The sequence below is a fragment of the Azospirillum sp. BE72 genome (assembly GCF_031455875.1).
GTDB lineage: Bacteria > Pseudomonadota > Alphaproteobacteria > Azospirillales > Azospirillaceae > Azospirillum.
Genome location: NZ_JAVDTO010000002.1, coordinates 1 through 113,833, shown reverse-complemented (window position 1 = coordinate 113,833; position 113,833 = coordinate 1). Strand labels below are relative to the sequence as shown.

The 113,833-nt window shown below is 67.6% G+C and carries 102 protein-coding genes and 2 tRNA genes (1 of these 104 cut by a window edge); 50 read left to right on the top strand and 54 right to left on the bottom strand.

Annotated elements, in window-relative coordinates; genetic code table 11:
• The 5 genes from J2Y49_RS06690 to J2Y49_RS06670 all read left to right on the top strand — a co-directional run.
• Positions 1-367, top strand: partial view of a hypothetical protein gene (locus tag J2Y49_RS06690; protein ID WP_310113485.1) — the 3' portion only. The gene continues 35 nt to the left of window position 1, outside the view; only the last 367 of its 402 coding nucleotides appear in the window; its start codon lies beyond the left edge, outside the window; its stop codon occupies positions 365-367.
• Between the two features lie 22 nt (positions 368-389).
• Positions 390-743 (top strand): flagellar biosynthetic protein FliO, encoded by a 354-nt coding sequence (locus J2Y49_RS06685; protein WP_310113484.1) that lies wholly within the window; start codon positions 390-392, stop codon positions 741-743.
• On the top strand, positions 740-1,525 hold the full coding sequence (fliP, locus tag J2Y49_RS06680) for a flagellar type III secretion system pore protein FliP (RefSeq protein ID WP_310113483.1): 786 nt from the start codon (positions 740-742) through the stop codon (positions 1,523-1,525). Before J2Y49_RS06685 ends, fliP begins: the two co-directional genes overlap by 4 nt.
• A gap of 283 nt (positions 1,526-1,808) precedes the next feature.
• Positions 1,809-3,707, top strand: coding sequence for a potassium transporter Kup (locus tag J2Y49_RS06675; RefSeq protein WP_310113481.1), 1,899 nt, complete (start codon positions 1,809-1,811; stop codon positions 3,705-3,707).
• Positions 3,708-3,895: 188 nt separating this feature from the next.
• On the top strand, positions 3,896-4,441 hold the full coding sequence (locus tag J2Y49_RS06670) for a fasciclin domain-containing protein (protein WP_310113480.1): 546 nt from the start codon (positions 3,896-3,898) through the stop codon (positions 4,439-4,441).
• A gap of 81 nt (positions 4,442-4,522) precedes the next feature.
• Here the strand turns inward: J2Y49_RS06670 and J2Y49_RS06665 are convergent, their stop codons facing one another.
• The 5 genes from J2Y49_RS06665 to J2Y49_RS06645 form a co-directional block, all read right to left on the bottom strand.
• Entirely contained in the window at positions 4,523-8,092 is a 3,570-nt protein-coding gene (locus tag J2Y49_RS06665; RefSeq protein ID WP_310113478.1) for a tetratricopeptide repeat protein, read from the bottom strand.
• A 1-nt stretch (position 8,093) separates the two neighbouring features.
• Entirely contained in the window at positions 8,094-8,801 is a 708-nt protein-coding gene (locus tag J2Y49_RS06660; protein ID WP_310113477.1) for a flagellar motor protein MotB, read from the bottom strand.
• Positions 8,798-9,532 carry a flagellar motor protein MotB gene (locus J2Y49_RS06655; protein WP_310113476.1) on the bottom strand — a complete coding sequence of 245 codons (735 nt, stop codon included), beginning with the start codon at positions 9,530-9,532 and terminating at the stop codon, positions 8,798-8,800. Before J2Y49_RS06655 ends, J2Y49_RS06660 begins: the two co-directional genes overlap by 4 nt.
• A 46-nt stretch (positions 9,533-9,578) precedes the next feature.
• Positions 9,579-10,286 (bottom strand): protein phosphatase CheZ, encoded by a 708-nt coding sequence (locus J2Y49_RS06650; protein ID WP_310113475.1) that lies wholly within the window; start codon positions 10,284-10,286, stop codon positions 9,579-9,581.
• A 290-nt stretch (positions 10,287-10,576) separates the two neighbouring features.
• Positions 10,577-10,705 carry a hypothetical protein gene (locus J2Y49_RS06645; RefSeq protein ID WP_255542855.1) on the bottom strand — a complete coding sequence of 43 codons (129 nt, stop codon included), beginning with the start codon at positions 10,703-10,705 and terminating at the stop codon, positions 10,577-10,579.
• A 320-nt stretch (positions 10,706-11,025) separates the two neighbouring features.
• Between J2Y49_RS06645 and J2Y49_RS06640 the strand changes: the two genes are divergently transcribed.
• The gene (locus J2Y49_RS06640) at positions 11,026-12,030 is read left to right on the top strand and encodes a patatin-like phospholipase family protein (protein WP_310113474.1); all 1,005 of its coding nucleotides are present in this window, start codon (positions 11,026-11,028) and stop codon (positions 12,028-12,030) included.
• 53 nt (positions 12,031-12,083) lie between these two features.
• Complete coding sequence (locus tag J2Y49_RS06635) at positions 12,084-13,664, top strand: M10 family metallopeptidase C-terminal domain-containing protein (RefSeq protein ID WP_310113472.1); 1,581 nt, start codon at positions 12,084-12,086, stop codon at positions 13,662-13,664.
• A gap of 10 nt (positions 13,665-13,674) precedes the next feature.
• On the opposite strand, the gene J2Y49_RS06630 is transcribed toward J2Y49_RS06635, so the two are convergent.
• Complete coding sequence (locus tag J2Y49_RS06630) at positions 13,675-14,661, bottom strand: SAM-dependent methyltransferase (RefSeq protein ID WP_310113470.1); 987 nt, start codon at positions 14,659-14,661, stop codon at positions 13,675-13,677.
• 208 nt (positions 14,662-14,869) lie between these two features.
• Between J2Y49_RS06630 and J2Y49_RS06625 the strand changes: the two genes are divergently transcribed.
• Together J2Y49_RS06625 and J2Y49_RS06620 are read left to right on the top strand one after the other, a co-directional pair.
• Positions 14,870-15,154 (top strand): bacterioferritin-associated ferredoxin, encoded by a 285-nt coding sequence (locus J2Y49_RS06625; protein WP_149221740.1) that lies wholly within the window; start codon positions 14,870-14,872, stop codon positions 15,152-15,154.
• Between the two features lie 500 nt (positions 15,155-15,654).
• Complete coding sequence (locus J2Y49_RS06620; protein WP_194914177.1) at positions 15,655-15,960, top strand: hypothetical protein; 306 nt, start codon at positions 15,655-15,657, stop codon at positions 15,958-15,960.
• Between the two features lie 65 nt (positions 15,961-16,025).
• Here J2Y49_RS06620 and era read toward each other — a convergent pair whose 3' ends face one another.
• From era to rpoZ, 7 genes are all read right to left on the bottom strand, one after another.
• The gene (gene era, locus J2Y49_RS06615) at positions 16,026-16,931 is read right to left on the bottom strand and encodes a GTPase Era (protein ID WP_044550586.1); all 906 of its coding nucleotides are present in this window, start codon (positions 16,929-16,931) and stop codon (positions 16,026-16,028) included.
• A gap of 253 nt (positions 16,932-17,184) precedes the next feature.
• Positions 17,185-17,970 carry a ribonuclease III gene (gene rnc, locus J2Y49_RS06610; protein ID WP_310113468.1) on the bottom strand — a complete coding sequence of 262 codons (786 nt, stop codon included), beginning with the start codon at positions 17,968-17,970 and terminating at the stop codon, positions 17,185-17,187.
• Positions 17,971-18,738, bottom strand: coding sequence for a signal peptidase I (lepB, locus tag J2Y49_RS06605; RefSeq protein ID WP_310113467.1), 768 nt, complete (start codon positions 18,736-18,738; stop codon positions 17,971-17,973). It abuts the gene before it with no gap.
• Positions 18,735-19,205 carry a holo-ACP synthase gene (gene acpS / locus J2Y49_RS06600; protein ID WP_310113465.1) on the bottom strand — a complete coding sequence of 157 codons (471 nt, stop codon included), beginning with the start codon at positions 19,203-19,205 and terminating at the stop codon, positions 18,735-18,737. The genes lepB and acpS overlap by 4 nt, the downstream gene beginning before the upstream one ends.
• Positions 19,202-19,951 (bottom strand): pyridoxine 5'-phosphate synthase, encoded by a 750-nt coding sequence (locus tag J2Y49_RS06595; RefSeq protein ID WP_310113464.1) that lies wholly within the window; start codon positions 19,949-19,951, stop codon positions 19,202-19,204. The genes acpS and J2Y49_RS06595 overlap by 4 nt, the downstream gene beginning before the upstream one ends.
• 141 nt (positions 19,952-20,092) lie before the next feature.
• The gene (locus J2Y49_RS06590) at positions 20,093-22,252 is read right to left on the bottom strand and encodes a bifunctional (p)ppGpp synthetase/guanosine-3',5'-bis(diphosphate) 3'-pyrophosphohydrolase (protein WP_310113462.1); all 2,160 of its coding nucleotides are present in this window, start codon (positions 22,250-22,252) and stop codon (positions 20,093-20,095) included.
• A gap of 142 nt (positions 22,253-22,394) precedes the next feature.
• Complete coding sequence (rpoZ, locus tag J2Y49_RS06585) at positions 22,395-22,829, bottom strand: DNA-directed RNA polymerase subunit omega (RefSeq protein ID WP_194914185.1); 435 nt, start codon at positions 22,827-22,829, stop codon at positions 22,395-22,397.
• A gap of 261 nt (positions 22,830-23,090) precedes the next feature.
• Between rpoZ and J2Y49_RS06580 the strand changes: the two genes are divergently transcribed.
• Positions 23,091-23,738, top strand: a complete 648-nt coding sequence (locus J2Y49_RS06580; RefSeq protein WP_149222424.1) for an NYN domain-containing protein — start codon at positions 23,091-23,093, stop codon at positions 23,736-23,738.
• 68 nt (positions 23,739-23,806) lie between these two features.
• On the opposite strand, the gene pdxA is transcribed toward J2Y49_RS06580, so the two are convergent.
• The 3 genes from pdxA to lptG form a co-directional block, all read right to left on the bottom strand.
• Positions 23,807-24,835, bottom strand: coding sequence for a 4-hydroxythreonine-4-phosphate dehydrogenase PdxA (gene pdxA / locus J2Y49_RS06575; protein WP_310113460.1), 1,029 nt, complete (start codon positions 24,833-24,835; stop codon positions 23,807-23,809).
• Positions 24,832-26,292 (bottom strand): peptidylprolyl isomerase, encoded by a 1,461-nt coding sequence (locus tag J2Y49_RS06570; protein WP_310113458.1) that lies wholly within the window; start codon positions 26,290-26,292, stop codon positions 24,832-24,834. Before J2Y49_RS06570 ends, pdxA begins: the two co-directional genes overlap by 4 nt.
• Before the next feature lie 185 nt (positions 26,293-26,477).
• Entirely contained in the window at positions 26,478-27,572 is a 1,095-nt protein-coding gene (gene lptG / locus J2Y49_RS06565) for an LPS export ABC transporter permease LptG (protein ID WP_149221750.1), read from the bottom strand.
• A 272-nt stretch (positions 27,573-27,844) separates the two neighbouring features.
• On the opposite strand from lptG, the gene J2Y49_RS06560 reads away from it, so the two are divergent.
• The 3 genes from J2Y49_RS06560 to J2Y49_RS06550 all read left to right on the top strand — a co-directional run bounded on the left by J2Y49_RS06560 (position 27,845) and on the right by J2Y49_RS06550 (position 31,726).
• Positions 27,845-28,423: a GNAT family N-acetyltransferase gene (locus J2Y49_RS06560; RefSeq protein WP_310113457.1), complete on the top strand. Its 579-nt coding sequence runs from the start codon at positions 27,845-27,847 to the stop codon at positions 28,421-28,423.
• A 37-nt stretch (positions 28,424-28,460) separates the two neighbouring features.
• Complete coding sequence (gene guaA / locus J2Y49_RS06555; RefSeq protein WP_310113456.1) at positions 28,461-30,029, top strand: glutamine-hydrolyzing GMP synthase; 1,569 nt, start codon at positions 28,461-28,463, stop codon at positions 30,027-30,029.
• Positions 30,030-30,166: 137 nt separating this feature from the next.
• Positions 30,167-31,726: a glycosyltransferase gene (locus tag J2Y49_RS06550; protein WP_310113454.1), complete on the top strand. Its 1,560-nt coding sequence runs from the start codon at positions 30,167-30,169 to the stop codon at positions 31,724-31,726.
• 50 nt (positions 31,727-31,776) lie between these two features.
• Here J2Y49_RS06550 and J2Y49_RS06545 read toward each other — a convergent pair whose 3' ends face one another.
• Positions 31,777-32,007: a hypothetical protein gene (locus tag J2Y49_RS06545; protein WP_310113452.1), complete on the bottom strand. Its 231-nt coding sequence runs from the start codon at positions 32,005-32,007 to the stop codon at positions 31,777-31,779.
• Positions 32,008-32,178: 171 nt separating this feature from the next.
• Positions 32,179-33,249 carry a transglycosylase SLT domain-containing protein gene (locus tag J2Y49_RS06540; protein ID WP_310113450.1) on the bottom strand — a complete coding sequence of 357 codons (1,071 nt, stop codon included), beginning with the start codon at positions 33,247-33,249 and terminating at the stop codon, positions 32,179-32,181.
• Between the two features lie 500 nt (positions 33,250-33,749).
• Between J2Y49_RS06540 and J2Y49_RS06535 the strand changes: the two genes are divergently transcribed.
• A complete protein-coding gene (locus J2Y49_RS06535; RefSeq protein ID WP_310113448.1) occupies positions 33,750-34,838 on the top strand; it encodes an efflux RND transporter periplasmic adaptor subunit in 1,089 nt (362 codons plus the stop codon).
• Positions 34,839-34,854: 16 nt separating this feature from the next.
• On the top strand, positions 34,855-37,980 hold the full coding sequence (locus J2Y49_RS06530; RefSeq protein WP_310113446.1) for an efflux RND transporter permease subunit: 3,126 nt from the start codon (positions 34,855-34,857) through the stop codon (positions 37,978-37,980).
• A gap of 3 nt (positions 37,981-37,983) precedes the next feature.
• Here J2Y49_RS06530 and J2Y49_RS06525 read toward each other — a convergent pair whose 3' ends face one another.
• The gene (locus J2Y49_RS06525) at positions 37,984-39,066 is read right to left on the bottom strand and encodes a patatin-like phospholipase family protein (protein ID WP_310113444.1); all 1,083 of its coding nucleotides are present in this window, start codon (positions 39,064-39,066) and stop codon (positions 37,984-37,986) included.
• A gap of 175 nt (positions 39,067-39,241) precedes the next feature.
• On the opposite strand from J2Y49_RS06525, the gene J2Y49_RS06520 reads away from it, so the two are divergent.
• From J2Y49_RS06520 to J2Y49_RS06505, 4 genes are all read left to right on the top strand, one after another.
• Positions 39,242-40,063 carry an RNA methyltransferase gene (locus tag J2Y49_RS06520; RefSeq protein ID WP_310113442.1) on the top strand — a complete coding sequence of 274 codons (822 nt, stop codon included), beginning with the start codon at positions 39,242-39,244 and terminating at the stop codon, positions 40,061-40,063.
• Entirely contained in the window at positions 40,060-42,261 is a 2,202-nt protein-coding gene (locus tag J2Y49_RS06515) for a helicase-related protein (protein WP_310113440.1), read from the top strand. Before J2Y49_RS06520 ends, J2Y49_RS06515 begins: the two co-directional genes overlap by 4 nt.
• A 230-nt stretch (positions 42,262-42,491) precedes the next feature.
• Entirely contained in the window at positions 42,492-43,781 is a 1,290-nt protein-coding gene (locus J2Y49_RS06510; protein ID WP_310113438.1) for an Nramp family divalent metal transporter, read from the top strand.
• 82 nt (positions 43,782-43,863) lie between these two features.
• Complete coding sequence (locus J2Y49_RS06505) at positions 43,864-44,091, top strand: SlyX family protein (protein ID WP_310113437.1); 228 nt, start codon at positions 43,864-43,866, stop codon at positions 44,089-44,091.
• Between the two features lie 152 nt (positions 44,092-44,243).
• On the opposite strand, the gene J2Y49_RS06500 is transcribed toward J2Y49_RS06505, so the two are convergent.
• The gene (locus tag J2Y49_RS06500) at positions 44,244-45,776 is read right to left on the bottom strand and encodes a multicopper oxidase domain-containing protein (protein ID WP_310113435.1); all 1,533 of its coding nucleotides are present in this window, start codon (positions 45,774-45,776) and stop codon (positions 44,244-44,246) included.
• An 81-nt stretch (positions 45,777-45,857) separates the two neighbouring features.
• Positions 45,858-46,277 (bottom strand): hypothetical protein, encoded by a 420-nt coding sequence (locus J2Y49_RS06495; RefSeq protein WP_310113433.1) that lies wholly within the window; start codon positions 46,275-46,277, stop codon positions 45,858-45,860.
• Between the two features lie 183 nt (positions 46,278-46,460).
• Here J2Y49_RS06495 and J2Y49_RS06490 point away from each other — a divergent pair, with 183 nt between their 5' ends.
• On the top strand, positions 46,461-46,670 hold the full coding sequence (locus tag J2Y49_RS06490) for a hypothetical protein (protein WP_081505952.1): 210 nt from the start codon (positions 46,461-46,463) through the stop codon (positions 46,668-46,670).
• A 3-nt stretch (positions 46,671-46,673) separates the two neighbouring features.
• Here J2Y49_RS06490 and pbpC read toward each other — a convergent pair whose 3' ends face one another.
• From pbpC to cutA, 5 genes are all read right to left on the bottom strand, one after another.
• Positions 46,674-48,686 (bottom strand): penicillin-binding protein 1C, encoded by a 2,013-nt coding sequence (pbpC, locus tag J2Y49_RS06485; protein WP_310113431.1) that lies wholly within the window; start codon positions 48,684-48,686, stop codon positions 46,674-46,676.
• 267 nt (positions 48,687-48,953) lie between these two features.
• Entirely contained in the window at positions 48,954-54,170 is a 5,217-nt protein-coding gene (locus J2Y49_RS06480) for an alpha-2-macroglobulin (protein ID WP_310113430.1), read from the bottom strand.
• 84 nt (positions 54,171-54,254) lie between these two features.
• Positions 54,255-55,184 (bottom strand): LysR substrate-binding domain-containing protein, encoded by a 930-nt coding sequence (locus tag J2Y49_RS06475; protein ID WP_310113428.1) that lies wholly within the window; start codon positions 55,182-55,184, stop codon positions 54,255-54,257.
• Positions 55,181-56,419, bottom strand: a complete 1,239-nt coding sequence (gene glp / locus J2Y49_RS06470; protein ID WP_310113427.1) for a gephyrin-like molybdotransferase Glp — start codon at positions 56,417-56,419, stop codon at positions 55,181-55,183. Before glp ends, J2Y49_RS06475 begins: the two co-directional genes overlap by 4 nt.
• A gap of 183 nt (positions 56,420-56,602) precedes the next feature.
• On the bottom strand, positions 56,603-56,935 hold the full coding sequence (gene cutA, locus J2Y49_RS06465; RefSeq protein WP_310113425.1) for a divalent-cation tolerance protein CutA: 333 nt from the start codon (positions 56,933-56,935) through the stop codon (positions 56,603-56,605).
• A gap of 127 nt (positions 56,936-57,062) precedes the next feature.
• Here cutA and J2Y49_RS06460 point away from each other — a divergent pair, with 127 nt between their 5' ends.
• Positions 57,063-57,380: a hypothetical protein gene (locus J2Y49_RS06460; protein WP_310113423.1), complete on the top strand. Its 318-nt coding sequence runs from the start codon at positions 57,063-57,065 to the stop codon at positions 57,378-57,380.
• A 70-nt stretch (positions 57,381-57,450) separates the two neighbouring features.
• Here J2Y49_RS06460 and J2Y49_RS06455 read toward each other — a convergent pair whose 3' ends face one another.
• From J2Y49_RS06455 to J2Y49_RS06435, 5 genes are all read right to left on the bottom strand, one after another.
• Entirely contained in the window at positions 57,451-58,650 is a 1,200-nt protein-coding gene (locus tag J2Y49_RS06455) for a hybrid sensor histidine kinase/response regulator (protein WP_310113421.1), read from the bottom strand.
• Between the two features lie 278 nt (positions 58,651-58,928).
• Complete coding sequence (locus J2Y49_RS06450) at positions 58,929-59,141, bottom strand: DUF1127 domain-containing protein (RefSeq protein WP_310113418.1); 213 nt, start codon at positions 59,139-59,141, stop codon at positions 58,929-58,931.
• Between the two features lie 218 nt (positions 59,142-59,359).
• Positions 59,360-60,361, bottom strand: coding sequence for a class II fructose-bisphosphatase (glpX, locus tag J2Y49_RS06445; protein ID WP_310113416.1), 1,002 nt, complete (start codon positions 60,359-60,361; stop codon positions 59,360-59,362).
• A 105-nt stretch (positions 60,362-60,466) separates the two neighbouring features.
• Complete coding sequence (locus tag J2Y49_RS06440) at positions 60,467-61,771, bottom strand: homoserine dehydrogenase (protein ID WP_310113414.1); 1,305 nt, start codon at positions 61,769-61,771, stop codon at positions 60,467-60,469.
• Positions 61,771-63,045 (bottom strand): LL-diaminopimelate aminotransferase, encoded by a 1,275-nt coding sequence (locus tag J2Y49_RS06435; RefSeq protein ID WP_310113412.1) that lies wholly within the window; start codon positions 63,043-63,045, stop codon positions 61,771-61,773. The genes J2Y49_RS06440 and J2Y49_RS06435 overlap by 1 nt, the downstream gene beginning before the upstream one ends.
• A gap of 325 nt (positions 63,046-63,370) precedes the next feature.
• On the opposite strand from J2Y49_RS06435, the gene J2Y49_RS06430 reads away from it, so the two are divergent.
• The 3 genes from J2Y49_RS06430 (at position 63,371) to J2Y49_RS06420 (ending at position 66,138) form a co-directional block, all read left to right on the top strand.
• Entirely contained in the window at positions 63,371-65,443 is a 2,073-nt protein-coding gene (locus tag J2Y49_RS06430) for a nitrate- and nitrite sensing domain-containing protein (protein ID WP_310113411.1), read from the top strand.
• 131 nt (positions 65,444-65,574) lie between these two features.
• Positions 65,575-65,832, top strand: coding sequence for a hypothetical protein (locus J2Y49_RS06425; protein WP_310113409.1), 258 nt, complete (start codon positions 65,575-65,577; stop codon positions 65,830-65,832).
• A 9-nt stretch (positions 65,833-65,841) separates the two neighbouring features.
• Complete coding sequence (locus tag J2Y49_RS06420) at positions 65,842-66,138, top strand: type II toxin-antitoxin system RelE/ParE family toxin (RefSeq protein ID WP_310113407.1); 297 nt, start codon at positions 65,842-65,844, stop codon at positions 66,136-66,138.
• A 7-nt stretch (positions 66,139-66,145) separates the two neighbouring features.
• Here J2Y49_RS06420 and J2Y49_RS06415 read toward each other — a convergent pair whose 3' ends face one another.
• Complete coding sequence (locus J2Y49_RS06415) at positions 66,146-67,225, bottom strand: response regulator (protein ID WP_310113405.1); 1,080 nt, start codon at positions 67,223-67,225, stop codon at positions 66,146-66,148.
• Between the two features lie 203 nt (positions 67,226-67,428).
• Here J2Y49_RS06415 and J2Y49_RS06410 point away from each other — a divergent pair, with 203 nt between their 5' ends.
• The 5 genes from J2Y49_RS06410 to J2Y49_RS06390 all read left to right on the top strand — a co-directional run bounded on the left by J2Y49_RS06410 (position 67,429) and on the right by J2Y49_RS06390 (position 73,116).
• Positions 67,429-68,001 (top strand): peroxidase-related enzyme, encoded by a 573-nt coding sequence (locus tag J2Y49_RS06410; RefSeq protein ID WP_310113403.1) that lies wholly within the window; start codon positions 67,429-67,431, stop codon positions 67,999-68,001.
• Positions 68,002-68,058: 57 nt separating this feature from the next.
• Positions 68,059-69,810 (top strand): signal peptide peptidase SppA, encoded by a 1,752-nt coding sequence (gene sppA / locus J2Y49_RS06405; RefSeq protein ID WP_310113401.1) that lies wholly within the window; start codon positions 68,059-68,061, stop codon positions 69,808-69,810.
• A 69-nt stretch (positions 69,811-69,879) separates the two neighbouring features.
• The gene (locus tag J2Y49_RS06400) at positions 69,880-71,775 is read left to right on the top strand and encodes an ABC-F family ATP-binding cassette domain-containing protein (protein WP_310113398.1); all 1,896 of its coding nucleotides are present in this window, start codon (positions 69,880-69,882) and stop codon (positions 71,773-71,775) included.
• Entirely contained in the window at positions 71,772-72,491 is a 720-nt protein-coding gene (locus J2Y49_RS06395) for an exopolysaccharide biosynthesis protein (protein WP_310113396.1), read from the top strand. Before J2Y49_RS06400 ends, J2Y49_RS06395 begins: the two co-directional genes overlap by 4 nt.
• A 43-nt stretch (positions 72,492-72,534) precedes the next feature.
• On the top strand, positions 72,535-73,116 hold the full coding sequence (locus J2Y49_RS06390; RefSeq protein ID WP_310113394.1) for a phospholipid methyltransferase: 582 nt from the start codon (positions 72,535-72,537) through the stop codon (positions 73,114-73,116).
• A gap of 16 nt (positions 73,117-73,132) precedes the next feature.
• Here J2Y49_RS06390 and J2Y49_RS06385 read toward each other — a convergent pair whose 3' ends face one another.
• The gene (locus J2Y49_RS06385; protein ID WP_310113391.1) at positions 73,133-73,639 is read right to left on the bottom strand and encodes a hypothetical protein; all 507 of its coding nucleotides are present in this window, start codon (positions 73,637-73,639) and stop codon (positions 73,133-73,135) included.
• A gap of 244 nt (positions 73,640-73,883) precedes the next feature.
• Here J2Y49_RS06385 and mutS point away from each other — a divergent pair, with 244 nt between their 5' ends.
• On the top strand, positions 73,884-76,577 hold the full coding sequence (mutS, locus tag J2Y49_RS06380; RefSeq protein ID WP_310113389.1) for a DNA mismatch repair protein MutS: 2,694 nt from the start codon (positions 73,884-73,886) through the stop codon (positions 76,575-76,577).
• Positions 76,578-76,915: 338 nt separating this feature from the next.
• Here mutS and J2Y49_RS06375 read toward each other — a convergent pair whose 3' ends face one another.
• The 5 genes from J2Y49_RS06375 to J2Y49_RS06355 form a co-directional block, all read right to left on the bottom strand.
• Positions 76,916-79,564, bottom strand: a complete 2,649-nt coding sequence (locus J2Y49_RS06375) for a valine--tRNA ligase (protein ID WP_310113387.1) — start codon at positions 79,562-79,564, stop codon at positions 76,916-76,918.
• Positions 79,565-79,631: 67 nt separating this feature from the next.
• Positions 79,632-80,318, bottom strand: coding sequence for a DUF2497 domain-containing protein (locus tag J2Y49_RS06370; RefSeq protein ID WP_310113385.1), 687 nt, complete (start codon positions 80,316-80,318; stop codon positions 79,632-79,634).
• Between the two features lie 96 nt (positions 80,319-80,414).
• Positions 80,415-81,818 carry a TolC family outer membrane protein gene (locus tag J2Y49_RS06365; RefSeq protein WP_310113383.1) on the bottom strand — a complete coding sequence of 468 codons (1,404 nt, stop codon included), beginning with the start codon at positions 81,816-81,818 and terminating at the stop codon, positions 80,415-80,417.
• A 2-nt stretch (positions 81,819-81,820) separates the two neighbouring features.
• Positions 81,821-82,147 (bottom strand): rhodanese-like domain-containing protein, encoded by a 327-nt coding sequence (locus J2Y49_RS06360; protein WP_149221780.1) that lies wholly within the window; start codon positions 82,145-82,147, stop codon positions 81,821-81,823.
• 102 nt (positions 82,148-82,249) lie between these two features.
• A complete protein-coding gene (locus J2Y49_RS06355; protein ID WP_310113380.1) occupies positions 82,250-82,906 on the bottom strand; it encodes a protein-L-isoaspartate O-methyltransferase in 657 nt (218 codons plus the stop codon).
• A 327-nt stretch (positions 82,907-83,233) separates the two neighbouring features.
• On the opposite strand from J2Y49_RS06355, the gene J2Y49_RS06350 reads away from it, so the two are divergent.
• The 3 genes from J2Y49_RS06350 to J2Y49_RS06340 all read left to right on the top strand — a co-directional run bounded on the left by J2Y49_RS06350 (position 83,234) and on the right by J2Y49_RS06340 (position 84,143).
• Positions 83,234-83,307: transfer RNA gene (locus J2Y49_RS06350), tRNA-Cys, on the top strand.
• A 241-nt stretch (positions 83,308-83,548) separates the two neighbouring features.
• A tRNA-Asn gene (locus J2Y49_RS06345) sits at positions 83,549-83,624 on the top strand.
• Between the two features lie 264 nt (positions 83,625-83,888).
• Complete coding sequence (locus J2Y49_RS06340; RefSeq protein WP_310113378.1) at positions 83,889-84,143, top strand: hypothetical protein; 255 nt, start codon at positions 83,889-83,891, stop codon at positions 84,141-84,143.
• 8 nt (positions 84,144-84,151) lie between these two features.
• Here the strand turns inward: J2Y49_RS06340 and J2Y49_RS06335 are convergent, their stop codons facing one another.
• The gene (locus J2Y49_RS06335) at positions 84,152-84,391 is read right to left on the bottom strand and encodes a hypothetical protein (RefSeq protein WP_310113376.1); all 240 of its coding nucleotides are present in this window, start codon (positions 84,389-84,391) and stop codon (positions 84,152-84,154) included.
• A gap of 80 nt (positions 84,392-84,471) precedes the next feature.
• Complete coding sequence (locus tag J2Y49_RS06330; RefSeq protein WP_310113374.1) at positions 84,472-84,651, bottom strand: hypothetical protein; 180 nt, start codon at positions 84,649-84,651, stop codon at positions 84,472-84,474.
• Positions 84,652-84,867: 216 nt separating this feature from the next.
• Here J2Y49_RS06330 and J2Y49_RS06325 point away from each other — a divergent pair, with 216 nt between their 5' ends.
• The 8 genes from J2Y49_RS06325 (at position 84,868) to J2Y49_RS06290 (ending at position 90,827) form a co-directional block, all read left to right on the top strand.
• The gene (locus tag J2Y49_RS06325; RefSeq protein WP_310113372.1) at positions 84,868-85,884 is read left to right on the top strand and encodes a S1C family serine protease; all 1,017 of its coding nucleotides are present in this window, start codon (positions 84,868-84,870) and stop codon (positions 85,882-85,884) included.
• Between the two features lie 97 nt (positions 85,885-85,981).
• Positions 85,982-86,590: an NUDIX domain-containing protein gene (locus tag J2Y49_RS06320; protein WP_310113370.1), complete on the top strand. Its 609-nt coding sequence runs from the start codon at positions 85,982-85,984 to the stop codon at positions 86,588-86,590.
• A 125-nt stretch (positions 86,591-86,715) separates the two neighbouring features.
• Positions 86,716-87,717: a cysteine synthase A gene (locus tag J2Y49_RS06315; RefSeq protein ID WP_310113368.1), complete on the top strand. Its 1,002-nt coding sequence runs from the start codon at positions 86,716-86,718 to the stop codon at positions 87,715-87,717.
• Between the two features lie 28 nt (positions 87,718-87,745).
• Complete coding sequence (locus tag J2Y49_RS06310; protein WP_310113367.1) at positions 87,746-88,453, top strand: alanyl-tRNA editing protein; 708 nt, start codon at positions 87,746-87,748, stop codon at positions 88,451-88,453.
• A 52-nt stretch (positions 88,454-88,505) separates the two neighbouring features.
• The gene (locus tag J2Y49_RS06305) at positions 88,506-89,408 is read left to right on the top strand and encodes a rhodanese-like domain-containing protein (RefSeq protein ID WP_310113366.1); all 903 of its coding nucleotides are present in this window, start codon (positions 88,506-88,508) and stop codon (positions 89,406-89,408) included.
• A complete protein-coding gene (locus J2Y49_RS06300; protein ID WP_310113364.1) occupies positions 89,405-89,839 on the top strand; it encodes a GNAT family acetyltransferase in 435 nt (144 codons plus the stop codon). The genes J2Y49_RS06305 and J2Y49_RS06300 overlap by 4 nt, the downstream gene beginning before the upstream one ends.
• A complete protein-coding gene (locus J2Y49_RS06295; RefSeq protein WP_310113362.1) occupies positions 89,815-90,432 on the top strand; it encodes a GNAT family N-acetyltransferase in 618 nt (205 codons plus the stop codon). The genes J2Y49_RS06300 and J2Y49_RS06295 overlap by 25 nt, the downstream gene beginning before the upstream one ends.
• Positions 90,433-90,584: 152 nt before the next feature.
• The gene (locus J2Y49_RS06290) at positions 90,585-90,827 is read left to right on the top strand and encodes a hypothetical protein (RefSeq protein WP_310113360.1); all 243 of its coding nucleotides are present in this window, start codon (positions 90,585-90,587) and stop codon (positions 90,825-90,827) included.
• A 319-nt stretch (positions 90,828-91,146) separates the two neighbouring features.
• On the opposite strand, the gene J2Y49_RS06285 is transcribed toward J2Y49_RS06290, so the two are convergent.
• From J2Y49_RS06285 to J2Y49_RS06265, 5 genes are all read right to left on the bottom strand, one after another.
• The gene (locus J2Y49_RS06285) at positions 91,147-92,232 is read right to left on the bottom strand and encodes a histidinol-phosphate transaminase (RefSeq protein WP_310113357.1); all 1,086 of its coding nucleotides are present in this window, start codon (positions 92,230-92,232) and stop codon (positions 91,147-91,149) included.
• 162 nt (positions 92,233-92,394) lie between these two features.
• A complete protein-coding gene (locus tag J2Y49_RS06280) occupies positions 92,395-93,183 on the bottom strand; it encodes an amino acid ABC transporter ATP-binding protein (RefSeq protein WP_310113355.1) in 789 nt (262 codons plus the stop codon).
• 29 nt (positions 93,184-93,212) lie between these two features.
• Entirely contained in the window at positions 93,213-94,319 is a 1,107-nt protein-coding gene (locus tag J2Y49_RS06275) for an amino acid ABC transporter permease (RefSeq protein WP_310113353.1), read from the bottom strand.
• Positions 94,320-94,324: 5 nt separating this feature from the next.
• Entirely contained in the window at positions 94,325-95,524 is a 1,200-nt protein-coding gene (locus tag J2Y49_RS06270) for an amino acid ABC transporter permease (RefSeq protein ID WP_310113352.1), read from the bottom strand.
• Between the two features lie 216 nt (positions 95,525-95,740).
• Positions 95,741-96,760: an amino acid ABC transporter substrate-binding protein gene (locus J2Y49_RS06265; RefSeq protein WP_310113349.1), complete on the bottom strand. Its 1,020-nt coding sequence runs from the start codon at positions 96,758-96,760 to the stop codon at positions 95,741-95,743.
• A 362-nt stretch (positions 96,761-97,122) separates the two neighbouring features.
• Between J2Y49_RS06265 and metC the strand changes: the two genes are divergently transcribed.
• The 4 genes from metC to J2Y49_RS06245 all read left to right on the top strand — a co-directional run bounded on the left by metC (position 97,123) and on the right by J2Y49_RS06245 (position 100,664).
• The gene (metC, locus tag J2Y49_RS06260) at positions 97,123-98,301 is read left to right on the top strand and encodes a cystathionine beta-lyase (RefSeq protein ID WP_310113347.1); all 1,179 of its coding nucleotides are present in this window, start codon (positions 97,123-97,125) and stop codon (positions 98,299-98,301) included.
• Positions 98,302-98,329: 28 nt separating this feature from the next.
• Positions 98,330-98,764: a phosphoribosyl-AMP cyclohydrolase gene (gene hisI / locus J2Y49_RS06255; protein WP_310113345.1), complete on the top strand. Its 435-nt coding sequence runs from the start codon at positions 98,330-98,332 to the stop codon at positions 98,762-98,764.
• 572 nt (positions 98,765-99,336) lie between these two features.
• Entirely contained in the window at positions 99,337-100,017 is a 681-nt protein-coding gene (locus J2Y49_RS06250) for a calcium-binding protein (protein ID WP_310113343.1), read from the top strand.
• A 140-nt stretch (positions 100,018-100,157) separates the two neighbouring features.
• Positions 100,158-100,664 (top strand): PRC-barrel domain-containing protein, encoded by a 507-nt coding sequence (locus J2Y49_RS06245; protein ID WP_310113341.1) that lies wholly within the window; start codon positions 100,158-100,160, stop codon positions 100,662-100,664.
• Between the two features lie 104 nt (positions 100,665-100,768).
• Here J2Y49_RS06245 and J2Y49_RS06240 read toward each other — a convergent pair whose 3' ends face one another.
• The 6 genes from J2Y49_RS06240 to J2Y49_RS06215 all read right to left on the bottom strand — a co-directional run bounded on the left by J2Y49_RS06240 (position 100,769) and on the right by J2Y49_RS06215 (position 107,702).
• Positions 100,769-102,280, bottom strand: a complete 1,512-nt coding sequence (locus J2Y49_RS06240; RefSeq protein WP_310113339.1) for a TRAP transporter large permease subunit — start codon at positions 102,278-102,280, stop codon at positions 100,769-100,771.
• A gap of 18 nt (positions 102,281-102,298) precedes the next feature.
• Positions 102,299-102,838: a TRAP transporter small permease subunit gene (locus tag J2Y49_RS06235; RefSeq protein WP_310113336.1), complete on the bottom strand. Its 540-nt coding sequence runs from the start codon at positions 102,836-102,838 to the stop codon at positions 102,299-102,301.
• A gap of 236 nt (positions 102,839-103,074) precedes the next feature.
• Positions 103,075-103,815, bottom strand: a complete 741-nt coding sequence (locus J2Y49_RS06230) for an arginyltransferase (protein ID WP_310113335.1) — start codon at positions 103,813-103,815, stop codon at positions 103,075-103,077.
• Positions 103,816-103,887: 72 nt separating this feature from the next.
• Positions 103,888-104,865 (bottom strand): alpha-E domain-containing protein, encoded by a 978-nt coding sequence (locus tag J2Y49_RS06225; RefSeq protein WP_310113333.1) that lies wholly within the window; start codon positions 104,863-104,865, stop codon positions 103,888-103,890.
• On the bottom strand, positions 104,862-106,325 hold the full coding sequence (locus tag J2Y49_RS06220) for a circularly permuted type 2 ATP-grasp protein (protein ID WP_409017800.1): 1,464 nt from the start codon (positions 106,323-106,325) through the stop codon (positions 104,862-104,864). The genes J2Y49_RS06225 and J2Y49_RS06220 overlap by 4 nt, the downstream gene beginning before the upstream one ends.
• A 207-nt stretch (positions 106,326-106,532) precedes the next feature.
• A complete protein-coding gene (locus J2Y49_RS06215) occupies positions 106,533-107,702 on the bottom strand; it encodes a flagellar motor protein MotB (RefSeq protein WP_310113331.1) in 1,170 nt (389 codons plus the stop codon).
• 303 nt (positions 107,703-108,005) lie between these two features.
• Between J2Y49_RS06215 and J2Y49_RS06210 the strand changes: the two genes are divergently transcribed.
• Positions 108,006-108,497, top strand: a complete 492-nt coding sequence (locus J2Y49_RS06210; protein ID WP_310113329.1) for a flavin reductase family protein — start codon at positions 108,006-108,008, stop codon at positions 108,495-108,497.
• Positions 108,498-108,591: 94 nt separating this feature from the next.
• Here J2Y49_RS06210 and J2Y49_RS06205 read toward each other — a convergent pair whose 3' ends face one another.
• The 3 genes from J2Y49_RS06205 to J2Y49_RS06195 are packed head-to-tail and all read right to left on the bottom strand — an operon-like array spanning position 108,592 to position 109,915.
• Positions 108,592-108,876: a DUF1488 domain-containing protein gene (locus tag J2Y49_RS06205; RefSeq protein WP_014247905.1), complete on the bottom strand. Its 285-nt coding sequence runs from the start codon at positions 108,874-108,876 to the stop codon at positions 108,592-108,594.
• A 21-nt stretch (positions 108,877-108,897) separates the two neighbouring features.
• On the bottom strand, positions 108,898-109,566 hold the full coding sequence (locus J2Y49_RS06200) for a DUF6134 family protein (RefSeq protein ID WP_310113327.1): 669 nt from the start codon (positions 109,564-109,566) through the stop codon (positions 108,898-108,900).
• A 46-nt stretch (positions 109,567-109,612) separates the two neighbouring features.
• The gene (locus tag J2Y49_RS06195) at positions 109,613-109,915 is read right to left on the bottom strand and encodes an SCP2 sterol-binding domain-containing protein (RefSeq protein ID WP_014247907.1); all 303 of its coding nucleotides are present in this window, start codon (positions 109,913-109,915) and stop codon (positions 109,613-109,615) included.
• Between the two features lie 186 nt (positions 109,916-110,101).
• Here J2Y49_RS06195 and J2Y49_RS06190 point away from each other — a divergent pair, with 186 nt between their 5' ends.
• The 4 genes from J2Y49_RS06190 to J2Y49_RS06175 all read left to right on the top strand — a co-directional run bounded on the left by J2Y49_RS06190 (position 110,102) and on the right by J2Y49_RS06175 (position 113,786).
• Complete coding sequence (locus J2Y49_RS06190) at positions 110,102-111,847, top strand: long-chain fatty acid--CoA ligase (RefSeq protein WP_310113324.1); 1,746 nt, start codon at positions 110,102-110,104, stop codon at positions 111,845-111,847.
• Between the two features lie 114 nt (positions 111,848-111,961).
• On the top strand, positions 111,962-112,354 hold the full coding sequence (locus J2Y49_RS06185; protein ID WP_310113323.1) for a MerR family DNA-binding transcriptional regulator: 393 nt from the start codon (positions 111,962-111,964) through the stop codon (positions 112,352-112,354).
• A gap of 115 nt (positions 112,355-112,469) precedes the next feature.
• A complete protein-coding gene (locus J2Y49_RS06180; RefSeq protein ID WP_310113321.1) occupies positions 112,470-112,997 on the top strand; it encodes a thioesterase family protein in 528 nt (175 codons plus the stop codon).
• 39 nt (positions 112,998-113,036) lie between these two features.
• The gene (locus J2Y49_RS06175) at positions 113,037-113,786 is read left to right on the top strand and encodes an electron transfer flavoprotein subunit beta/FixA family protein (RefSeq protein WP_310113319.1); all 750 of its coding nucleotides are present in this window, start codon (positions 113,037-113,039) and stop codon (positions 113,784-113,786) included.
• Positions 113,787-113,833 lie beyond the last annotated feature (47 nt).

The window sequence follows — 113,833 nt, the reverse complement described above, 5'->3', positions numbered from 1 at the left end:
GGGCGCCTTTTCCGTCGCAGAACTCACCGAACAGGCGGCACGTCTCGGCGCGGCCCTGGAAGAGGCGCGGGCGGAGGCGGAGGCCGGCGTGCTGATCGACCTTGCCGGGCTGGAGGACAGCGTCGCCCGCCTTTGCGCCGAGGCGGAGGGGATGCCGCACAGCGAGGCGCGGGCCTTGCTCGGCCCGCTCGGCGATCTCGTCGCCGCCCTGGATCCTCTGGCGGCGTCGCTGACCGACCAGCAGGCCAAGCGCGAGCAGTCCCTCGCCGCCGCACTGGCGGGACGCGACGATCCGCACACCGCCCGACAGCGCGCCGCCGCCGCCTATGGGCGTACCGGCTCCGGCCGCACAGACGAACTGCCCTGATTAGAGAAAGCCTGCCGCTTCCATGGATCTCGACCAGTATATCCGTTTCCTGATGGCGCTTTTCTTCGTGGTGGCGCTGATCATGGTCGTCGCCTGGGTGATGCGCCGCGTCGGCATGGCCGGCGGCACCGTGCGCGGCCGCGCCCGCCAGCGCCGGCTGAGCGTGGTGGAGGCGCTGCCGATCGACGCCAAGCGGCGGCTGATCCTGGTCCGCCGCGATGACCGCGAGCATCTGATCCTGCTGAGCGCCAACGGCGACCTGCTGGTCGACAGCGCGCCGGCCGGCGGCTTCGACAGCGCGTTGGCCAAGTCGGGCGACAAGGCCTTCGCCACCCCGCCCACCGCCGCTGTCGCGGCGGGGAGTCAGCCGCAATGACAGCGGTCCTCCGTCGCCTCACGGGTCGCTGGAAGCCACTGTCCGCCGGGCTGCTCCTGGCGCTTGCCGTCGGCGTCTTCGCCGGCCTCGCCGCCGGGCCGGCCCTGGCGCAAAGCCTGACCTTCGACCTGGGCGATGCCGGCGGCACCGCCACCGGCCGCATCGTGCAGATGGTGGCGCTGATCACGGTGCTGTCGCTGGCGCCGTCGATCCTGATCATGATGACGGCCTTCACCCGCATTGTCATCGTGCTGTCCTTCCTGCGCAACGCGCTGGGCGTGCAGCAGGTGCCGCCGACGACGGTGATGATGTCGCTGGCCCTGTTCCTGACCTTCTTCGTCATGGCCCCGGTGTTCGAGCGCAGCTACAACCAGGGCATCCAGCCGCTGATCAACCAGGAAATCGACGAGATGGAGGCGTTCCGCCGCACGGTGGCGCCGCTCCGCGAGTTCATGCTGAACCACACCAGCGAGAAGGATTTGCGGCTCTTCATGGACATGGCGCGCATCCAGTCGGTGCCGGAGCCGTCCGACATGCCGCTGCACGTCCTGGTCCCGGCCTTCATGATCTCGGAGATCAAGCGCGGGTTCGAGATCGGCTTCCTGCTGTTCCTGCCCTTCCTGATCATCGACATGGTGGTGTCGTCGATCCTGATGTCGATGGGCATGATGATGCTGCCGCCGACCATGGTCGCCATCCCGTTCAAGATCATCTTCTTCGTGCTGGTCGACGGGTGGTACCTGATCGCCGGATCGCTGGCGCGCAGTTTCGGCACGCTCTGAGGAACGGATAGGGGCGGAAGCCACACGCGGAGCGCGAACTGCCCTGCGCACTTCGTCGCATCCCCCGCGCCTGGGCTTCGCCGCGCAAGCGGGCGCTGGCGTCCGCCGTCGTAAACGCGTATGAGGAAGCCGATGAGCGTAGGCGGGGGACCGGCAAGGGGGCCGGACCGCCGGACGGTTCCAACCTGTCGCGACCGCCAAAACGGGGTTCGACAGCCGGTGCCGTCACCGTCGCACCGGGCGCCATCGCAACGACGGACCAACCTCGGACCGCAACCACTGCATGACTGACACCGCTTTGAAGGCCGCGCCGCCAGACACCGGCAAGCTCGCGACGCTGACCCTGGGCGCGCTCGGGGTCGTTTTCGGCGACATCGGCACCAGCCCGCTCTACACGCTGCGCGAATGCTTCGGCGGCGAGCACGGGCTGGCACTCACCCCCGACAACATCCTCGGCATCATGTCGCTGGTGTTCTGGGCCCTGGTGATGGTCGTCACCGTGAAGTATGTGGGCTTCGTCATGCGGGCCGACAACAAGGGCGAGGGCGGCATCCTGTCCCTGCTGGCGCTGGCGTCGAAGACGCGGCCGGATGCGTCGGGCCGTCTGACCCTGCTGACCGCGCTGGGCCTGTTCGGCGCCGCGCTGTTCTACGGCGACGGCATGATCACCCCCGCGATGTCCGTGCTGTCCGCGGTCGAAGGCCTGGAGGTGGCAGAGCCGGCGCTGGAGTCGGTCGTGGTGCCGCTGACGGTCGCCATCCTGATCGCCCTGTTCGCCATCCAGAGCCATGGCACCTCGCGCGTCGGTGCGCTGTTCGGCCCCATCATGCTGGTGTGGTTCGCGACGCTCGGCATCCTTGGGCTGGTCGAGGTGGTCCAGCAGCCGGGCGTTCTGGTCGCCTTCAACCCGCTCTACGCACTGTCCTTCTTCGCCAACCACGGCGTGGCCGGCTTCCTGGTGCTGGGCGCCGTGGTGCTGGCGGTGACAGGCGGCGAGGCTCTCTATGCCGACATGGGCCATTTCGGCCGCCGCCCGATCCAGGTGGCGTGGCTGGCCGTGGTGCTGCCGGCGCTTCTGCTGAACTATCTGGGCCAGTGCGCGCTTCTGCTGAACGATCCCTCGGCGGTGCGCAGCCCCTTCTATCTGCTGGCGCCGGAATGGGGGCTCTATCCCCTGATCGGCCTGTCCACTGCGGCCACCGTCATCGCCAGCCAGGCGGTGATTTCCGGCGTCTTCTCCCTGACCCGGCAGGCGGTGCAACTGGGCCTCTGCCCGCGCCTGGACATTCGCCACACCTCCAACGAGGAGGAGGGGCAGATCTACATCCCCCGCGCCAACTGGGGCCTGCTGGCCGCGGTGCTGGGGCTGGTGGTGCTGTTCCAGTCCTCCAGCCGTCTCGCGGCCGCCTACGGCATCGCGGTGACCGGCGACATGATCATCACCACCACCCTGTTCCTGGTGGTGGCGCGCCGCCGCTGGAACTGGAGCCTGCCGCTTTGCCTTGCCGTCGGGGCGGTGTTCCTGACGATCGAGATCTCCTTCTTCGCCGCCAACGCGGTGAAAATCCCCCATGGCGGCTGGGTGCCTCTGGTGATCGCCGTCCTCACGCTCGGCCTGATGGCCACCTGGCGCCGCGGCCGGGCCGTGCTGACCATGCGGCTGGCCGAGGAATCGCTGCCGCTCGACGCCTTCATCAAGCGGCAGGCGAAGTCCTCCGACATCCTTCGGGTGAAGGGCACGGCGGTCTTCATGACCTCCAGTTCCAACACCGTGCCGATCGCGCTGCTGCACAACCTGAAGCACAATCAGGTCCTGCATGAACGCATCGTCTTCGTCACCGTGGTGGTGGAGGACGTGCCGCGCGTTCCCGCCAAGGACCGCGTGGTGGTGGAGGGGCTGGCCGAGGGCTTCTACCGCATCACCGTGCGCTACGGCTTCTCGCAGGAGCCGAACATCCCGAAGGCGCTGCGGCTGTGCAAGGCGTTCGGGCTGGAGTTCGATGTGATGGCGACCTCCTTCTTCCTCGGCCGCGAGACGCTGATTCCGCAGATGAACTCGCAGATGGCGCTGTGGCGCGAGAAGCTGTTCGTCGTGATGTCCCGCACCTCGGTCAGCGCCACCGACTTCTTCAAGCTGCCGCCCAACCGGGTGGTGGAGTTGGGAACGCAGGTGCAGTTGTAGGGCCGGCAAATCCGCTGCCCCCCCTGTCCTCCATACGGGCAGGGGGAACAGCAATCCGAAAGGTCTACCTCCTTCGAGAATAGAAAATCGGTGCTCGGCCGGAGAATAGCTGTGATCTGACCGGAAACCTCCCCCGTAACGGTGGTGTGTCCGCGGAAAGCGGACCTTCACCGATAAGAGGGAATGCTATGAAGAAGGTTGCCACCGTGGCGATCGCCACCCTTCTTTTTGCCGGTTGCGCCAATGCGGCCATGGAGAAGATGGTCGGCGGCGCGCCGATGTACCCCAACAAGACCATCGTGGAGAACGCGTCCCAGTCGAAGGACCACACCACGCTCGTCGCCGCCGTGAAGGCCGCGGGGCTGGTCGACACGCTGAGCGGAAAGGGCCCCTTCACCGTCTTCGCCCCCACCAACGCGGCCTTCGCGGCCCTGCCCGCCGGCACCGTCGACACGCTGCTGAAGCCGGAGAACAAGGGCCAGCTGACCAAGGTTCTCACCTATCACGTCGTCCCCGGCAAGCTGGACGCCAAGGACCTCGTGGCCGACATCAAGAAGGGCAACGGCAAGGCGATGCTGAAGACGGTGGAAGGCATGCCGCTGACCTTCACCCAGTCCGGCGACGCCGTGATGGTCGCCGACGCCTCCGGCAACACCGCCCGCGTCACCATTGCCGACGTCCAGCAGTCGAACGGCGTAATCCACGTCATCGACAAGGTTCTGCTGCCGAAGTAACGGCGCGGAAGGGGCGGCGTGACGGGTCCGTTCCCCCCGCAGGGTGCGTCCCGCCGCCTCAGAACCCTGTCAGGACGTCTATCAGGACGTCGGCTTTTCCGCCGCCTGCTTGCCGCCGCGATATTCCTTCAGGAACTTCTTGAACATATCCACTTCCGCCACGCGGGAGCGGATGGTCCCCACGTCGATCAGTCCCATCGCCTGTTCGGGGCGGGTCAGGATGCGGAAGGCGTCCTCGTTCTGCCCGCCCTTCATCGACCCTTCGAAATCCTTCTTCAGCAGGTTCAGCCCGTTGCCGTCGCCGGCCAGAGCCAGCGCGACCGCCCGGTTCAGCACCAGCTGCGACATGTTGGGATCCAGCGGCTTGCCGGGGGACGGCGGCGGTCCGATCACCTTGTTCAGCGCCAGCGCCGCGGCATCCCACTTCTGGCCCTTCCAGGCGATGTCGACGCGCAAAAGGTTGGCATTGGTGCTGTCGTCCTGCGCCAGCAACTGCATCGCCTCGTCGCCGCGATTGAGTTCGGCCAGCGCCTTGGCCTGCATCAGCCGCCGTTCGGCCGCCAGATCGGCCGGCAGGCCGGCGATGTTCGACAGCTCCAGCGCCTTCAGCGCCTCTTCCGGCTTGTTGTCGAGCAGACGGACGGAAGCGAGCCGCGTGCCGATCCGCGCCTTGTCCAGACCGGACAGGCGGAATTCCACCTGATGCTGCAGCAGGTCGGCGGCCCGGTTCAGCAGGTCGATGGAGATCAGCCGTTCCGCCAGCTGCCGGATGATCTCGTCGCCGGCCTCGCCGACCGGGGTCAATTCACGGAACTGGTCGTACAGCTGCAGCGCATCCAGCGTCGGCAAACGCTGGGCACCGTCCTTGAACAGGTCGGCGAAGATGCGCGACATCTCCCTGGTGATCGCCTCCGCCCGAGGCGTGTCGGCGACCAGGGCCGCCGTTTCCTTCATGGTGTTGAAGCCCTTGGCATATTCACCGCCGGCGATCAGCACCTCGCCCATGCGCGAGCGGATCTGCATCTCCAGGTCGTCGCCGCGCCAGGTGAAGGTCAGACCGGCCAGCTGCTCCGCCGCCGCGGTCGGCGACATCTTTCCTTCGGACAGCTCCAGGTTGGTCAGCGCAAGCCCGGCCTTGGCGCGATAGAAGCGGTCGTAACTGTTGAATGCGGCGGTCAGCTGCTGGCGCGCCTGATCGGTTTCGCCGGTCTGCGCATAGAGCAGGCCGCGCAGATACTGGGTCTGCGGATTCTCCTCCTGCTCCGGCCCGCTGTGTTCGATCACCCGGTCGAACAGCCGCTTGGCGGTGGCGGTGTCGCGCGTCTCCAGCGCAGCCTCCGCCGCCCGCAGGCCGAGCTTGCCGATCATCGGTTCCGGATAGCCGTTCAGGATCTGGCCCGACGCCTTGAACCCGGCCATCGCCTTCGGCCAGTCGCGCCGGTCGGCGGCGACGGCGGCACGCCACAGATTGGCTTCCGGGTTGTTGGCCAGCGCCGGGATCGACAGGTCGGCCTCGCCGCCCTCCAGGTCGCCGGCCAGCACGCGGGCGGCCCCGCGCAGGGCGCGGAATTCCGGCCAGCCTTCCAGATCCGGCTGGTTCTGCTGCAGAACATCCAGCAGGCCCAGCGTCTCTTGACCGAAACCGTTGGCGAAATAGAAGCGGGCGAGGTCGAGCTGCGCCTTTGCCCGCTCCGACTCCGGAGCGTTGACAACGGCGAGTTGGAGGTCCTGGCGTGCCTGGGTGAAATTGTCGAGATCGCCGTGCTTCCAGGCCGGCAGGTTGAACAGTCGGCGACCCTGCGCCTGGGCTTGTGCTTGGGCCGGCTGCGCCTTCGGCGGCTCCATGGACGCGGCACCGCCGGTCGGCGGAACGGGCTGCGGGGCGGCGGCAAGCTGCGCCGGCACCGGCTGCGGCGCCGACTGCTGTGCCGGAGCGGGCATGGCACCGGGCGGCGGTGCCACGGCAGGATTGCCGGCATCGGCGGCAGGCGACAGGTGCAGGCCCCCGGCGGTGGTCAGCTCCACCCCCTCCTTGATCGCGCGAACCGTCACATTGTCGGAGATCGGCCGCACCACCACACCCTGGTAGGAGGGCATGACCTCCAGATCCGGGTAACGGTGGGGCTCGGGCAGGCCGCGCCCCGGGCTGGGCAGCGGCACCACCTGGATGCGGTCGCCGACGTCGGGATCGGCGAACTGCACGACATTGGCGGCGTCGGGCGCGCGGACCAGCAGCCGGGCGCCGAGCAGGAAATCGGGATCGGGTTCGACCCGCAGGTCGCCGGCACTGCCCATGTTGGCGGGACGGCCGGAGGACAGGATGCGCCAGCTGGTGCCCTGCCGCTCCACCGTCGGCCAGACCATCGGACCGATCTTGGTGCGGAACACACTGCCGCCGGTCGCCGGCACCGGCTCCACCGCGCCCATCAGCTCTGATCCGGGACCGCTGAGCTTGCCGGCGCCGATGGGCATGGGGCGGTCGAACACGACGTAGAGCTGACCGGCCCGCGGATAGACCGCGATGGACGAGGGTCCGCCGGTATCGAAGGTCAGAACCGGCCCCTTGGGTCCGGCCACCGGCTGAGCCTTGGCATCCGCCGGCGTCGTCGGTGCCGCCTTGACTTCCGCCGGAGGAGCCGGCTGGGCAGCAGCGGTCGGTGCGACGGCGGTCGGTGCGGCAGCCGGTGTCGCGGTCGCGGCGTTGACGGCGGTGGCCGAGCGGCTGGTCGTCGTCGATGCTATGATCGGCGACCCGTCGGCGGCCGGCGCCTGACTGCTCCCCTGGCCGCCCTGCGGCGGCATCGCCCCCTGCGATCCTGCGACCGGCGGCGCGGATTCGGTCTTCGGCAGCCCGGCACGCGATCCGGGATTGCCGACCGACAGAATCACGGATCTTCCCGACGCGCTGTCGCTGACCTCGGCATCCTGCGGCACGGCCAGGGTGACGGCCAGCGCACCGTCCGGCTGGCGGTAGGATTCCACGTTCTGGACGTTGCGCAGCTTCGCCTTGGTCACTGCCGACAGGTCGGCGGTGCCGCCCTTTTCGAAGAAGACTGTCACAGCCGCCCCATCGCGCTTGACCGAATAGCCGACTGGCGACGGCCAGGCGAAGGTCAGTCGGCTCTGGTCAGGCTGATCCGCCCCCCGCACCCGGACCCGCCCGGCGGACGGCACCGGCTTGGCATTCTCCGCCCTTGCGGGTTCCGTCGGTGCGGATGCCGTTGCAATGGAACCCGCCGCAACGGATTGGGCCGCAGCGGGCGACAGGTCGATGGCGACGGCGTTGCCGTTGCGGAAGCTCTTCAGCGAAACCGGACGCTTCAGGTCGAAGGAGACCGTCTTGCCGTCCGGCTCCACCCGGCCGCTGGCCAGATAATCCGGCAGCGCCCGAACCAGGCGGTCCAATTGGGCCTCGATCGGTTCGGTGAAGGTGACGACCAGCCGGTCGCCGTCCACCGACGCCGTGTAATCCACTTTGCCCGGCCAGTCGAAGACCAGCCGTCCGAATTCCTTGTGGGTGCCGCCGCGCACCGGCACGGTGGCTGCGTCGGACGGCAGAGGGCACAGCAGGACCGGCACGGCCAACAGCGCCACCGCGGCGGCACAGCCGCGCAGCCAGCGCTTTCTCCGATATGCCGACCGGTCAGTCACCTCAATCCGCTCCTTCCTCTCGCACCACGATATCCACCGGCAGGCGTCCGCCGCCAGCCCCTTCGACCGGCATCATCACAGCCCGCGCCACCAGATCGCGGCGATAGCCGGTTTCCCGCAACGCGGCGGAGACGGCGACCGCCCTGGTCAGCGCCCTTTCCCAGGCCACACCGCCGGCCGGATCCTCGCGCTCCGCATGGCCGACCAGCTCGATCCGGTTGCCGATGCGGCCGATGACGGCGCCCAGCAGGAACAGCACCCGCCGCCCCTCCTCAGTGAAGGCGGCGCCGGTCGGGTCGAACATCCGTTCCCCCGGCAGGCGGATGACGACGCGGTCGTCCTCGCGCCGGACATCGACCACCGACAACTCGGCATTCGACCGCAGCTGGCTGCCAAGCAGGGCCGCCAGATAATGCAGGTCAATCGCCGCCCGCTGCTCCACCGCCTGCGCGTTGAAGGCTGCCGATGGATCGGCCGGCCGGTCGGATGGTGCGGCGGCAGTGGACCGCGCGGCGGGAATCGAGTCCGCCACGCCCTTCGCCAGACGGGTCCAGCGGTCGGCCTCAGGCTCGCTCATCGAATACATCAGAACGAAGAAGGCGAGCATCAAGGAGATCAGGTCCGTGAAGCTGATCAGCCACAGAGTCTTGCGCTGTCCGCCGCGATCCTCGGCTCCGGACCTGCCGGATATGTCGGGAACGCGGATCATTTCCGCCCCTCCGGCCTGCGCCCGGCCGTCCCATCCTCGTCCCAGCGCAGGGAGAACAGCAGGCGCACGCCACCCGGCTCGCCGCGCTCGATGCCGACGGTGACGTTGCGGGCCGGTGCTCCGTCGGCGATCAACGCGCGGGCCAAGGCACCGGCGCGGGCAACCGGCCCCGGCGGCTGGCTGGGCGTTCCCGTCGGGCCGATGCCCAGCAGCGCGTCCAGTTCCACCCGCTCGCCCTGGCGCGACTGGCGCAGCGCGTCGGCGATCCGGTCGATCAGGCCCTGACGGTCCGGCCGCAGCATCATGGTGCCGGGGACGAAGAGGTCGTCGGCGGGCAGACGCACCTCCAGAAGCTGGCCGGGAGCGACCACCTCAACCTTCGCGACCGCAATTTCGGTGGCGAACAGCGTGCCGACGCCGTCGAGCCGCTGCACCGCGAAGACCGTCCCGGCGCGCGAAGCCACCGGCTCCGTGCCATCGCGCAGGCGCGGATCGATGACGAAACTCGGGAAGGTCCGCTCCAGCGAGGCGGCGACCGCCTTCACCTTCTGCACGGTCTGCACCGAATGGGCGTTCAGCACGATGAAGAAGACCAGCAGCAGCAGGAACAGCGACAGCAGTAGCAGGATGCTGCCGTTGTTGGGGTTGGCATGTTCCTTCCCGCCCCCACGGCCGGCGCGCAGCGTCAGTATCCCGGCGCCGGACGGACCCGGTCCGCGGCCTTGGGTCATCCGACCGCTGGTGGGCCCGCTATGGGGTTTGCCGGCCAGCATGGCGTCAGTCGAAGCTGGCCAGCAGGCGGTCGATTTCGTCCTGGTCCATGGCGTTGCCCGGCAGCTGCGGGCCATGCAGAAGCTGGCTGTCCGCCTCTTCCGCGCTCATCGGCTCGTAATGGACGGCGGCCTCGGCATCCTCCGCCGCCAGCTTTGCCAGCCGGGGAGCGTGGTTCTGGCGCACCTCGCTGCCGAAGGCGGCGACGATCATGTCCACCTTCGATTCGATGTGCTTCAGCGTCCGCACCACCTTGCTGATGCGCTGGCCGGTGATGTCCTGGAAGTTGCAGGCTTCGTAGATCGCCGTGATCTGGTCGTTCAGCTTGGCGGCGGTTTCCGCATCCGACTGCCCGGCAATGGCGCCGATGGCGTCGCAGGCGTCGAAGATGGCGAAGGTCGCCTTCTCCGTCGCGCCGATCACCGCATCCAACTCGTCCGTGGCGGTGCGGATATGCTCGTCGCGGATTTCCGCGGGCTGGAGCGCCGCGATCTCCTGCTTGGCCGTCTCGATATATTTGGCGAGGTCGACGACCTCCTTGTAGAGCCGCAGGTCGGTGGCGGAGATGTCGCCGTCCATGCTGCCCAGGATGGTCCGGAGGATGTCCGTCACCTCGTCCCGCGACAGGGGCTTGGCGGCCTCGGCGAAGGCGGCGTCGAGGCGCTGTCTCAGAAGCTTCTGTTCCGTCACGGCGGATTGGGCGGAGAAGGTCATCGGGCGTGTCCAGCGAGAGGGGCCAGGGCCTTGGCGGAATATGCCGGATCCTCCCCGGTCGGCGCCCTCCAGCGAGCGCCCGTCGGTGCCGCAGGGCGGAGGTTCGACGCTCCGACCGCTTGTGGCGCCCAACCGTCCCAGGAACTGTCCGAGCCGACCAAGCCTATGGCGCGAGGGTTAAGAGCCCGTAAAGACGGCCCTGCCGGAGCGCAGCCGTGGCCCGTTCGCCACAGTGTGAGCCACCCGTGATCGACAGGAGTGCGACCGCAGCGGGTGGACAGAGCGGGTGATCAGAACAGGCCGGCGGCGGCCGGCGCGCCCAGCAGGGCGATCAGGACCAGGATGGTGACGGCAACCAGCCGTTCCGCCGGCGACCAGCGTTTCCAATCTTTCCTGAAGCTTTTCAGTTCGTCGGCCATGACAGACCTTCCGGTTTCGAGAACTACACTGCAACGCAACGAAACTGCGCCGGGTCCAGTTGACGCATGGTTAACACCCAGCACAGAAGCATTCTTCCAACCGAACTGGCACAGAAATGCCACAGTCGCCGTATCCCGGCCGATGATGCAGGTCAAAGATCGGCCAAATTTTCGACATTGCCCAGCACCCGCGCGGCGATGATCGGTGCGCCGGCGGCGTGCCTCTTACGGCCGCTTCCGTAACCCGCCGACAATTCCTAGATGATACGCTCTAGACCAAGCCGCCGGGGTCGGCCGGGCGGCACCGACGGGGGATGCGGATGGCGAAAGGAACCGACCTGAAGATCGGGCTTGCGCTGGGCAGTGGGGCCGCTCGCGGCTGGGCGCATATCGGCGTCCTGCGCGCGCTGGAGGAGATCGGACTTGAACCGGACATCATCTGCGGCACCTCCATCGGCGCCGCCGTCGGAGCCGCCTATCTGACCGATCAAATGGACGAGCTTCAGGCCTGGGCGCAGAAGATGGGCTGGCTCGGCATGCTGGGCATCATCGATCTCACCTTCCGGCGCGGCGGACTGGTCGCCGCCGAAAAGGCGTTCGGCCGCTTCGACAACGACCGCAGCAACATCCTGATCGAGAATTTGCGGCTGCCTTTCGCCACGGTTGCCACCGACCTGTCGACGGGGCGCGAGATCTGGCTGCGCGATGGGCCGCTGATGTCGGCGGTGATGGCGTCGGCCGCCATGCCCGGCCTGTTCCCTGCGGTGCGGCGCGACCATCATCTGCTGGTGGACGGCGCGCTGGTCAACCCGGTTCCGGTGTCGCTCTGCCGGGCGCTGGGGGCCGACGTGGTGGTGGCGGTAAACCTGAACAGCGAGTTGTCGCCGCTCGGCCGCCCCAACGGCCGCGCCAACGGGGGGCGTGCGAACGGCAAGCCCGCCGCCAAGGCCCCGGTGCCGGAGGCGGTGGTGGCCGGCGGCGATGCCGGCTCCCCGGCGCTGTCGCATCTGACCAGCCAGATCTCCACCTGGCTCGGCCGCAAGCCCAGCAGTCGCACCCGCTTCATAGCCGACCAGATCGACGACGCCCATGCCCAGAAGCCGATGCCGAATGCGCTGGAGGTGATGGCGGGCTCCATCGACATCATGCAGGACCGTATCACCCGCTCCCGCCTCGCCGGCGAACCGCCGGACGTTCTGATCGCGCCGAGGCTGGCCCATATCGGCATTCTGGAGTTCGACCGCGCGGCGGAGGCGGTTGAGATCGGCTATGCCGCGGCGTCCATGCTCCGCCCATCGATCGAACTGGCCCTGCGCCGCGCCTGACCAGCGCCCGGTCCCGTCGCCCCTTCCCTTTCCCTCGCAAGAGCCAAGCATCCATGAGCCAGCCCGTGCTGACCGACTACATCTCCGCCCTTCTGACCAGCGGAGCGCCGCATTGGGGTACCGGCGGAGCCGTTCTGGACGGCAGTTCCGTCGGCGGGGCGGTCACCGTCACCTACGGCTTCGCGACAAGCTCTCGGCAGGTGGCCGATGCGGACGCCGCCGGCTTCGCGACGATGAACAATGAACAACGCGCCGCCGTCCGGCAGGCGCTTGCGGCCTGGAGCGGCGTCGCCAACATCGGCTTCGTCGAGACGTCCGACGCTTCCGGCGCCACCATGCGGTTCGGCACCAACCGCCAGAACGGCATCACCGCGGCCTATGCCTATTATCCGTTCCCCTCACCGCAGGGAGGCGACGTCTTCCTCGCCAACGACAGCATCGGCAACGTCAACCCGACGGCGGGAAGCTATGCCTACATGACGGTCGTCCACGAGATCGGCCACGCGCTGGGCCTGAAGCATCCCGGCAACTACGACGCCGGCGACAGCACTGGAACCGAGGGGCCCTATCTTCCGTCGGCGACGGACAATTACGCGTACAGCATCATGTCCTATGTCGCAAACGGCGCGCTGCCATCGGGGACCTACCTGACCGGGCCCAGCCTCTACGACATCGCGGCGATCCAATATCTCTACGGCCCCAACATGGCCGCCGGAGCCGGGGACAGCAGCTATGTGCTGAACACCGGCAGCTTCACCACGCTGTGGGACCCGAACGGCCGCAACACGCTGAACGGCAGCGCGCAGGCGGCAGCACTGTCGCTGGATCTGCGGTCGGGCGCGTTCAGCAGCGCCGGAGGCACGACCTTCCTGGCGCTGGCCTATGGAACCACGGTCCAACTGGCGGTCGGCGGAAGCGGCGACGACACATTCACCGTCAACAGGCTGGGCAATGTGCTGGACGGTGGCGGCGGCACCGATACCGTGGTGTTCAGCGGCAGCCGGTCGCAATACCGCGTGCAGCGGATGGACGGCGGCCGCTACGTCGTCAGCGGCGCCGACGGCGTCGATCTGTTGAGCAACATTGAGTATCTGCGCTTTTCCGATGCCGGAACGCCCCTGTCGGCCAGCGTTTCCGGCAGTTTCGACCCACTTCGCTACATCGCGTCCAACGCCGACCTGATGGCCGCGTTCCGCACCGACGCCGCCGCGGCGACGCAGCATCTCACCGGTTCCGGCGTCTATGAGGGGCGCAGCCTGACCGGCTTCAATCCTTACAACTATCTTGCCGGCTATGGCGACCTGCTGTACGCGTTCGGCAGCGATGTCGACTCCGCCACCCGCCATTACATCGAGGTCGGAAACCGCGAGGGCCGCAGTTCCACCCTGTTCGACACGCTGTCCTATCAGGCCGGCAACCGCGATCTGATCGCCGCCTACGGCGACAACCGCGAGGCGGCCGAGCTTCACTACATCGTCAACGGAAGGCTGGAAGGCCGTTCCCTCGACGGCTTCAATACCGCCGCCTATCTGGCCGTCAACCCCGACGTGAACGCCGCCGTCGGCGGCAGCATCGCCGGCGCCAAGCAGCACTACGTCAGCTACGGCTTCGCCGAAGGGCGGGCACTGGCCTGACCACCGGTGCCTATTTTGCCGGCCATATCCAGGTCAGCTCGTGCTTGTTGTGGTGAAGGTGGAGCACCCGGCCGCCGGGAATCGCTGCGAAGGCGCGGGCGGTCTCATGGTCGGTTTCGGCCTGGAACTTCAACGTGCAGACGAAGCGCTTGGCCAGCCCGCTGTCCATCCACTCCTTCACCAGCCGCAACAGGCGGGTCGGGTAGCAGATCACGTCGCAGCACAGCCAATCGACCGGGCCGACGGTCGCCGGCTTCAGGCCAAAGGCGCTCTCCTGACGGATCTCCACCCGCGGCAGGGCGGCGATGGCCGGATCGAGCGGCGCCTTGTCGACGCTGACCACCGAAGCGCCCAACTCGTGCAGCACCCAGGTCCAGCCGCCCGGACAGGCGCCGAGGTCGAGGCAGCGGTCGCCCGGTCCCGGCTGCTCCCCGAACAGGGTCAGCGCCTCCCACAGCTTCAGATAGGCGCGGTTGGGTGGAGCCGTGCGGTTTTCGACGAAGGTGACCTCGCCGTTGCGGAAAGGGCTGGAACAGCGCGCCGCCGCAATGATGGTGGACTCGTCGGTCAGCGTCCAGGACCCCAGCGGCGCCGTCGGCAGCGGCGACGGGAAGATCACCGGCTTTGCCGAGACGTGCGGCAGGTTCTCCTGGATCAGGGCGGCGCGGCGGTGGTGCCGCTGCGACCACAGTGCCCAATTGCGCTGGATGCCGCGCAACGCCTTCGCCCCGCTCTTGATCGAGGCGAATTCGATGCGCACCGGATCGAACCAGATGTTCTGCGCCCAGGCCGCCGGCCTTGCAGGGCCGTCGACGAAGACCAGCCGGCCGTCGACCGCTGCGACCTCCCCCAGTTCCGCCACCAGATCGTCGAGAAAGCCATCGGCCGCCAGATAGACCGTCTGGCCGAGCGGGGTCACCACCGCGCCGGGAGCGGTCTCACCGGGAGCGGGCTGCGGCAGGGAAGCGGAGGTGTCTTGGGGGGTGCTGTCGTCCATGCCCCAGGGGCTACCGCCGCCGGCCGGCGAATGCAAGCGCAAGGATGCGACCAGCCCCTTTCGCGGTGACGCGAAGGGGGCTGTGACAAAGCGTCTCGAACCTTCTTATATGCGACTGGTTCGCAAAGTGGCCGTTGACAACGATTCGCAGTCTCAGGTACTCCTGGGTTCAGGACAATCTTCTCACACCGCCGATCGCCGAGGGCTTATGTACGTCTGCATCTGCCACGCGTTGAACGACAAGAAGGTCAAGGCTGCGCTGGACAATGGCGCTACCAACCCGGCCTCGGTGTTCCGCCATCACAATTGCCAAGTCCAGTGCGGCAAATGTGTGCCGATGATGCGCAGCATGGCCAGCGAGCATCGCGCCGCCATGGCCCAGCAGGCCGCCACCATCGCCGCGACCGCCGTTCCGGCCCCCTGCTGCGGCACGGCGGTACCCGAACCGGCCAATGCCGAAGCCGTTCCCGCCTATGCGATCGCGGCCGAATAATCACTGTTGAGGCACGGCCACCGGGCAACCTGCGTTATCGCAAGCTCTACCACTTCCGACTTTCAGGTCGATACCGGGTCTACAACCTCGCCTTTCGGCTGCGACAGAATGTGCCCCGTCTATGATTTTTGGGCGGATTGACCCGGCACACCCAATCCGGCACAAAAGCGTCACGAAAACAAAAGAACGTCGTCAAAATGATGGCGTATAAAAAAGCGAACGGGCCGGATGAAACCGGACCAGGAGGAAACGCAATCCAACCAGGAAGACTTCCTCGGCCACCGGGTTTGCCTTGTCCGTAAAGGATCGGGCAACCCGGCGGGATTTGGATTCAGGACGCCGTTCCGCAACTGCTCACGCACTTCGCAATCGCATCGCGGCCCTCTCCCTAACGGGCTGTGCCGCCTGCGCTTCCGATGCGTTTTTGCAGCATTGGTCCGGCGCTATCGTTCTGTCCGACGGGGACGTCTGAAACGGTTGAGGATCAAGGGAGGATTTTCATGAGCCGCCGCAACCGGCATGCCTTCGACACGCTGAGCCGCGATCTCGTCCTTCGTGCCACCGACCGGATGGAGACCCTCCGGTCGATGGTGGAGCGCGCGGACAGCGACCGGCGCGAGACGTGGGAGCGCACGCTCGACCGTCTCCGCGGCCTGAACAACCGCGCCACCGCCCGCATCGAGGCCGCTCATCTGGCCGATGATGACGCATGGCCCTTCGCCCGCGCCCAGGCCGATCAGGCGATGATGGACCTCATGCGCGCGCTCGACGATTTCGACGGCCACCTGCGCCTGCTGGCCGCGTGAGGCCACCGGCCGCAGCCGATCAAAAAGAACAGGCTCTCTCCCGACTGGGAGAGAGCCTTTTTTCATTACGAAGCCCCGAAGTCCAGGCCCCAGGCCGAATAGCGTTCCGGATCGTCGACCCAACCCTCGCGCACCTTCACGAACAGGATCAGGTGGACGCGGCGCTCCAGCATTCCCTGCAACTCGCCGCGCGCGGCGGAGCCGAGAGCCTTGATGCGCTGACCGCCCTTGCCCAGTACGATGGCCTTCTGGCTTTCGCGCTGCACGAAGATGACCTGCGAGATCTTGACCGACCCGTCCTCGAACTCCTCCCACACTTCGGTCTCGACCGTGGCCGAATAGGGAAGCTCCTGGTGAAGCTGCAGGAACAGCTTCTCGCGGGTGATCTCCGCCGCCAGCAGACGCATGGGCATGTCGGAGATCTGGTCCTCCGGGAAGTGCCACGGCCCTTCCGGCAGACGGTCGGCCAGGAACTGCTTCAGGTCGGCAACGCCGTCCTCGGTGAAGGCCGACACCATGAAGATATCGGAGAAGATCCCTTCCTGCCGGAAGGCATCGGCGATGCCCAACAGGACGTCGCGCTTCACCAGATCGATCTTGTTCAGGATCAGGATCGCCTCGCGCCCCTGTTCCTTCAGGCGGGCGACGATGCTGCGGGTGTCCTCGTCGATCGACCGGCGCGACACGTCGTACAGCACGCCGATGACGTCGGCGTCCTCCGCCCCCTGCCAGGCCGCCGCCACCATGGCGCGGTCCAGCCGGCGCTTCGGCTTGAAGATGCCGGGGGTGTCGACGAAGATCATCTGGGCGTCGCCCTGGATGGTGATGCCCAGCACGCGGGTGCGGGTGGTCTGCACCTTCGGGCTGACGATCGACACCTTGCTGCCGATCATCGCGTTCAGCAGCGTGGATTTGCCGGCATTCGGCGCGCCGACCAGGGCGATGAAGCCGCAGCGCGGATGTTCCGGCATCGTCGGCAGAGGCGGCAGGACGGAGATGGGCTGCCCGCGCGGAGCATCCTCATCATCGTCCTCATAGTCGCCGTCTTCGTAGTCGTCGTCTTCGAAGTCGCCCCCTTCGGCGTCCTCACCCTCGACGCCGCCGTCCTCTTGGTCCAGCGCCTCGTCGTCCTTCACGGACTTCGGCTCCTGGGATTCCGGCTTCGGCTCCGCAGTTTCGGAACCGGGCGTCTCACTCTTGGTCTTGTCGATGTCGTCGCGACCGTCAGTCATCGACTTGCACTCCTACCTGGCGCAGCAATGTGCTGGCAGCCTTCTTTTCCGCGATGCGCTTGGACGAGCCCGAACCGCTGACGGGTTCCATTCCCGCTACATGCACCGCAACCACGAACAGCGGCTCGTGCGCCGGGCCGCTGCGTTCGATCAGTTCATAACGGGGCAGCGGCTTGCCGCGCCCCTGCGCCCATTCCTGCAGCGTCGTCTTGCTGTCCAGCGGCGGCGGCGTCGCCTTGTCGATCTCGCCCGCCAGAGCTTGGCGGACGAAGCGCGTCACCGGCTCCAGCCCGCCGTCGAGATACATGGCGCCCAGCACCGCCTCGCAGGCGTCGCCCAGGATGGTCCGGTTCTCGCGCCCGCCGCTTGACGCCTCCGCCGGCGACAGGCGCAGATAGGCGCCCAGGCCGATGGTGTCGGCGACGCGGCCCAGCGATTCCCGGCGCACCAGCGCGGCATGGCGCTTGGCGAGCGCGCCCTCGCGTTCGTTGGGATAGCGTTCCAGCAGCCACTGCGCGACGACCAGCCCGACGACGCGGTCGCCCAGGAATTCCAGCCGCTCATAGGCGATGCCCGGCCCCTTGTGCGACTTGCGGCCGGCCCGCTCCAGCCCCATCAGGCTGGGATGGGTGACCGCATCGCGCAGGAGCGACAGGTCGGCGAACTCATGACCCAGCGCGTGCGCCAGTTCCACCACATCGGCGGATTGGACCGCGCCATCGGTCTCGGTTTCGGAGCCGGCCCCCGCATCGGCGGGCGCGTTGGTGACGGTGGACACTTACCGAACTCCGTTGAACAGGCGGCTGAAGCGCAAATCGACCGGCCAGCGCCAGATCTCGTAGAAGCGCGTGCCCTCGTCGAGCGAGAAGAACAGGAATTCGGCGCGGCCGACCATGTTCTCGATGGGAACGAAGCCAACCTGCGACGGCACGCGGCTGTCCAGCGAGTTGTCGCGGTTATCGCCCATCATGAACAGGTTGCCGGCCGGAACCTTGAACACCGGCGTGTTGTCGAGTGGGCCGTTGTCCGACTCCTCGATGATGCGGTGGCTGCGGCCGTTGGGCAGCGTCTCGACGAACTGCGCGGTGCGGATGCTGCGGCCCAGCGAATCCGTGGTCACGTAGTCCTCGATCCGCTCGCGCTTCACCGGCTGGCCGTTGATGTGCAGGATGCCGCCGATCATCTGGATGCTGTCGCCGGGCAATCCGACGACGCGCTTGATGTAGTCGGTCTTGTTGTCGCGCGGCAGCTTGAACACCGCCACATCGCCCCGCTCCGGCTGAGAGCCCAGGATCCGGCCCTCGAACAGCGGCAGGCCGAAGCCGACCGTGTATTTGCTGTAGCCGTAGCTGAACTTCGACACGAACAGGTAATCGCCGATCAACAATGTCGGGATCATCGACCCCGATGGGATGTTGAAGGGCTCGAACGCGAAAGTCCGCACGCCGAAAGCGATCAGAACCGCGAAGAACACCGTCTTCACGGTTTCGACGAACCCGGATTCCTTGTTCTTGGCGTTGGACGCCGTTTCTTTCTGAAAGGTCATTCTGGGGTCGCCGTATTGGTGGGCATTGCAGAATCAATCGGTTCGGCGCTTATGACGACGAAAGCCTCGGCCATCGGGTACTCGTCGGTCAGCGTCACATGGATGCGGGCGCGCATGCCCGGTGGCGTGATCGCCTCCAGCCGGGCCAAAGCCCCGCCGGTCAGGCGCATGGTTGGCTGGCCGGACGGCAGGTTCACCACGCCCATGTCGCGCCAGAACACCCCGTCGCGGAAGCCGGTGCCGAGCGCCTTGGAGCAAGCCTCCTTGGCGGCGAAGCGCTTGGCGTAGGTCGAGGCGCGGGCATTGTTCTTCGCCGCGGAACCGGCGCGGCGTTCGGACTTGGCCTGCTCGACCTCGGTGAAGATGCGGTCGATGAAACGCTGTCCGAAGCGCTCCAGTGACTTCTCCACCCGCCTGATGTCGATCAGGTCGTTGCCGATGCCGAGGATGGTGCCGGACATCATCATGCGAAGGCCGCCGCGGCTCGTGCCGTGTCCATGGCCTTGCGCATGCGGGCGATCGAGTTGGTCAGGCCGACGAAGATCGCCTCGCCGATCAGGAAATGGCCGATGTTCAGCTCCACGATGGTCTGGATCGCCGCCACCGGGCCGACGGTGTCATAGCTGAGGCCATGGCCGGCATGGCATTCCAGCCCGATCACCTCGGCATGGGCCGCGGCGCGGACGATGCGGGCCAGTTCCGCCTCGCGCTCCGCCGGCTCGACGGCGTCGCAATAGGCGCCTGTGTGCAGTTCGACCACCGGAGCACCCAGCCGCTTGGCGGCGTCGAGCTGTGCCGGCTCCGGGTCGATGAACAGCGAGACGCGGATGCCTGCCGCGCCCAACTCGCCGACCGGCCGCACCAGATGATCGTGCTGGCCGATCACGTCCAGCCCGCCTTCCGTCGTCACCTCGGTGCGCTTTTCCGGGACGAGGCAGGCGGCGTGCGGCTTGTGGCGTAGCGCGATGGCCAGCATCTCGTCGGTCGCCGCCATCTCGAAGTTCAGCGGACGGTCGATCTCGGCCATCAGCCGCTCGATGTCGCGATCCACGATGTGGCGCCGGTCCTCGCGCAGGTGGGCGGTGATCCCGTCGGCCCCGGCCTCGATGGCCAGCCTTGCCGCACGCACCGGATCGGGGTGCGCCCCGCCGCGTGCATTGCGGACGGTCGCCACATGGTCGATGTTCACGCCGAGGCGCAGGAAACGGGACATGCACGGACTCCAAAGCGTCGCCGCCCGCCGGAACGGGCGGGAGCGATTCCGTCTATATAGCGGTGCTCCGGCGTTCCGTCACGCCGAACCGACCGATTCACCTGCGGATGACAGGGATTTCACCGTCGAATGACGGAATGTTCAGCGCCCCCTTGCCCGCTCCACCGAATGAATGGCCGGAGTCGCACGCAGGGCGGCCATGATGTTGGTCAGGTGCTTGGCATCCTTCACGTCGATATCGATCAGCAGCTCGAAATAGTCGGTGCTGCGATTCGTGATCTTCTGATGGATGACATTGCCGTGGTTCTTGCCGATCACCGTGAACAGCGTGCCGAGCGAGCCCTGTTCATTGGCGATGACGACGCTGATGCGGCCGACATGCTCCTCCGGCGAATCCGGCCCGGTCTCCCACGATACGTCGATCCAGCGTTCCGGCGATTCGTGGAAGCTTTCCAGAGTTTCGCAGTCGATGGTGTGGATCGTCACGCCCTTGCCGGTGGTGACGATGCCGACGATGCGGTCGCCGGGCAGCGGGTGGCAGCAGCGGGCATAATGCACGGCCATGCCGGGGATCAGGCCACGGATCGGCAGAGCCGATTCCTTGCGTGCCTTCGCCTTCGGCTTCGGCATGCTTTCCTCCGCCTCGCGGACGGCGGGGGCGGCCTGGGCCTTGTGGCCGGGGAAGACGGCGTGGAAGACCTCGCGCACGGAATGCAGGCCGGAGCCGACACCCGCCATCAGGTCGTCCACCGTCGGCTGCTGGAAGATCTTGATGGCGTTTTCCAGCGCCTTTTCGGTGAACTCGTAGCCTTCCGACTTGAACTGCCGCATCAGCATGCCGCGGCCCAGTTCCATGTACTGGGCACGCTGCTGGGTGCGCAGGAACTTGCGGATGCGGGCGCGGGCCTTGCCGGTGACGACGAAGCGTTCCCAGCCGGGAACCGGCGTCTGCGCCTTGGAGGTGACGATGTCGACCTGATCGCCGTTCTGCAACTGGGTGCGCAGCGGCAGCATGCGGCCGTTGATCTTGGCGCCGACGCAATGGTCGCCGACCTGCGAATGGACGGCATAGGCGAAATCGACCGGCGTGGCGCCGCGCGGCAGCGCGATCAAGTCGCCCTTCGGCGTAAAGCAGAACACCTGATCCTGGAACAGCTCCAGTTTCGTGTGTTCCAGGAACTCTTCCGGCTTCTGCGCATGCTCCAGGATGTCCAGAAGCTCGCGCAGCCAGCGGTACTCGCCACCGTTCGGGCGCGGCTGGTGGTCCTGCTTGTAGGCCCAGTGGGCAGCAACGCCCAACTCGGCGATCTCGTGCATGTCCTGGGTGCGGATCTGCACCTCGATCCGGTTGCGGCCGGGCCCGATCACGCCGGTGTGCAGGCTGCGGTAGCCGTTGGGCTTGGGCGTGGAGATATAGTCCTTGAAGCGCCCCGGCACGACCGGATAATGCGCATGGACGACGCCCAGCGCCTGATAGCATTCGCCGACCGAGCCGACCGTGATGCGGAAGGCCATGATGTCGGACAGCTGTTCGAAGCTGACATTCTTGCGCTGCAGCTTGCGCCAGATCGAATAGGCCGACTTCTCGCGCCCGGACACCGTCGCGTCCGGCAGCCCTTCGGAGGCCAGCAGTTCGCGCAGCTCGGTGATGATGGTCTGGACGCGGTTCTCGCCTTCGTTCCGCAGGCGCGCCAACTGGGCCAGGATGCTGTCGCGCGCGTCCGGGTTCAGCTCGGCGAAGGCAAGATCGTCCAACTCGTCCTTGATCTTGTGCATGCCGATGCGTTCGGCCAAGGGCGAGTAGATTTCGATGGTTTCGCGGGCGATGCGCTTGCGCTTTTCCGGCTTCTTCAGGTGGAACAGCGTGCGCATGTTGTGAAGCCGGTCGGCCAGCTTCACCAGCAGGACGCGGATGTCCTCCGACATAGCCAGCACCAGCTTGCGGAAATTCTCCGCCTGCTTGGCCTGCTCGCTGTTCAGCTCCAGCCGCGACAGCTTGGTCACGCCATCGACCAACCGGGCGATTTCCTTGCCGAACACCCGCTCGATGTCCTCGAGCGTGGCGACGGTATCCTCGACCGTGTCGTGAAGCAGCGCCGTGGCGATAGTGCCGGCGTCCAGCTTCATCTGCGTCAGGATACCGGCGACCTCCAGCGGATGGAGGAAGTAGGGATCGCCCGACGCACGCGTCTGCGATCCATGCGCCTTCATGGAATAGACGTAGGCGCGGTTGAGGAGATCCTCGTCGGCGTTGGGATCATACGCCTTGACGCGCTCGACAAGCTCGTACTGCCGGATCATGCGGCCCGACCCGGCGCGCGCGGCGCCTCAGATGTGTTCGTGGAGGTTCTGTTCGAACCGAAGGGGAGCCGGATGCTCCCCGCCCTTCTCTTTGGGGAGGGGACGTCGCGCCCCCTCCAGGTCCTGCGGTCGTTGTCCAGAATCAGAGGTCTCCGTCGGGATCCTCGGTCATGGCGAAACCGGCGCCCGGCTCGGCGTCCATGTCGGCGGCGACGTCGTCGTCCTCGCCCAACTCCTCGCCGTCGCTCTCGCTCATGCCGTCTTCATCGCCCAGCGAGGTGTTGCCGCGGGCGGCCCAATCGTTCTCGCCGGCCATCAGCTCGACGATCTCTTCTTCCGGCTCGTCCGGCTCGACATGCTTCTGGTGGCCCTTGATCAGGGCGTTCTTCAGATATTCGAGCGACACCGTCTCGTCCGCGATCTCGCGGAGCGCCACGACTGGGTTCTTGTCGTTGTCGCGGTCGATCGACAGCGGAGCGCCGCTCGCGACCTCGCGGGCGCGCTGGGCAGCCATCATGACCAGCTCGAAACGGTTCGGAACCTTCAGGACGCAATCTTCAACGGTAACGCGGGCCATGCCAGACGAACTCCGGATTCATAGGAGGCTCTAGACTATATGGATGTGGCCCGATAGGTGCAAGCGCGAACGACAGCGCTGCTGCATTGCGTCAGAGGAACGGCAGCAAACCGCTTGGCGTCCCGCCGAAACGATCGGCAGCTACAGTCGGCAGGCGTTGCCCCCTTGTATGTTTGCGCATCATACACTAGATTTCAAAATTGGAACGCGAGCTTTTCGCGCAATTTCCATGAATTTTCCACAAGCAGCGATGAAAGGATTATGGCATTGGAGCGCAATTCGACTTTGCCGCGTGATGTCAGCAAGTTGTTTTACAAGGAAGAGCGCCTCGCTCTTTTCATTGACGGCGCGAACCTTTATGCCGCTGCGCGATCATTGGGCTTCGACATCGATTACAAGAGGTTGCGGGACGGCTTTGCCGGCGAAGGACGACTCGTGCGCGCCTTCTACTATACTGCACTCGTCGAGGATCAGGAGTATTCCCCGATTCGTCCGCTGGTCGACTGGCTCGACTACAATGGCTACACCATGGTGACCAAGCCGACCAAGGAGTTCACCGACGCCTCCGGCCGGCGCAAGATCAAGGGCAACATGGACATCGAGCTGGCCATCGACGTGATGGAGATGGCCGACCATGTCGATCACATCCTGCTCTTCTCCGGCGACGGCGATTTCCGCCGGCTGGTGGAGGCGGTGCAGCGCAAGGGCGTGCGCTTCAGCGTCGTCAGCACGGTGCGCTCGCAGCCGCCGATGGTGGCCGACGAACTGCGGCGCCAAGCGGACAACTTCATCGAACTGCAGGAACTGGCGCCCTTCATCGCCCGCACCCATCATCACCGCGAGCAGGCTCCCTCGAACCACGACCACCAGAGCGGTCCGACGATGTACGATCCGGACGACCGCGGCTGATACGGATGCCGAAAACGGCATAAAAAAGGAGCGCCCTGCGCTCCTTTTTTCGTTTGCGGATACGGTGTTCAGCGGGTGGCCGGTTGTTGCCGGTTCCGCGCCATTTCCTCCGCGGTTTTCAGCGCCGCGATCAGGCTCGTCGCGTTCGCCGTACCGGTCCCGGCGATGTCCAGGGCCGTTCCGTGGTCGGGCGAGGTGCGGACGAAGGGCAGGCCCAGTGTGATGTTCACCCCGCTGTCGAAATCCACCGTCTTTACCGGAATCAACGCCTGATCATGGTACATGCACAGCGCGGCGTCATAGCCGCGGCGGGCGGCGGCGTGGAACATGGTGTCGGGCGGACGCGGACCGGACACGTCGATGCCGTCGGCGCGCAACACCGCGATGGCGGGCGCGATGACGTCGATCTCCTCGCGGCCCATCGCCCCGCCCTCCCCCGCATGGGGGTTGAGGCCGGCGACCACCAGCCGGGGCCGTTCGATGCCGAAGTCGCGGGCCAACGCCGCCGCGGTGACTCGGCCGGCATGGATGATGGCATCCGTGGTCAGCAGATCGACCGCATCGCGCACCGACACATGGATGGTGACGGGCACGACCCGCAGGTCGGCGGCGGCCAGCATCATGATCGGCTCCTCGGTCAGGCCAGCCAGATGCGCAAGATATTCGGTATGGCCGGGATGGCGGAAGCCGGCGGCATAGAGCGACGATTTCTGAATGGGGTTGGTGACCACGGCTGCGGCCTGCCCCGCCTGCACCAGGGCGACCGCGCGGTCGATGCTGTCGATCACCGCGGCACCATTCACCGGGTCGGGAGTGCCGGCGACGACCGGGTGGCCGAGCCGCACCGGCAGGACCGGCAAGGCTTGATCGAACAGCGCCACCGCGTCGCTGGGGTCTGCGACCGCGCGGACCGGTACCGCCATTCCCAGCTTCGCCGCCAATGCACTTAGCCGGTCGGGATCGTCCAGGACGACGAAGGGCGGCACCGCCGCTTCATGGCGTGCCGCCCAGGCCTTCAGCGTGATGTCCCCGCCGACGCCTGCCGGCTCACCCATGGTGAGGGCCAGCGGCAGGCTGTTCGGCAGGGCGGCCGTCACAGGCGCGTCTCGATGAAGGCGGTACGGCGCAGATCGCGCAGGTACCGGCGGGACAGCAGTTCGGCCCGCTCGTTGATCAGGTCGCGTTCCACCTCCTCGCGACCCGGCAGCTTGGCCTCCTGGATCGGAGTCGGCGCGGGCGGCGGCGGCGGGGCCGGCTGGGCTTGCGGCGGCGGCTGGATCATCGGCACGTCGCGCTTGCAGACGATCAGGATCACCGCGGCGGCCTGGCTCATCAGGACCGGGCTGGCCTGACCCAGCGGGATGCCGAGCGCGAGATTCTGCAGCCCCGGCGCCATGTCCTTGACCCGCATGGTGCCCATATCGCCGGATTCCGGCATGCCGGTCTCCTTGGCACGGGCCTGGAAGTCGCCGCAGCTCTTGATCGACTTCCGCAGCTTCTCAGCCTGCTCCTTGACAGCCTTGGCCTGATCCGGGGATTCGATCGGAATGATGATCTGCTTCATGTTGACCGTGGCCTTGGCCACGTCGGGCCGCGGCTGCGGACGGGGAGCAGCCGGCTGGGCGGCGGGCATCGGCACCTCGCCGCCGCTGCTGCCGAACGGCCGCTGGCCGCGCACCAGCAGGATGTGATAGCCGGTGGCCGTGCGGATGGGCGTCGAAAGCTGGCCGCCGCGCATGCCGGACAGCGCCTTGTCGACTTCCGGCGACAGTTCGCCGCTGCGCACCCAGCCGAGATCGCCGCCAGACGCGGCACCGGCGGACTGCGAGAACTGGCGGGCCAGCGCCGCGAAATTGCCGCCGCGCTTCACCTCCTCCACCAGACGCTCGGCGTTGCGGCGCACCTCGTCGTCCTGGTCGGGGCTGTCCACCGCCAGGAAGATCTCGGCGACCAGATATTCGGGCTTGCCGATGTTGGCCTTCAGCCGCTCCATCGCAGCGTCGATCTCGTCCTCGCCGACGACGACCTCCTGCCTGATGCGGCGCTGCATCACCTTCTGCCAGGCCAGCAGCGAACGGATCTGGTCCTTCAGGGTGGAGACGGGCACGTTCTGCCGCTTCAGCATGTCCTGAAGCTGCTGGCCGTTCAGGCGGTTCTGTTCGGCGATGCGCTTGATCGCCTCGTCGATCTCGGCGGGCGAAACGGTGATGCCCAGGCGCTTGGCCTCCTGCATCTGCAGCCGCTCGTCGATCAGCAGACGCATGACCTGCGGCGTCAGGCGCTGGATCGTGTCGGCGTTGCCGGCGGTGCCGGCATTCAGCAGGGCCATGCGGATGCGGGCGTTGACGTCGGAGACCGAGACCACCTCGTCGTTCACGACCGCGGCGATGCCCTCCGCCCCCGGCGCCCGTGCCGGACGGGCGGATTCGTCGCCCGTCCTCGGCGCCGCGGCACCGGCGGCCGCCTTGCTGGACTGCGCCGCGGCGGGCAGGGCCAGAAGCGCGCAGGCGGTCGCCACGGCGACGGTGGTCCGGACGGCTCGCAAACTCGACATGGTGCTCAAGCTCCAAAAACGGGTCGCCCGTTATTACGGTGGGGCCGGTGCCCCATGCAAACGGAATCGGACCTCGCCCTTTCAGTGCAAAACCAACGGGGCGGAATTATGACCGACAGGGATAATCCCGCGCTTTGCGGCGAATGGACCCACCCTTCCCGGCATGGGATCCGCGGCCCCGCGTCTCAACCATCCTCCAGATGCAGCAGGGCCGCGGTGCCCAGCAGCAGGCTGATCCCGGCCGGACTCCAGGCGGCCATGACGATGGGGATCGTTTCCGACATGCCGAAGGTGCGCACCACGTCGGTCATCACGAACAGCACGAAGCCGGTCAGCACGCCGCCGGTGACCATCGCCATCGTCCCACCCCGGCGCGGCAGCCGCAGCGAAAAGGCGGCGGCGAACAGCACCATCGCCAGGAACAGGAAGGGCTGGGCGAGCAGAGACTGGTAATGCAGCCGGTGGCGCACGGCGGGGAAGCCCGTCGTCTCCAGCGTGTGGATGAAGCGCGGCAGTTCCCAGAAGGAGATCGTCTCCGGCGGGGCGAAGCTCTCCTCGATGGTCGTCATGTCCAGTTCGGTCGGGATGGTGTAGGTGTCCAGCAGTTCCGGATCCTTCTTGGCCCGATTCAGGATGGCGTCCTGCAATTCCCACTTGCGGTCCCTCAGGACGGCGCTGGGGGCATCGATGCGGCCCAGATAGGTCTGGTCGGCGTCGAACAGGAACACGATGACGTTCGACAGTTCGAAGGTCACCGGGTTCACCAGTTCGGAATGGATGAAGAACTGCTCCTTCTCGTTGGTCTGGCGCAGCCACAGGCCGGATCGGGAGATGTTCAGCGTGCTCGACTGAAGTTTCAGGTATCGGTCCTGAAGCTGTTCGTATTTGGCAACGAACACCGCGCCGACCGGGTTGATCAGCGTCACCTTGACCACGCCGATGGCGGCGGCGGCGAACATCACCGGCATCAGGAACTGCCAGGCCGACACGCCGACCGCGCGCGCCACCACCAGCTCTGCGCTGCGGGTCAGCCGCCAGAAGGTGAACATGCCCGCGAACAGGATGACGAAGGGGAAGATCTGCTGGCCGATCTCCGGCAACTTCAGCAGAGCCATCTGGATCACCAGCCCGAAGGTGACGTTGGGCTTGCTGCCGGCGCGGCGCAGCAGTTCCACCGTATCCAGCAGCAGCACGATGGCGAGCAGGATCACCATCAGCAGGCAGAACCAGACGATGAACTGCCGCCCGATGTAACGGGAAAGCGTAGGCGAGGAATACATGCGGTGTCCGGTCTCCGGAGCCCCGCCCGGTGCACCGGCATGGCGCGTGGGACGGACTGGCGGGCCACCGCGGCCGATGGGATCGGGCGCAGCACCCGCCGGAACAGGTTCCGGCTGTTTACCCCCGTTGCACAGCGATGACAACTGGGCGGGGGCGGCAACCACCGCAGGGCTGCATCGGCAGCGTCGAAATCCTGCCTCCTTTTCCGGCTGGACTTCCTGCATGGGCAATCCAAACTGTTGATACAGAGGCTGCACGGGAGGGTCGGTCGATGACGGGCACCACGGTCGCAATCCGCCAGGCACGCGCAATGGACGCCGCCGGCATGGCCCGCGTCCATGTGCAGAGCTGGCGATCCACCTATCCCGGCCTGATCCCGGCGCAGTTCCTGGTCAACCTGTCCGAACCGCCCGCCGCGCAGCGCTGGGCAGCCATCGCCGAAACGCGCGGCCCCGGTCAGGGCGCGTTCGTCGCAGTCGATGTCGCCGGCCTGATCGCGGCGCCGGATACCATCATCGGCATCGCCTCCTTCGGCACACGGCGGGTCGCGGTGCAGGGCCATGCGGGGGAGTTCCATGCGCTCTATCTTCTTGACGACGCAAAGGGTTACGGCATCGGCCGGCGATTGATGGCGGCGATGGCGGACCGCTTCCTGGCCGCCGGTATCCGCTCCGCCGCGGTGTGGTGCCTGCGCGACAACCCGTCGCGCTGGTTCTACGAGCGGCTGGGCGGGATCAAGGTGGCGGAACGGCCCATCCGCTTCGCCGACACCGATCTGGTGGAAATCGCCTATGGCTGGCGCGACCTGACGCCGCTTGCACGCTTGTCGGCGGGGCCGGAGGTGCGGTAGTGAGGGGCCTTGAGTCCCCACGCATCAGGATTCGCCGATGTCCAGCGCCGCTTCCCTTTCCGCCGAACGCGTCCTCATTCTCGATTTCGGGTCGCAGGTCACCCAGCTCATCGCCCGCCGCGTGCGCGAGAGCGGTGTCTATTGCGAGATCCACCCCTTCGGCATGAGCGACGAGCGCATCCGCGAGTATGACCCGAAGGCGATCATCCTGTCCGGCAGCCCGGCCTCCGTCACCGAGGCGAACGGTCCGCGGGCGCCGCAGGCGGTGTTCGACCTAAAGGTGCCGGTGCTCGGCATCTGCTACGGCCAGCAGACCATGTGCCAGCAGCTGGGCGGCAACGTCTCCGGCTCCGACCACCGCGAATTCGGCCGCGCCTTCATCGAGATCAAGGAGCCCTGCGCCCTGTTCGACGGGCTGTGGGAGGTCGGGTCGAAGGAACAGGTGTGGATGAGCCACGGCGACCGCGTCACCGCGCTGCCCGACGGCTTCCGCGCCGTTGCGGTCAGCGACGGCGCGCCCTTCGCCGCCATCGCCAATGACCAGCGCCGCATGTACGGCGTGCAGTTCCACCCGGAGGTGGTCCACACCCCGCACGGCGCCCAGCTGCTGGCGAACTTCGTCCACCGCGTCGCCGGCATCAAGGGCGACTGGACCATGGCCGCCTTCAAGCAGCAGGCCATCGAGAAGATCCGCGCCCAGGTCGGCACCGGCAAGGTGATCTGCGGCCTGTCGGGCGGCGTCGATTCGTCGGTCGCGGCCGTGCTGATCCACGAGGCCATCGGCGACCAGCTGACCTGCATCTTCGTCGACACCGGCCTGATGCGCGCCGGCGAGTCGGAAGAGGTCGTGCGGCTGTTCCGCGATCACTACAACATTCCGCTGGTCCACCGCGAAGCGTCGGACCTGTTCCTGGGCAAGCTGGCCGGCGTCACCGACCCGGAGCAGAAGCGCAAGATCATCGGCGGCCTGTTCATCGACGTCTTCGACGAGGAGAGCGCCAAGGTCGGCGGTGCGGAGTTCCTGGCCCAGGGCACCCTCTATCCCGACGTGATCGAGAGCGTGTCCTTCACCGGCGGCCCGTCGGTGACCATCAAGTCGCACCACAATGTCGGCGGCCTGCCGGAGCGGATGAAGCTGAAGCTGGTGGAGCCGCTGCGCGAGCTGTTCAAGGACGAGGTGCGCGCTCTGGGCCGCGAACTCGGCCTGCCGACGGCCTTCATCGGCCGCCATCCCTTCCCCGGTCCGGGCCTCGCCATCCGCGTCCCCGGCGAGATCACCCCGGAGAAGCTGGAGATCCTGCGCAAGGCCGACACGATCTATCTGGAGGAGATCCGCAACGCCGGCCTCTACGACGCGATCTGGCAGGCCTTCGCGGTTCTGCTGCCGGTCCGCACCGTCGGCGTGATGGGCGACGGCCGCACCTACGATCATGTGCTGGCTCTGCGCGCCGTGACCTCCACCGACGGCATGACCGCCGACTGGTACCCCTTCCCCCACGACTTCCTGGCGCGCGTGTCCAACCGCATCGTCAACGAGGTCCGCGGCGTCAACCGCGTGGTCTACGACATCACGTCGAAGCCGCCCGGCACCATCGAGTGGGAGTGAGACTGGTAAGGCACTGAAGCCGGCCCGGCGGATCGACCCGCCGGGCCGTTCCGCTGTTCGGGCGGTGCCGCTGGTCGGCCGGCATCGTCATCGCCCGCAAAGCGGGCGCTTTGGTGCGTAGGTCGAAGGAGTGCCAGATGGACGAGTCCAGTTCCCGCGCCGCCATCCTGAGCGAACTGATCGCCCGCCTGCGGGGGCCGGCCGGAACCGGTGAGGCGCTTAAGGACATTTCCGCAGCCTGCGAATCCGCGCGTGCCGCCGGCCTCGGCAGCGACGTCGAGGCGATGGCGGCGCTGGACCGTGCGACGGCCGATCTGGACCCCATCCTCCGGGAATCGGCGTTGGCCTGTGTTTCCGGCGATCTGCGCCGCTATTCGCGCATTCTCGACATGCTGGACAATGTGCTCGATCTGGCGCCGCTGGACGGCATCAACCAGATCTATTGGAGCATGCAGCGCCAGCTGTTCCTGATGCGGATGGACATGGGGTCCGTCCCGGATTTCATATCCGAACGGGTGTTGCCCTTCTACGAACGGTTCCTGACGCAGATTTCCCTGCGGCTTGGCCTGGCGCCGGCGGCACGGCCGGCGGGGAAGCCGGCGACCGGCCGGGTCGTCATGGTCACCAACCAGTTCCTGTCCGACCAGCACCCGCCCTCGCGCTCCCTGCTGGCCCAGGCGGTCAGGCTGCAGCGGGACCTGGACCGGACGGTCCTGGTGCTGAACACCAACATGATGCCGGACCGCTATTACAGTCCCTTCATCCCGCCCTTCGCCGCCGCAGTGGAAGAGAGCCTGTCCGGCGACCAGACGATCCGGTTCGGTAACGAGACCGTCCGCCTCCTGTCCTCCGCCGCGCCCGGCATCACCGCCGAAAAGCTCAACGGCTTCTTTTCGGCGGTGGAGGAGTTCGATCCCGATCTGGTGATCGCCTTCGGCGGATCGGTGATCGTCGCGGACCTGCTGGCCTCCGCAAGGCCGCTGCTGTGCATCCCGACGACCAGCGGTCAGACCATTTCGCTCGCCGACATCGTCCTGGATTACGGCGGCCGGACGGCGCCGCCCGGCGATGGGCGGCTTGCCCGCTCCTGGCGACCTTTCCGGCGGGGAATGGCGCTGCGGGAGGATGACGGTGCGGCCACGCGGGCGGAGTTCGGTGCGCCGGACGGTGCCTTCCTGTTTGTGGTCGTCGGCAACCGGCTGGACGTGGAGGTGGATGCCGCGTTCGTCGCGCTGCTGGAACGGGTGCTGGATGCGGTCCCGCATGGCGAGGTTCTGTTCGCCGGAACCGTCGATGCGCTGCCGCGCCGCCTCGCCGCTTCGCGTCACGCGGCGCGGCTCCGCTGCCTCGGCCATGTGGAGCGCATCGGCGCGCTCCTTCCTCTGTGCGACGTCTTCCTGAATCCCCGCCGCATCGGCGGCGGCGGCAGTGCGGCCCAAGCGCTGGCATCCGGTCTGCCGATCCTGGCCTTCGACGGCGGCGACGTGGCAAGCATCGCCGGGCCGGGATTCCTTGTCGGCGATGGCAACGCCTTCTTTGAACGGGCAGTTGCGCTGGCCGCCGACCCTCCCCTGCTGTCCAGAAGCCGCGAAGACTCGCGCCGTCGCTTCGCAGTGGTCAGGCAGGCGGAATCCGACCCGAACCAACTCCCCGTCTACATGGACGAGGTGATCGACCTGTACCGGATGAGGAACTGATCGCCTTCACCGCGACGTGGGGTACTCGCAACCCGGCCTTTTCGTCCGCCTCAGAACAGCGGCTCGGCGGCCTGTGAGCGGGTGCCCGGCTTCGTGCCGCGCCGCCTGCCGCGGACCGGCTTGGGGCTGGCCGGCAGCAGCCCTTCCCTCTGGGCGCAGAGATCGTGCCAGACATGTCCCGGCCGCTCCGGCGTCCAGTACATGGGCTCGCCGAGCAGAACCTCTTCGCCGCAGCAGCTGCAGGGCGGATATGGGCTGGATGTGTGTTCGGACCGGTCCATCACACCGTTATGCCAGTGACGAGGCGACCCGTAAGTGATGCGGATCAAATCTGACCGCAAGAGGGTAAAAAATTGTTCCGCTCAAGGTTGAGGGCGGACTCGCATACGCGATCCGCCCTCTTCTGACCGCGGGACGGGGCTACACGCCCCCTTTTGCCATGTCCATCCCCGCTACTGTGCGTCCGCCAACGCCACACAGGCCCGGTCGCGGCCGGCGAGGCTGCCGCAGCCGTCGGCGCGCTGCGAAACGAAGCGCATGACCACGCGTTCCCCCTTGCCGACCGATTGCGGAGGCAGCAGGGCCTCGGCGACCTGAGTGGTGAATTGCGGGCTGACCCGGTGCGTCGACGAGGCCGGGCGCGGCTCGGCGCCGGCGACCTGGACCGGCATGGCGGGAGCGGCTGCCGGTTGCGGCAGCGACGCGACGACGACCGGCGCAGCCGCCGGGACCGGAGCCGCAACCGGCTCCGCGGCCTTCTGTTCGGCCGGGCGCGGTTCCATGCGGCGCGGTTCGACCGCGCGGGACGGTGGAGCTTCGGCGGAGGCGACCACGACCGGCGCCGGCTCAGACTGTTGCGGAGCCGGGGCCGCCGGCTGGCCGCCGCGCGGCTTCGGCGCGTCGTCCGGCACCACCGCGATCTCGATGGCGCCCGCGCCGGCCGCCAGCGACGGCTCGCGGGGGGCGGAACCGCGCAGCACCGGGGTCAGCGCCGCCAAATACAGCTTGGTCTCGCGCGGCAGGCGCTGCTTGCCGGCCAGATGCTGGGCATAGCAGCCCGGTCCGCAATTGTAGGCGGCAAGGAATCCCGGAGCGCCGAACAGGTCGTACATCTCGCGCAGATAGGCGGTGCCGGCCATGATGTTGTCGCGCGGATCGGACGGATCGGAACCGAGGCCGTATTGCGCCCGCATCAGTTCATAGGTGCCGGGCATCACCTGCATGAGGCCGATGGCCCCGGCGGAGCTGGTCAGAACCTTGCCGTTGCGGTTGGTGGCGCGGCCGTTGCTCTCCCGCATCATCACCGCACGGATCCACTTCTCCGGCATGTCGTAGCGTTGGGATGCCTCGCGGATCAGCGGGACCCAGCGCGACAGCGGATCGTTCGGGTCGGGGACGTAGGCTGCTTCTACAGGAGGTGCCGTCTGCACCTGCGGCGCTTCGGTGGCACAGCCGGCAAGGCCGAGCGCGAGGCACAGCATTGCTCCGGCGGCGTTGATCGTCGCGAGGTTCAGTTTGACCACGAGGAATTTTTCCGTGCTGTTGGCGCGGGCAGAACAAGAGTTGGATCGCTTTTCGATGTATAGCCCACGCCTGTCAAGCGACAACGCCACCGTTTTCCGAATCCTGTCCCGAAGATGCCCCAAAAAAGCCCTATTGAACCCTTGTTCTCAGGTGGGCAATTAGGATTTTCGGCAAATGTCTGTATGCCTATGTTCGCTGTCCCTTCGAACAGGACAGTTCCGTCACAAGCCGCGACAATGGGAACCTTGACGGAACATCGGCGCCACCCTTAATGGAGAGCGACGGCCGCGCCCTCAACTGGCACCGACATTGCCGGCGTCGACAGTGAAGACCGCGCAGGCCTGGCCGAACTGGATCGAGCATGATGACCGCCCCGCAACGAACAGTTCCCCCGGCCCCTCAACCGCTCAAACCGCAGCGGCCTTCACCGCAAGACGACGCTCCTCCCCCGCCCCGCCCACGGCGCTTCCTCCGGCTCGGCTGGCTCGTCGTTCTGCTGGTGGCGGTCGGTGGGCTGGCCCTGTGGCGGGCCCAGGGCCCGGCAGCGACACCCGCCGCCCCGCCCGTTCCCGCGGGCGCGCGTCCCGTTGAACTGTCGGCGCTGGAGGTGACCGCCGTCGCCCAGCGTGCGCTGACCGAGACCGTCCGCCTCAGCGGCTCCGTCTCTCCGATGGAGCAGTCGGCGGTCAAGGCGGAGGTTGCGGCCCGGCTGGCCGAGGTGCCGGTGCGCGAGGGGCAGGCCGTGCGCCGCGGCGAAGTGCTGGCCCGCTTCGAAACGGTCGAACTCGCCGCCCGCCTGAGCGAGAAGCAGGCCAATCTGGAGGGCGCCCGCGCCCAATTGGTCCTGGCCGAGAAGACGCTGGCAAAGAACCGCACGCTGAACCGCAACAACATCGTCTCCGACACCAGCCTGGATCAGGCGGAAAGCAGCTTCGGTTTCCAGAGGGCGCAGGTGGATGCGCTGGCCGCCCAGGTGGAACTGGCGCGCAAGGCCCTGCGCGACGCGGTGGTGGTCAGCCCGATCGACGGGATGGTCGCCACCCGCTCGGTCAATCCGGGCGAAAATCTGGCGGTGAATGCCGCCATGTTCACCATCGTCGACCTGTCGCGGGTCGAGGTGGAGGCGACCGTCCCGGCGGAACAGGTGGCACGGCTCGCCGTCGGCCAGACCGCCCGGCTTCGCGTCGAGGGGTTTGGGGAGCGGGAGTTCGTTGGCCGCATCGCCCGCATCAATCCGATGGCGCGGGCGGGATCGCGGGCCATCCCGGTCTATGTGACGGTCGACAACAAGGACGGTGCGCTCCGCGGCGGCATGTTCGCCAGCGGCGAGGTTCTGGTGGCGGAGGCTGCGGGCGCCATCGCGGTGCCGCCGGTCGCCATCCGTCATGACGACCAGGGAGATTTCGTTCTGGTGATCGCCGACGGCCGCACGATGCGCCGCCCGGTCACGCGGGTGGCCCAATGGGCGCGCGGCGATCTGGTGCAGGTGGAGGGGCTGGCGCCGGGCGACCGGGTCGTCACCGGCAACCTGCCCGGCCTGACCGCCGGCCGCGCCGTCGCGGTCGGCCGCACGGCCACCGGCTCCTGAGGACCGGACAAGCCCCATGCCGATCACCCGCATCAGCGTCGACAATCCGGTCTTCGCCACCATGATGATGGTGGCGCTGATGGTGCTCGGCCTCTTCTCCTACAACCGTCTGGGCGTCGACCTGTTTCCCGACGTCGATTTCCCGGTGGTGGTGGTCAGCACCAGCTATCCCGGCGCCAGCCCGGAGACGGTGGAGACCGACATCACGCGCCCGGTCGAGGATGCGATCAACACCATCGCCGGCATCAAGACGCTGACCTCGCGCTCCTACGAAGGCCAGTCGGTGGTGATCGCGGAGTTCGACCTGAAGACCTCCTCGGTCCAGGCGCTGCAGGACGTGCGCGAAAAGGTCTCGGCGATCCGCGCAACCTTCCGGGACGAGGTGAAGGACCCGCAGATCACCCGCTTCAACCCGGATGACCAGCCGATCCTGTCCATCGCAGTGACGTCGGACCTGCGGTCCTTGCGCGACCTGACCACGCTGACCGACCAGATCATCCTGAAGCGCCTGCAGAATGTCCGCGGCGTCGGCAAGGCCACCATCGCCGGCGGGGTGAAGCGCCAGATCCTGGTCCGCCTGAAGCCGGAGAAGCTGGAGGCCCTCAACGTCGGCGTCGACGAGGTGATCGCCACCGTCACCGGCGAGAACCAGGACGTGCCGGCCGGCACCGTCACCGGCCAGGGACGGGAGCGCGTGATCCAGGTGGAAGGGCGCGTGCGCAACCCGCGCGACCTGCTGGACCTGATCGTCGCCCGCCGCGGCGAGAGTCCGGTTCGCCTCGGTCAGGTCGCCGAGGTGATCGACGGACAGCAGGAGCAGGACTCCGCCGCCATGCTGAACGGCGCCCCGGCGCTGGCGGTCGATGTGGTGAAGGTCCAGGGTGCCAACACCGTCGAGGTCGCGCGCGGCCTGCATGCGGCGATCCAGGATCTGCGGACCAACAGCTCGCTGCCGCCCGACGTGACGCTGGCGGTGGTGCGAGACAGCTCCCGCGGGATCACCAACTCGCTGAGCAACGTGCAGAAGACCCTGGTCGAGGGCGGCATCCTGACGATCCTGATCGTCATGGTGTTCCTCGGATCCTGGCGCAGCACGGTCATCACCGCGCTGACCCTGCCGGTCGCCGTGCTGGGCACCTTCGGCATGCTGGCGGCGATGGGCTTCACGCTGAACATGATGACGCTGATGGCGCTGTCGCTCGCCATCGGCATCCTGATCGACGACGCCATCGTGGTGCGCGAGAACATCATGCGCCACCTCGCCCGCGGCCAGGGCCACCGGCAGGCCGCGCTCGACGGCACGGCGGAGATCGGGCTGGCGGTGCTGGCGACCACGCTGACCATCGTCGCGGTGTTCCTGCCGGTGGCCTTCATGGGCGGCATCATCGGCCGCTTCTTCCTGCAATTCGGCATCACCGTCTCGGCGGCGGTGCTGATCTCGCTGTTCGTGTCCTTCACGCTTGATCCCATGCTGTCCAGCGTGTGGTACGACCCGGCAGCCCACGGCAAGCATGGACGATCCATCTTCGGCCGTTTCGCGGCTTGGTTCGAGCGCGGGTTCAATGCCGTCTCGCACGGCTACGGCCGGCTGCTGCGCTGGGGCCTGCGCCGCCGCTTGCTGGTGGCGATCGTGGCGCTGGCGATCTTCTTCGGCAGCTTCCTGCTGGTGCCGCGCATCGGCGTGGAGTTCGTGCCCGCCGCCGACCTCGGCGAGCAGATCGTCGAGGTGGAGACCCCGGTCGGCTCCTCGCTCGCCACCACCACCGCCAAGACCAAGCAGGTAGAGGCGGCGATCCGCGAATTCCCGGAGATCGCCTACACCTACAGCACCGTCAACACCGGCGTATCGATCGGCCATAACCGCGGCAGCATCTATCTGCGCTACATCCCGATCGAGCAGCGCAAGCGGTCCCCCAACGATCTCGCCCGGCTGCTGCGCGAAAGGCTGTCGGCGATCCCCGGCGTCACCACCGGCATCGCCATCCCCGGCGTCGGCGGCGTGCAGAAGCAGATCCAGGTGTCGGTCCAGGGCCGCGACATCGCCGAACTGGACCGGCTGTCGCAGAAGGTCATCGGCGACATGCGCGCCATCCCCGGCTTCGTCGATGTCGACAGCACGCTGAAGGCGGCCAAGCCGACGCTGGCCGTACGGCTGGAGCGCGACATCGCCAGCGACCTCGGCATCGGCACCGCCAAGGTGGCCGACACGCTGCGCCCGCTGTTCGCCGGCGACACGGTGTCGAGCTGGAAGGCGCCGGACGGCGAAAGCTACGACGTGCTGGTCCGCCTGCCGGAAGGCGACCGCGCCGGCCGCGCCGACCTCGACCGCATCCATTTCTCCGGTGGGAAAGACGCCAACGGCACACCGCGCATGATCCCGCTGTCCCAGGTGGCGGAGGTGGTGACGACGCTGGGCGCTTCGCAGATCAACCGTCGCGACCTGCAGCGCGAGGTGAATGTCCAGGCCAACGTCCAGGGCCGCGCCGCCGGCGACGCCGGGCGAGAGCTGCAAGCGGCATTGGCGAAGATCGAGCTGCCGCCCGGCTACCGCATCGTCTTCGGCGGCTCCACCAAGGACATCGCGGAGACCAGCAGCTACGCGGCACAGGCGCTGGCGCTTGCCGTCATCCTGATCTACCTGATCCTGGCCTCGCAGTTCGGCAGTTTCCTGCAGCCGCTCGCCATCATGGCCTCGCTGCCGCTGTCGCTGGTCGGCGTGTTCCTGGGGCTTCTGGTGGCGGGATCGACGCTGAACATCTTCAGCGCCATCGGTTTCATCATGCTGATGGGTCTGGTGACCAAGAACGCCATCCTGCTGGTCGATTTCGCCAATCAGGCGCGCAAGCGCGGCGCCGACCTGCACGATGCGCTGGTGGAGGCCGGCATCATCCGCCTGCGTCCCATCGTGATGACCACCGCCGCGATGATCTTCGGCATGATCCCGCTGGCGCTCGGCATCGGCGAGGGCGCACAGCAGCGTGCCCCCATGGCCCATGCGGTGATCGGCGGACTCTTGTCCTCCACCATCCTGACGCTGCTGGTGGTGCCGGTGGCGCTGACCTATCTGGACGGCCTGTCGCGCCGGATGAAGCGCTGGTTCGCGCACACCGATCCCGACGCGCAGCAGCACCCGGCGGAGTAAGCGTCAGACGAGGGCCGGCGACCGGGCGGAGCTTTCCACGCCGACGCGGCCCAGATTCTGCTCCACCCACCGGCCCGCAGCCTCCCGCCCGGCATCGCGCAGCCAGTTCAGGAAGGTCCAATCGGTCATCAGCTTGGAATAGACGCCCAGATCCTGCAGATGCTCGTCGGCATCGATCAGGTGCAGGCGCGGGGCGTCGGCGCGCGCGGACAGGCAGCGCAGTTCCTGCAGCAGGGCGGCGTTGAAGGTGATCTGGTTGAGGCGGGCGGCGATGCCGGCCGGGTCCTCCGGCGTGGTGGCGCAGGTGAGGGGATTGATCGCCACCACCAGCAGGTCGGCGCCGGGACAGGCCTCCGCCAGCGGAGACAGCGGCGGATTGGCGAGATAGCCGCCGTCCCAGTAATCCTGCCCGTCGATCCGCACCGCGCGGAACAGGTGCGGCAGGCAGGCCGATGCCAGCAGATGATCGACTTCGACCTCCGTCTCGTCGAACAGGCGCAGGGCACCGCTCCGCACATTGGTGGCACTGACGAACAGCCGCAGACCGCTCCGCCGGATCAGCTCCGGCTCCACCATCTCGGTCAGCAACCCGCGCAGGGGGTGGAAATCCGCCGACTGCGTCTGATAGGGGGTGATCCAGCGCTTCGCCCAATCCACCAGATGCGATCCCGGCGCATGGTCGACGTTCCAGCGGCCGAGCAGCCGGTCGGTCACGCTCGGCCGGATCGGTCCAAGCCGCCCGGCTGCACTCACCCGCTCCCAGAAATTCGCCAGTTCCGCGCGCGCTTCCGCGCATCCGCCTCGTGTCCAGCCCTGCACCAGCATCGCGGCATTCATCGCCCCGGCACTGGCGCCGCTGACACCGACCAGCCGGATATCCTCCTCCAGCAGCCGGTCGAGCACGCCCCAGGTGAAGGCCCCATGGGCACCGCCGCCCTGCAGCGCCAGCGCCAGCGTCGGTTTAGGCGGCGGCAGGGCCAGCATGGACCCCGGCCCCGGCAGTTCCAGCGGCTCCGCCGGCTTGCTCTGCCGGTTGGTCACGGGCTTGCCGCACACGCGGTTCCACAGCTTGCGGATCATGGTCATGTCGGCACGTCCTCGCTCACTTATGCTGCATCGCAACATGAGCAGAGCCTTGAGGATCGGCAAGGGGGTATGCCCACGGAAGGGGAGGATTGGCACCGCCCTATCCGTCCCGGCATTGGAAAGCCGCCTCCATATGCACTAAGTAGGCACACACCCCAGATGCCGAGTGCTCTCCTTGCCCACCCCTCCGTACCAAGTCGTCCCCGTCATCGACCCCGAGGATCCGCGCATCGAGCCCTACCGCGACGTGCGGGAGCGCGATCTCGTCGGCCGGGACGGGCTGTTCATCGCCGAAGGGGCGGTGGTGGTGCGCAGCCTCGTGCAGTCCACCCGCTACCGCGCCCGCTCGCTGCTGATCGCCGACAAGCGGGTGGAAGCGCTAGAGCCGATGCTGGCGGCGCTTCCTGCTGAAACGCCGGTCTACACCGCCACGCAACCTGTACTCGACCGCATCGCCGGGTTTCCCCTGCACCGTGGCATCTTGGCGGTGGGAGAGAAGACCGAGGTGCCCACCGCGGCCGATTTGCTGGCCGCCTGCGGGACGGTCGCCCGCGTGGTGATGCTGTTCGGCATCGGCAACCACGACAACATGGGCGGCATCTTCCGCAATGCCGCCGCCTTCGGCGCCGACGCGGTGATCCTCGATCCCGGCTGCTGCGATCCGCTCTACCGCAAGGCGATCCGCGTGTCGGTCGGGGCGACCCTGCTGGTGCCGACCGCGAAGCTTGGCGTCGACGAGGACCCGCTCGCCCTGCTCGACCGTTTCGGGTTCGAAGCGGTGGCACTGAGCCCCGCCGGTGCCGAGGCACTGGCCGCCTTGACGCCTCCCGGCCGCGCCGCCCTGCTGTTCGGGTCGGAGGGACCGGGCCTGCCGCCGGCATTGCTGGCCCGTGCCCGCAGCGTGCGCATTCCCATGGCCGGCGGCTTCGATTCCCTCAACGTGGCGACCACCAGCGGCATTGTGCTGCATCATATCGCCTCCGGACAGGCCCAATGACCAACGAGATTCCCGAGCTGCCGGCCGACCCGCATCTGGTGCACGACCTCGCCGTCGCCCATCCGGAGGTGACGACGCTGGGGGCCGCCGGCGTGCTGCGGATGCCAGATGCCGAGGCGCGCGGACTGGTGCCGCTCGGTCTGCCGCTGCCCAAGGGCAAGCGCGACCTGCTGGTCCCGGCGGAGCGGCGCGAGGCTATCCTGCTGGAGATCACCGGCCGCATCGACCGCGCCCACCGTCGCGACGCGCTGCTGGCCCAGGGCCGCCGCGCGCTTGCCGGCAGCCACACGGCGTTGCTGTCCTGCGAGGATCGCACCCGCGTCCGCGCCGTGCGCAGTGACGAGTTGCCCTGGCCCGGCATGGCCCCGGCGATCCGGCTGCAGGTGTCGCGGACCTTCGACGCGCTGGAATTGTCGGACTTTTCCGATGCCGAGCTGTCGGCGCGGCTCGACCATGACCCAGCCCTGCGCGCCGCCCTGGACGATGCGTTGTCCCGCGTGGCGACCCGGCTGCGCGACTTGGCCGAGCGCGCCGGCGACGATCCCGATTGGGGATTCGCCAGCCTCGCCGACCGGTTGGGCAAGGCCGCCCGCAACCGCACCGATGCCGACGAGCTGCTAGACCGCTGGGACCGCGAGTACGACCAGTGGCGCCGCGACCGGGCGGAGGCGCGCGGCCGGGCCTATGTCGACCGTCATTTCGACTTCTCCCGGTTCGAGCGGCTGTTCCCTGTGGCGCGCGGCATGAACCGCCGGCTGGTGCTGGTGATCGGCCCGACCAACTCCGGCAAGACCCACCGCGCCATCACTGCGCTCCGCGAGGCGCGCGACGGCGTCTATCTCGCCCCGCTGCGCCTGCTGGCCTTGGAGGTGATGGAGCGGCTGAACGCCGAAGGCACCCCGACCACGCTCATCACCGGGGAGGAGGAAATCCGCACCCCCGGCGCCCGCCACACCGCCTCCACCATCGAGGTGATGGACCCCGACCGGCCGGTGGAAGTGGCGGTGATCGACGAGATCCAGATGCTGGCCGATCCGGCGCGCGGCTGGGCCTGGACCGCCGCGCTGATGGGCGTTCCGGCCGAAACCGTCTACATCCTCGGCGCGCCGGAGGTCCGCCCTCTGGTGGAGCGCGCGGCCGCCCATCTCGGCGAAGCGCTGGAGGTGGTGGAACTCGACCGCAAGACTCCGCTGTCGATGCTCGACCGCCGGCTGGACTGGGCGGAGGTCGAGCGCGGCGACGCCCTGATCGCCTTCTCCCGCCGCGAGGTGCACAGCGTCCGCGACACGCTGCTGGCACAGGGCCTGTCGGTCGCCGCCATCTATGGCGCGCTGGCCCCGGCGGTTCGGCGGCGCGAGGCGGCGCGTTTCCTGTCCGGCGAGGCCGATGTGGTCGTGGCGACCGATGCCATCGGCATGGGCCTCAACCTGCCCTGCCGCCGCGTGCTGTTCACTGCGCTGGAGAAGTTCGATGGCTGCGCCGTCCGCCCGCTGACCGCGACGGAGGTGAAGCAGATCGCCGGCCGCGCCGGCCGCTTCGGCCAGTTCGAGGAGGGGCATTTCGGCGTCATCGCCCGCGGCACGCCCGCCACCCTGAAACGCCTGCTGGAGGCACCCGACCGCCGCCTGCGCGCCGACGCCCCCCTGCCCGTCCGCCCCACCCGCGCCATGCTGGCCCGCCTCGCCTCTCACATCGACAGCGACGAGACGCGCCTGCTGGTGGAGTGCTTCGGCACCGCGGCAACTGCCGGCTCCCCCTTCCGGCTGGCCGATCTGTCCGCCCTGTGCCGCGCCGCGCCGATGCTGGACGCCCGGCGGCTGGCCTTGGCCGCCAAGCTGGAGCTGCTGCTCGCCCCCGCCGATCTGGAGGAGCCGGAGGATGCCAAGGTCTTCGCCGCCATCCTCGACGCGGTGGAGGCGGGGGAAAGCTTGCCGCTTGCGCGTCTGATCCCGGCCCGGCTCGACGGGCTGACCGCCGATGTGCTGGAAGCGGCGTCCCGGACCTGCGACCTCTATTTCTGGGCGTCCCGCAAATTTCCCGATGCCCTGCCCGACCGCGACCGCGTGCGCAGCGCCCGCGACGCCATCGGCCAGCGTTTGTCGGAAGCACTCGCCTCCCGCGCCCGCCGCCGCGAGCCGCCCCCCGCCGCAGGCTTCCGCGGCGCTCCCCGCAAGCGCTTCGGTCCGCGCCGACGGTGAGGCCCCCGATTCGTTCCCGGCGAAATTCCTCCGCATGGCACTGCTGCACCGCGAACGAAGTGACTTTCCCGCTGTTCTGAACTGGACCTGCTCCGGCAGTGGCCCCACATCGATAGATGTGTCCTATTGCGATGTTAAAAAACATCGATTGGACACTATCGAACTGGCCGGCCATTCTTGCATCAGCGGTCAAGTCTCTGGCCGCCAAGGACCGTTCAGGAGCAACCGGCGTGAAGACCGCATCCCCCACCATCGCCGCCGACGCATCATCCCGCATCCCCGCAACCGGTCGCCGGTTCTGGACCATGCTCGGCCCCGGCTTCGTGGTGGCGGTCGGCTACATGGACCCGGGCAACTGGGCGACGGACATCGCGGCAGGTTCCAGCTTCGGTTTCGCGCTGCTGTCGGCGGTGCTGATCGCCAGTCTGGCAGGGATCTTCCTTCAGGGGCTGATCGTCCGGCTGACGCTGGCGACCGGCAAGGATCTGGCCCGGCTGATCCGCGACCGCTTCCCCCGCCCGGTGGCGATGGCGGTGTGGGCGGTGTCGGAACTGGCGATGATCGCCACCGATCTGGCCGAACTGCTGGGCAGTGCCATCGCGCTGAAGCTGCTGTTCGGCATACCGATCATGGCCGGCGTGGTGATCTCCGCCGTGCTGACCTTCGGCATCCTGGCCCTGCCGGGCGCGCGGGGCCGTGCGCCCGAACTGGTGGTCGGCGCGCTGATGAGCGTGGTCGTGGTCTGCTTCGCCTGGGAATTGGTGATCGCCCGTCCCGATCCTGGCGCCCTGCTGGCCGGGCTGGTTCCGACCATCGAATTGGCCCGCGATCCGGAGATGCTGTACCTGTCGCTGGGCATCATCGGCGCCACCGTCATGCCGCACAACCTGTTTCTGCACTCCGGTCTGGTCCGCTCGCGGCTGGCCGAGGTGAAGACGGCGGAGGAGCGCAGGCAGGCCGCCCGCTGGCTGACCATCGACCTGTCGACCGCGCTGGCGCTGGCCGGTCTGGTCAACGGCTCCATCCTGGCGGTGGCCGCCGTCGCCTTCCAGGGCGTCACCACCGGCAGCACCCCCGGCATCGAGGACGCGCACGCCCTGCTGGGCAGCAGCATCGGCGGAGCCGCCGCGCTGATCTTCGCCATCGCCCTGCTGGCTGCCGGCCAGAGTTCGACCACCACCGGCACCATGGCCGGGCAGATGGTGACCGAAGGCTTCCTGAACCTGCGCCTGCGCCCCGTCACCCGTGCGCTGATCACCCGCGGCGCCTCGCTGATTCCGGCGCTGGCGGTGCTGGGCAGCGCCGGCGATGGCGCGGTCGACGAGCTGCTGGTGCTGAGTCAGGTGGTTCTGGCCCTGACCCTGCCCTTCATCCTGATCCCGATGCTGTTGCTGCTGCGCAACGACAAGCTGATGGGCGGGCTGGCGATGGCGCCGCTGACCCTGCGGCTGGCGAGCCTGACCGTCCTGCTGCTGACCGGCCTGTCGGGCTGGCTGGCCGGTACCACGGCGATGGTGTGAGCGGAAAGGCACCCTCGACCCGGAGCGGGGAATGGTCCATCTTGCGGCCCCTTCCCGTTCTTCACTGTCTGACCGGTGCCCCATGGATCCCGCCCTCGAACAGCGACTTATCGAAGAGCGTCTGGCCGACCTGGAAAGCCGTCTCGCCCACCACGAGCGGATGGCGGAGGAGATGTCGGAGGTCATCTTCGCCCAGGGCCAGATCATCGACCGCCTGACCGCTCAGCTGAAGCGCATGCGCGACCGCGTCGAGGCGGCGGAGTACGCGATAGCCTCGCCGCAGGATGACCGGCCGCCGCCGCATTACTGAGGGGCGGTGGGAAGGCCGGTTACGTGCCACGCTAGCCCCCCCTATCCTCCCCCGCTGGGCGGGGGAGGGACTGCCGCCACTCTCCCGAACAAGCTTTGGTCCCCTCCCCCGCTGGGCGGGGGAGGATAGGTGGGGGTCTAACGCGGCAATAGTCAGACCACCCCCTCGACCACCACCTCCGTCATCATCCCCGTCGCCATGTGCAGCAGGTTGTGGCAGTGGAGCGGCCAGCGGCCGGGATTGTCGGCGTCGAAGGCCACCGTCACGCTGCCCATCGTCGGCACCAGCACAGTGTCGCGCACCGCCCCCACCACCGGGCGGCCATCGATCGTCACCACCTGGAAATGATGGCCGTGCAGGTGCATGGGGTGCGCCATCATCGACAGGTTCTCGAAGGTCAGTTCCACCCGCTGTCCCTTGCGAACCACCAGCGGCGCGTGCGTGCCGAAGGTCCGGTCGTCCAGGCTCCAGACATAGGGGGCCATCGACCCGGTCAGCCGCACCCGCGCCGACAGATCCGCCGCGCGGGTTGGAAGAGACTGCCCGGCGACGAGCCGCCGCTCCAGCGACAGGTCGAGCGCTTCGGTCGCGGCCTCTCCCTGTTCCGCCACCCGCTGCACAATGGCGCCGGGCGTGGCGAGGATGAGGCCGGTCCGCTGTACCGCCCCCTCGCGCAGGGCAAGAATCGGAAACGCGCCGCCTTCGGAGGGCAGCCTCAGCCGGATGTCGAGTCGCTGCCCCATGCTGATCCCGAAGCGGTTGCCGGCGACCGGATGCACGGGGTTGCCATCCGCCGCGACCACCTCCCCGGTCAGGCGCCCGAGATCGAGATGGAAAGCGGTGGAGGTGGCGCCGTTGATCACCCGCAGCCGCACCCGGCCGCTCCGCTCCACCCGCAAGACCTCGGGGTCGGCAAGCGTGCGGTCGTTGGCGAGATAGGCGTCGTACTCGACATCGTTCAGGTCCATCGCCATACCGCCGGACATGGCATGCCCCGCGGAGCCATGAGGCGTTCCGCCGTGATTCATGGAGCCGTGATTCATGGACCCGTGCGAGCCATGTCCCATGGAGCCGAGGGATCCGTGTCCCATTTGGCCGTGACCGCCATGCCCCGTCCCGCCGGCCGGTCCGGTCAGCGCGGCCAGCACCTCGGCCGGAGCGCGAAGGGTGAAGTCATGCAGCAGGACGGTCACCTCCTGCTCGTCGGCGCGGAGGTCGTCGGCACTTCGGACCACCAGCGGGGCGGCCATCAGCAACTGTTCCTGCAGCCCGTGGTGGGAATGCATCCAGTGCGTCCCCGTCCGCGGCGCGAAGTCGTAGCTGGCAGAGCCACCGTCGCGGATGGTCGGGCGGTTCATGTCGGCCACGCCGTCCTGGGCATAGGGCGGAGTCTGGCCATGCCAGTGGATCACCGCCTCTTCCCCCGCCCGGTTGGCGAGATCGACCAGAAACCGCCGTCCGGGATCGAGAACCAGTCCATGCGTGCCGTCGGGTTGGCGGATGCCGAACACGCTCGCCGCCTTGCCGTTCACATCCAGCGTGCGGCGCTCGATGCTCAGGCGGATGGGCTGATCCGCGGCCGGCACTGCGGCCAGGGTGGAGCGAGGAAAGGCGGGCAGCAGGGCGGCACAGCCGCCGGCCATGGCCGTCGACAGCAGACGGCGGCGCGAAAGCGCGAGAGTCATTGCGAACACCGGAAATTCGAATTGGGGGAAAGCACCGAAGGCGCCGTCACGCCGCGAGCGGGCGCGGACGACGCGAGCGACTCATCCCAGCCGCGGTGGCGGCAAATCCGGGCGCACTCCCTGCCCCTCGCGCAACGGTCCGGCGGGCCAACCCGGCATCGACCTCCCCAGCACGACCGGAACGACCAACTCTTCCCCCGGTGCCGCCGCCGTCACGGCAGCGCATGCCATGCCGCCGCAGCAGGGCTGCAGCACACCATGGTGAGCCGATCCCTGACGGCCCGATCCTTGCGACTGGGCCGGAACGGGCCGGACATGGTGGGTCATTGCAGCGGATTGCAGGTGTTGCTGCGCCGTGGCCGCAGGCGAAGGGCTGTCGCCGTCGTGCGGGCATGCGGCGACGGCGGTACCTTGCCACAGCAGCAGGACGAGCATCGCCAGGGCCATCGCCCCCGCTATGCTCGTCAAACGCCGCAGCCAGTCGGTGACGCAGATCGGCACCGCAACGCTCCCGCCTGTTACCCAGCCATTTCAGATAGGTCGTCGGGCCGACGCGGTCAATCGCCGCCGACCAGCGGCCAGTCCCGCTACCCATTCAGTCCTAAGAACTTTCCCGAGCATGGAACTGCAACACAGCTCCCCTATATTCGCGCTCACCCGAAACAACCCACCTTCGTCGTGACCATGTCCGCCTCCGCCCGTCCGGCCAACACCCCGCACACCGCGACCCGCCAGCTGCATTGCGCCTGCTGCGGCCGTCCGTTCGTCCGTCCGTCGACGCGGGGGCCGGCACCGCTCTATTGCTCGGTGGATTGCCAGAAGCAGATGCGGGTCCGCTCGCGGGTGTGGAGCCAGCGCGACGACGCTCCGTTCGGCCTGCGCCGGGCGTCCTAGGACTCAGCGGATCTCGACGGTCGCGCTGTCGCTGCGGCCGTCGGCGTCGAGCACCGTGACGCGGACCAGCCCCGGACCGTCCGGCCGCCACACCACCTCCCGCGCGATGGGCGACTGGGCGATGCGGCGCCCGTCGATCAGCCAGGACAGCGGCCGCCGCCCGCCGGTGGCGGTCAGGGACATCGGCTCCCCCTTCCCGTCCGGCCCCAGCGCCTCCAGCACCATGTCGCTGACCGGGAAGGTCAGGCGCAGCCGATCGGACTGGCGGGGACCGGCCACCTCGGCGTCGCCGGGCCGCAGGCGGCGCAGCAGTTCCGGCGGCGTCTCGTTGCGCACCGGTCCGGCGGGGCGGCCACGCTCGGCCGGAAGCCGGTCGAACACCTCGAACAGCAGCGGTGCCGCGGTATTGCGGCCGTAATGGTCGGGGCTGGGCGTACCGTCGGGGCGGCCAACCCACACGCCGACCGTATAGCGCCCGGTCACGCCGAAGGCCCAGGCGTCGCGGAAGCCATAGCTGGTGCCGGTCTTCAGCGCCACGGGTCCGCTGCCGCGCAGTTCCTGCGCTTGCACCACGCCCGGCGGCGGCGGGGAGCCTTCCAGGATGGCCCGAACCTGCTGCGCCGCCGTGGCCGACAGCATCCGGTGTTCCGCCCCACCCGGTTCGTCGATCCTGGTTCGCAGCGGCGCGACCAGCCCGTCGCGGGCAAGCCCGCCGTAAAGCGCCGTCATGTCCCACAGGCTGATCGACGCCCCGCCGAGGGCCACCGGCAGGCCCGGCAGCGCCGCGCCATGGGGCAGCACGAGCCGCGCGCCGGCCCGCCGCAACGCGTCGGCGAATCGTAGCGGCCCCACCCGGTCGAGCACCAGCACCGCAGGCACGTTCAGCGAGCGTTGCAGCGCCTCCATCACCGTCAGGTCGCCGGTGAAGCTGCGGTCGAAATTGCGCGGCGCCCAGTCGCCGAAGCGGGTGGAAACGTCGGCGATCTGGGTCAGCGGATGGATGATGCCGTCGTCGAAGCCCAGCCCATAGATGAAGGGCTTCAGCGCCGACCCCGGCGAGCGCACCGCCCGAACCATGTCGATCGGCCCCTGCCGCGTCTCGTCCAGTGCGTTGGGACTGCCGAGATAGGCGAGCACCGAGCGGTCGCGGTTGTCCACCACCAGCACTGCCAGCCCGGCCTGCGGGTTCAGCGTCTCCGCCGCCCGGCGGCCCAGTGCCTCGACCGCCTGCTGCAGCGTGCCGTCGATGGTGGTGGCGATCTCCGCCCGGCCGGGATTTGCGCTGCGCAGCCGGTCGGCCAGATGCGGGGCTGACGCCGGCAGGGGCAGGCGTGCCGACGGCACCGGCAGCGACTTCGCCTCCGCCACCGCCTTGGGCGACAGGGCGCTTGCCTCCGCCACCCGGTCCAGCACCTTGTCGCGCGCCACCTGCGCCCGCTCCAGATAGCGGTCCGGCCGCAGACGGGATGGCGATTGCGGCAGCGAGACCAGCAACGCCGCTTCTGCCGCGTCCAACTCCACCGGCGGCTTGCCCAACAGCATCAGCGAGGCCGCTCGGATGCCTTCGATGTTGCCGCCATAGGGGGCGAGCGTCAGGTACATGCCGAGGATGTCGCGCTTGCCGTAGCGCCATTCCAGCTGCGCCGCCCGCGCCGCCTCGATCAGCTTGGCCGTAAAGGTGCGCGGTCGCGGCTCCAGCAGGCGGGCGACCTGCATGGTGATGGTGGAGGCACCGGACACCACCCGCCCGGCTCCCAGATTCTGTGCCGCCGCGCGCAGCACTGCCAGCGGGTCGACCCCGGCATGGCTCTCGAATCGCCGGTCCTCATAGGCCAGCAGCAACTCGACGAACAGAGGCGACACGTCGTCGACCGTCGCCGGCAGACGCCACGCCCCTGACCCGTTGGTGAAGACGCGCAACGGCTGGCCCTTGCGGTCGGTGACCGTCACCGACAGGTCGGCCAGCCGGTCCAGCGGCGGCGGGAACAGCCGGTCGAGCAGCAGCGCCGTGCCCATCAGGACGGCGACGCCCGCTGCGGCCAGCCCTCCCCGCCTGAACCAAAAGCCCCTCTCCCCTTTTGGGAAAGGGGTTGGGGTGAGGGGTCGCAAATTCCTATTTGCACCGGCCTTCGACCGGCAGCACCCCTCATCCCAACCCGCGGGTCGGCAAAACGCCGTTGGCGTTTGGCCGATCCCGCCCCGCAAGGGGAGAAGGGCTTCCGAGACCTCGGCGGGCTGCTCCGACCTCAAGCGCAACAGGCGGAACCACCTCTGCGGCAATCGTCACTCCGCCGGATGGACGGTGATCCGCCCGGTGTTCTGGCGGGCGAAGAAGCGCGGCTTGTACATGTCCTCCACCGTCGCGCCCGGCAGTTCATAGGTGCCGGGGGTGATGGCGCGGACGATGAAGGCCAGTTTGAAGGTCTGCTGATCCTCCGTCAGGTCCACCGCGGCGACATAGCGGTCGTCGCGCGCCTCGGTCGTGCGGGTGTAGCTGAGGTCGCCCAGCCACTGCATCTCCTCCGGCGTGCCGCCGCCGAGCTTGGCGTTCTCGATCTCCCAGCCGGCGGGCAACGCGTGGGTCACCATGCCCTGGTGGAACAGCTTGGTGTTCGCTTCGCCCTCCAGCACCACCACGAACACGTCGTTCTGTTTGATGCCGTCGAGGTTCAGCACCTCGCCCTTGCGGGTGAAGAAGTTGCGCTTGATGCGCAGCCCTTCGCGCGCCGCCGGCTGCGGGGCCACCGGCACACCGGACAGCGACACCGCCTGCCACACCGCCGCCTTGCCGGCATTGGCGACCGGGATGCCGGCCTTCAGCTGGGCCAAGGTCGGGGTCAAATCGACCCGCGACCCGTCGCGCCGCGTGCCGCCAAGCGTGACCTCCACCTTGGCCGGCGCGCCGCGCAGCAGCGCGTCAGCGGCCAGCACCGACCATGCCTTTTCCTGCGTGTTGGTGCGGTTGGCGGCGGTGGCCGATGCCGGAAGCCGGTCGATCAGCGCCGGGATGCGGTTGCCGGCCATGTTGACCTCGGTCATCAGCGCCACCAGCGCCGCGGCGTCGCGGACGGTGGAGCCGTAATCGACATGCCATTCCTCGCGCGCCAGATGGCCGACGGCGCTGTCGAAGGCGCTGGCCGCGCGCTCCTGGTCGCCCATGCGGGCGAGAGCCGCGCCGAGCTGCCCCTTGGCGAGCGGCGTCGGCAGTTTATCCAGCGCGGTGTCGTGCAGGTAGCGCGCCGGCCCCGGCAGCGACACGCCGGCCAGCGCCAGCGTGTGCAGGGCATAGGCGCGCACCGTCAGATCCGCCGGCTCCGTCGCGCTGGCGATGGCGCGCTGGCGCAGCCAGGACAGCGCATCGGTCAGCGGCTTGTCCGGAACCGCCTCGCCCTTCTGCTTGGCGCGGATCAGGAATTCGGTGGTATAGGCGGTCAGCCAGCCGTCGGCCTCGTCATGCGCGCCCCACAGGCCGAAGGCGCCGTCGAAGCGCTGCTTGTCCAGCGTGCGGGAGATCGCCTGCTGAACGCGGGCCTCCAGCCCGTCGTCGGGCTTGCGGTCCTTGCCCAGCGCCAGTTCGACATCGCGCACCACCAGCAGCGGGAGGGCGCGGCTGACCGTCTGTTCCAGGCAACCGAAGGGATAGCGGTCGAGCGCCCGCAGGATGCCGCCGACATCGAAGGGCGGCGCCGTGGTGAAGCTGGCAGACCAGTTGGTCGTCCCCGGCAGATAGGTCGCCAACTCCGCCCCGTCGAAGCGTACGCTCTCGCCGGGCGCGATCTGGCGGGTGACGAACTGCGTCTCCACCGCCCGCGCCGGGCGCACGGTGATGCCGTACTCGTGGCTCAGCGCCAGGTTTTCCGGCCCCTTCACCGCAACGGCGACATGGCCGATGCCGGCGGCGACACCCTTCAGCGGCACCACCAGCGTCTTGCGCTCGCCCTTGGCCAGCGGGACGGACAGGCTGCCGCCCTCGACCGACACCGCGTCCTGCGCGGTCACCGCCACCTCATAGGTGCCGGCCGCCGCCTCCACATTGTGAAGCGACAGCGTCACCCGGCTGTCGTCGCCGGGGGCGAGGAAGCGCGGCAGGATGGCGTCGGCGACCAGCGGATCGCGCACCGTCACGGGCCCGGCGGCGGAGCCGACCCGGCCGCGGCTGTAGGCCACCGCCATGACGCGAAGCTCGCCGTTGAAGTCCGGCACGTCGAAGCCGATGCGGGCGGTGCCGTCGGCCCCCACCTTCACCGGCCCCTGGAACAGCGAGACGACGGTGAAGGGCACCACCGGCAGACCGGCGCCGCTCGAATCGCCGCCTTGGCGCATGGCGCCATAGGGGCCGTCGAGCGGATCGATCAGCCGGCCGTAATCGTCGCGGATGTCCAGCCCCAGCCGGCGCTTGCCGAAATAGTGCTTCTCCGGCTGCGGGCTGGCGAAGTCGGTCAGGCGAAGGATGCCCTCGTCCACCGCCGCAAGCGTGACATAGGTGTCCTCGATCGACCCGCCATCGGCGGCGGCGACCTTCACCCCAACCTCCAGCCGGCTGCGCGGGCGCATCACCTGCGGCGCGTCCAGCGTGACGGCCAACGTGCGGACCGACGGATCGACGCCGACCCAGGCGACGCCCATGGCGCGCACCGGCTGGCGCTCCCGCCCTTTGACCGGCGGACGGTAGGCGGTGGCGGTGACATAGGCACCGGGACCCCAGGCGGCATCGACCGGGATTTCCACTGTCGCCCCCTCGGCCGGAACCGAAATGGTGCGCACGTCGAAGATGCGGTCGGTCGCCACCGTCACCAGCAGTTCGCCGGCGAAGGGCGGCGCCACGCGGATGCGGGCGGTCTCGCCGGGCTTGTAGGACTGCTTGTCGGTGGAGACCTCCAGCTTGTCCGGGATGTCTGCGGTCTCGTCGCCGCTGGCCCAGCCGGAATAGAAGCGGTAGGAACTGGCCACCCCCGCCGCCTTGTCCGTCACCTCCAGCCGGTAACGGCCGAACTCGCGCTTGCCCAACGCCACCTGTGCCGGCTTGTCGGCGGCGACGTCGACGCTGCCGGATGCCAGCGGCACGTCGCGCACCGTGGCGTTGTAGCTGTAGCGGCCGTCGCGGCGGAACCACACGAAGGAGACCCGCTCCTCCACCAGTTCCCACTTGATGCCGGGCTTGGCAATGGCGCTGCCGTCCGGCGCCACGGCGACGAGGTCGAAGGCGGCCTCCGCCCCCTCGCCGATACGGCCGTCGGAGAAGCGCGGGCGCAGGCCCAGCGCATGGGTCTTCGGACGAACCGGCACGCTCACCGACTTGTGGACCGGACGCCCGCCCGGCTCGGACAGGGTGACGCGAATGTCGGCCCGCAGCGGCTTGCTGGTGTCCGGCACCTCCGGCAGCGTAACCGCGATGCGCGACACGCCCTGATCGTCGGTGGTCGGAAACTCCAGCGGGTCGAGCCGCTCGGTCGGGTTGTCCTGCACCCGTCCGAACCGGTAATCCTTGAACGCCGGATAGGGCATCGGGTCGGGCTTCAGCGCCACCTCGGCGGTGCCGTCCAGGCCGGCAGCCGGCGGGCCATAGAGGAATCGGCCCTGCGCAGTCACCTCGAAGGGTTGCCCCGGCACCAGGATCGGCGCGCTGGCGGTCAGGTCGAGCGCCAGCTTGATCGGCACGAAATCCTCGACCTGGAATTCACCGCGGCCGATCGGCTCGCCCTTCGGGTCGCTGTAGACCAGCACCGACCAGCCGCCCAGTGGAGCCGTACGGGTCAGCGTGAGCGGCAGGAAGAAGCCGCCGGCCTCCCGGCCCTTGAGGGCGCCACTGTAATATTCGGTGCCGCTGGGGCGCAGCACCTTGACCGTCAGCGGGAAGTTGTCCACCGCCTCGGTCTTGTCGTCACGCAGCAGGATCGACAGGTTCACCGTCTCGCCCTGGCGGTAGACTCCGCGGTCGCTGTAGACGAACGCGTCCATCGGCCCCGGCGCCTGACGCCCGCCGACTCCGCGGTCGCTGAGGTCGAAGGCGGCGCCGGTCAGGTCCTGCATGGCGAAATCGGTGCCGAGATAGGCCATCACCATCTCGGGCGCATTGCCGCCGGTCTTCAGCAGGCCGGGCGCGAAGCGGGCACGGCCGAACTCGTCGGTCCTGGCGCGGGCCAGTTCGGAGTTGTTGCGGGCGACCAGCGCCACATCCACCCCCGGCAGCGGCTTGGCCGAACCGAAGGAGCGGGCGAAGACGGTCAGCCCGTCGGCCCCGCGGAAGCTGGTCAGACCGATGTCGGACAGCAGCACCCATTGGGTCGCCAGCGCGTCCCAGCGGTCGGCATCCTCCGTGTCATGCGGACGGGCGGTGACGACATAGAGGCCCGGCTTCGGATCGTCGCCCACCGCTTGCCGGAAGGGTATCGCCGCGGTGACGTCGCGGTTGCGCTCCCCCTTCACATCCAGCGTGCCGGACCACACCAGTTCGCCATTCTCCTGGGCCAGCCGGTCGGCGGCATAGCCGGTCAGTTCGCTGAACAGGCTGGCGTCATACTTGTTGGACACCAGCGCGCGGTCGGCGATGCGGTAGACCGACACGTCGAGGCGATCGGTATTGACGCTGACCACCGGGATGCCGTCGGCGCCCTTGCGTGGGAGGATGTAGGAAGAGCCGCGGAAGGCGGCCATCGACGGCCGGTCGAGCACGCGAACGCGCTGGGTTTCGTCGGCCTTCAGCGCCACGCCGTCCTCGCCGGGCAGGCCCTGGCGCAGGGTGACGGTGTAGCCGTTGCCGTGGGTGACGCCGCGCAGGCACAGGCTGTTCTCCCGCGCTTCGAGCGCGGTCTTGGTCGGCGGTTCCACCCGGACGTAATCGTCGAAACGCACGCCCGGCTTGCCGGTCAGCCGGTCGGAGAACTGGAAGCAGACGCGCGGGCTGCTGCCCTCGGCGTTGACGGTGACGCCGGTCATCGCCAACCCGGCCTTGCGGCGCATCGCGACGAACCGCTCCTCCAGCTTGGGCGCCTGGGTGTCGAGGGTCGCCGCTTCCAGCTTCGGCGCCAGTTCGCGGATGGCCTTCAGCGCCTTCACCGCCTCGTCCGGCTTACCGAAGGCCTCGTCCATCAGCGTGGCGATGCGCCAGAGGATGGCGACGCGCTCCTCGTCCTTCGGGTTGAACTGGCCGGCCATGACGGCGCTCTGCAGCGCGCGATCCTTGTTGGGCGGAGTCGCCGCCATCCAGGCCGCACTCAGCTCCAACCAGACCGACGGCGAGCCGCCGCCCTGGGTGATGGTCTTCTCATAAGCCTGGATGGCGCCGGCCATGTCCTTGCGGTCGCGGGCGGCGCGCGCCTGCTTCAGCAGGTCGGCGATCACCTGCGGCTTGGGCTGCGGCGGCGATTTCAGCAGCAGCCCGTTGGCGTAGGCGGTGGCATCGGACAGCGCCCCCGGCGGCGTGTAGTCGGCGCGGACCGGAGTGCCAAGGAAGGCCATCACCGCAAGGACCCAGAGCAGCGTCAGCAGCCGTACCATCATGTCGCCTTACAACCGGAAGCGGGAATGCCCGGTTATAGCGCCGATAATCGGGCTATGGCGATAAGCCGAACCGCCGATACCGCCTTACGATACCCCTTGGAACCTTCCATCTCCCTGCCGGAGAGAGGGGATGTCTTCCACGGACAGGCGCACGAACGCCCGTTCGGCGATGCTGCGGTAGCGGTCGCGGTGGCGCAACAGGTGGAAGGGCCGGGCCGGCAGCTCCAGCCCCTCCAGCGCGATGATCCGTCCGGCGGCCAGATCCTCGGCGACGATCAGGTCGGACAGCACGCTGGCACCAACTCCGGCCAGCAGAGCCGATCGGATCACCCCGCCGCCCGGCAGGGTCATCGCCACGTCCAGCCCGTCCGGATCCAGCCCCACGCCGCGAATCGCCGCCTCGAACAGCGCCCGCGTGCCGGAACCGGGTTCGCGCAGAATCCAGCGTCCGGCGGCCATTTCCTCCGGTCCGACCCGTCCCTGACCAGCCCAGGGGTGCGAGCCGCCCACCACAAGCCGCAGCCGGTCGCCCTCGATCGGTCCGCTGACCAGCGCCGAATCGGCCACTGCCCCTTCGGCGATCCCCAACTCGGCGCGGCCGTCGCGCACGGCCTCGGCGACCTGCTCGGTGTTGCCGATGAACAGGTCCAGGCGGATGCCCGGATAAGCCTCGGCGAAGCGCAGCAGGCGCGGCGGCAGCCAGTGGTTGCCGACGGTCTGGCTGGCTGCCAGCCGCAATGATCCGCGCGACAGGCCCGACAGCTCGGCCAGCATGGTGCCGGCCTCTTCCACCTTCGCCAGGATGGCACGCGCCTGACCGTGCAGCAGCTGGCCGGCGGCGGTCAGTTCCACCCGGCGGCCGATGCGGTCGAACAGGCGCAGGCCGTGCTCCGCCTCCAGCGCGGCGATGGCGGCGCTGACCGCCGGCTGCGACAGGTGCAGCACCTCGGCGGCGCGGGTGAAGTGCAGCATCTCTGCCACCGTGGCGAAGATGCGCAGCTGCTCCAGCGTCACGCGAACAGGCCGGTGAAGGGCAGGAAGTCCACCAGATCGCCCGGCCGTACGGCGGTGGCCTCCGCCGGCATGTCGACCAGCCCATCGGCCTCCACCATCGAGGTCAGCACGCCGGAGCTGTCGCTGGGGAACTTCACGGCGACCGGGCGACCGTCCTCGCCACGCTCCAGCCGGGCGCGCAGGAACTCGCGACGGCCGGGCTTCTTGGTGAAGCTGAAGTCGGCGACCACCAGGCTTCGCGGCGTGGCGATGCCGGACGCCCCCGACAGTCGCAGAACCAGCGGCCGGCCGACCAGCAGGAAGGTGACCATCGCCGATACCGGGTTGCCGGGCAGTCCAAGGAAAGGCGTGTCGCCGACCCGGCCAAGGGCAAGCGGCTTGCCCGGCTTGATCGCCAGCGTCCACAGGTCGATGGAGCCGAGTGCGTTGACCGCCGCCTTGACATGGTCCTCCTCGCCGACCGACACGCCGCCGCTGGTGACGATCAGGTCGGCGGTGCCGGCGGCCTCGGCCAGCGCCGCGCGGGTGGCGTCCGGCCGGTCCGGCAGGATGCCGAGGTCGCGCACCTCCACCCCCAGCGCATCGAGCTGTGCGGCCAACGTGTAGCGGTTGGCGTCATAGATGGCATGGTCGGGCTTCGGCGCCCCCGGCTCCCGCAGTTCGTCACCGGTGGAGAACAGCACCACCGTCAGCCGCTTGCGCACCGTCAGGCTGGAGCGGCCGACCGCGGCGGCGAGCCCGACCTCCTGCGCGCGCATCCGCTGGCCGGGATGCAGCACGACGGCGCCGGCCGTCATGTCTTCTCCCGCCGAACGGATATTGGAGCCCCGCTTCAGCGAGGCCGGGACCAGAACGGCGTCGCCGTCGGTCCGGCAATCCTCCTGCATCGCCACTGTATCGACGCCGGCCGGGACCGGTGCGCCGGTGAAGATGCGCACCGCCTGCCCCGGCCCGACGGTTCCCTCGAACTTGGAGCCGGCCGGCACGCGCCCCACGATGTCGAGGCGCCGGAACCCCTCCCCGGCATCGGCGGCATAGGCCCAACCGTCCATGGCGGACACATCGGCCGGCGGCACATTGACCGGAGCCACCACCTCCTCCGCCAGCACGCGGCCGAGCGCCTGGCGCAGCGGCACCTCCTCCGTCCCTGTCACGGCGCCATAACCCTGCGCGACGCGCGCGACCGCCTCGTCCAGCGACAGGGGGGTGGGGCCGTGTGCGGAGCAATCGTCCATGGTCTCGATGTCCTTGATGAAGGTGGTGCGGCAACGCGCGGGTTGGCGTCGGCTATCGCGCTCGCCCGAAGGAGCGGCCAATTCGCGTGACCGGTACCGTCAACTGCAGCGCGCGACCTTGATCGACGTCAAGATCCTGTTTCGGCATGTGCCGGTTGCGCGGCCCTTCCGCCTCCCGGCCGGTCAGGCCGTCTCCACCCGCAGCCAGTCCAGATAGGCGGGATTGCCGCGCCCGACCGGAAGTTCCACCACGCAAGGCGTATCGTAGCTGTGCAGGTCGCGCACGCGGGCGGTCAGCCGGTCGAACAGCGAGGATCGGGTCTTGGCGATCAGCACCGCCTCGTCCGCCTGTTCGACAGCGCCGTTCCATCGGTAGACGGAGGTCATGCCGTCCAGCACGTTGGCGCAGGCGGCCAGACGCTCCTCCACCAGGGTGCGGCCGATGCGGAGCGCTTCCTCCCTGGAACCGGCGGTGATGTAGGCGAAGACGAGATGGTCGGTGCCGGTTTCGGGCATGGAAGGGCTCCTCCTTTTCGATGCACCTGCGATGAGCTTTCGCGTAGGATGCCCCCACTTTGCCACAGCCCCCGCCGGGGCCGGCACCCCCCCTGCCCCATCCCGCATCCGCAAGAGTCGCCCATCCATGGCCAAGCCCCGCCGTTCCCCGTCCCGCAGCGCCCCGTCAGACGTCCAGGGGGCTTGGCTGCGCCGCGGTCTGGACCAGCCGGGCGGCAAGCTGCCGCTGTTCGACGAGCGGGGACAGCGCGTGAAGAAGGCGACCGTCGAGGCCTGCCTGAAGGCCGGCTGGGCGGAACGCTGGTTCGACAATCCGCTGAAGCCGGACTGGTTGGTCTGCCGCCTGACCGAAGCCGGGCAGGTCGCGCTGAATGGACACGGCGGAAACGAAGAAGCCCCCACCGATGGGGCGGAGGACGATGCGCGCCAAGGTGCGCTGATCTGAGATAAACTCGTAGCGGGACGGCACGAACGCCTCTGCCCCTGCGGGACGCTCCGGTTACCGGGCGACCCCGTCACTGGGCGACTTGGGCGACGCCGTCGACGCGCTTGATCCGAAGCAGCCTGTCGACCTCGGCCTGCAATTGGCGCGGGGTCACCGGCTTGTGCAGCACGGCCACGCCATGGGCGGAGACGTCGGCCAGCGTGTCGATGCCGGTCTCGCCGGTCAGGATCATGGCGGGGATCTCCTCCCCATAGCGTTCACGGACGCGGCGGATCACCTCTGTGCCGACACGGCCTTCGCGCAGCCGGTAATCGGCGATGACAATGTCCGGCGCCCGGTCCAGCGCCTCCAGCCGGTCCATCGCCCGGTCGGGGCCGTCCGCCGCGATTACGCGGAATCCCCACTCGGTCAGCACCGTTTGCAGCCCCAGCAGCACCACGGCATCGTCGTCCACCAGCACCGCCAGCCGCGGCCGGTCGATCACCGGCCGGCGATCCACCCCGCCCGCGCGGGTGGGGATGAGGCGGGCCGGAGCCAGCGGCACCAGCACCCGGAAGGCGGAGCCCTGCCCCTGCACCGAGCGCACCTGTACCGGATGGTCGAGCAGCTGTGACAGCCGCCGCACGATGGCAAGTCCCAGCCCAAGGCCGCGCAGCCGGTCGCGCTCCGGATTGCCGACCTGATGGAACTCCTCGAAGATGCGATCCAGATGTTCGGGCGGGATGCCGATTCCGGTGTCCTGCACCTCGATGGCCAGCCTTTCGCCATCGACCCGGCAGCGGATGCGGATGGCGCCGGCCTCGGTATAGCGCAGGGCGTTGTCGACCAGATTGCGCAACAGCTGCATCAGCAGCCCGCGGTCGGTCCGCAGAACGGCCTCGCAGCCTTCCACCCGCCAGACCAGCCCCTTGGCGGTGGCCTGCTCGGCATAGGCGGAATCCAGCGCGTCGGTGATTTCGCTTGCGGCAAACGTGTCCAGCACCGGCGTCACCACGCCCGCCTCCAACCGGGAAACCTCCAGCAAGCCATCCAGCAGCCCTTTCATGGTATCCAGCCCTTGGTCGAGCCGGGACAGCAGGTCTCGCCCGTTGTGGTCGCCGACATGGCGGGCCAGGGCCGCGGACAGGAAGAACAGGGCTTGCAGGGGTTGGCGGAGGTCGTGGCTGGCGGCGGCGAGGAACTTCGACTTGGCGAGGTTGGCGCGCTCAGCCTCCTCCCGGGCGGCGTCGCGCTCCGCTTCCAGCGACTGAAGGCGATGAATGAGACTCATGCGACCACGGCTCTCACGGAGTATTGGGGTTCCCGAAGGCGCCCCGTTTCCATTTTGGAACAGAACCGGGGTTAATGTTAAACTGCATTAACCATAACTCTGCTGCAGCGCGCAACCCCTCCCAGGCATATGTGCCGCATGGGCAGGGTCGATGAAGAAAAGGTTAATGCCTGTGCATATGCGAAAACCCCGGCAATTTCCGGGGCTTTCCGCATTCGGGACTCGGATGGACCGCCGGGCGCCAGACGCTTTGGGCAAGCCCTTCGATAGTCCGGCTATCAATAGCCGCGACGAACCGCGTTGTGGATCTCGCCCCGGGTCAGACCGATGTCGGACAGTTCGGCGTCGGACATGTGGTTCAGCTCACTTTCCGCGCGGCGAAGTTCAATCCGTTCGCGGACCCAATGAACGACACGTTGAAAGACAGTGCTGCCCTTTGTTCCGGCATCAAACAATTCACCGGACGTAGACTGCATCGAAGAGTAGGCCATGATGATCTCCTGCGCTTGGCGCTCGATTACATGAGCCTATTTTGCCTTCTGCACCCGCGAAATCAATGGCAGGGCCTCTGCGGCGCGACGGCGGCAGACCTGCGCGAATTCGATAGAACCTTCGTAGGCAAATGGAGCCAGATCAAAGCGGGCACGAAAAAACGCGCGGAGGTTTCCCTCCGCGCGTCTTCGAAAACAATGGCTTGGTGGTGTCAGGCTTACTTGACGGCCGGCTTGCGCGACAGGTTGTGGTGCGCCTCGATGTAGCGGACCGTGCCCGACTTGGAGCGCATGATGACCGAATGGGTGTAGGCACCGCCCGGAACGCGGCGGACACCCTTCAGCATGGCGCCGTCGGTGACGCCGGTGGCGGCGAACATGACGTTGCCACGCGCCAGTTCGTGCAGGCTGTACTTCTTGTCCAGATCGGTGACGCCCCACTTGGCGGCACGGGCGCGCTCGTCGTCGTTGCGGAACAGCAGACGGCCCTGGAACTGGCCGCCGATGCAACGCAGGGCCGCGGCGGCAAGCACGCCTTCCGGCGCACCGCCGGAGCCGACATACATGTCGACACCGGTGCCGGCCTGGCTGGTGGCGATGACGCCCGACACGTCGCCGTCGTTGATCAGCATGATGCGGGCGCCGGCTTCACGGACGCGGGCGATCAGCTCGGCATGGCGCGGACGGTTCAGGATGCAGACCAGCAGCTCCTCGATCTCGGTGCCCTTGGCCTTGGCCAGCGCCTTCAGGTTGTTGGCCGGCGTCTCGTCCAGGTCGACGATGTTGTCCGGCAGGCCGGCGCCGACGGCGATCTTGTCCATGTACACGTCGGGGGCGTTCAGGAAGCCGCCCTCCTCCGCCATGGCGATCACGGCCAACGAATTCGGACCGCCGGTGGCGCAGATGGTGGTGCCTTCCAGCGGGTCGAGCGCGATGTCGACCTTCGGACCGGAACCGATGCCGGCACCGACCTTCTCGCCGATGTACAGCATCGGGGCCTCGTCGCGCTCACCCTCGCCGATCACGACGGTGCCGTCGATGTAGAGCGTGTTGAGCGCCTGGCGCATGGCGTCGACCGCGGCCTGGTCGGCCAGCTTCTCGTCGCCGCGACCCATCAGCAGCGAGGCCGACAGGGCGGCGGCCTCGGTCACGCGGACGGCCTCCAGCGCGAGGTTGCGGTCCATGTGGGACAGATCGACATGCGTAGACGGCGTAGACATCGTGTGCTCCCCCCGACTCTTCGGTCGTATAAGGCTGTGTTCGGTTATTCTGGGAAACCGGGCAGGTCAGGACTGTCCTGTTTGGGAAAGGCTTAAAACTGCCTGTTAGAACTGTTCAATCCGGATCATCCGCGGCGGCTCCAGCACGTTGTCGCTGGCCGCGATGGTCGCAAGCGCGCGCTGCATGGCCGCCTCGTCGGTGTCATGGGTGGTGAGGACCACCGGAACGCCTTCGCCCGGCGAGCGGCCGCGCTGCAGGAACTGCTCCATGGAGACGTTCTGGTCACGCATCGCCGCTGCGATATCCGCTATCACACCGGGGCGGTCCACCACCATCAGGCGGACGTAGTACGACCCGCGGCGGGCTTCCATGGGCGAGGGGGTTGCCGCGCCAAGCCGATCGGCCGGAACGCCGAAGGTGGGCGTAGACCGCCCGCGGGCGATGTCGATCAGGTCGGCGACCACCGCCGACGCGGTCGGCCCGGCACCGGCGCCGCGGCCGACGAACAGCACCCGGTCGGCGAAATCCGCCTGGGCCACCACGGCGTTGAACACGCCGTCCACCGCCGCGATCGGCGCGGTCTTCGGCACCATGCAGGGATGCACGCGCTGCTCGACGCCCGCATCGGTGCGGCGTGCGATGCCCAGCAGCTTGATGCGGAAGCCCAGCTGGTCGGCATAGTCGAAATCGACCGCCGACACCTGGCGGATGCCTTCGATGTAGACGGAGGAGAAGTCGACCGGCGTGCCGAAGGCGACGGAGGCGAGGATCGCCAGCTTGTGCGCGGCATCGACGCCGTCGATGTCGAAGCTGGGATCGGCCTCGGCATAGCCGAGAGCCTGGGCGTCGGCCAGCACATCGGCGAAGTCGCGGCCGGTGGTCCGCATCTCCGTCAGGATGTAGTTGCAGGTGCCGTTCAGGATGCCGTGGATTTCCGACACGCCGTTTGCGGCCAGACCTTCGCGCAACCCCTTGATGATCGGGATGCCGCCGGCCACCGCCGCCTCGAAGGCGACGGTCAGGCCGCGCGATTCGGCCTTCTGCGCGATCTCGGTGCCATGGACCGCCAGCAGCGCCTTGTTCGCGGTGACCACATGCTTGCCGGTCTCCAGCGCCGTGGCGACGGTGTCGCGCGCCGGACCTTCCGAGCCGCCGATCAGTTCCACCACCAGATCGGCGCCGGATTGCGCGGCCATGGCGACGGGATCGTCGAACCACTGCACGCGCGACAGGTCGACGCCGCGGTCCTTGCCCTTCGACCGCGCGCTGACCGCGACCACCTCGATCCGGCGGCCGCAGCGCTGTTCGATCAGCGAACCTTGCGTGTCCAGCAGCTTCAGGACACCGGCGCCGACCGTACCAAGGCCGGCGACGGCGATTTTCAGGGGGGCTTGCTGGGCGTTCGGCATCAGGCTTTCGCTTTCTCGGATTCCAAAAGGGCGGCGCGGGCCGCCGGGTCCTTGCTCGCCGCAACGCCGCCGGCATTGGAGCGGAAGAACTCCTTGATGTTGCGGGTCGCCTGACGGATACGGTGAACGTTCTCCACCATCGCCAGACGGACATGGCCGTCACCGTATTCGCCGAAGCCGATGCCGGGCGCCACCGCGACCTCCGCCTGCTGCAGCAGCAGCTTGGAGAATTCCAGCGAGCCCAGATGGGCGAACTGCGGCGGGATCGGCGCCCAGGCGAACATCGACGCCTTCGGGCTGGGAACTTCCCAGCCGGCGGCGGCCAGCCCCTCGATCATCACGTCGCGGCGCTGCTTGTACATGTCGCGCACCTGCTGCACGCAGTCCTGCGGACCGTTCAGCGCGGCGGCGGCGGCGACCTGGATCGGCGTGAAGGCGCCGTAGTCGAGATACGACTTGATGCGGGCCAGCGCGGTGATCAGCGTCTTGTTGCCGGTGGCGAAGCCGATGCGCCAGCCGGCCATCGAATAGGTCTTCGACATCGAGGTGAACTCGACCGCGATTTCGCGCGCTTCCGGAATCTCCAGGATCGACGGCGGCGGATCGTTGTCGAAGAAGATCTCGGCATAGGCCAGATCGGACAGGATGTAGATGCCGTGCTTGCGGCAGAACTCGACGATCGGGCGGTAGAAGTCCAGCCCCACCACCTCAGCCGTCGGGTTCGACGGGTAGTTCAGCACCAGCGCCAGCGGCTTCGGCACGCTGTGGCGCACGGCGCGCTCCAGCATGATCATGAAGCTGTCGATGTCGGTCGACGCCCCGTTCTCCATGCCCACCGGCAGATGGCGCACCGAGGCGCCGGCCAGGATGAAGCCGAACGGATGAATCGGGTATGACGGATTCGGCACCAGGATGATGTCGCCGGGGCTGGTGATCGCCTGGGCGAGGTTCGCCAGACCTTCCTTCGAGCCGATGGTGACGATGCACTCGGTCTCGGGATCGACGTCGACGTTGAAGCGGCGCTTGTAATAGGCGGCATGGGCCTTGCGCAGGCCGGGGATGCCGCGGGAGTTCGAGTAGCGGTGCGTCTTCGGATCGCGCACGGCCTCGACCAGCTTGTCGACGATGTGCTGCGGGGTCGCCTGGTCGGGATTGCCCATGCCGAGGTCGATGATGTCGGCGCCGTTGGCCCTAGCTCGCGCCTTCATCGCGTTCACTTCGGCGAAGACGTAGGGCGGCAGGCGCTTGATGCGATGGAATTCGTTGTTCGACATGGACGCTCCGGAAGACCGCTCCGGTCACGCCACGAACCCAAGAGACCTGCGGACCGGGACTGACGTTCTACCGCCCTGGCGCGACGGAAGCGAGGCAAATTTCGCGGGATGCGCGGCTGGCACGGCGCTTTCGCCGCAAGGCGCCCCGGTGGCGGGACCGATGCGCAAGGAAGGCGGCAGGGCGGAACGACCAAGCAATCCCCTCAACGATGTCATGGTTAAACCTAACTGAGCCTTAACTCATTAGCTTCCATACTAATCCGACGGGTGCGTCGCAGAGGCATCCGAATTGTGTCCAGACGGTCCCGTCTGCTGGAGATGTGAGATGGTTTCGCTTTTGAAGGCCGCCGACGGCCTCCTCGGCAATATGCGCGTCATGCGGAAGCTGGCGCTTGCCCTGTCCATTCCGATGGCGGGTGTGGTCATCACATCGTCGCTGCTGGTGTGGGACCAGCTCCAGGCGAGCCGCCGCGCCGACGATCTGGCCTCTGTCACCCGCCTGTCGGTCGGCATGACGAGCCTCGTGCACGAGTTGCAGAAGGAACGCGGGTCGTCGTCGGTGTTTCTCAGCGGCAAGCTGGACGAGGACCGCCGGCGGATGGAGACGGTGCGGACGGCAGCGGACGGCAAGCTGGCGGACCTGATGCCGCAGTTCGCCGCCGCGCGCATCCGCGATCCCCATGTGGCCGCGGCGATGGCAAGCGCCCGCGACGCATTGTCGCAGTTGCCCGGCCTGCGCAGCGGCGTGAACGCCATGACCCAGTCACCCTTGGAAACGGTGGCGAGCTACACGGTCACAATCCGCAAGCTGCTGGACGCCGCCGGACAGGCCCGCAGCATGTCCGACGACAGCGACCAGCTGCGCGCGGCCGACGCCATGGTCTCCCTGTCGGAAGCGAAGGAACGGCTGGGCCAGCAGCGGGCGGTCGGCGGCGCCGCCTTCCGCAAGGACCGGTTCCCGGCCGACGCCCATGAACGCTTCATCGAACTGAACGGCGAATACAAGGCGCTGATGGCCGGCCTGAAGGCAAAGCTGACGGCCGACGAAGCCGCCTTCTTCGACAGGACCTTCACCGGCAGCGCGGTGGAGGAGGTGGAGCGGATGCGCCGCATCGGCGTCGCGTCCGCCTATGGCGCCGGAAACCAGGGGGTGGATGCCGGCAAGTGGTTCGACACCATCACCGTCGCCATCGACATGCTGCGCACCGTCGAAACGCGGGTGGCCGACAATCTGATCGCACTGGCCAGCCGGGACGTCCGGGATTCGATGACCCGCCTCACCGGCGTTGTCATCGGGGTGGCCGTGCTGCTGGTGATGATGACGCTGATCGCCGTGCTGGTCGCCCGCAACATCACACGTCCGATCGCCCGCCTGAACTCGGACATGGCGCGGATGGAAGCGGGCGAGCGCGGGCTGACCATCGCCGGGGCCGAACGCGCGGACGAGTTGGGCGCCATGGCCCGCCGCCTGGATCAGTTCCGTCTCAGCCTCGCCGAGGCAGACCGGCTCGCCGCCGAACAGCAGCGGCAGCAGGAGGAGCGCCTGCGCGAGGCCGAGCGGCTGGAACGGCTGGTGGAGGAGTTCGACCGCCACATCGAATCGGTGGCCGAACGGCTGGTCGGCGCCGCCACCGGCCTGCGCGGCAATGCCGAGCAGATGAGCCGCATCGCCTCCGACACCGAGGAACATGTGTTGTCGGTCGCCCGCGCGTCGGAAGGGGCGTCCAGCAACGTCCAGGCCGTGGCCGCCGCGACGGAGGAGCTGACCTCCTCCATCGCCGAGATCGGGCGCCAGATGGCGGGTTCCACCGAAATGGCGGAACGCGCGGTCACCGACGTGCGCCACACCGCCGGCGTGATCGCAGACCTCAGCGGCGCCGCCCAGCAAGTGGGCGAGATCGTGCGGATGATCACCGAGATCGCCAGCCAGACCAACCTTCTCGCCCTCAACGCCACCATCGAGGCGGCACGGGCCGGCGAGGCCGGCAAGGGCTTCGCCGTCGTGGCGAGCGAGGTGAAGCAACTGGCCAGCCAGACGGCCAAGGCGACCGACGACATCACCGCGAAGGTCGCCGAGATCCAATCCGCCACCAGCCAGACCGTGCAGGCCATCGGCGGCATCGGCACCATCGTCACCCGCATCGAGGAGAACATCTCCGCCGTCGCCGCCGCCGTGGAGGAACAGAACGCCGCCACCGCGGAGATCGGCCGCAACGTCCGTCAGGCGGCGGACGGCACCGACCAGGTTTCCCACAACGCCGCCCTGGTCAGCACCGAGGCCGGCCGCGCCGGAAGCATGGCGAAGGAGGTTCTGTCGATGGCCGACGCCCTCAAGCAGAACGCCGACAGCCTGCGCAGCGATGTGACGAACTTCATCGGGCAGATCCGGACGGCGTGAAGGGATGGGGCGGGCGTCCTCGCTGTTCACGCCATGGTGAGGCGTGTATCCTGACAACGCCCTGCCCCGCTCCCGCCCCGGAGGCTGCTGCGATGCCCGTTTCCCGAATGCCGCCGGAACACCTCCGGCAGGTGACGACCACCATCCTGGCGGAAGAGCTGCCGCGCGCGATCGCCGCCGCGCTGCCCTTCCGCCCGCAGGCGGGGACGCGCTTCCGCGTGACGGTGGAGCCCGTCGAGGAAGGCGAGGAAGAGCGCGTTCAGGCGCTACGGGACGACATCGCGGTTGGCATGGACGATGCCGAAGCCGGCCGGACCACCGACGGCGAACAGGTGTTTGAGCGTCTGATCGCGAAATACGCCGGGGCGAAACATCCGGGCCGGGACTGACCGCCCGGCATGGCGAGACTCGAACTCACGGCGGCTGCGGAAGCCGACCTGGAGCAAATCGGCGATTACATCGCACACGAGAATCCACTCGCCGCCGTTCGTCTGGTGTTGGACATTCGGGAACATTGCCGGAAGATTGCCGCAGTTCCCGGCATCGGACGTACCCGTCCTGAACTGGGCGCAAATCTGCGCAGCTTGGCCTTGCAGCCTTATGTCATCGTCTACAGCCACACCGAACCGGATCGTGTGATCGTTATCCGGATCGTCCACGGCGCACGCGACCTGCCCCGGCTGATGCAGGATTAGGACAACCTCACCCCCGCCCCACCTCCATCGCCTTGGCGTATTTCCTCTTCGCCACCTCCAGCGACGCCAGCAGTTGCTGCCCGGTCGCGCCGCCGTCGCCGCTGACGCGGCCGGTCATCACCGCCTTGATCGCGTCCACATGGGCCTTGAACAGCAGGTGCTCGTTGGCGGTCACCGTGGTCAGGCCGCCGCGGGTGGCCTCGTAGAGCGACTTGGCGATGTGGGTGATCAGCGGATAGCCGAAGATGCCGCCCTGCCCGCGCATCTCGTGGGCGGAGCGGTTGACCTGGGCCAGCAGGCCGGACACGGCGTCCGGTTCGCGCGGCAGGCGATCGACGCGGCGGCCCATCTCCTCCACCTCCGCCCCGATCCAGACGGCATAATCGCCTGCCCGGTTGAGGATTTCCTCCTCCGCCGCGGCCAGCACCTCCGGCGGCAGGGTGGGGACCGGGTCGCGCGGGGCGAGGCCGACCTTGGCGCCCAGCCGGTTGGGCAGGTCGAAATAGATGACCGGGAAGCGGTCGATCCCGCGCGCCTTCGATGCGCTGTGCACCACCAGGATTTCCGACGGCGCGGTCGTCCGGCAGTCCATGGCGACCGGCTTGTCGGCGCGGCGGCGGTCCGGCCCGAAATAGCCTTTGGCCAGAACGAAACGGCGCGGCCGGGCGATGGCGAACAGCAGCCGGCTGGCGATGGTGTGCGCCGAAAAGGGCTTGGCGATGAAGTCGGTGGCGCCAAGATCGCGGGCCTGTTCCACATACTGACGGTCGGCGGCGCCCGACAGCATCAGGACCGGCAGGAACTTGTCGGGGCTCTTCGGGCTGTAGCGGATCCAGCGCAGCAGCATCAGCCCGTTGACCTCGGGCATCACCAGATCGGACAGGATCAGGTCGACCGGGGCGGTACCCGGCGGCAGGGCGGCGCGCCGCTCCTCCAGCCAGCGGATGGCGTCGGCGCCACTCGCCACCCCCTCCACCCGGCCGATGCCGATGGTGCGCAGGGTGGCGGTGAGAACCGCGCGGATGAAGCCGCTGTCCTCCACCACAAGGACGGACAGAAGATCGAGCTTCGGCTGGGTCATCGCCATCTGATTGGCGCCATCTGATTGGTAAAGCGGTCCATATCCCCGCATTCAATACTCCTTCTTCTTGCACAGCCACGCAGCTTTGGCGAGAGACAAGCGCACGGGACAATCCGCCGGATTCAGGCCACACGAGACAGGAGCCGCCGCCGCGGTTACCCTCCGCCGGGCAAACAGACGCACCAACCAACAACGAGAGGATTCGCCCGATGCCGCAGCCCGATCACGTCATGGCCCTGCCCCTGCCGGAAAAGCCGGACCTCGACCCCGACATGCAGGCGCTGTTCGACAAATGCGTGGAAAAGCTGGGCTTCGTTCCAAATGTGCTTCAGGCCTACAGCCTCCGGCCGAAGAAGCTGCGCAACTTCGCCATGCTCTACAACGAGCTGATGCTGGGCGAGAGCGGACTCAGCAAGCTGGAGCGCGAGATGATCGCGGTCGTCGTGTCTTCGGCCAACCACTGCTATTACTGCCTCGTCGCCCATGGGCAGGCGGTGCGCAAGCTGTCGGGCGACCCGGAGTTGGGCGAGATGCTGGTCGCGAACTATCGCGTCGCCCCGCTGGAACCGCGCCAGCGCGCCATGCTCGACTTCGCCTGGAAGCTGACGAAGGAGCCGATGTCGGTGGGTGAGCCCGACCGCGAGGCCCTGCGCGCCGTGGGCTTCAGCGCGGAGGACATCTTCGACATCGCCGATACTGCCGGCTTCTACAACATGTCCAACCGTCTCGCGACCGCGGTGGACATGATCCCCAACCGCGAGTACCACAGCCAGGATCGTTAACGCCGGACCGATGACGCCGGTCGTCCGGCACCACCGAGGCCACACAGGGTTGGAATCATGAGGATCGTCCGCTTCTTCGTGCGACTGTTCGCCGTCATCGGCTTCCTGCTGGTGGCCGGGGCGGTGGCGGTGGTGGTGCTGGCCGTCCGCCACGAACCTGCCCTGCCAGACGCGGTGGTGCTGGAACTCGACCTGACCAAGCCACTGGCCGAAAGCGAAAGCGGCAAGATCGGCAGCTTCTTCGAGCACCAGACGACCCTGCGCGAGGTACTGGACGCACTCGACGGCGGCCGGCGCGACCCCAAGGTGAAGGGCGTGCTGGCCCGCTTCAGCGACGACAGCATCGGATTCGCCCAGACGCAGGAGCTGCGGGCGGCCATCGAGCGTTTCCGCGCCTCGGGCCGCTTCGCCGTCGCCTTCGCGGAGGAGTATGGCGGGGGCGGGCCGGGCAATCGCTCCTACCTGCTGGCCAGCGCCTTCGACGAGGTGTGGCTGCAGCCGCTGGGCACGCTCGGCATCACCGGCCTGTCGGCGGAACTGCCCTTCGCCCGCGATGCCTTCGAGCAATTGGGCGTACAGCCGCAATTCGCCCAGCGCGAGGAATACAAGAGCTTCGCAGACACCTTCACCAAGTCAGGCATGACCCCGGCCAACCGCGAGATGATGGAGGCGCTGGTCGCCGACCTCACCAAGCAGCTGGTCGAAGGCATCGCCACCAGCCGGCGCCTCGCCCCCGCCGCGGTGCGGACAGCCATGGACAATTCCCCGCTGCTGAGCCGCGAGGCACTGGACCAGAAGCTGGTCGACCGGCTCGGCTATGCCGACGAGGCGCGCGACGAGGCGCTGAAGCGTGCCGGCGCCGGGGCGGAGCTGGTGGAGCCGTTCGATTACCTGTCGGTGGCCGGCGGTCCCCACGACGCCGGCCCGACCATCGCCCTGATCCACGCCGTCGGCACCATCACCGGCGGCAAGAGCGAGAAGCCGGCGCTGGGCGAGGTCGCGGCCGGGTCGGAGACCATCGTCGAAGCCATCGAGGAAGCGGCCGACGATCCCGACGTGCGCGCCATCCTGTTCCGCATCGACAGCGGCGGCGGTTCCGTCTCGGCGTCGGAGGCGATCCGGCGGGCGCTGGTCAAGGCGCGCCAGAGCGGCAAGCCGGTGATCGCCAGCATGGGCGACGCCGCGGCGTCGGGCGGCTATTGGATCGCGCTGGCGGCCGACCGCATCGTCGCATCGCCCGCCACCGTGACCGGCTCCATCGGCGTCGTCGCCGGCAAGTTCGGAGTCGGCGGCCTGTCCGACAAGCTGGGCGTCCATTGGGACCGCGTGCAGGGCGCCCGCAACGCCGGCCTGTGGTCGCCCGTGCGCCCCTTCGACGACAGCGGCACGGAGCGGCTGAACGCCATCATTGACGACACCTATGCCAACTTCCTGCAGCGGGTCGCCGAAGCCCGCCGCATGTCGCCGGATCAGGCGCGCAGCGTCGCCAAGGGGCGGGTCTGGACCGGCGCGCAGGCGCGCGAGCTCGGGCTCGTCGACGAGCTGGGCGGGCAGGAGCAGGCGCTGACGCTGGCGCGCACCGCCGCCGGCCTGTCCCCGGATGCCGCGGTGACGCTGACCCCCTTCCCGCCGCCGAAGTCCGTCACCGACCAACTGATGGAGCTGATGTCCGGCCGCGGCGAACTGGTCGGAGCCCTGGCCGCGGTGGCGGAGCTGCGCCCAATGCTGGCCCAACTGCGACCGCTGATCGCCGCCGTCCAGGGCGATGGCGTCCAGGCCCGCATGCCGGCGATGACGCTGGAGCGCTGAGGACAAAGCCGTGCCAACCGGCGGGGCCCGCTTCAAATCCGCGGGTCCCCGTGCTACATCCTCGCCGCTATGCTGCACATCAATGACCTGACCTTCCGCTTCGGCGGCCGAGTGTTGTTCGACCACGCGACCGCGGTCGTGCCCAAGGGGCACCGCGTTGCGCTGGTCGGCCGCAACGGCACCGGCAAATCAACCCTGCTGAAGCTGATCTCGGGCCAGCTGCAGACCGATGCCGGCGCGGTCACGCTGCCGGCCGGCATGCGCATGGGCATGGTGGCGCAGGAGGCCCCCAGCGGCCCGACCACCCTGATCGACGCCGTGCTGGCCGCCGACACCGAGCGCACCGCCCTGCTGGCGGAGGCGGAAACAGCGACCGACCCGATGCGCATCGGCGAGATTCATGCCCGCCTCGCCGACATCGAGGCGCATTCCGCCCCGTCGCGCGCGGCGCAGATCCTCTCCGGCCTGGGCTTCGACGCCGAGGCGCAGCAACGGCCCTGCTCCGACTTCTCCGGCGGCTGGCGGATGCGCGTGGCGCTGGCCGGCGTGCTGTTCTCCCGCCCCGACCTGCTGCTGCTGGACGAGCCGACCAACCACCTCGACCTCGAAGCCACCATCTGGCTAGAGGGCTATCTGAAGAACTACCCGCACACCATCCTGCTGGTCAGCCATGACCGCGAGCTGCTGAACGCGGTGCCCACCACGACGATCCACATCGACCAGGGCAAGCTCGTCACCTACAGCGGCAATTACGACCAGTTCCTGGCGCAGCGCCGCGCCAACCAGGAGCGCCTCGCCTCCATGGCCGCCAAGCAGGAGGCGCGGCGCAAGCACATGATGTCCTACGTCGACCGCTTCCGCTTCAAGGCCAGCAAGGCCCGTCAGGCGCAGAGCCGCCTGAAGCTGCTGGAGAGGATGGAGTCGATCACGCTGATGGAGGATGATCCCGAGGTCGTCTTCAACTTCCCGCCGCCGGACGAGCTGGCGCCGCCGCTGATCGCGCTGGAGGGGGTCAGCATCGGCTATGGCGACAAGGTGATCCTGCGCCGCGTCAACCTGCGCATCGACATGGAGGACCGCATCGGCCTGCTGGGCGCCAACGGCAACGGCAAGTCGACGCTGGTCAAGCTGCTGGCCAACCGGCTGCAGCCGATGGCCGGCGAGATGCGGCGGTCGTCCAAGCTGCGCATCGGCTATTTCGCCCAGCATCAGGCCGAGGAGCTGGACCTGTCGCTGACGCCGATCCAGCAGACCCAGCGCATCATGCCGCTGGCGCTGGAGGAGAAGGTCCGCGCCCATCTGGGCCGCTTCGGCTTCCCGCAGGCCAAGGCGGAGACCAAGATCGCCAGCCTGTCGGGCGGCGAGAAGGCGCGGCTGCTGCTGGCGCTGATGAGCCGGGAAGTCCCGCACATCCTGATGCTGGACGAACCGACCAACCATCTGGACATCGACAGCCGCGAGGCATTGATCGAGGCGATCAACGATTTCCCTGGCGCCGTCATCATCATCAGCCACGACCCGCACCTGATCGAGATGACCGTCGACCGGCTTCTGCTGGTCGCCGACGGCACGGTGCAGGCCTATGACGGCGATCTGGACGATTACCGCCGCTACCTGCTGGACCGCGCCAAGGCGGAACGGGCGGTGGCGAAGGGCGGGCTGGACCGCGACGCCGGCCCCAACAAGAAGGACCAGCGCCGCGCCGCAGCCGAGGCGCGCACCGCGCTCGCCCCGCTGAAGCGCAAGGCGACCGATGCGGAGGCGCTGGTGACCAAGCTGAGCGAGGAAAAGCGCAAGATCGAGGCGAAGATGGCCGACCCCACCCTCTACACCGGCCCGTCGGACAAGCTGACGAAGCTGCAGATCGATCTCGGCACGGTGGAGAAGAAGCTGGCGACCGCCGAGGAAAGTTGGCTGGAGGCGCTCGAAGCCTACGAGAGCGCCGCGGCGGAGGCCGGCGTTTGAACGCCCGCCGGCACATCGACGACGCCGACAGCGGCACGTTCGAAAGCGAGGCGCTGGAACGCGACGCGCAGCCGGACGGCGCCATCGCCCTGCCGGTGGCCTGCGCCGAGGTGGAGGAGGAACGCACCTCCGACGTGCTGGCCCGCTTCCGCGCCAACCTGCCGCCGGGACGGGTCACGCTGGGCGACCTGATCCGGGCACTGGGCGACCGGTCGCTCGGCACCATCCTGCTGGCGCTGTCGCTGCCCACCATCGCGCCGGTGCCGCTGGGCGTGTCCTGCCTGTTCGACCTGCCCATCGTGCTCTACACCGCCCAGCTCGCCTTCGGACGGCGCGGGGCGGGACTGCCGGACTGGCTGCTGCGCCGTTCCATCGGCACCGGTCTGGCCGCCCGCACGCTGGACGCCGCCATGCCGCGGCTGGTGTGGATCGAGCGGATGCTGAAGCCGCGGCTTCACCGCCTCGCCCGCATCGATCAGGAACGCTGGTTCGGGATGCTGCTGTTCATCCTGACGCTGACCTGCATCATCCCGCTTCCGCTGACCGGCTGGCTGCCGGGCTTCGCGCTGGTGCTGATCTCCCTCGGCCTGATCGAGCGCGACGGCGGCGCCATCGGCGTCGGGTTGGGGCTGACCGTGGCGGCGCTGGTGTTTTTGACGCTGGTGGCGAGCAGCCTGTCATACGCAGGTCACCAACTTCTGGCAGCAACGCTGTAGCAGGGCGGTCGCCGATGGGCCGTCCCGACACAGGGAGGCTCCGATGACCGAGACGGCACCCGCCCCGCTTTCCGAATCCTGGCTGTTCTTCCGCCGCTGGCTGGCCGACCCCTGGGCGATGGGGTCGATCGCCCCGTCCTCCCGGTCCCTGCGCCGCCACATCACCCGCGAGATCCGCTGCGAGGCGGACGAGGTGGTGGTGGAGTTCGGCGGCGGAACCGGTCCGATCACCGCCGCGATCCTCGACTCCGGCATTCCGGCTGACCGCCTGTTCAGCTTCGAGATCGACCAGGATTTGGCCCGTCATCTGCGGCAGCGCTGCCCCGCCGTGACCGTGCTCGCCGAGGATTGCCGCAAGGCGCCGGAACTGTTGGGCCATGCGCTGTGCGGCAAGGTGGGCACGGTGGTGATCGGCATCCCGATGATCACCTTCCCGCTCGCCTTCCAGCGCGAGGTTCTGGACGCGACCTTCCGCATCCTGCGTCCCGGTGGGCGTTTCCTGCTCTACAGCTTCATGCCGCATTCACCCCTGGACCGGGCGGCGCTGGGGCTGCAGGGCCGAAGACTGGCCTTCACCCTGCAAAACCTGCCGCCCGCCTCCGTCTGGGGCTATTGGCGGGCCTGATGGCCGAAAGGCCGCGTCACGCCTCCCGCACCGACACATGGACGTTGCCGCCGCCCTCACGGTCCAGCAGGGCCGAGGCTTCCCGCTCCTGCTCGGGCGTTTCGACGCGCACCCAGAGGATGACGCCGCCGGCCTCCAGGGCGCGGGTGAACTCGTCGGGCTTGGGGTGGCTGGTCAGCTCGTCCAGATAGTCCTTGATCGCGGCCCCGCCGACACCGGCGGCGACCAGGGCGGCCAGCGCCGCCTCGATCGGGCCACCGACGATGGCGATCAGGCCGGCGGTGGTCAGGGGAAAGGCGTATTTCAGCTCGCCCACCAGACCGGTCAGCGCCTCGTCCCGCGGCTTGCCCTTCGGATCGGCCGCATCCAGCGAGGCATGGCTGGCCAGGACCGACAGGTCGGCGCGGTCGAAGCCGGCGGCCAGGACCGCGTCGACCGCCCGGTTGAAGCCGGCGCGGGTGGAAAAGAGGGCAACGACCTCCCGCACCTCGGCGGGCGCCGTGTCCTGGGTCGTTTGCGTCATGATGGCCGTCTCCCTATTTTCATGGTCGGAGTTCCGTCCGATCGCGCGGGTTCCCCCGCAAACGTCCCGGCGGGGCCCTGCCCTATTGTAGCGACCGGCGGCAAGCGCCAGTCAACCGCCATGGGGACGCAGCCGGGATCGGTCATCCGCGCCCGATTGCCCCAACACCGGCCATCCCGCCTATCCCGCGGCTACATATCCCGTGATAGGGTGCGCCCCTGAAACAACACCCATCCACCGCCGCATGGTTCCCGTGTCCGACACCGCAGAAATCGTCATCCCGCCCGACGCCACCCCGATGATGGCGCAGTATCTGGAGATCAAGCAGGCGCATCCCGATTGCCTGCTGTTCTACCGGATGGGCGACTTCTACGAGATGTTCTTCGAGGACGCGGTGAATGCCGCCGCGGCGCTGGACATCGCGTTGACCAAGCGCGGCCAGCATCTGGGCGAAGACATCCCCATGTGCGGTGTGCCGGTGCACAGCCACGAGAATTACCTGCAGCGCCTGATCCGCCAGGGCTTCCGCGTCGCCATCTGCGAACAGATGGAAGACCCGGCGGAGGCGAAGAAGCGCGGCTCCAAATCGGTGGTGAAGCGCGGCGTCATCCGCATCGTCACCCCCGGCACCCTGACCGAGGACAGCCTGCTCGATTCACGCTCCTCCAACTGGCTGGCGGCGGTGGCGGAGGCGGCAGGCGGGCTGGGGCTGGCTTGGCTGGAGATGTCGACCGGCGAACTGGTGGTGCAGCCGGTGGAGCGGACCGGGCTGGGTGCCGCGCTCGGCCGGCTCGACCCGCAGGAAGTGCTGATCTCGGAAAAGCTGTCGCAGACGCCGGAGCTGTTCGAGCTTTGGGGGGAATGGAAGTCGCGGCTGACGGTGCAGCCCACCCCGCGTTTCGACAGCGAGAACGGCAAGCAGCGCCTGCTGACCCAGTACGGAGTCGGCACGTTGGACGCCTTCGGCAACTTCACCCGGGCGGAGGTCGCGGCGGCCGGTGCGCTGGTCGGCTATGTCGAGCTGACGCAGAAGGGGCGCGTGCCCCGCCTGTCGCCGCCCCGGCGCGTCGGGCCGGGTGCGGTGATGGAGATCGACGCCTCCACCGCCCGCAACCTGGAGCTGACCCGTACGCTGACCGGGGAGCGGCGCGGCAGCCTGCTCGCCACCATCGACCGCACGGTGACGGGGGCCGGCGCCCGGCTGCTTTGCGCCCATCTCGCGGCCCCGCTGACCGACCCCGCCGCCATCGGCCGCCGGCTCGACATGGTGGAATTCGCGCTGGCGGAGGAGCGGCTGCGTGGCGACCTGCGCCAGTCCCTGCGCAGTTGTCCCGACCTGGAACGCGCGCTGTCGCGCCTGACGCTGGGCCGCGGCGGTCCGCGCGATCTGGCCGCCATCCGCGACGGGCTGCGGCAGGCGGGGCTGATCCGCGAGTTGCTGGCCGGGGCCATGCCGCTGCCGGACGGGCTGGCGGCGCTCGACAAGCGGCTGGGCGCCCATTCGGAACTGGTAGACCAGCTGACCCAGGCGCTGGCGCCGGAGCTGCCGCTGCTGGCCCGCGACGGCGGCTTCATCGCCCGCGACTACAGCTATGCGCTCGACGAGTTGGTGACGTTGCGCGACGAGAGCCGCCGGCTGATCGCCGGGCTCCAGACCAAATACGCCGAGATCGCCGGGGTGCCGTCGCTGAAGGTCAAGCACAACAATGTGCTGGGCTATCACATCGAGGTCACCGCAGCCCATGCCGACAAGCTGATGTCGGACCGGGCGCGCGAGGTGTTCATGCACCGCCAGACCATGGCGAACGCCGTGCGGTTCGGCACGGTGGAGCTGTCGGATCTGGAGCGCCGCATCTCCGAGGCCGCCGACAAGGCGCTGGCGGTGGAACTGGAGCTGTTCGCCGGGCTGGTGGAGTCGGTGGCGGCACGGGCCGATGCCATCGCCCAGGCCGCCCATGCGCTGGCGGCGCTGGACGTCGCCACCTCGCTGGCCGAACTGGCGGAGGAGCGGCGCTACAGCCGGCCGCTGGTGGACGACAGCCTCGCCTTCTCCATCACTGGCGGCCGGCATCCGGTGGTGGAGGCGGTGCTGGACGCCGCCCATGGCGGACCATTCGTCGCCAATGCCTGCGATCTTGCGCCCGACAACAGGCTGTGGCTGCTGACCGGTCCGAACATGGCCGGCAAATCGACCTTCCTGCGCCAGAACGCGCTGATCGCCGTGCTGGCCCAGATGGGCAGCTTCGTCCCGGCGGAGCGGGCGCATATCGGCGTGGTCGACCGGCTCTACAGCCGGGTCGGCGCCGCCGACGACCTCGCCCGCGGGCGGTCCACCTTCATGGTGGAGATGGTGGAGACGGCGGCGATCCTGAACCAGTCCGGCGCGCGCGCCCTGGTGATCCTGGACGAGATCGGCCGCGGCACCGCGACCTTCGACGGCCTGTCCATCGCCTGGGCCTGTGTCGAGCATCTGCACGACGTCAACCGTTGCCGCGCGCTGTTCGCCACCCATTACCACGAATTGACGATGCTGGCCTCCAAGCTGCCGGCGCTGTCCTGCCACACCATGCGGATCAAGGAGTGGCAAGGCGACGTGGTTTTCCTGCACGAGGTGACCGCCGGCGCCGCCGACCGCAGCTATGGCATCCATGTCGCCAAGCTCGCCGGCCTGCCGCCCGCCGTGGTCGGACGGGCCGACGAGGTGCTGAAGCTATTGGAATCGGGCGACCAGAACGCAACGATCCACCGGCTGGCCGAAGACCTGCCGCTGTTCAGTGCCGCGCTTAAGCGCCCGGCGCCTAAGGCCGAACCGGTCCCGGAGGTGCCCGCCGGACCGTCACCGGTCGAGGAAGCCTTGGCTGGAATCGACCCGGACAGCCTGACGCCGCGGCAGGCGCTGGACGAACTCTATCGTCTGCGGGGGCTGCTGCGGGGCTGAGCCAACGGTGGAATGCGAACAAGTCCTTTTGCCGCTTGGTGTTGAGCAGAGCCCCTCTCCCCTTGCGGGAGAGGGGTTGGGGTGAGGGGGCGCAAGCCATTGGTTCCCTGGCCTTCGGCCGCCCCCTCATCCCAACCCGCGGGTCGGCAAAACGCCGTTGGCGTTTGGCCGATCCCGCCCCGCGAGGGGAGAAGGGCTATTCGCCGCGGCAGGTGGCAATAGCTTCGCAGAGGCAAAATCGTGTAAGTGCCGAGTCGTCGGCATCAGGAGGCAAACAAAAAGCCCCTTCCCTGCTGTCGCAAGGAAGGGGCTTTTTTTCCGCTTCCGGCAGCGGTTCGCTAGCCGGCCAGCATCTCCAGCGCCTTCTGCAGCTTGTCGCGGGCCTGGTCGGCGGCCTCGCGGCGGTCGCGCTGCTCCTCGATCACCTCTTCCGGAGCCTTGGCGACGAACTGCTCGTTCGACAGCTTGGCGTCGATCTTCTTGATCTCGCCGGTCAGCTTGTCGATTTCCTTGGATAGGCGCGCCTTCTCCTTGTCGAGATCGACGATGCCTTCCAGCGGCAGCACCAGCGTGGTCTCGTCCAGCACGGCCTGCACGCTGCTCTTCGGCACGTCACCCTGCAGAGGATCGACGCTGGACAGGCGGGCCATCCGCAGGATCAGGTCGCGGTGGGTGTCGAGCCGCTTCAGGCTGACCGCGTTCGGCTCCTTCAGCTTCAGCTCGATCTGCGCCGCCGGCGGGACGTTCATTTCCGACCGCATGGAACGGACCGAGGTGATCAGCCGCACCACCCAATCCATCTCGTCGCGCGCGGCCGGATCGACCATGTCGGCGGCGAACTCCGGCCATTCCGCCGAGATCAGGCGGTTGGCGCGGGCCGGCGACAGCTGCTCCCACAGTTCCTCGGTGATGAAGGGCATCAGCGGGTGCAGGATGTGCAGGATCTGGTCGAGCACCCAGGCGGTGGTCGCCCGGGTCTCGGCCTTCGCCGCCTCGTCAGACCCGGCGAGGATCGGCTTGGTGAACTCCATGTACCAGTCGCAGAAGGTGCCCCAGGTGAACTGGTAGGCGGCACCGGCGGCCTCGTTGAACTTGTAGGCGTCGATCGACTCGGCGACCTTCTTCGCCGCATCGGCCAGAGCGCCGACGATCCAGCGGTTGACCGTCTGGGTCAGGCCGACCGGCTTGTAGCCGGCGACCGGCTCGCAGCCGTTCATCTGGCAATAGCGGGCGGCATTCCACAGCTTGGTGGCGAAGTTGCGATAGCCCTCGACCCGGTTCACCGCCAGCTTGATGTCGCGGCCCTGCGCCGCCATCGCCGACAGGGTGAAGCGTAGCGCGTCGGTGCCGTACTGGTCGATGATCTCCAGCGGATCGATGACGTTGCCCTTCGACTTCGACATCTTCTGCCCCTTCTCGTCACGGACGAGGGCATGGATGTAGACGGTGCGGAAAGGCACATCCTTCATGAAGTGCAGGCCCATCATCATCATCCGGGCGACCCAGAAGAAGATGATGTCGAAGCCGGTCACCAGCACGTCGGTCGGGTAGTAGCGGTCCAGTTCCGGCGTCTGGTCGGGCCAGCCGAGCGTGGAGAAGGGCCACAGCGCCGACGAGAACCAGGTGTCGAGCACGTCGGCGTCGCGCGTCAGCTCGACATCGTTGCCGTAGTGCTTCTGGGCGGCGGCGCGCGCCTCCTCCTCCGTCTCCTCGACGAAGAAGGTGCCGTCCGGACCATACCAGGCCGGAATCTGATGGCCCCACCAGATCTGGCGGCTGATGCACCAGGGCTGGATGTTGCGCATCCATTCGAAATAGGTGTTTTCCCACTGCTTGGGCACGAACACGGTCTTGCCGGTCTCAACCGCCTCGATGGCCGGCTTGGCCAGCGTCGCGGCGTCGACATACCACTGGTCGGTGAGCCACGGCTCGATGGCGACGCCGGAGCGGTCGCCGTGCGGCACCATGTGAGTGTGCGGCTCGATCTTCTCCAGAAGCTCCAGCGCTTCCAGTTCGGCCACGATCCGCTTGCGCGCCTCGTAGCGATCCAGCCCGCGATAGGCCTCGGGAACGTTGTCGTTCAGCCGGGCGTCGCGATCCATGATGTTGATCTGCTCGAGCCCGCAGCGCTTCCCGACCTCGAAGTCATTGAAGTCGTGGGCCGGGGTGATCTTCACCGCGCCCGACCCGGTTTCCGGATCGGCATATTCGTCGCCGACGATGGGGATCAGGCGGCCGACCAGCGGCAGGCGGACCATCTTGCCGATCAGGTCCTTGTACCGCTCATCCTCCGGATGCACCGCCACGCCGGTGTCGCCCAGCATGGTTTCCGGCCGCGTGGTGGCGACCACGATGTAGCGGCCCTCCTCCCCGTCGATGGGATAGCGGAAGTGCCAGAGGTTGCCCTTGATCTCCTTCTGCTCGACCTCGAGGTCGGAGATGGCCGTGTGCAGCTTCGGGTCCCAGTTGACCAGCCGCTTGTCCTTGTAGATCAGGCCCTGGCGATGCAGTTCGACGAACACCTTGCGGACGGCGCGGCTCAGCCCCTCGTCCATGGTGAAGCGTTCGCGCGGCCAATCCGGCGAGGCGCCCAGGCGGCGCAGCTGGCGGGTGATGGTGCCGCCCGACTCGGCCTTCCATTCCCACACCTTGTCGATGAAGGCGTCGCGGCCGAAATCGTGGCGGGTCTTGCCGTCCTTCGCCAGATTGCGCTCCACCACCATCTGGGTGGCGATGCCGGCATGGTCGGTGCCCGGCTGCCACAGGGCGTCGCGGCCCCGCATGCGGTTGTAGCGGGTCAGCACGTCCTGGATGGTGAAGGTCAGCGCATGGCCCATGTGCAGGCTGCCGGTTACGTTCGGCGGCGGCATCATGATGGTGTAGGGCTTGCCGTTCCCCTGCGGCTGGGCGGCAAATGCGCCCGACTCTTCCCACAGGCGGTAGTGCTTCTCCTCGACCTCGGCGGGCCGGTACGTCTTTTCCAACATCACCACGAACTTTCGCTAGAAACGTCTCAACCGGGGATCAGAAAGGCGGAGCTCAAGAAAGGCAGGATCAGAACTTCTGCGACCGCCGGATCATCCGGTCGATCTCCTGCTGGACCAGCCGCTCGACCACAGTCGGCAGATTCTCATCCAGCCACTCCTTCAACAGCGGCTTCAGCAGTTCGCGCACCACCTCCTCCACCGTGCGGATGCCGATGGGCATCGGACCGATGGACAAATCGTCGCCCAACTCGCGCGCCAGATGGGTCAAGTGATGCGAGGCATCTTCCGCCGTCCGGCGGGAGATCAGCCCGTCATCCACCTCGACCGGCCGGCGGCGCGGACGCGGCGGGGGCGGCGGCTCGTCATCCTCGAACTCGTCGAAGGCCGGCATCGGCCGGCGCGCCGGGCGCGGCGGCGGCATCGGCTCGGGCTCCGGCTCCTCCCAACGCGGGGGCGGAGGCGGGGGCGGAGGCGGCTCCGGAAACGCCGGCTCGTCGGGCCAGGGATCGGGGTCCGGCTGACCGAAAGCCGGGCGTTCGTCCGGCTCGTCCTCCACCATCTGGGTCAGTTCCAGGACGTCGTCGTCCTCATCCACCGGCGGGGGCGGCGGAGGAGGCGGAGGGGGTGGCGGCGGAGGAGGCGGCGAAGGCGCCTGGGTTTCCGACTTGGCCGGCTCACCGTCCTCGGAAATGATCCGCCGGATGGAGGCGAGGATTTCCTCCATCGAAGGTTCTTGCTGGCCCTTATCGCTCATCGTGGCAACCCGAGACGTCAATCCGACCCAAACCTAGGGCAGGGATGACAAAAAAGCCATAATACAAAAACGGCCCGCTTTCGCGGGCCGCTTCGTTCATTCGGTCACCGAAGTTCCGAACCACTTGCCCCGCGTCTTATCGTAATTCGCCTGCGGGTCGTATTTCTGGACCGGCAGATTGAGCCGGTCGGCGGTCAACTGTCCGCTGGCCGCCAGAACATTGAAGGCCGCGACCATCTCGTCGTGCTGGGCACGGACCAGGAAGACGCGGGCGTTCAGCAGTTCCTGTTCCTGGTTCAGCACGTCCAGAACGGTGCGCGACCCGACCTGCGCCTCCTGACGGACGCCTTCCAGGGCGATCTGCGCCGCCTTGATCTGCGCCGAGTATGATTCGATGCTGGCGCGCGCGGTCTGCAGGGCCTGCCAGGCGCTGACAGCCGACTCGGTCACCTGGCGGCGGCTTTCCTCGATCTGCAGGCGGGCCTGGTTGGCCGTCTGCTTGGCCTCGCGGACCAGCGCTTCCGGCTGGCCGGCCTGATAGAGCGGGATGGTCACCTGGGCGGTGATCTGCGCGCTGTCGGAACGGTTCAGCTCGACGCCGGACGTGCGGCCCGGATCATAGGTGCGGGTGCCGCTGGCCGACAGGTTCACCGAGGGCAGCAGGCGGCCGTACTGCTGGTCCACCGCCTCGCGCTGCGCCGCCTCGGAGTAGGAGGCCGACAGCACGTTGGGGTTGTTGGCGCGGGCCAGCTCAACCAGTTCGTCCAGGTTCTTCGGCAGGCGGAAGGCCGGCTTGGGAGCCTTCAGTTCACCGGGGGCCGACCCCACCAGACGCTCGTAGGTCGCGCGGGAGGCGCGGAGCGTGCCTTCCGCCGAGATCTTCGACGCGATGGCGGCCGACAGGCGCGACTCGGACTGGCTGACGTCGGTGCGGGTGTATTCACCGACGCGGAAGCGGTCGCGGGCGGCGTCCAGCTGTCGGCGCAGCACCTGCTCGTTGTTGGTCTGCAATTGCAGGATGGCCTGGTTCTGGACGATGTCCAGATAGGCCTGAGCAGCGGCGAGCAGCACCGACTGTTCCGACGCGATCAGGGTGGCGCGCTGCGCCTCGACCAGCCGTTCGGCCCGGCGGACGGCCGGAGCCACGGTGGCGTCGTAGACCGGCTGGGTCGCGGTCACGCCGACGCTTTTCGCGTTGGCCTCGGACCCCGTCGAACCGCCGTCGAATTTCGAATCGCCCATCGAGCGCGTGATGCCGGCGGTGACCCGCGCCGTCGGCCGGTAGCCGGACAGCGCCTGGGGCACGCCTTCGTCGACGGCGCGCAGGCGGGCGCGCTGGGCGCCGATCGTCGGGTTGTTCGCATAGGCCTGGGCGAGGGCCTGTTCGAGGGACTGCGCCTGGGCCGTACCACCGCCGGTCACTGCTGTGCCCATGGTGGCGGTCAGGGTCAGGGCCGTCGCCAGCAGCCAGCGGCGCGCAAAACGGCTTCGCACGGTCATGTTCAGTAGACCTTCATGTTCGGGTCGATTCGGCGCGCCCAGGCATCGACGCCGCCATCGAGGTTGATGGCACGGTCGAAGCCCTTGGAACGCAGCCACATGGTGACCTGCGCGCTGCGCCCACCGTGATGGCACACGACGACGACGTCGCGGTCCGTCGGCAGCTCGTCCACCCGGCCGGGAAGCCCGTTCATCGGGATGTGCAGGCTGCCGTCGATGGCGCACAGCGCAAACTCCCACGGTTCGCGCACGTCGAGGACGACCATCGCGTCGCCGGCCTTCCGGCGACGGTCCAGCTCTTCCACCTCGATCTCAAACGGTGCGGCCATGGATGTTCACTTTCGTGCAAGGATGGCGGCGACGGTAGCGCAGAACCGCGCAGAGGTAAACTGCACGGTTCAGTTCAAGACCTCTCCAACCGGCAAAGCCGGTCAGAACACGAAAGACGCCTTCTTTTCGAAGCCCGGCAGCGCGTGCGGCTTGGCTTCGAACAGGATGCGGCTGGAAACGACGCCGGCAATGCGCTGGAACAGGCGGACCTCCCCGACGCTGCCGCTGTCCTGAACCGCCGCGACGAGGCGTCCGCCTTCGGCCAGCTGTTCGGTCAGTGCAGCCGGCACCTCCGGCACGGTACCTTCGACGACGATCACATCGTAAGGGGCGTTTTGGGCGTACCCCTCCGCCAGCGGGCCGGTGACGGCCTTGGCATTGGTGATGCCCTGCCCGGCCAGCGCCGCGGTCGCGGCGGCGGTCAGCCCCTCGTCGCAGTCGAGGCCAATCACCGAGGCGGCCAGACGGCCCAGCACCGCGGTGGAATAGCCGCCGGCCGCACCGACGTCGAGCACCCGGTCGGTCTCCTGCACGGCGACCGCCTGCAGCATGCGGGCGAACACCATCGGCTCCAACAGGAAGCGGCCCTTGCCGATGGGAAGATCGTCGTCGACATAAGCGACGCCGCGCGCCGACTCAGGTACGAAGGCTTCGCGCGGAAGCTCCGACAGGACGTCGACAAGACGATGATCGGTCACCTTGTTGGGGCGGATCTGTCCCTCGACCATGAAATAGCGTGCGGCGGCGAAATCGGTCATGGCGGTCGCTTATTGATGTGTTGTGACGACACCGGCACCAAGCCGAACAGTGGACGGCTTCCTGCCATGGCGGTATATAGCCGCAAAGGCCGGGCGAACACAACGCCACAGGGATCCAGGCCACGGCTGTGGAGGGCCTTTGCCGGGGCTCGGAAAAACCGATCCCGCACGACCGCATCGGATGGGGCCGGCGGATGGGTCCGCGCAGGACGTTCGGCGATGTTCAAAAATCGTCACCATTCGCCTTGACCGCTCCGTTCCGTGCCGCTATACCACCGCTCCACACCGAGGGCGCACCGGAAACGGCGCGCCGGTGCCGGTCAGGATGGCGCGGTGGCAGAGTGGTGATGCAGCGGACTGCAAATCCGTGTACGTGGGTTCGATTCCCGCCCGTGCCTCCATACCTGACGATTTGACGATACAGTGACAGACGACGGCCAAGCCCCCAGGCAACGGTCCGCCCATAGCCCCGCTCCGGCGGGGCTTTTTGCGTTTGGGCCTTGTTTTCGCTGATGAAATGCCCGCTCGCCCCCTTCCGAAAATAAATTCGTTTTTCTGTCGGAATTGGCTTGGCAGGGCCGAATGGTTCGGCTATACACCCGCCACGCCAACAACGGCGGCCGCCGAAAGGCCGGTCACCGATCCCGGTTAGCTCAGTTGGTAGAGCAGCGGACTGTTAATCCGCTTGTCGCTGGTTCGAGTCCAGCACCGGGAGCCAGATCGAAAAGGCCGGATGCCCAGCGCATCCGGCCTTTTCTGTTTTCCGGCTATTGCCGCTTGACTGTGGCGCTTCAGTACCCGAATTCGGTTTAAAGCGGCCGGGCTAGGTCCGACGGCCGCCCGCTCTACTCAGAACTAGACCCAAAAGACGATCCAGACTTGCCGGAAGCGAACTGCCGCGCGAAGCCGCATGGCGTTAAACTTGATAACAATTCCGGACCTAAGTCGTGGGCCGGGCGTCTCCAGACGATGGAGGTTCGCCGTGCTTCTGCCATTCCAGTCCGAACGCTTCCGCACCGCCCCCCCGGTCGACGGCCCCGGCCATCGTCGATCGCCAGACAACGGCGAACAACCGGTCCGGACCATCGACTGCGTCACCGCCATCCTGCTGTTCTTCGCGGCAGTCTTGTTGGCCCTGCTGGCCTTCAGCGCCGATTGGGACGGGACGGCGACCGACAGCAGGCCGCAGGCCTACGAGAACACGCCGGTCCTGGTCATCCCGCCCCATCCCCGGTAAAGCCCGGTCTATTCGACCAGATCGTCGTAGATGGTCCCGTCCGGGTCGGAGGGATCGGCGCCGGCCGCGACGGCGACCCGCTTCCACTCCCCGCACCAGTCGGTGGACAGGGTGATGGGGAAATCGCCTTCCGGGCTGCGCGGGGTCACCACCGGCGGATAGCGCCGGCAGGTCCCCTTGGGCCCGCGCTGGCGGAGCCCCTGCCCCTCCCAGAACCGGCAGGTGTAGCAGGTGTCGAGTCGCTTCATCGCGGACCGGTCTCCTTCTGATGGCAGGCCTCATTGCCGGCCGCCCCGCCCGGTTGCCTCGGTTGCCGCGATTCCTCCCCTCAACCCGTGGAGGGCGGTTTCCCAGGCCGGAGCGTGTTGGCGCACTGGGCGTAATACGCCTTGATGTCCGCGTCCAGAACGCTGCGGCGGCGTCCCTCCTCCGACTCGTCGGGCGCGTCGCTCAGGCGCTGGAACTCCTGGACCGCCCGCTCCAGGTCCTGATCGCTGTTGATGGGCATGATATCGCCTTTCCGTATGACTCTTGGGTCGCACAGGACAACAGCCGGCGGCCCCGGTATGTTTCCGTGCCTCCTGCCGGGCTCAAGACGAATGACGGCTTGATGAGCGGCGACTCGCACGCAATGTCATGACTCTGTCACCCGAGTCGCGACGGACAGGGCCGCGCGGCGGCGGGGGTGCCCTCTGGCCCTGCCATTGCGCGGGAGTGCGGTGTCATGCGGGTCCTCTCCACACCGGTCGCGCCGCACTGGGCGGCCGGCATTCTGTTCCTTGCCTTCGCCCTGGCCTTCGGCCCGGCCCCGGCGGCCGAACCGGAGCAGCTGGACCCGGAGCGCGTCGTCCGCTCCGTCGTCGGCATCCGCGCCGTCGTGCCGCCCGACAGCCAGAGCGCCCGCAGCCTGGGAACGGAGCGCGAGGGCAGCGGCGTCGTCATCGACGGTTCCGGCTTGATCCTGACCATCGGCTACACGGTGATGGAGGCCTCGCAGATCCAGGTCACCGCCGCCGACGGGCGCAGCTATCCCGCCAACATGATCGCCTACGATCCCGTCAGCGGCTTCGGCCTGCTGCGGGCGGAATTGGGATTCCAGGCGCCCTGGCTGCGGCTGGCCGATTCGGCGGCGGTGAAGGAAGGCGACACGCTGCTGGCGCTGAGTGGCGGCGACGGCCGCGGCGCCGCCGCCGTGAAGGTTGTCAGCAAGCGGGAGTTCGCCGGCTATTGGGAATATCTGCTGGACGAGGCACTGTTCACCTTCCCGCCGATCCGCGCCTTCAACGGCGCCGCCCTGGTGAATCGCGAAGGCCGGCTGGTCGGCATCGGCTCGCTTCTGGTGATGGAAGCAATGGAAGGGCGCGGCCTTCCCGGCAACATGTTCGTCCCCATCTCCGCCCTTGAACCGATTCTGGCCGACCTGCTCGCCTACGGCCGGCGGCAGGAGCCGGCGCGTCCCTGGCTGGGCGTCACCTTGCGGGAGGAGATGGGGCGGCTGATGGTGGAGAAGGTGTCGCCGCGCAGCCCGGCCGAATCGGCGGGCCTGCGCCCCGGCGACTTGATCGTCGGCGTGGGCGGGCAGCGCTTCAGCGGACTGGCGGATTTCTACCGCAAGCTCTGGGGCCTCGGGCCGGCGGGAGTGGTCGTCCCGCTTGAGGTGATGCGTGGCGCCACCTTGACCCCGGTGCCGGTGCCGTCGGCCGACCGGGTACGGTTTCTGCGGCTGAACCCAACCCTGTGACCGGGCAATCCATCTCCGTGCCCGGCCGCGCGCTTGTCGAGGCCGTTCCGGCGGTGCACCCTGCCCGCAACAGCCATCCCATGGGGCCGCGCCGACCATGAATCATCCCGATATTGAGATCCTCGACAAGAAGACCCCCTACAAGGGTTTCCTCACCATCGACGTTTACCGCCTTCGCCATAAGAAGTTCGACGGAACCTGGACCGACGTGCTGCCCCCGCGCGAGGTCTGCGACCGCGGCGAGGCCGTGGGCGTCCTGCTGTACGACCCGGACCGCGACACCGTGGTGATGATCGAACAGTTCCGCGTCGGCTCCGCCGCGGCGGGCGGCCCGGCCTGGATGACCGAGATCGTCGCCGGCATGGTCGGTGAAGGCGAAACTCCGGAAGAGGTGGCGCGCCGCGAATCGCTGGAGGAGGCCGGCTGCGAAATCCGCGAGATCGAGCAGATTTGCGACTATTACGTCAGCCCCGGCGCCTTCACCGAACTGGTCACCGTTTTCTGCGGCCGGGTCGACAGCCGCAACCTCGCCGCCACTGGCGGGCTGGTGGAGGAACACGAGGACATCCGCATCATGGCCCTGCCGGCGGATGAGGTTATCCGCATGATGGACGAGAACCGCCTGCGCAACTCCGTCGCCATCATCGCCGTCGGATGGCTCGCCCGCCACCGCGAGTCCCTGCGCAAGCGCTGGCTCCAGTCCTGAACACGTCCGTATTTTCACACGGCCAGGACGTTCAATGCAGCATTTCACACCCTCATCTTGAAACCGCCGACCCCAGCCCTGATAGTATCGGCAGCATTCCACATCAGACCTTGGGAGTACCCGCCTTGGACATCCGCAACGGCTTCATCGGCGCCATCGGCAACACGCCGCTGATTCGCCTGGAAGGGCCTTCGAAGGCGACGGGCTGCGAGATCCTGGGCAAAGCGGAGTTCCTGAACCCGGGCGGATCGGTGAAGGACCGCGCCGCCCTCGCCATCGTCCGCGACGCGGAACAGCGCGGGCTGCTGCGTCCCGGCGGCACCATCGTCGAGGGCACGGCCGGCAACACCGGTATCGGGCTGGCTCTTGTCGGCAACGCGCTGGGATATCGCACAGTCATCGTGATGCCGGAGACGCAGAGCCAGGAAAAGAAGGACATGCTGCGGCTGATCGGCGCCGACCTGCGCCTCGTCCCGGCGGTTCCCTATTCCAACCCTGACAATTACGTCCGCTATTCCGGCCGGCTGGCCGAGGAACTGGCGAAGACCGAGCCGAACGGCGTCGTCTGGGCCAACCAATTCGACAACACCGCCAATCGCGAAGGCCACCGCACCACCACCGGCCCGGAGATCTGGGAGCAGACCGGCGGCAAGGTCGACGCCTTCACTTGCGCGGTGGGCAGCGGCGGCACGCTGGCCGGCATCGCCCTGGCGCTGAAGGAGCGGAACCCGAACATCCGCATCACGCTGGCCGACCCGATGGGCGCGGCCCTGTTCAGCTACTACACGAAGGGGGAGCTGAAGTCGGAAGGCAGTTCCATCACCGAAGGCATCGGCCAGGGCCGCATCACCGCCAACCTGGAAGACGCACCGATCGACGACGCGGTACAGATTCCCGATGAAGAGGCGCTGCCGATCGTCTTCGACCTGATCAAGACCCAGGGTCTGGTTCTGGGCGGCTCGTCGGGCATCAACATCGCCGCGGCGATGCGGGTGGCGCGCGACCTCGGCCCCGGCCACACGGTGGTGACCATCCTGTGCGACGGGGGGCAGCGTTACCAATCGAAGCTCTTCAATCCTGACTTCCTCCGTGAGAAGAATCTTCCCGTGCCAGACTGGCTGGCCTGATTCCTTCCAAGGGAGCCACGGGGGAGACATGGACGCGCTTTTCCGCGAGGACGCCTACGCCCGCAACTGCGTCGCCACCGTCACCGCGGTGGACGAGCGCGGCATCCGGCTCGACCGCACCGTCTTCTACCCGACCGGCGGCGGGCAGCCGGGCGACAGCGGCGTGCTGCGCTTCGACGGGCTGGAAGTCCGCATCAAGGACACGGTGAAGGGCGACGGCGGCCCCGACGACGTCATCCATGTGCCGGAGGATGGACAGGACCTGCCCACCCCCGGCACGGCGGTGGAGGCGGTGATCGACTGGGACCGCCGTTACCGCCACATGCGGATGCACACCGCCCTGCACCTGCTGTGCGCGGTCGTTCCGGGATCGGTCACCGGCGGACAGATCGGCGCGGACAAGAGCCGGCTCGACTTCAACGTCCCGGCCGAATCGCTCGACAAGGACGCCATCGCCGAGGCGGTGAACAGGCTGATCGCCGCCGACACGCCCGTCGGCACCCAGTGGATCACCGACGAGGACATGGCGGCGAAGCCGGAACTGGTGCGGACCATGTCGGTGAAGCCGCCGACCGGCAGCGGCCGGGTCCGCCTGCTGAGCGTGGAGGGCGTCGATCTGCAACCCTGCGGGGGCACCCATGTCGCCCGCACCGGCGAGATCGGCGGAATCGAGGTGACGAAGATCGAAAACAAGGGCAAGCAGAACCGGCGCGTCGTCATCGCGCTGAAGGACTGACTGCTTATCCGACGATTCTCTGTCCGAACGATCCAATTCAAGGACGCGCAGCATGAGCGACAGCACCGTTGACCCGCTGACCGGCCCCGTCGTCTCCACCGACTGGCTCGCCCGCAACCTCGGCCGGGCGGGGCTGAAGCTGCTCGACGGGTCCTGGCACATGCCGGCCCTGAAGCGCGACATCCGGGCGGAGTTCGCGGCCAGCCACATCTCCGGCGCCCGCCTGTGCGACGTCGACGATGTGGTGGCGCCGGACACCCACCCGCTGCCGCACATGGCCCCGGACGAGGCGACCTTCGCCGCAAAGATCGGTGCGCTGGGCATCGGCGACGGCGACACGGTGGTGGTCTATGACACCGCCGGCATGGCGACCGCCGCGGCCCGCGTCTGGTGGCTGTTCCGCCTGTTCGGCTTCGACCGGGTGGCGGTTCTGGACGGCGGCCTGCCGAAATGGCTGGCGGAAGGGCGCCCGACCGAATCGGGCGAGCCCGCCCCGGTCCAGCCGGCGAGCTTCACCGCGCGCAAGCGGTCGGAGCTGATCCGCAACGCCGATCAGGTGCTCGCCAACATCGATGCGAAGGCCGACCAGATCACCGACGCCCGCGCCCAGCCGCGATTCGAGGGTGCAGTGGCTGAGCCCTGGCCGGGCCGGCGCAGCGGCCGGATTCCCGGCAGCTTCAATCTCCCCCACACCGACCTGATCGACGCGGAAGCCAAGACCCTGCTGCCGCCGGACACCATCGCCGCGAAGGCGCGAGCCGCCGGGTTGGACCTCGACCGGCCGGTGGTCGCCTCCTGCGGCAGCGGCATCACCGCCTGCGTCATCGCGCTTGGCCTCGCCACCGCCGGCAAGCCGGACGTGGCGATCTATGACGGCTCCTGGGCCGAGTGGGGCCTGCGGGAGGATCTGCCGCTGGAAACCGGACCGCGGGAAGCCGACGCGCGGCGACCGTGACCGATCCCGTCACCGTCCGGCCCTGCAGCGCGGAAGACCGCGACGCCGTCGTGGCGCTGTGGACCGCCTGCGGGCTGGTGGTGCCCTGGAACGATCCGGCGGCGGACTTCGCGCTGGCGCTGTCGAAGTCCAGTTCGACTGTGCTTGCCGCAGTCGAAGGCGGCAGGATCGTCGCCACCGCCATGGTCGGGCAGGACGGGCATCGCGGCTGGATCTATTACGTCGCCGTCGACCCTGCCCGGCAAGGCCGTGGCCTCGGCCGCCGCATGGTGGCGGAGGCGGAGGGCTGGCTGGTTGCGGCCGGCATGCCCAAGGTCCAACTCCTCGTCCGTGAGACCAACCAACGGGTGCTGGCCTTCTACGAACGTCTCGGCTATGCCAGATCGCCCGTCACGATGATGCAAAAATGGCTGACCAACCCTTCTCCCTGACCCGCCCCGCCGTTCCCACCGCCAGCCGGCCGGGTCATCTGCCGGTGATCGTCACCTATCTGCAGATGACCGCGCCGCCGGCCCACGAACCGGTGCGCCAGCCTAAAGGCAACCTGTCGCTGGTGCGGGCGAACCCGCCGACCTGGTCCTTCTACCGCTATCTCTACGACACGGTGGGCGAACCCTGGCTGTGGCACGAACGCCGCCGCATGCCGCGCAAGGAGTTGGAGCGCTCGATCCTCGACCCGCTGGTGGAGGTTTGGGTGCTTTATGTCGACGGTACGCCCGCCGGCTTCGCAGAGCTGGACCGGCGGACCAGCGAAACAGATCTGTCTTATTTCGGCCTGATCCCCGACTTCATCGGCCACAAGCTCGGCCCCTGGCTGCTCGACAGCATCATCCGCAAGGCGTGGGAGGGCGGAGCGAAGAAGCTGGTCGTCAACACCTGCACCTTCGACCATCCGAAGGCGCTGCCGCTTTACCAGAGCATGGGCTTCGTCCCCACCCGCCACGTCGCCCGCGAAGTCCGCGACCCGCGGCTCGACGGCGTTCTGCCGCGCAGCGCGGGGGAGCATATTCCGCTGGCGGGGTGAGGCTGACGGATCGTCAGCCGACGCCCCTCCCCCTTGACCACCCCATCCACCCCGCCCCATCTACCGCGGGATGCCGGAACCCATTTGCGGGCCGGTGCGTTCCTTCGGGCGAGGCGGAAGCTCCGCCGTGACGATCGGGAGTTAGGGCCTTGGTGGGCTGGATTATTCGGACGCTGGTGCTGTGTTTCGTCGTCGGCTTCGTGCTGTCGTTTCTGAACATCAACCCGGCCAGCATCCTGACCAACAGTTGGCAAACGGTACAGGACATCGCAGCGCTGTTGGTCGAAGCCGGCGGCTGGGCCCTGCCCTATATCCTGATCGGTGCGGTGGTGGTGGTGCCGCTGTCGCTGCTCGGCCTGATCCTGCGCTGGAACCGCTCCCGTCCGCCATCATGAAACCAGCCTGATTGCGGACAAAAAAACAGGAGGCACCGGAACCGGAGCCTCCTGTGAAACAGGGAGGGTTAGAGACAGTCATAGGTCTACGCCCTCATCCCGCCTGTCGCGTTGATGCATGTCAACGGAACGGCGCTTTTCACCGCCGGCCCTCCCCGCAAAGAAAAACCGGAGACATCCATGCGGATGCTCCGGTTCAGTGATACAGGGAGGGTTAGAGACAGCACGGACCTTATCCGGAAACGGATATGCCTTTCGTTGATCTGCATCAAAAGCAGGGAAAGTCTCTGTCTTCTGATCGCCTCGAAACCCCCGGCCCTCAGCCGAGAATCTCGGCCAGCGCCACGACCAGCGCCTTGTTCTCCTCCTCGCGGCCGATGGTGATGCGCAAGCAGTCGGGCAGGCCATAATCGGTGACCGGCTTCACCAAAATGCCGCGCCGGGCGAGATGGTCGATCACCGCCTGGGTTCCCAGCGACGGATCGGTCGGCACGCGGGCCAGCACGAAGTTGCAGACGCTGGGATAGACGCGCAGCCCCACCCGCTCCAGTTCGCGCGACAGCCAAGGCAGCCACTGCGCATTGTGGGCGAAGGTCGCCTCCTCATGTTCCGCGTCGCTCAGCGCGGCGGCGGCGGTCAACTGGGCGGGGAGCGAGACGTTGAAGGCGCCGCGGATGGCGTTCACCGCCTCGATCACCGTGGAGGGGCCGTACCCCCACCCCACCCGCAGGCCGGCCAGCCCGTGCATCTTGGAAAAGGTACGGATCAGCAGGACATTGTCGGAGTTTTCGACGATCTCCGTCCCGTCGCTGTAATCCGGCATCCGGCAATAGTCGGCATAGGCCGAATCCAGCACCAGAAGCGTGTGCGGCGGCAGGCCGGCGCGCAGCCGCTGCACAGCGTCGGCCGGGATGTAGGTGCCGGTCGGGTTGTTCGGGTTGGCGAGGAAGCAGATCCGCGTGCGCTCTGTCGCGCGGTCGATCATCGCCTCCACATCCACCACCATGTCGCGCTCCGCCGCGACGACGGCGGTGGCGCCGGTGGCACGAATCGCCTTGATGAAACCGCGATAGCCGCGCTCGTGGCACAGCACCTCGTCACCGGGGCCGGCGAAGGCCTGGGCGACCAAATGGATCAGTTCCTCCGATCCGGCGGTGCAGACGATGTGGTCGGCGTCGATGGAATGGCGGCGCGCGATGGCATGGCGCAGCGGATCCTGGTCCCAGTCGGGATAGCAGTGGATGCGGGTTGCCGCCTCGCAATAGGCATCGAGGGCCAGCGGGCTGGGTCCGAGCGGGTTGTGGGTCAGGGACAGGTCGATCCACCGGCGGCCGTCGCGGGGCGGGCGAACGGGACGGTACGGCTTGATCTGGCCAACGCTGGGACGGGGGCTGAGCAGGTCCATAACCTCGGTCTCCGTGAGCGATTCGGTCGAGCAGCACGTCAGGCGACCGATTGAACCGCAAACCGGTGCGCAGCGCTACAGGACATTGCGCCGCGCACCACATTCCGAGGTGTTTTGTTTCCGAATGACGGACCGGACGTAACCGCCGGTCCGCAGCCGGGATCAGTGGTTTAGAATTTGGCTGAGGAAGAGACGCGTGCGCTCCGACTTCGGATTCGAGAAGAAATTGTCCGGCGTGTCCTGCTCGACGATCTCGCCGCGGTCCATGAAGATGACGCGGTCGGCGACCGACTTGGCGAAACCCATCTCGTGCGTCACGCACAGCATGGTCATGCCGTCCTCGGCAAGGCCGATCATGACGTCCAGCACCTCCTTGACCATTTCGGGGTCGAGCGCCGAGGTCGGCTCGTCGAACAGCATCACCTTCGGGCTCATGCACAGCGACCGCGCGATGGCGACGCGCTGCTGCTGGCCGCCCGACAGCTGGCCGGGATACTTGTGGGCCTGCTCGGCGATGCGCACCCGCTTCAGGTAGTTCATCGCGATCTCCTCCGCTTCCGCCTTCGGCTTCTTGCGGACCCAGATCGGGGCGAGCGTGCAGTTCTCCAGCACGGTCAGGTGCGGGAACAGGTTGAAGTGCTGGAACACCATGCCGACTTCGCGCCGGACCAGTTCGATGTTCTTCAGATTGTTGGTCAACTCGATCCCATCGATGACGATGGTGCCCTTCTGATGCTCCTCAAGCCGGTTCAGGCAGCGGATCATCGTCGATTTGCCGGAGCCCGAGGGGCCGCAGACGACGATGCGCTCACCCTTCTGGACGGTGAGGTCGATGTTCTTCAGGACGTGGAACTCGCCGTACCACTTGTTGACGCCCGTGCAGCGGATGATTTCCTCGCCGCTGAGGATGTGCTTGGCCTTGGCGGTGCCCTGGGACATGGCCTGGGACATGTGACGTGGTCTCCCTTGACGGCGTGGATCTAACGGCGGTGGCCGCGATTGAGATCGCGTTCCAGCTTCTGGCTGTACTTGGACATGCTGTAGCAGAAGACCCAATAGATCACGCCGATGAACAGATAGGCTTCGCGGTAGAAACCGCGCCAGGACGGATCGGACAGCGCGGCCTTCGCGGTGCCGAGCAGGTCGTACAGGCCAATGATGATGACCAGCGAGGTGTCCTTGAAGAAGCTGATGAAGGTGTTCACCAGCGGCGGAATGGCGATGGCCAGTGCCTGCGGCAGGATGATCTTGCGCATCTTCTGCCAGTAGGACAGCCCCAGCCCGTCCGCGGCCTCGTACTGGCCCTTCGGGATCGCCTGCAGACCGCCGCGGATGGCTTCGGCCATATAGGCGGCGGCGAACATGATGAAGGCGATCTGGGCGCGCAGCAGCTTGTCGATCGACACGCCGTTGGGCAGGAACAGCGGCAGCATCACCGACGCCATGAACAGCAGGCTGATCAGCGGCACGCCGCGGATCAGCTCGATGTAGGTGACGCACAGCACCTTGACCGCGGGCATGTTGGACCGGCGGCCCAGCGCCAGCAGGATCGCCACCGGGAAGGCCACGGCCAGACCGATCACCGACAGGATGAGGGTCAGCGGCAGGCCGCCCCACAGCGTGTTCTCGACATAGGTCAGGCCGAGGACGCCGCCCCACATCAGCACGCCCACCAGCGCCAGCCCTGCCGCCCAGACCAGCCCCAGCCACGGCTTCCAGAAGCGGCGGTCGCAGCTGACGACCAGCAGCGCGATGATGACGCAGATCGTTACCAGCGGGCGCCACTGCTCATCCCACGGGAACATCCCGAACATGATGAAGCGCAGCTTCTCGCTGATGAAGCCCCAGCAGGCGCCGCCGGCATCCTGCCGGCAGACGGTGGAGGAGGCATCGAACCCGTGAGCGCGGATCAGCAGCCAGTTGACGAAGGGCGGGATCGCCGACGCCAAAAGCGCCAGCACCAGCACCGTTAGGATGGCGTTGTACCAGGTGTTGAACAGATTGGTCCGCAGCCACGCGAGCGGGCCGACGGTGTTGGCCGGCGGACGCTCGTCCGGCAGGCCGACGCTTTGCACGTTGTCGGTCATGGCCGTTACCGCTCCACCAGCGCGATGCGCTTGTTGTACCAGTTCATGAAGATCGAGATGCTGAGGCTGATGACCAGATAGGTGCCCATGATCATCGTCACGCCTTCGATCGCCTGACCGGTCTGGTTCAGCGTCGTATTGGCGATCGACACCAGATCCGGATAGCCGATGGCCAGCGCCAGCGAGCTGTTCTTGGTCAGGTTCAGATACTGGCTGGTCAGCGGCGGCACGATCACCCGCAGCGCCTGCGGCAGGATGACGAGACGCAGCGTCGGGCCGCTGGGCAAGCCGAGCGCACGCGCCGCCTCCGTCTGGCCCCAGTTGACCGCTATGATGCCGCTGCGCACCACCTCTGCGATGAAGGCCGCGGTGTAGATGGTCAGGCCGGTCAGGATGGCGAAGAACTCGGGCGAGATCGCCGCGCCGCCGGTGAAGTTGAAGCCGGTCAGCTCCGGCACGTTCATCGCCACCGGCGCGCCGCCGGCGATCCAGGTCAGCAGCGGCAAGCCGACGATCAGGCCGAGGCCGGTCCAGCCCGCAGGGAAGATCTGTCCAGTCCGGGCTTGCCGCGCCCTGGCCCAGCGCGACACGCCCCAGGCGGCGACGATGCCGACCAGCAGGGCGATGCCGATGTTGACCCAGACGGGATCGGATGCCGGCACCGGCACGCGCAGACCGCGCTGGGACAGGAAGACGCCCGGCAGCGGGTTCAGGGCTTGGCGCACCGGCGGCAGGCTTTCCGACACCAGGGCGTACCAGAAGAACAGTTGCAGCAGCGGCGGAATGTTGCGCACCACCTCGACATAGGTCGAGGCGAGCTTGGCGATCAGCCAGTTGCTGGACAGGCGGGCGACGCCGATGATCGTGCCGATGATCGTTGCCAGGATGACGCCGATGATCGACACCTTCAGCGTGTTCAGCACGCCGACCAGGAAGGCGCGGCCATAGCTGTCCTTCGGCGAATAGTCGATCAGCGATTCGCCGATGCCGAAGGCCGCTTCACGCTCCAGGAAATCGTAACCGGTCGCGATCGAGCGCCGCGCGAGGTTGTCGAGCGTGTTGGAAATCAGGAACCAGCCGACCAGGACGACCGCGCCGACCACCAGGATCTGGTAGACGATGGCGCGGAACGTCGGGTCGCTGAGGGAAAACGATACGCCACCCGGCGGCGGAGCGCCTTGGGTGGTCCGGGTCTCGGTCGCCACGGACTACTCTCCCCCAACCATCGCGCCCCATACGGTGCCCACGCGGTCCCGGACGTTCTTCCGGGCATTTCCCACACCGTAGGGGATGCGACATGTCTCCCAATGCGGTCCCCTGCGCGGGCGCTTCGTTGGCACCCTTCGCGACCGCTCCTCAAAGAACCGGAAGGCCGCCCCCGGCAACGGGCCTGCGGGCGGCGCTTCAGGCGGTGCCGTGCCTTACCGGAACGGCTGGGCGTACATCAGGCCGCCCTTGGTCCACAGCGCGTTCAGGCCGCGCTCCAGCTTCAGCGGGGTGCCCGGGCCGACGTTGCGGTCGAAGATCTCGCCGTAGTTGCCGACCTTCTTCACGACGTTGTAGGCCCACTTCTCATCCAGGCCCAGAGCCTTGCCCATGCCCGGCGTGGTGCCGAGATAGCGCTGGATGTCCGGGTTCTTGGAGTTGGTGAACTCGTCGATGTTCTTGGAGTTGATGCCGAATTCCTCGGCCTGGATGGTCGCGAAGACCGTCCACTTGACGATGTCGGACCACTGGTCGTCGCCATGGCGCACGGCCGGGGCCAGCGGCTCCTTGGAGATGACTTCCGGCAGGATGACGTGGTCGTCCGGAACCGGGGCGACACCGGCGCGGGTACCGGCCAGACCGGACACGTCGGTGGTCAGCACGTCGCAGCGGCCGGCGAAGTAGGCGGCGTTGACCTCGTCGTTCGATTCGATGACGACGGGGTTGTAGCTCATGCCGTTGGCGCGGAAATAGTCCGCCAGGTTCAGTTCGGTCGTGGTGCCGGACTGGACGCAGACGGTGGCGCCGTTCAGCTCCTTGGCGCTCTTCACGCCCAGCTTCTTCGGAACCATGAAGCCCTGGCCGTCATAATAGGTGACAGGGGCGAAGTTCAGGCCGACGGAGGTGTCGCGGGTCAGCGTGGCGGTCGTGTTGCGCGACAGCAGGTCGACTTCGCCGGACTGGATGGCCGGGAAGCGCTGCTGGGCCGACAGCGGGGTGAACTTGACCTTGTTCGGGTCGTTGAAGATGGCGACGGCGACGGCACGGCAATAATCGACGTCGAGGCCGGTCCAGTTGCCGGCGCTGTCGGGGTTGCCGAAGCCCGGCAGACCGGCGTTCACGCCGCACTGAACGAAGCCGCGCTGCTTGACGGTGTCGAGCGTGGCCGCACCGGCGGCGACACTTGCGGAAACGACCACGGCCGCTGCGGCGGCGGCCAGGAACCCTGACTTCATATTATGAACTCCACCCTGTTCTTGCGTTCTTCGCATTTGAGCGGTCTGACGACGCGCCTGACGACGCCGGCCGTTTGCTCCCGATAGGGCGGCCCGAGGCCAACCCTGTGGGTATCGCGACGCAGCCATGCGCGTGGATCAAGAGTGCATCAACTTGATCCGACTTGTCGAATCCTCTGTGCATTGGTGGTGTTACCAGAAGATCCCGACGGCCGGCGGCCTCTCCGACACAATCGGCGATGGCCGCGGGGCTTCCGGGATGACACAATGTTCGGCCGTGCCGCCATTGCCCCGGCGAGGCAACCTCACCGATGGGCGACTCAATGCGGGCCGGGTTACCGCTCCAGCCAAACGGACAGTCGATGAAGGACGTCACGCAGGACACGATTCTCGTTCACGCCGGCCGCGATCCGCGGAACAACCACGGCATCGTCAATCCGCCGGTCTATCACTGTTCGACCGTGCTGTTCCCGACCCTCGACGCGCTGGAGGAAAGCGACCGCAACACGCTGGAAGGCGTGCATTACGGCCGCATGGGAACGCCCACGACCTTCGCCTTCGAAGAGGCGGCGGCGGCGCTTGAGGGCGGATTCAAGGCGGTGAACACCGGTTCCGGGCTTGCCGCCATTGCGGTCGCCCTGTCGGCCTTCACCAAGGCAGGCGACCATGTGCTGATCACCGACAGCGCCTATGGCCCGACGCGCCGCTTCGCCAAGGAGACGCTGGCCCCCTACGGCGTCGAGGTGGAGTTCTACGATCCCTGCATCGGCGCCGGCATCGACGCGCTGCTGCGGCCCAACACCAGCGTGGTCTTCCTCGAATCGCCGGGATCGCTGACCTTCGAGGTGCAGGACGTGCCGGCCATCGCCGCGGCGGCCAAGAAGGTCGGCGCCACGGTGATGATCGACAACACCTGGGCCACCCCGCTGTTCTTCCGCCCCTTCGACCATGGCGCCGACGTCTCGATCCATGCCGCGACCAAATACATGGTGGGCCATGCCGACGCGATGCTGGGCGTCGTCACCTGCCGCGACGAGGCGACCTGGACCGCGGTGAAGAAGGCGGCCACACGCTACGGCATCTGCGGCGGACCGGACGACCTCTATCTCGGCCTGCGCGGACTGCGGACCCTGTCGGTGCGCATGCGCCAACATCAGGAAAGCGCGCTGGCGCTCGCCGACTGGCTGTCGGCCCGGCCGGAGGTGACGCGCGTGCTGCACCCCGCCCGTCCAGACTTCCCCGGCCATGCCCTGTGGAAGCGCGACTTCACCGGGTCGAGCGGTCTGTTCTCCATCGTCATCAACCAGGTCCCGCGCAAGGCGCTGGCGGCGATGCTGGACGGGATGGAGCTGTTCGGCATGGGCTACAGCTGGGGCGGCTTCGAAAGCCTGATCCTGCCGACCCGGCCGGCCGCCGTGCGCTCCGCCACCCGCTGGACCGATCCGGGGCAGGTCCTGCGCCTGCACGCCGGGCTGGAAAGTGCCGACGACCTGATCCGCGACCTGGATGCCGGCTTCCGCCGGATGGCCGCCGCCCTGTAAGCGCCGGACCTGTGAGGAGTGATTTGCCATGACGGACACACCGTCTCTTGATGCGGCGCCGTTCGAAGAGGTTCTGGCCGCCATCCGCTTCACCGCCGACGGGCTGGTGCCCGCCATCGCCCAGGCGGACGGCACCGGCGAGATCCTGATGATGGCCTGGATGAACCGCGATGCGTTGGTTGAGACTTTGGCGACCGGCCGCGTCTGCTATTGGTCGCGCTCGCGCGGCGGGCTGTGGCGCAAGGGGGAGACCTCGGGTCAGGTGCAGCGGTTGATCGATTTCCGGGTCGACTGCGACGGCGACACCCTGCTGCTGATCGTGGAGCAGGACGGCGTCGCCTGCCACACCGGGCGGCGCAGCTGCTTCTATCGCGCCTGGCGCGACGGGCGGCTGGAGACCATCCAGGAGGTCGAGACCGATCCGGCCATCCTCTATGGCGGGCATTCGCACAGCCACGGCTGAGAGAGCCGGACAGAGGGACGAGTCGCCGCCACCGCGGTGACGGGTCGTGATCGATCGTTGATCCACATCAACGCCGCACCCCCGCCGAAGGGTATAGAAACCCTCTTGTCTCTAACCCTCCCTGTATATGACTGCACCGGGCGTTCCTATGAACGCCCGGTTATTTTTTGCCCGGCCGCTGGCTTCGCAATCTCGGTCGGCGGATGGCGCGTTTGCGCCGCCGAACCTCTTTCGGACGATCCGCTCCGTCACTGTCTTCCGACCGGGGCGTAGGGCCTTCCTTTGCGCAACATGCCCATCCGCCCTGCAACAAGTGTCCTTTTGCCAGCCGAAGCCTGTCCATATGGGAGAGAAAACCTGCTTTCTGTCTCAACGACAACCCGCTTCCAGTCACAAATACACCGAAAAAGGAAACATAAAGGAACGATCGTTTAATCAATCTATGAACATCTGTGTCATTTCCTCAAATCCCCTTTGTATTGCTCCTTTATCGCTTTTCGACCGCCCCGGACCCATGGTTAACATCTGGTTAATCGTTAACAGCACGTTAACGGCACTGATGGAGAGACGCCATGCGCCAGTTCTGGGGGACTTCGAACAACGACACCATGACCGGCACCGCCACTGACGACCGTCTCGACGGTCTGGACGGGGACGACCGTATCAACGGCGCCGGCGGGAACGATCTGCTGTATGGCGAACGCGGAAACGACTCGCTGACCGGCGGGCTGGGCAATGACAAGTTCTATGGCGGCGACGGCAACGATTGGCTCGGCGATCCCTATGGGAACGAGGCCGGGAATGACTCGATGTGGGGCGATGCCGGCAATGATCAGCTGTTCGGCGGCGAGGGCAACGACCTGCTGAATGGCGGCACCGGCGACGACATCGTCAAGGGCATGCGCGGCAACGACACCATGATCGGCGGCAGCGGCAACGACATGTTGTACGACAGCTACCGTGACGGCGGCGCCGACCTGTTCCAGCCGGGCACCGGCAACGACAGCATGGTCAGCTACACCGACGGTCTGGTCGACCGATTCCTGATCGAACAGGCGACCGGCGGCTTCGGCACCGACACGATCAATTACTTCGAGAAGGGCATCGACCAGATCGAGTTCCATGGCTATCGCGCCTGGGAGATGGGGATGACCAGCAGCGGTTCGGCCACGACCTTCGCCTTCACCGACGGCTCGTCGCTGACGGTCGATCAGATTGGGCTCAGCGCCGGCCAGGACTTCATCTTCACCTGACCTGTCCGGACGGAGGGCGCCCGCGGGCGATGGGGTCACCCCGTCGGCGCGCGGGACCTCCGGCGCGGTTTGCGCTGTTGCATTGGCGGACATACCTGCGCCCTTTGAAGGCGCGCCGCCAGAAGAAGGGCCAAGAACCGATGGACCAACGCCGCCACTCCCTCCGACCGCGCCTCCTCCTGTCGGTGCCCCTCCTGTCGGCATTGGCGCTGGGTGCCTGCGCCGCTTCCTCCGACATGGGTGGCGTTCCCTCGGCCGAGGTGGCGACCAGACCGCCGATCGAACTGGTCGGGCTGACGGTGCAGACGCCGGATGGACGGCGCATCCTGGGCAACGTATCCGATCTGGTGATCGGGCCGACCAACCGGGTGGAGCAGGCGATCGTCACAGTCGGGGCTCCCCGCTATCCGACCGAGCACAAGGTGACGGTCAACAGTGAAAACCTGCGCTATGCCCACAATCGTCAGGCCGTGATCCTCACCGGCATGACAGTGGAGCAGTTCGCCGCCCTGCCGCCCACCGGCGTCAGCGACCGCATGATGTCGCTTGGCGGCGGCGGTCTTGGTGGTGGTCCCGGCAGCGGGTCTCCGCTCGCGGCCGGCGGCACGGCGCCGACCAACTGGGCCGGGGCAACCCAACCCCGCTGATCTCTTTCGCTGACCCTTTCCCGCTGGAAACCTACGCATAAAAAAGGGGGCCGGACGAACCGGCCCCCATTTTTCGTTCAGGTTTCCGTTCGGGCTCTCCGCCGTCACTTGCCCTGAAGCTGCTTCATGATGTCGTCGGCCTGATTGTTCTCCGGCTCGGCGGGAGCGCCGAAGGGCGGAGCCACGTCCTGGTTGTCGAAGGCCGGAATCTCGATCCTCACGTCGTCCAAGTTGATCGCCGGGCCCTTGTCGCGGCCGGCATCGACCATCTGCGGGAAGGCGATGACGAGGGCGACCATGATGAGCTGGATGACCACGAAGGGCACCGCACCCCAATAGATCTGGCCGGTGGTGATCCTCGCGATCTTCTGTCCGGTTATCTTGTCGATGTAGTCCGTCTTCGGCGCCACCGACCGCAGGAAGAACAGGGCGAAGCCGAAGGGCGGGTGCATGAAGCTGGTCTGCATGTTGACGCCCAGCAGCACGCCGAACCAGATCAGGTCGATGCCCAGCTTGTCCGCCACCGGCCCCAGCAGGGGGACGATGATGAAGGCCAGCTCGAAGAAATCGAGGAAGAAGGCCAGGACGAAGATCAGGATGTTGCAGACGATCAGGAAGCCCAGCTGGCCACCCGGCAGGCTGGTCATCAGATGTTCGACCCAGAGGTCGCCGTTGACGGCGCGGAAGACCAGACCGAACACGGTCGAACCGATCAGGATGAACACCACGAAGGACGACAGCTTGGCGGTCGAGTCCATCGCCTGACGCATCAAGTTCCAGCTGAGCTGGCGCTTGGCCAGCGCCAGCAGGATGGCGCCGGCCGCACCCATGGCGCCACCCTCCGTCGGCGTCGCGATGCCGAGGAAGATGGTGCCCAGAACCAGGAAGATCAGCACCAGCGGCGGCACCAGCGAGGTGATGACGCGCAGCAGCAGCTTGGCGCCGCGCAGCGTGCGGGCCTCCAGCGGCAGGGCCGGCACCGCGGACGGGCGGATGATGCTGGTGAGCAGGATGTAACCGGTGTAGAGGCCGGTCAGCACGAGCCCGGGAATCAGCGCGCCGGCATACATGTCGCCGACCGAGCGGCCGAGCTGATCGGCCAGCACAATCAGCACCAGCGACGGCGGAATGATCTGGGCCAGTGTGCCCGACGCCGCGATGACGCCGGACGCGATCCGGCGGTCATAGCCGTAGCGCAGCATGATCGGCAGCGAGATCAAGCCCATGGAGATCACCGACGCGGCGACGACGCCGGTGGTCGCCGCCAGCAGCGCGCCGACGAAGATCACCGCATAGGCCAGACCGCCGCGGATCGGACCGAAAAGCTGCCCGATGGTGTCGAGCAGATCCTCGGCCATGCCGGACCGCTCCAGGATCAGGCCCATGAAGGTGAAGAAGGGAATGGCCAGCAGCGTGTCGTTGCGCATGATGCCGAACACGCGTTCCGGCAGCGCCTGCATCAGTGCCGGGGTCAGCAGCCCCAGCTCGATGCCGATCAGACCGAACACGAGGCCGTTGGCGGCGAGCGCGAAGGCGACCGGGAAACCCATCAACAGGAAAAGCACCAGCGCGCTGAACATCAGCGGCGCCATATTGGCGGTTACGAACTCGACCATCAGGGGCGCTCCCGGTCCTTAGGAATGGCTGTGCATCTTCTCGCCCGGCTCGTCACGATGACCGGTGAGATAGGCGACACGCTTGATCAGCTCCGACACACCCTGTGCGGTGAGCAGGAAGAAGCCGACCGGGACCAGAATCTTCGCGGGCCAGCGGATCAGGCCGCCGGCATCGCTCGACATCTCGTGGGTGAGATAGCTGTCCAGGAACATCGGCCAGGACAGCACCATGATCAGGATCGTCATCGGGAACATGAAGACCAGGATCCCGAAGATGTCGACCCAGGCCTGCACCCGCTTGGAGAAGCGGCCGATCACGATATCGATGCGGATGTGCTCGTTGCGCAGGAACGTATAGCCGGCGCACAGCAGGAACACGGCCGAGAACAGATACCACTGCAGCTCCAGCCACGCGTTGGAGCTGGTGTTGAGCCCATAGCGGATGACCGCGTTGGCCGAACTGACGATGACGGCGACCAGCACGAGCCAGTATGCCAGCTTGCCGATGCCCTCGTTCACGGCATCGATCAGCCCGCTTAGTTTGAGCAGACCTCTCAAAGGAGAAACCTCCCTGTTGCAGGGGGCGCGGCCTTGGCCGTCCCCTTTTGCTTTTGTTGCAGCCGCATAGGCGCGGCAGGTCGCAACCCTCTCTCGGACGGAGGGTATACCAAAAGATAGGATTGGACGGGACTATTCCTTTCCGGGCATTCACCGGCAAGGGCTACGTTGGAGCTACGTAGAAACCCGTAGGTCCGACTGCGGTGCCGACCGGATGCGCCGGCTCCGGAGCGGTGTCACTCGTCCGCAGGGATGTCCGTGGTGCGCCAGCCGTCCTCGCCCAGGCATTCCAGCGGGTGGAACTTCGCCTTGTAGGCCATCTTGCGGCTGTGGGCGATCCAATAGCCGAGATAGACGTAGGGCATGCCGGCCAGTCGGGCCCGTTCGATCAGCCCGAGGATCATGAAGGTGCCGAGGCTGCGGCGGTCCTGCGCCGCATCATAGAAGCTGTAGACAGCCGAATAGCCGTCCGACAGCCGGTCGGTCAGCATGCAGCCCACCAGCTGGCCGCGTTCGTCGCGGGCCTCCAGCAGGCTGGTGTCCGCCCTGCCCTCGTCCACCATGGCGGCGAAATCGCCCATCGCCATGCGGGCCATGTCGGAATCACCGTGGCGGGAATTCTGGTAGAGCGAGAAAAGCCGGTACTGCTCGGACGTGGCGTAGGCTGGCCGCTCGGCCAGCGTCACCCCGGCATTCAGTTTCAGCACCCGCCGCTGCGACCGCGACGGCACGAACTCCGCAACCGGCACGCGCACCGGCACGCAGGCCTGGCAATTGGGGCAGACCGGGCGATAGACGATGTCGTGGCTGCGGCGGAAGCCGGCCCGCGACAGGGTGGAGTTCACCTCGGTCGCGTAGGGACCGATCAGGCGCGTGAACAGCTTGCGTTCCACACGCCCCGGCAGGTAGGGACAGGGCATGGGCCCTGACCGGAAGAATTGCTGCAGGGGACGCTGCGGCGGCTGGATGACCGACATTCTGACCGACAACCACCACGACAGTGAGGACGATACGGAGGAGCGTCGCCGCCCCTCCGCCGGACCCGCAGCTTACTGCGACTGGCTCTGAACCGCCAGAGGCGGCTGAACGCCGAAGAAGGCCTGGGCGATCTCGGTGGTGATGACGCTCAATTGCAGTTGGATCCAGTCGAGATACTCGTGCAGGCCGTCGCGCAGCACCGCATCGATCGGCCGGGACAGCAAGGCCCCCAGCAACTCGTCCACCCGCTCCATCGCCGCCGATCCGCCGCGCAGGTCGTAGCGCGAGCGCATCCGCGTCAGCACCCCGTCGATCTGCCGCACGCACATCACCACCGACCGCGGGAACCCCTCGTTGAACAGCATGAAGCCGGCGACGGTGGTCGGCGACATGCCGCGGGGATAGACGCGGCGGAAGGCGTGGTAGCCGGCGGTGCAGCGCAGGACCGTCGTCCATTGGCTGACGTCCAGCGTGGACCCGATCTCGACCGGTGACGGCAGCAACGTGTGGTATTTGATGTCGAGAAGGCGCGTGGTCTGGTCGGCCCGCTCGATATACTTGCCCATCTGATAGAAGTACCAGCCCTGGTCGCGGTAGAAGGTGCCCTCGGTGATGCCGGTGTGGGTCTGGCATTCCTCCTTGATCCAGGTGCAGACCTTGGACAGGTTCTGCGTCGCCACGTCCTTGACCGACATCTCCAGCAGCTTGTTGTGGAAGACGTTGATCTGCGTCCACATCTCCGTCGAGATCCAGGGGCGCAGGGTCCGCGCGTTCTCCCGCGCCATCCGCAGCATCGACAGCAGCGAATTCCGGTTCTGCGGGTCGAACATGTAATAGTGGATCACCGCCTCCGCCGTCGGGCGATCGTGGCGGCTGAAGAAGTCCTTCTCGTCGGCGTTCAGCTGGACGATGGAGAACCAGTTGGTGGCCCCGCGGGTGTCGCGCGCGAAGGTCTCGTGCACGTCCAGGATGCGGGCGAGATTTTCGGCCCGTTCCATATAGCGGGCCATCCAGAAAATGCACTCGGCGTAACGGGACAGCAGGTTCATGCCGCACCACCTTCCAGAACCCAGGTGTCCTTGGAGCCGCCGCCCTGGGACGAGTTGACGATCAGCGTGCCCTTCTTAAGCGCCACGCGCGACAGGCCGCCGGGCAGGACCCAGGTGCTCTTGCCGGTGATGGCGAAGGGGCGCAGATCGACGTGGCGCGGCTCGATGGCGTCGTCGCAGACGGTCGGGCAGACCGACAGGTCGACGACCGGCTGGCTGATGTAGTTGGACGGATCGGCCAGCAGCTTGGTCCGGCAATCCTCCAGTTCCGCCTTGCTGGCGCGCGGGCCGATGGTGATGCCGTAGCCGCCGGCCTCGCCCACCGGCTTCACCACCAGATCGGCCAGGTTGTCCAGCGTGTATTGCAGGGCGTCCGGCTCGCGGCAGATGCGGGTGTCGACGTTGGGGATGATCGGGTCCTGGTCCAGGTAGTATTTGATCATCCGCGGGACGTAGCAGTAGACCGCCTTGTCGTCGGCCACACCGGTGCCGATGGCGTTCGCCAGCGCGACATTGCCTTTGCGATAGGCCTCCAGGATGCCGGGCACGCCCAGCAGGCTGTCGGGGTTGAAGGCCCTGGGATCGAGGAAGGCATCGTCCAGCCGGCGGTAGATCGAGTGGACCGGGGCCAAACCGTTGGTCGTCTTCATGAAGACGCGGTCGTTGTCCACCACCAGATCGCGCCCCTCCACCAGCGGCACGCCCATCTCGCGCGCCAGGAAGATGTGCTCGAAATAGGCGGAGTTGTAGGTGCCCGGCGACAGCAGCACCACCTGCGGGTCGTCGACCGGCGCGATTTCCACCATCGCGTCGAGCAGCTTGTGGCCGTAATTGTCCACCGGGCGGATGCCGATGTCCTGCATCAGGTCCGGGAAGACCCGCTGCATCATGTGGCGGTTTTCAACGACGTAGGAGACGCCCGACGGCACGCGCCCATTGTCCTCCAGCACCCGGAAGGTGCCATGGCGGTCGCGCACCAGATCGGTGCCCATGATGTGGATGTAGGTGTTGAAGGGAACGTCCAGCCCGATCATCTGCGGGCGGAAATTATGGTTCCCTTCGACCAGATCCCGCGGGATCACACCGTCCTTCAGGATCTTCTGGTCGTGATAGATGTCGTGCAGGAACAGGTTCAGCGCGGCGACCCGCTGCGTGACGCCTGCCTCCAGATGCGACCATTCCGGCGCGGAGATCACCCGCGGGATGACATCGAACGGCAGGATGCGGTCGACGGCGTCCTTGTCGGAATAGACGATGAAGGTGATGCCGAGATTGTAAAGCTCCCGCTCCGCATCCTGCGCGCGGCGGCGCAGTTCATCGAAGTCGAGTGCGGCCAGCCTTTGGCGGATGAGCGCCGTATGTTCGGCCGGCAAATCCATGGCTCCGAACAGCTCGTCGAAGTACAGGCCAGGATTGTAGGATGACAAAAGGTCGGACGGTTTGCCCTCGGGTACGCTCACAGACTCCCCCGCGCTTGTATCTGACCGATCATCGCGGGCCGGGCGGCATCGCCCCGGCCATGTCGCATTGTGCAGGAAGTATGACCCATCGCCGCGCGCTTTGAACAGGGCAAACGCGTGCGCCGTTGTGCGACGCAATGACAAAGCAAGAATTCGGACGCAGAGGCTTCCGGAAATTAGCGCCAAAGTACCAATGGCGCGAAAGTGTTATCGTGCTTTGGTCGCGCCTGCCGCAGCATTGGGAGCGGCGGCATTGCCGGACTGGCCCCCGGCGGCCGGCGCCGCCTGGGTATCGCGCAGCAGCACCATGGTGATGCGCCGGTTGCGCGGGCTGTTGGGCTGGTCGGCGACCAGCGGGTCACGGTCGGCCTTGCCGACGACGTCCTGGATTCGCGCCGGATCGATGCCGCCGGACAGCAGGGCGCGGCGGGTGGCGTTCGCCCGCTCCGTCGACAGATCCCAGTTGTCGCGGCCGGACCCCGCCGGGAATGGCGTGGAGTCGGTATGGCCGCTGATCGACAGCCTGTTGGGCAGCTTGGACAGGGCCTTGGCCACCTGCTGCACCAGTTGGCGGGTCTGCGGATACATCTGGCCGGACCCGCCGGGGAACATCGACACGCGGTCCTGATCGACGATCTGGATGCGCAGTCCTTCCGGCGTCTGGTCGATCATCAGGTTCTGGGCCAGCGGCTCCAGTTCCGGCACCGACTGGATGGCCTGACGGATCTCGGTGGCGGCCTGCTGGAACTGGCGGGCCTCCTTGGCGGCGCCCTGCAGGCTCTCCATCGCCTCCTTCACCCGCTCCCCGAAGTCGGACAGCTTCTCGCCGGGCTTTTGGCCGGGAATGCCCAGCTGCCTCGCGAGCTCCTCCATCCGCTTCTGGAATTCGGCGCGGGTCTCGTTCGGCTTCTGGTCGGCGACATCCGCATCCGCCGCGGCGCCGTTCGCGGCGGCCTCCGTGCCCGACTGGCCGGGACCGGTGCCCTGGCCGGGGCCGGTCGCGGACTCGGTCGGATCGTCGGCGTCCTCGGTCTGCTGCGAGGAATAGCCGGGCGGCCCCGAAACCGGGACGTCGGCCGACATCGGTGAGCTGGGGGAGATCTGCGCGCCCGGCACCGTGATGGTCTTGCCGCCCAGCATGCCGCCGGAGCCCGACTGTTCCCGGCTGACCGAGACAGGCGAGAAATAGTCGGCGATGCCCTTGCGCTGGTCCGACGTGGTGACGTTCAGCAGCCACAGCAGCAGGAAGAAGGCCATCATCGCGGTCACGAAGTCGGCATAGGCGACCTTCCACGCGCCGCCATGATGGCCGCCGTGCCCGCCCTTCTTCTTCTTGATGATGATCGGCCGCTCGTTGCCGCCGGAATTCCCGCTCATGCCCTGGCCGTGGCGAATGGTTCGCGGCCCAAAGGCCGATTTTCGCGCGCGGCGCCCCGATGGATGCCGCGACGAAAGCAGCGGCCGTCCGCCGCGGCAAAACCCTGACGGGGTTTCATTAAGATCCGTTTAACGACGTTGCCCGGGCCGCAACTGCGGCGGAGATGCGGCTTGCACCGGGTGGCGTGCTGGATTAATTCCCGGTATCTCCTACTTTGAGTGTCATCTTCGGCGGCTCCAAGGCCGTCGGCAGTTGCCCTGCCCTGTCCGTCCCCTCCACTTTGGCCCGCATCACAGGACGTCATGACCACCGAACAGCCGATCGATCCGCTTGCGTTCCGTTCCGCCCTCGGCTGCTTCGCCACCGGGATCGCCGTCATCACCACCATCGCCCCCGACGGGCTGCCGCTGGGGGTCACGGTGAATTCCTTCTCCTCGGTGTCGCTGGATCCGCCGCTGGTGCAGTTCTGCCTGGGCCGGGCGGCGATGTCCTTTGACGCCTTCAACATCGCGCCGCATTTTGCCGTCAACATCCTGGCCGCCGACCAGGAGGAGCTTTCGAACCGCTTCTCCCGCCGCGACCTGCAGGAGCGCTGGTCCGGTCTGGAGACCACCACCGGCCGCGGCGGCGTGCGCCTGCTGACCGGCTGCCTCGCAACCCTGGAATGCGACCGCGAGCATCTGCTGGACGGCGGCGACCACGTCATCGTGCTGGGCCGCGTGCGCAAGCTGACCTCGCGCGAGGACGGCGACCCGCTGCTGTACTTCCGCGGCCGCTACGCCCGCCTGGGCTGATTGGTGGACGATCGCTGGAACCCAGGCAAGGGGTAGAAAGCCCTTCTCCCCTTGCGGGAGAGGGGCATCTGCATGCCTAGAATGCTTGCTTGTCCTACCCGGCCGCGCGGTGAAGGTCGCGGCCGGTCAGGTGGATGTTGGCGTCGGGGTCGAGCGCGCGCGCCAGGATGCGCTGTTCGGTCGCCCGTTCGAACAGGGTGCGGTTCATGCAGACCTGCTGAACCGCCTCGTCCGGCTTCGGTGTATGGCCGACGATGCCCTGCAGGGTGCGGCGGGTGACGAAGACCCGGCCCAGATATTCCCCGACCTGCACCGGAAACTCCACGGCGTCGGCCTCCTCGTTCCAGAAAGGCTCGTCGGGAAACAGGAAAATGGGCATCGGGTCCTCAATGGGCGGAAATCACTTCAGGGCATAGGTGATATCATAGCCGCTGCGTTTGAAGCGCGTCTTCAGCAGCGTGCCGTCCGCCGCGAACCACAGGTCGCGTTCGACATCGCCCTCGATGCGGTGGTGGGTGGCCTCCACGGCCTTGCCGCCGGCCTCCACCGGCTCGGACCCGACCTTGCGCGCCGCGACCTTGTAGGGGGCGCCGTCGATGACCGACAGAAGCTGCGTGTGCTTCAACACCTGCGGGGTCCACAGGGTCAGCGGCAGGGTGCCGGCGGGCGCCTGCTGGGTCTTGCCGTCCACCGTCAGGCGATAGCCGCCGGCCTCGCGCGCCATCTCGATCCTGTGCGGCGTGCCGTCGTCGTCGGTGGTGGCGGTCATCGATTCGAGCACGCCACCCTTCCACAGCTCCTCCCGCTTGTGGTCGTAGCGGAAGTTGATGAACAGCACCTTCACCCGCGTGGTGGCGGTGACGGTGACCTTGGTGCGGTCGCCCTGCGGTTCGATCTTCACCTGTTCGCTGCCGATGGGATCCTCGCCCATCAGGATCTGGTAGGTCAGCGTCCGTGCTGTTCCCTGGGCCGTCCCCTGGGCAGCGGCGGTGCCCGTCAGGCCGGTCAGCAACGAGGCCGCCATCAGGGCAGCGGACAGGGTGGCGCATTTGCTGCGCGTCGTCGTCATGTGTGTTTCCTCCCGATTTGGTGCGGTCGGCGGCTCTTGCGGCCGCTCAGTCGTCCAGCAGTTGCGCCAGCTTCATGGCGACGCCCATCGATCCCTCGACCTTCAGCTTGCCCATGGTGAAGGCCAGCATCGGGTTCAGCTTGCCGTTGATCAGCTTCTGCAGGTTTTCCGGCGAGATGCGGATGGTGCAGTCGGCTTCGGCATCCTCGCGGCTGATGCTGATCGGGTTGGCGCGGCCATCGACCCGGATCACCTCGCCCTCCTTGCCCAGCAGGAAACGGACAGAGGCGTTGAGCGAGCGCAGATCGCCGCTACGGCTGCGCAGTTCCTGCAGAATGTCGTCGACCATGAAAGCGTGCCCTTAGGATTGTTCGTAGGACTGGCCTTGACAGTAGGCGCGCATTACGTTTACGTCAACGTCATAACGAAAGCGTTTCAGACGCCCGCCGCCCCTCGATGCCGCCTGTTCGATGCTGGCTGTTCGATGCCGGCTGTCAGGTGATCCGGAACGCGCCACCGCCAAGGGGAGCGAAACATGCCCGAGCCGCTTGCGCAGAGCGCCAATCCGCCCACAGCCTCCACGAACGACTCCGCCACCGGCTCCGCCCGGCCCTGGCTGGCGCATTATCCCAAGGGGATCGCCTGGGACCAGGACTTCGCCCCGATGCCGCTGCACATGCTGTTCGAGGAGGCGGCCGGACGCTATGCCGACCGCCCCTGCCTCGACTTCCTGGGCCGCCGCTACACCTATGCCGAGGTGCTGGATCTGGTGAACCGCGCCGCCCGCGGCTTCCAGGATTTGGGCGTCGGGCCGGGGGTGCGGGTGGGCTTGTGCCTGCCCAACTGCCCGACCTACGTCATCTCCTATTTCGCGGTGATGAAGGCCGGCGGCACCGTGGTCAACTACAACCCGCTCTATGTCGAGCGCGAGTTGGAGCACCAGATCACCGACTCGCAGACCGAGATCATGGTGACGCTGGACCTCAAGCAGATCTATCCGCGCGTCGCGGCGATGCTGGACCGGACGCCGCTGAAGCGGATCGTCGTCTGCCGCATGCCGACCATCCTGCCGGCGGTGAAAAGTGCGCTGTTCCGCGTGCTGAAGCGCAGCGAGATCGCCGCGGTGCCGCGCGACAACCGTCACCTCGATTTCGACAGCCTGCTGACGAATGACGGCACGCTGCGTCCGGTGCGCATCGACGGGCTGCGCGACGTCGCCGTGCTGCAATACACCGGCGGGACCACCGGCGTGCCCAAGGGCGCGATGCTGACCCACCACAACCTGCTCTCCAACGCCCGGCAGGTGCAGGCCTGGTTCCCCACGGTGGCGCTGGGACAGGAGCGCATGCTTGCGGTGCTGCCCTTCTTCCATGTCTTCGCCATGACCGTGGTGCTGAACATGGGACTGGCCTGCGGGGCCGAGTTGATCATGCTGCCGCGCTTCGAGACGGAGCAGGTGCTGAAGACCATCGCGAAGCGCAAGCCGACCCTCGTCCCCGGCGTGCCCACCATGTACAAGGCGCTGCTGGGCCACCCGCAGGTCGCCCGTTATCCGATGACCTCGATCCGCTACTGTATTTCCGGCGGCGCGCCGCTGCCGATGGAGTTGAAGCGGCAGTTCGAGTCGGCGACCGGCTGCGTCCTGATCGAGGGCTACGGCTTGTCGGAAGCCTCCCCCGTCTGCGCCGCCAATCCGCTGAGCGGCGTCAACAAGGAGGGCTCGATCGGCCTTCCGCTGCCCGGCATCACCATCGAAATCCGCGACCTGGAGGACCCGGCGCGCAAGCTCGGCATCGGCGAGAAGGGGCAGGTGGCGATTGCCGGCCCCAATGTCATGGCCGGCTACTGGGGCCGGGCGGAGGAAAGCGATCGCACCGTGGTCGACGGCTTCCTGCTGACCGGCGATGTCGGAACGATGGATGAGGACGGCTACGTCTTCCTGCTCGACAGGCTGAAGGATCTCATCATCTGCAGCGGATACAACGTCTATCCGCGCATGATCGAGGAGGCGATCTACCAGCATCCCGACGTGGTCGCCGCCTGCGTCATCGGCCTGCCCGACGATTACCGCGGCCAGACGCCGAAGGCCTTCGTGCAGCTGAAGCCAGGAGCCACCCTGACCGCGGAGGCCCTGCGCGACTTCCTGCGCGACAAGATCTCCCGCATCGAGATGCCGACCGCCATCGAGTTCCGCGAGGAGTTGCCGAAGACCGCAGTCGGCAAGCTGTCGAAGAAGGAACTGATCGCCGAGGCCCAGCGGGCTCTGTCGAACGGAGGATGACCCGAAGTCACCATCCTGACCCGGACGTAAAGGGAAGCCTTATCACGCGACGGCAGCTGTGCTACCAAACGGCAGGCGCATTGTGCCGGACACGAACAAAAGGTCTGCCCAGGGATGGAACAGCTCTACACGGTCAACCAGCTGGCGGAAGAGCTGGGCATCACGCCGCGGGCTCTGCGCTTCTACGAGGTCAAGGGATTGCTGGCGCCCAACCGTGTCGGCAACAACCGGGTCTATACGAAGCGCGACCGCGCCCGGCTGAAGCTGATTCTGCGCGGCAAGCGCCTGGGTTTCTCGCTGGCGGAGATCCGCGAATATCTCGACCTCTACAACGTCAATGGCGGGGTGGAGCAGCAGAAGAACCTGTTGAAGCGCGTGCAGAAGCGGCTGAAGGACCTCGCCCAGCAGCGCGAGGATCTGGAGGCCACCGTACAGGAGCTGCACGACATCGAGGTGCAAGTCACCAACACCCTGGCGGACCTCAAGGCCGCCGCGAAGGACAGCTGACCGGCCGGGCGCCCGACGTGCTCCGGCCGGTCCTGACGGGGAATCGGAGCATGAAGGGACAGTCTCGGCCTCGGTGCGCAGCCGGCCTCCTCCCGGGTGATGCGGGAGAGCGGTCATGAACCTGATCTTCCGGCTGCTGGCGGTTGCCGCCGCCGCCATCCTCGCAGCATTGCGCGGTCGCCGCGCCGGGCTGCTGGAGCCGTCGACGCTGCGGTTCCGGGTATGGCCGACCGACCTGGACATCAATCTGCACATGACCAACGCGCGCTATTTCAGCGTGATGGATCTGGGGCGGACCGATCTGATGATCCGCGTCGGGCTGGGGCCGGCGATCCTGCGCAACCGCTGGCAGCCGGTGCTGGGCGGGGCAACCATCCGCTACCGCCGCTCGCTGCGGCCGTTCCAGCGCTTCACGCTGGTCAGCCGGGTGCTGTGCTGGGACGACAAGTACATCTTCATCGAACACCGCATGGAAACGCAGGGCGGGCTGGCCGCGCTGGCCGTCGTCCAGGGCGCCTTCGTCGGCGCCGGAAGCGTCATTCCGCCGGCCAAGGTGCTGGCGGAACTGGGCTCCACCGCCGCCTCCCCGCCGGTCCCCGATGCGGTCGCCGCCTTGCGCGGACAAAGCCTGTCCGCCGCCTGAGTCGAAACAAGAACACCATCCGAGAGGAGACACGCCATCATGAAGGTGCTGGTGCCCGTGAAGCGGGTCGTCGACTACAATGTGAAGGTCCGCGTCAAGGCGGATGGCAGTGGCGTCGAGACCGCTAACGTGAAGATGAGCATGAACCCCTTCGACGAGATCGCCGTCGAGGAGGCCGTCCGCCTGAAGGAATCCGGCACGGCGACCGAGATCGTCGTGGTGTCCATCGGCCCGACCCAGGCCCAGGAGACGCTGCGCACCGCTCTCGCCATGGGTGCCGACCGCGCCATCCTGGTGCAGACCGACGTGACGACCGAACCGCTTGCCGTCGCCAAGGTGCTGAAGGCGCTGGTCGGGAAGGAGGCGCCGGGGATGGTGATCCTCGGCAAGCAGGCGATCGACGACGACTGCAACCAGACCGGCCAGATGCTGGCGGCGCTGCTCGGCTGGGGCCAGGGCACCTTCGCCTCGAAGGTCGTTGCCGGCGACGGCACGGTCGCGGTCACCCGCGAGATCGACGGCGGTTTGGAGACGGTGGAGCTGAAGCTGCCGGCGGTGGTCACCGCCGACCTGCGCCTCAACGAACCGCGCTATGCCAGCCTGCCGAACATCATGAAGGCGAAGAAGAAGCCGCTGGAGACCGTCACGCCGGACGCGCTGGGTGTCGATGTGACGCCGCGGCTGAAGACGGTGAAGGTCGCCGAGCCGGCCAAGCGTCAGGCTGGCATCAAGGTGCCGGATGTCGCCACCCTGGTCGACAAGCTGAAGAACGAGGCGCGGGTGATCTGAGCGCCGGCTCCGGTGCCCCCACCCTAACCCTCCCCCGCTTCGCAGGG

Coding starts and splice junctions, on each gene's coding strand:
- J2Y49_RS06450 (WP_310113418.1), bottom strand. CDS start 59,141: ATGGCCTACTCTTCGATGCAGTCTACGTCCGGTGAATTGTTTGATGCC.
- J2Y49_RS06620 (WP_194914177.1), top strand. CDS start 15,655: ATGAGCCGCCGCAACCGGCATGCCTTCGACACGCTGAGCCGCGATCTC.
- J2Y49_RS06390 (WP_310113394.1), top strand. CDS start 72,535: ATGACCGAGACGGCACCCGCCCCGCTTTCCGAATCCTGGCTGTTCTTC.
- J2Y49_RS06675 (WP_310113481.1), top strand. CDS start 1,809: ATGACTGACACCGCTTTGAAGGCCGCGCCGCCAGACACCGGCAAGCTC.
- mutS (WP_310113389.1), top strand. CDS start 73,884: ATGGTTCCCGTGTCCGACACCGCAGAAATCGTCATCCCGCCCGACGCC.
- J2Y49_RS06180 (WP_310113321.1), top strand. CDS start 112,470: ATGAACCTGATCTTCCGGCTGCTGGCGGTTGCCGCCGCCGCCATCCTC.
- J2Y49_RS06310 (WP_310113367.1), top strand. CDS start 87,746: ATGGACGCGCTTTTCCGCGAGGACGCCTACGCCCGCAACTGCGTCGCC.
- acpS (WP_310113465.1), bottom strand. CDS start 19,205: ATGATGATGTCCGGCACCATCCTCGGCATCGGCAACGACCTGATCGAC.
- J2Y49_RS06325 (WP_310113372.1), top strand. CDS start 84,868: ATGCGGGTCCTCTCCACACCGGTCGCGCCGCACTGGGCGGCCGGCATT.
- J2Y49_RS06410 (WP_310113403.1), top strand. CDS start 67,429: ATGCCGCAGCCCGATCACGTCATGGCCCTGCCCCTGCCGGAAAAGCCG.
- lepB (WP_310113467.1), bottom strand. CDS start 18,738: ATGACCTTTCAGAAAGAAACGGCGTCCAACGCCAAGAACAAGGAATCC.
- J2Y49_RS06320 (WP_310113370.1), top strand. CDS start 85,982: ATGAATCATCCCGATATTGAGATCCTCGACAAGAAGACCCCCTACAAG.
- glp (WP_310113427.1), bottom strand. CDS start 56,419: ATGGACGATTGCTCCGCACACGGCCCCACCCCCCTGTCGCTGGACGAG.
- J2Y49_RS06280 (WP_310113355.1), bottom strand. CDS start 93,183: ATGTCCCAGGCCATGTCCCAGGGCACCGCCAAGGCCAAGCACATCCTC.
- rpoZ (WP_194914185.1), bottom strand. CDS start 22,829: ATGGCCCGCGTTACCGTTGAAGATTGCGTCCTGAAGGTTCCGAACCGT.
- J2Y49_RS06365 (WP_310113383.1), bottom strand. CDS start 81,818: ATGACCGTGCGAAGCCGTTTTGCGCGCCGCTGGCTGCTGGCGACGGCC.
- J2Y49_RS06185 (WP_310113323.1), top strand. CDS start 111,962: ATGGAACAGCTCTACACGGTCAACCAGCTGGCGGAAGAGCTGGGCATC.
- J2Y49_RS06550 (WP_310113454.1), top strand. CDS start 30,167: ATGGACGAGTCCAGTTCCCGCGCCGCCATCCTGAGCGAACTGATCGCC.
- metC (WP_310113347.1), top strand. CDS start 97,123: ATGAAGGACGTCACGCAGGACACGATTCTCGTTCACGCCGGCCGCGAT.
- J2Y49_RS06545 (WP_310113452.1), bottom strand. CDS start 32,007: ATGGACCGGTCCGAACACACATCCAGCCCATATCCGCCCTGCAGCTGC.
- J2Y49_RS06655 (WP_310113476.1), bottom strand. CDS start 9,532: ATGACCCAAGGCCGCGGACCGGGTCCGTCCGGCGCCGGGATACTGACG.
- J2Y49_RS06205 (WP_014247905.1), bottom strand. CDS start 108,876: ATGCCCATTTTCCTGTTTCCCGACGAGCCTTTCTGGAACGAGGAGGCC.
- J2Y49_RS06670 (WP_310113480.1), top strand. CDS start 3,896: ATGAAGAAGGTTGCCACCGTGGCGATCGCCACCCTTCTTTTTGCCGGT.
- cutA (WP_310113425.1), bottom strand. CDS start 56,935: ATGCCCGAAACCGGCACCGACCATCTCGTCTTCGCCTACATCACCGCC.
- J2Y49_RS06505 (WP_310113437.1), top strand. CDS start 43,864: ATGGATCCCGCCCTCGAACAGCGACTTATCGAAGAGCGTCTGGCCGAC.
- J2Y49_RS06305 (WP_310113366.1), top strand. CDS start 88,506: ATGAGCGACAGCACCGTTGACCCGCTGACCGGCCCCGTCGTCTCCACC.
- J2Y49_RS06415 (WP_310113405.1), bottom strand. CDS start 67,225: ATGGCGATGACCCAGCCGAAGCTCGATCTTCTGTCCGTCCTTGTGGTG.
- era (WP_044550586.1), bottom strand. CDS start 16,931: ATGCCGGAACATCCGCGCTGCGGCTTCATCGCCCTGGTCGGCGCGCCG.
- J2Y49_RS06630 (WP_310113470.1), bottom strand. CDS start 14,661: ATGGACGACAGCACCCCCCAAGACACCTCCGCTTCCCTGCCGCAGCCC.
- J2Y49_RS06430 (WP_310113411.1), top strand. CDS start 63,371: ATGGTTTCGCTTTTGAAGGCCGCCGACGGCCTCCTCGGCAATATGCGC.
- J2Y49_RS06385 (WP_310113391.1), bottom strand. CDS start 73,639: ATGACGCAAACGACCCAGGACACGGCGCCCGCCGAGGTGCGGGAGGTC.
- J2Y49_RS06175 (WP_310113319.1), top strand. CDS start 113,037: ATGAAGGTGCTGGTGCCCGTGAAGCGGGTCGTCGACTACAATGTGAAG.
- J2Y49_RS06530 (WP_310113446.1), top strand. CDS start 34,855: ATGCCGATCACCCGCATCAGCGTCGACAATCCGGTCTTCGCCACCATG.
- J2Y49_RS06355 (WP_310113380.1), bottom strand. CDS start 82,906: ATGACCGATTTCGCCGCCGCACGCTATTTCATGGTCGAGGGACAGATC.
- J2Y49_RS06580 (WP_149222424.1), top strand. CDS start 23,091: ATGGCATTGGAGCGCAATTCGACTTTGCCGCGTGATGTCAGCAAGTTG.
- J2Y49_RS06195 (WP_014247907.1), bottom strand. CDS start 109,915: ATGGTCGACGACATTCTGCAGGAACTGCGCAGCCGTAGCGGCGATCTG.
- J2Y49_RS06360 (WP_149221780.1), bottom strand. CDS start 82,147: ATGGCCGCACCGTTTGAGATCGAGGTGGAAGAGCTGGACCGTCGCCGG.
- J2Y49_RS06245 (WP_310113341.1), top strand. CDS start 100,158: ATGGACCAACGCCGCCACTCCCTCCGACCGCGCCTCCTCCTGTCGGTG.
- guaA (WP_310113456.1), top strand. CDS start 28,461: ATGTCCAGCGCCGCTTCCCTTTCCGCCGAACGCGTCCTCATTCTCGAT.
- J2Y49_RS06250 (WP_310113343.1), top strand. CDS start 99,337: ATGCGCCAGTTCTGGGGGACTTCGAACAACGACACCATGACCGGCACC.
- J2Y49_RS06375 (WP_310113387.1), bottom strand. CDS start 79,564: ATGTTGGAAAAGACGTACCGGCCCGCCGAGGTCGAGGAGAAGCACTAC.
- J2Y49_RS06335 (WP_310113376.1), bottom strand. CDS start 84,391: ATGAAGCGACTCGACACCTGCTACACCTGCCGGTTCTGGGAGGGGCAG.
- J2Y49_RS06660 (WP_310113477.1), bottom strand. CDS start 8,801: ATGATCCGCGTTCCCGACATATCCGGCAGGTCCGGAGCCGAGGATCGC.
- J2Y49_RS06295 (WP_310113362.1), top strand. CDS start 89,815: ATGGCTGACCAACCCTTCTCCCTGACCCGCCCCGCCGTTCCCACCGCC.
- lptG (WP_149221750.1), bottom strand. CDS start 27,572: ATGTATTCCTCGCCTACGCTTTCCCGTTACATCGGGCGGCAGTTCATC.
- J2Y49_RS06460 (WP_310113423.1), top strand. CDS start 57,063: ATGGCCAAGCCCCGCCGTTCCCCGTCCCGCAGCGCCCCGTCAGACGTC.
- J2Y49_RS06515 (WP_310113440.1), top strand. CDS start 40,060: ATGACCAACGAGATTCCCGAGCTGCCGGCCGACCCGCATCTGGTGCAC.
- J2Y49_RS06595 (WP_310113464.1), bottom strand. CDS start 19,951: ATGTCCCGTTTCCTGCGCCTCGGCGTGAACATCGACCATGTGGCGACC.
- J2Y49_RS06215 (WP_310113331.1), bottom strand. CDS start 107,702: ATGAGCGGGAATTCCGGCGGCAACGAGCGGCCGATCATCATCAAGAAG.
- J2Y49_RS06635 (WP_310113472.1), top strand. CDS start 12,084: ATGAGCCAGCCCGTGCTGACCGACTACATCTCCGCCCTTCTGACCAGC.
- J2Y49_RS06330 (WP_310113374.1), bottom strand. CDS start 84,651: ATGCCCATCAACAGCGATCAGGACCTGGAGCGGGCGGTCCAGGAGTTC.
- J2Y49_RS06480 (WP_310113430.1), bottom strand. CDS start 54,170: ATGATGGTACGGCTGCTGACGCTGCTCTGGGTCCTTGCGGTGATGGCC.
- J2Y49_RS06265 (WP_310113349.1), bottom strand. CDS start 96,760: ATGAAGTCAGGGTTCCTGGCCGCCGCCGCAGCGGCCGTGGTCGTTTCC.
- J2Y49_RS06420 (WP_310113407.1), top strand. CDS start 65,842: ATGGCGAGACTCGAACTCACGGCGGCTGCGGAAGCCGACCTGGAGCAA.
- pbpC (WP_310113431.1), bottom strand. CDS start 48,686: ATGGGCACGGCGCTGCTGCTCGACCGGCTGTTCCCGCCGCCGCTGGAC.
- J2Y49_RS06455 (WP_310113421.1), bottom strand. CDS start 58,650: ATGAGTCTCATTCATCGCCTTCAGTCGCTGGAAGCGGAGCGCGACGCC.
- J2Y49_RS06275 (WP_310113353.1), bottom strand. CDS start 94,319: ATGACCGACAACGTGCAAAGCGTCGGCCTGCCGGACGAGCGTCCGCCG.
- J2Y49_RS06285 (WP_310113357.1), bottom strand. CDS start 92,232: ATGGACCTGCTCAGCCCCCGTCCCAGCGTTGGCCAGATCAAGCCGTAC.
- J2Y49_RS06210 (WP_310113329.1), top strand. CDS start 108,006: ATGACCACCGAACAGCCGATCGATCCGCTTGCGTTCCGTTCCGCCCTC.
- J2Y49_RS06645 (WP_255542855.1), bottom strand. CDS start 10,705: ATGGCCGACGAACTGAAAAGCTTCAGGAAAGATTGGAAACGCTGGTCG.
- J2Y49_RS06400 (WP_310113398.1), top strand. CDS start 69,880: ATGCTGCACATCAATGACCTGACCTTCCGCTTCGGCGGCCGAGTGTTG.
- J2Y49_RS06435 (WP_310113412.1), bottom strand. CDS start 63,045: ATGTCGAACAACGAATTCCATCGCATCAAGCGCCTGCCGCCCTACGTC.
- J2Y49_RS06560 (WP_310113457.1), top strand. CDS start 27,845: ATGACGGGCACCACGGTCGCAATCCGCCAGGCACGCGCAATGGACGCC.
- J2Y49_RS06440 (WP_310113414.1), bottom strand. CDS start 61,771: ATGCCGAACGCCCAGCAAGCCCCCCTGAAAATCGCCGTCGCCGGCCTT.
- J2Y49_RS06230 (WP_310113335.1), bottom strand. CDS start 103,815: ATGTCGGTCATCCAGCCGCCGCAGCGTCCCCTGCAGCAATTCTTCCGG.
- J2Y49_RS06500 (WP_310113435.1), bottom strand. CDS start 45,776: ATGACTCTCGCGCTTTCGCGCCGCCGTCTGCTGTCGACGGCCATGGCC.
- J2Y49_RS06650 (WP_310113475.1), bottom strand. CDS start 10,286: ATGACCTTCTCCGCCCAATCCGCCGTGACGGAACAGAAGCTTCTGAGA.
- J2Y49_RS06370 (WP_310113385.1), bottom strand. CDS start 80,318: ATGAGCGATAAGGGCCAGCAAGAACCTTCGATGGAGGAAATCCTCGCC.
- glpX (WP_310113416.1), bottom strand. CDS start 60,361: ATGTCTACGCCGTCTACGCATGTCGATCTGTCCCACATGGACCGCAAC.
- J2Y49_RS06640 (WP_310113474.1), top strand. CDS start 11,026: ATGGCGAAAGGAACCGACCTGAAGATCGGGCTTGCGCTGGGCAGTGGG.
- J2Y49_RS06490 (WP_081505952.1), top strand. CDS start 46,461: ATGTCCGCCTCCGCCCGTCCGGCCAACACCCCGCACACCGCGACCCGC.
- J2Y49_RS06525 (WP_310113444.1), bottom strand. CDS start 39,066: ATGACCATGATCCGCAAGCTGTGGAACCGCGTGTGCGGCAAGCCCGTG.
- J2Y49_RS06570 (WP_310113458.1), bottom strand. CDS start 26,292: ATGTCGAGTTTGCGAGCCGTCCGGACCACCGTCGCCGTGGCGACCGCC.
- J2Y49_RS06590 (WP_310113462.1), bottom strand. CDS start 22,252: ATGATCCGGCAGTACGAGCTTGTCGAGCGCGTCAAGGCGTATGATCCC.
- J2Y49_RS06240 (WP_310113339.1), bottom strand. CDS start 102,280: ATGGTCGAGTTCGTAACCGCCAATATGGCGCCGCTGATGTTCAGCGCG.
- fliP (WP_310113483.1), top strand. CDS start 740: ATGACAGCGGTCCTCCGTCGCCTCACGGGTCGCTGGAAGCCACTGTCC.
- hisI (WP_310113345.1), top strand. CDS start 98,330: ATGACGGACACACCGTCTCTTGATGCGGCGCCGTTCGAAGAGGTTCTG.
- J2Y49_RS06200 (WP_310113327.1), bottom strand. CDS start 109,566: ATGACGACGACGCGCAGCAAATGCGCCACCCTGTCCGCTGCCCTGATG.
- sppA (WP_310113401.1), top strand. CDS start 68,059: ATGAGGATCGTCCGCTTCTTCGTGCGACTGTTCGCCGTCATCGGCTTC.
- J2Y49_RS06625 (WP_149221740.1), top strand. CDS start 14,870: ATGTACGTCTGCATCTGCCACGCGTTGAACGACAAGAAGGTCAAGGCT.
- J2Y49_RS06190 (WP_310113324.1), top strand. CDS start 110,102: ATGCCCGAGCCGCTTGCGCAGAGCGCCAATCCGCCCACAGCCTCCACG.
- J2Y49_RS06225 (WP_310113333.1), bottom strand. CDS start 104,865: ATGAACCTGCTGTCCCGTTACGCCGAGTGCATTTTCTGGATGGCCCGC.
- J2Y49_RS06685 (WP_310113484.1), top strand. CDS start 390: ATGGATCTCGACCAGTATATCCGTTTCCTGATGGCGCTTTTCTTCGTG.